The 93729-nt window shown below is 57.2% G+C and carries 105 protein-coding genes (1 of these 105 only partly in view); 62 read left to right on the top strand and 43 right to left on the bottom strand.

Annotated elements, in window-relative coordinates; genetic code table 11:
* Nucleotides 1–181: 181 nt before the first annotated feature.
* Entirely contained in the window at nt 182–877 is a 696-nt protein-coding gene (locus tag ACY9XZ_RS21055) for a hypothetical protein (RefSeq protein WP_463458881.1), read from the bottom strand.
* A 152-nt stretch (nt 878–1029) separates the two neighbouring features.
* On the opposite strand from ACY9XZ_RS21055, the gene ACY9XZ_RS21050 reads away from it, so the two are divergent.
* A complete protein-coding gene (locus tag ACY9XZ_RS21050; protein ID WP_463458880.1) occupies nt 1030–1860 on the top strand; it encodes an HNH endonuclease in 831 nt (276 codons plus the stop codon).
* A gap of 4 nt (nt 1861–1864) precedes the next feature.
* On the opposite strand, the gene ACY9XZ_RS21045 is transcribed toward ACY9XZ_RS21050, so the two are convergent.
* The 3 genes from ACY9XZ_RS21045 to ACY9XZ_RS21035 form a co-directional block, all read right to left on the bottom strand.
* Nucleotides 1865–2599 carry a hypothetical protein gene (locus ACY9XZ_RS21045; RefSeq protein WP_463458879.1) on the bottom strand — a complete coding sequence of 245 codons (735 nt, stop codon included), beginning with the start codon at nt 2597–2599 and terminating at the stop codon, nt 1865–1867.
* Nucleotides 2600–2748: 149 nt separating this feature from the next.
* Entirely contained in the window at nt 2749–5742 is a 2994-nt protein-coding gene (locus ACY9XZ_RS21040) for a type I restriction endonuclease subunit R (protein WP_463458878.1), read from the bottom strand.
* 116 nt (nt 5743–5858) lie between these two features.
* Nucleotides 5859–8204, bottom strand: coding sequence for an N-6 DNA methylase (locus ACY9XZ_RS21035; RefSeq protein ID WP_463458877.1), 2346 nt, complete (start codon nt 8202–8204; stop codon nt 5859–5861).
* 126 nt (nt 8205–8330) lie between these two features.
* Between ACY9XZ_RS21035 and ACY9XZ_RS21030 the strand changes: the two genes are divergently transcribed.
* A complete protein-coding gene (locus tag ACY9XZ_RS21030) occupies nt 8331–9335 on the top strand; it encodes a Cdc6/Cdc18 family protein (protein ID WP_463458876.1) in 1005 nt (334 codons plus the stop codon).
* A 91-nt stretch (nt 9336–9426) separates the two neighbouring features.
* Complete coding sequence (locus ACY9XZ_RS21025) at nt 9427–10551, top strand: CRISPR-associated protein Cas4 (RefSeq protein WP_463458875.1); 1125 nt, start codon at nt 9427–9429, stop codon at nt 10549–10551.
* Nucleotides 10552–10557: 6 nt separating this feature from the next.
* On the opposite strand, the gene ACY9XZ_RS21020 is transcribed toward ACY9XZ_RS21025, so the two are convergent.
* Nucleotides 10558–11271, bottom strand: coding sequence for a hypothetical protein (locus tag ACY9XZ_RS21020; RefSeq protein ID WP_463458874.1), 714 nt, complete (start codon nt 11269–11271; stop codon nt 10558–10560).
* Nucleotides 11272–11543: 272 nt separating this feature from the next.
* Between ACY9XZ_RS21020 and ACY9XZ_RS21015 the strand changes: the two genes are divergently transcribed.
* The 4 genes from ACY9XZ_RS21015 to ACY9XZ_RS21000 all read left to right on the top strand — a co-directional run bounded on the left by ACY9XZ_RS21015 (nt 11544) and on the right by ACY9XZ_RS21000 (nt 16096).
* Nucleotides 11544–13316: a transposase gene (locus tag ACY9XZ_RS21015; RefSeq protein WP_463458873.1), complete on the top strand. Its 1773-nt coding sequence runs from the start codon at nt 11544–11546 to the stop codon at nt 13314–13316.
* A 504-nt stretch (nt 13317–13820) separates the two neighbouring features.
* Nucleotides 13821–14402, top strand: coding sequence for a DUF7342 family protein (locus tag ACY9XZ_RS21010; RefSeq protein ID WP_463458872.1), 582 nt, complete (start codon nt 13821–13823; stop codon nt 14400–14402).
* Between the two features lie 3 nt (nt 14403–14405).
* A complete protein-coding gene (locus ACY9XZ_RS21005) occupies nt 14406–14864 on the top strand; it encodes a hypothetical protein (RefSeq protein WP_004048666.1) in 459 nt (152 codons plus the stop codon).
* Nucleotides 14861–16096, top strand: a complete 1236-nt coding sequence (locus tag ACY9XZ_RS21000) for a phage integrase SAM-like domain-containing protein (RefSeq protein WP_049909261.1) — start codon at nt 14861–14863, stop codon at nt 16094–16096. Before ACY9XZ_RS21005 ends, ACY9XZ_RS21000 begins: the two co-directional genes overlap by 4 nt.
* 36 nt (nt 16097–16132) lie before the next feature.
* Here ACY9XZ_RS21000 and ACY9XZ_RS20995 read toward each other — a convergent pair whose 3' ends face one another.
* The 3 genes from ACY9XZ_RS20995 to ACY9XZ_RS20985 are packed head-to-tail and all read right to left on the bottom strand — an operon-like array spanning nt 16133 to nt 18954.
* Nucleotides 16133–16786 carry a hypothetical protein gene (locus ACY9XZ_RS20995; RefSeq protein ID WP_004048663.1) on the bottom strand — a complete coding sequence of 218 codons (654 nt, stop codon included), beginning with the start codon at nt 16784–16786 and terminating at the stop codon, nt 16133–16135.
* 28 nt (nt 16787–16814) lie between these two features.
* Complete coding sequence (locus ACY9XZ_RS20990; protein ID WP_463458871.1) at nt 16815–18734, bottom strand: heavy metal translocating P-type ATPase; 1920 nt, start codon at nt 18732–18734, stop codon at nt 16815–16817.
* A gap of 4 nt (nt 18735–18738) precedes the next feature.
* Nucleotides 18739–18954, bottom strand: a complete 216-nt coding sequence (locus ACY9XZ_RS20985) for a heavy-metal-associated domain-containing protein (RefSeq protein ID WP_004048661.1) — start codon at nt 18952–18954, stop codon at nt 18739–18741.
* Nucleotides 18955–19155: 201 nt separating this feature from the next.
* Between ACY9XZ_RS20985 and ACY9XZ_RS20980 the strand changes: the two genes are divergently transcribed.
* On the top strand, nt 19156–19680 hold the full coding sequence (locus tag ACY9XZ_RS20980; RefSeq protein WP_004048660.1) for an ArsR/SmtB family transcription factor: 525 nt from the start codon (nt 19156–19158) through the stop codon (nt 19678–19680).
* Between the two features lie 29 nt (nt 19681–19709).
* Here ACY9XZ_RS20980 and ACY9XZ_RS20975 read toward each other — a convergent pair whose 3' ends face one another.
* Complete coding sequence (locus tag ACY9XZ_RS20975; RefSeq protein WP_050051507.1) at nt 19710–21176, bottom strand: amidohydrolase family protein; 1467 nt, start codon at nt 21174–21176, stop codon at nt 19710–19712.
* A gap of 328 nt (nt 21177–21504) precedes the next feature.
* Here ACY9XZ_RS20975 and ACY9XZ_RS20970 point away from each other — a divergent pair, with 328 nt between their 5' ends.
* The 8 genes from ACY9XZ_RS20970 to ACY9XZ_RS20935 all read left to right on the top strand — a co-directional run bounded on the left by ACY9XZ_RS20970 (nt 21505) and on the right by ACY9XZ_RS20935 (nt 27204).
* Nucleotides 21505–22893 (top strand): permease, encoded by a 1389-nt coding sequence (locus ACY9XZ_RS20970; protein ID WP_049986199.1) that lies wholly within the window; start codon nt 21505–21507, stop codon nt 22891–22893.
* A 125-nt stretch (nt 22894–23018) separates the two neighbouring features.
* On the top strand, nt 23019–23600 hold the full coding sequence (locus ACY9XZ_RS20965) for a helix-turn-helix transcriptional regulator (protein ID WP_004048657.1): 582 nt from the start codon (nt 23019–23021) through the stop codon (nt 23598–23600).
* 33 nt (nt 23601–23633) lie between these two features.
* A complete protein-coding gene (locus ACY9XZ_RS20960) occupies nt 23634–24338 on the top strand; it encodes a DUF7546 family protein (RefSeq protein WP_123624180.1) in 705 nt (234 codons plus the stop codon).
* Nucleotides 24339–24610: 272 nt separating this feature from the next.
* A complete protein-coding gene (locus ACY9XZ_RS20955; protein ID WP_004048656.1) occupies nt 24611–24928 on the top strand; it encodes a hypothetical protein in 318 nt (105 codons plus the stop codon).
* Nucleotides 24929–24991: 63 nt separating this feature from the next.
* Complete coding sequence (locus ACY9XZ_RS20950) at nt 24992–25339, top strand: SHOCT domain-containing protein (protein WP_049986201.1); 348 nt, start codon at nt 24992–24994, stop codon at nt 25337–25339.
* Nucleotides 25340–25444: 105 nt separating this feature from the next.
* The gene (locus ACY9XZ_RS20945) at nt 25445–25861 is read left to right on the top strand and encodes a DUF302 domain-containing protein (protein WP_463458870.1); all 417 of its coding nucleotides are present in this window, start codon (nt 25445–25447) and stop codon (nt 25859–25861) included.
* A 6-nt stretch (nt 25862–25867) separates the two neighbouring features.
* A complete protein-coding gene (locus tag ACY9XZ_RS20940; RefSeq protein WP_049983674.1) occupies nt 25868–26221 on the top strand; it encodes an SHOCT domain-containing protein in 354 nt (117 codons plus the stop codon).
* A gap of 134 nt (nt 26222–26355) precedes the next feature.
* Nucleotides 26356–27204: a plastocyanin/azurin family copper-binding protein gene (locus ACY9XZ_RS20935; protein ID WP_463458869.1), complete on the top strand. Its 849-nt coding sequence runs from the start codon at nt 26356–26358 to the stop codon at nt 27202–27204.
* 135 nt (nt 27205–27339) lie between these two features.
* Here ACY9XZ_RS20935 and ACY9XZ_RS20930 read toward each other — a convergent pair whose 3' ends face one another.
* From ACY9XZ_RS20930 to ACY9XZ_RS20890, 9 genes are all read right to left on the bottom strand, one after another.
* Nucleotides 27340–28092, bottom strand: a complete 753-nt coding sequence (locus ACY9XZ_RS20930; RefSeq protein WP_463458868.1) for an ABC transporter permease — start codon at nt 28090–28092, stop codon at nt 27340–27342.
* On the bottom strand, nt 28089–28709 hold the full coding sequence (locus ACY9XZ_RS20925) for an ABC transporter permease (RefSeq protein ID WP_463458867.1): 621 nt from the start codon (nt 28707–28709) through the stop codon (nt 28089–28091). The genes ACY9XZ_RS20930 and ACY9XZ_RS20925 overlap by 4 nt, the downstream gene beginning before the upstream one ends.
* A gap of 113 nt (nt 28710–28822) precedes the next feature.
* On the bottom strand, nt 28823–29443 hold the full coding sequence (locus tag ACY9XZ_RS20920; protein ID WP_435119907.1) for an ATP-binding cassette domain-containing protein: 621 nt from the start codon (nt 29441–29443) through the stop codon (nt 28823–28825).
* A gap of 348 nt (nt 29444–29791) precedes the next feature.
* Nucleotides 29792–30430 (bottom strand): MaoC/PaaZ C-terminal domain-containing protein, encoded by a 639-nt coding sequence (locus ACY9XZ_RS20915; protein WP_310901584.1) that lies wholly within the window; start codon nt 30428–30430, stop codon nt 29792–29794.
* A 12-nt stretch (nt 30431–30442) separates the two neighbouring features.
* The gene (locus ACY9XZ_RS20910; protein WP_310901585.1) at nt 30443–31036 is read right to left on the bottom strand and encodes an AsnC family transcriptional regulator; all 594 of its coding nucleotides are present in this window, start codon (nt 31034–31036) and stop codon (nt 30443–30445) included.
* 81 nt (nt 31037–31117) lie between these two features.
* Complete coding sequence (locus tag ACY9XZ_RS20905; RefSeq protein WP_310901586.1) at nt 31118–31258, bottom strand: YHS domain-containing protein; 141 nt, start codon at nt 31256–31258, stop codon at nt 31118–31120.
* Between the two features lie 349 nt (nt 31259–31607).
* Nucleotides 31608–32489: a class I SAM-dependent methyltransferase gene (locus ACY9XZ_RS20900; protein ID WP_463458866.1), complete on the bottom strand. Its 882-nt coding sequence runs from the start codon at nt 32487–32489 to the stop codon at nt 31608–31610.
* A 7-nt stretch (nt 32490–32496) separates the two neighbouring features.
* Nucleotides 32497–32868, bottom strand: coding sequence for a hypothetical protein (locus ACY9XZ_RS20895; RefSeq protein WP_416010421.1), 372 nt, complete (start codon nt 32866–32868; stop codon nt 32497–32499).
* A gap of 52 nt (nt 32869–32920) precedes the next feature.
* The gene (locus ACY9XZ_RS20890; protein WP_463458865.1) at nt 32921–33415 is read right to left on the bottom strand and encodes a DUF411 domain-containing protein; all 495 of its coding nucleotides are present in this window, start codon (nt 33413–33415) and stop codon (nt 32921–32923) included.
* 369 nt (nt 33416–33784) lie between these two features.
* Between ACY9XZ_RS20890 and ACY9XZ_RS20885 the strand changes: the two genes are divergently transcribed.
* The 3 genes from ACY9XZ_RS20885 to ACY9XZ_RS20875 all read left to right on the top strand — a co-directional run bounded on the left by ACY9XZ_RS20885 (nt 33785) and on the right by ACY9XZ_RS20875 (nt 37207).
* Entirely contained in the window at nt 33785–34771 is a 987-nt protein-coding gene (locus ACY9XZ_RS20885) for a PLP-dependent cysteine synthase family protein (protein ID WP_435069772.1), read from the top strand.
* Complete coding sequence (locus ACY9XZ_RS20880; protein WP_435069770.1) at nt 34768–35955, top strand: cystathionine gamma-synthase; 1188 nt, start codon at nt 34768–34770, stop codon at nt 35953–35955. The genes ACY9XZ_RS20885 and ACY9XZ_RS20880 overlap by 4 nt, the downstream gene beginning before the upstream one ends.
* A 256-nt stretch (nt 35956–36211) precedes the next feature.
* Complete coding sequence (locus ACY9XZ_RS20875; RefSeq protein WP_435069768.1) at nt 36212–37207, top strand: universal stress protein; 996 nt, start codon at nt 36212–36214, stop codon at nt 37205–37207.
* Here the strand turns inward: ACY9XZ_RS20875 and ACY9XZ_RS20870 are convergent.
* The 6 genes from ACY9XZ_RS20870 to ACY9XZ_RS20845 form a co-directional block, all read right to left on the bottom strand.
* A complete protein-coding gene (locus tag ACY9XZ_RS20870; protein ID WP_435069765.1) occupies nt 37196–38371 on the bottom strand; it encodes an NAD(P)/FAD-dependent oxidoreductase in 1176 nt (391 codons plus the stop codon). The genes ACY9XZ_RS20875 and ACY9XZ_RS20870 overlap by 12 nt on opposite strands.
* Nucleotides 38368–38745, bottom strand: coding sequence for a methyltransferase family protein (locus tag ACY9XZ_RS20865; protein ID WP_435069846.1), 378 nt, complete (start codon nt 38743–38745; stop codon nt 38368–38370). The genes ACY9XZ_RS20870 and ACY9XZ_RS20865 overlap by 4 nt, the downstream gene beginning before the upstream one ends.
* A 315-nt stretch (nt 38746–39060) precedes the next feature.
* On the bottom strand, nt 39061–39363 hold the full coding sequence (gene nuoK, locus ACY9XZ_RS20860; RefSeq protein WP_435069763.1) for an NADH-quinone oxidoreductase subunit NuoK: 303 nt from the start codon (nt 39361–39363) through the stop codon (nt 39061–39063).
* 129 nt (nt 39364–39492) lie between these two features.
* Complete coding sequence (locus tag ACY9XZ_RS20855) at nt 39493–39783, bottom strand: NADH-quinone oxidoreductase subunit J (RefSeq protein WP_435069761.1); 291 nt, start codon at nt 39781–39783, stop codon at nt 39493–39495.
* A gap of 64 nt (nt 39784–39847) precedes the next feature.
* Nucleotides 39848–40411 (bottom strand): TATA-box-binding protein, encoded by a 564-nt coding sequence (locus tag ACY9XZ_RS20850; protein WP_435069844.1) that lies wholly within the window; start codon nt 40409–40411, stop codon nt 39848–39850.
* A gap of 86 nt (nt 40412–40497) precedes the next feature.
* Entirely contained in the window at nt 40498–41133 is a 636-nt protein-coding gene (locus ACY9XZ_RS20845) for a plastocyanin/azurin family copper-binding protein (protein ID WP_435069760.1), read from the bottom strand.
* Nucleotides 41134–41913: 780 nt separating this feature from the next.
* Here ACY9XZ_RS20845 and ACY9XZ_RS20840 point away from each other — a divergent pair.
* The gene (locus tag ACY9XZ_RS20840; RefSeq protein ID WP_435069759.1) at nt 41914–42207 is read left to right on the top strand and encodes a hypothetical protein; all 294 of its coding nucleotides are present in this window, start codon (nt 41914–41916) and stop codon (nt 42205–42207) included.
* A 506-nt stretch (nt 42208–42713) separates the two neighbouring features.
* Here ACY9XZ_RS20840 and ACY9XZ_RS20835 read toward each other — a convergent pair.
* Nucleotides 42714–43751, bottom strand: a complete 1038-nt coding sequence (locus ACY9XZ_RS20835; RefSeq protein WP_463458864.1) for a formyltransferase family protein — start codon at nt 43749–43751, stop codon at nt 42714–42716.
* Between the two features lie 387 nt (nt 43752–44138).
* On the opposite strand from ACY9XZ_RS20835, the gene ACY9XZ_RS20830 reads away from it, so the two are divergent.
* Nucleotides 44139–44660 carry a metal-dependent hydrolase gene (locus ACY9XZ_RS20830; RefSeq protein ID WP_435069757.1) on the top strand — a complete coding sequence of 174 codons (522 nt, stop codon included), beginning with the start codon at nt 44139–44141 and terminating at the stop codon, nt 44658–44660.
* 50 nt (nt 44661–44710) lie between these two features.
* On the opposite strand, the gene ACY9XZ_RS20825 is transcribed toward ACY9XZ_RS20830, so the two are convergent.
* The 8 genes from ACY9XZ_RS20825 to ACY9XZ_RS20790 all read right to left on the bottom strand — a co-directional run bounded on the left by ACY9XZ_RS20825 (nt 44711) and on the right by ACY9XZ_RS20790 (nt 51621).
* Complete coding sequence (locus tag ACY9XZ_RS20825) at nt 44711–45079, bottom strand: cupredoxin domain-containing protein (RefSeq protein ID WP_463458863.1); 369 nt, start codon at nt 45077–45079, stop codon at nt 44711–44713.
* 75 nt (nt 45080–45154) lie between these two features.
* The gene (locus ACY9XZ_RS20820) at nt 45155–45889 is read right to left on the bottom strand and encodes a CPBP family intramembrane glutamic endopeptidase (protein WP_435069755.1); all 735 of its coding nucleotides are present in this window, start codon (nt 45887–45889) and stop codon (nt 45155–45157) included.
* The gene (locus ACY9XZ_RS20815) at nt 45886–46617 is read right to left on the bottom strand and encodes a DUF1405 domain-containing protein (protein ID WP_266088476.1); all 732 of its coding nucleotides are present in this window, start codon (nt 46615–46617) and stop codon (nt 45886–45888) included. The genes ACY9XZ_RS20820 and ACY9XZ_RS20815 overlap by 4 nt, the downstream gene beginning before the upstream one ends.
* Nucleotides 46618–46622: 5 nt before the next feature.
* A complete protein-coding gene (locus tag ACY9XZ_RS20810) occupies nt 46623–47087 on the bottom strand; it encodes a hypothetical protein (protein WP_463458862.1) in 465 nt (154 codons plus the stop codon).
* 2 nt (nt 47088–47089) lie between these two features.
* Nucleotides 47090–48091: a DUF63 family protein gene (locus tag ACY9XZ_RS20805; RefSeq protein WP_463458861.1), complete on the bottom strand. Its 1002-nt coding sequence runs from the start codon at nt 48089–48091 to the stop codon at nt 47090–47092.
* Nucleotides 48088–48312 carry a DUF7123 family protein gene (locus ACY9XZ_RS20800; RefSeq protein WP_420841102.1) on the bottom strand — a complete coding sequence of 75 codons (225 nt, stop codon included), beginning with the start codon at nt 48310–48312 and terminating at the stop codon, nt 48088–48090. The genes ACY9XZ_RS20805 and ACY9XZ_RS20800 overlap by 4 nt, the downstream gene beginning before the upstream one ends.
* Nucleotides 48313–48329: 17 nt before the next feature.
* Complete coding sequence (locus ACY9XZ_RS20795) at nt 48330–50936, bottom strand: heavy metal translocating P-type ATPase (RefSeq protein WP_266088406.1); 2607 nt, start codon at nt 50934–50936, stop codon at nt 48330–48332.
* A gap of 94 nt (nt 50937–51030) precedes the next feature.
* Nucleotides 51031–51621 (bottom strand): AsnC family transcriptional regulator, encoded by a 591-nt coding sequence (locus ACY9XZ_RS20790; RefSeq protein ID WP_123538923.1) that lies wholly within the window; start codon nt 51619–51621, stop codon nt 51031–51033.
* Between the two features lie 134 nt (nt 51622–51755).
* Between ACY9XZ_RS20790 and ACY9XZ_RS20785 the strand changes: the two genes are divergently transcribed.
* Nucleotides 51756–51953, top strand: a complete 198-nt coding sequence (locus ACY9XZ_RS20785) for a heavy-metal-associated domain-containing protein (RefSeq protein ID WP_123538924.1) — start codon at nt 51756–51758, stop codon at nt 51951–51953.
* Between the two features lie 55 nt (nt 51954–52008).
* Here the strand turns inward: ACY9XZ_RS20785 and ACY9XZ_RS20780 are convergent, their stop codons facing one another.
* On the bottom strand, nt 52009–52746 hold the full coding sequence (locus ACY9XZ_RS20780) for a S16 family serine protease (protein WP_123538925.1): 738 nt from the start codon (nt 52744–52746) through the stop codon (nt 52009–52011).
* 205 nt (nt 52747–52951) lie between these two features.
* Here ACY9XZ_RS20780 and ACY9XZ_RS20775 point away from each other — a divergent pair, with 205 nt between their 5' ends.
* Nucleotides 52952–53434, top strand: coding sequence for a hypothetical protein (locus ACY9XZ_RS20775; protein ID WP_206425147.1), 483 nt, complete (start codon nt 52952–52954; stop codon nt 53432–53434).
* 24 nt (nt 53435–53458) lie between these two features.
* On the opposite strand, the gene ACY9XZ_RS20770 is transcribed toward ACY9XZ_RS20775, so the two are convergent.
* Nucleotides 53459–54106 (bottom strand): plastocyanin/azurin family copper-binding protein, encoded by a 648-nt coding sequence (locus tag ACY9XZ_RS20770; protein ID WP_206425148.1) that lies wholly within the window; start codon nt 54104–54106, stop codon nt 53459–53461.
* A gap of 131 nt (nt 54107–54237) precedes the next feature.
* On the opposite strand from ACY9XZ_RS20770, the gene ACY9XZ_RS20765 reads away from it, so the two are divergent.
* The 4 genes from ACY9XZ_RS20765 (at nt 54238) to acnA (ending at nt 58042) form a co-directional block, all read left to right on the top strand.
* Nucleotides 54238–54588 carry a winged helix-turn-helix domain-containing protein gene (locus tag ACY9XZ_RS20765; protein ID WP_123538927.1) on the top strand — a complete coding sequence of 117 codons (351 nt, stop codon included), beginning with the start codon at nt 54238–54240 and terminating at the stop codon, nt 54586–54588.
* 2 nt (nt 54589–54590) lie between these two features.
* Nucleotides 54591–54890, top strand: coding sequence for a DUF7521 family protein (locus ACY9XZ_RS20760; RefSeq protein ID WP_123538928.1), 300 nt, complete (start codon nt 54591–54593; stop codon nt 54888–54890).
* Complete coding sequence (locus ACY9XZ_RS20755; protein ID WP_123538929.1) at nt 54887–55162, top strand: DUF7521 family protein; 276 nt, start codon at nt 54887–54889, stop codon at nt 55160–55162. Before ACY9XZ_RS20760 ends, ACY9XZ_RS20755 begins: the two co-directional genes overlap by 4 nt.
* Before the next feature lie 96 nt (nt 55163–55258).
* Nucleotides 55259–58042 (top strand): aconitate hydratase AcnA, encoded by a 2784-nt coding sequence (acnA, locus tag ACY9XZ_RS20750; protein ID WP_463458860.1) that lies wholly within the window; start codon nt 55259–55261, stop codon nt 58040–58042.
* A 68-nt stretch (nt 58043–58110) separates the two neighbouring features.
* On the opposite strand, the gene ACY9XZ_RS20745 is transcribed toward acnA, so the two are convergent.
* The gene (locus tag ACY9XZ_RS20745; protein WP_004594590.1) at nt 58111–58611 is read right to left on the bottom strand and encodes a CBS domain-containing protein; all 501 of its coding nucleotides are present in this window, start codon (nt 58609–58611) and stop codon (nt 58111–58113) included.
* A 184-nt stretch (nt 58612–58795) separates the two neighbouring features.
* Here ACY9XZ_RS20745 and ACY9XZ_RS20740 point away from each other — a divergent pair, with 184 nt between their 5' ends.
* Nucleotides 58796–59245 (top strand): universal stress protein, encoded by a 450-nt coding sequence (locus tag ACY9XZ_RS20740; RefSeq protein WP_092817280.1) that lies wholly within the window; start codon nt 58796–58798, stop codon nt 59243–59245.
* Nucleotides 59246–59256: 11 nt separating this feature from the next.
* Here the strand turns inward: ACY9XZ_RS20740 and ACY9XZ_RS20735 are convergent, their stop codons facing one another.
* Together ACY9XZ_RS20735 and ACY9XZ_RS20730 are read right to left on the bottom strand one after the other, a co-directional pair.
* Nucleotides 59257–59655: an SHOCT domain-containing protein gene (locus ACY9XZ_RS20735; protein ID WP_049986209.1), complete on the bottom strand. Its 399-nt coding sequence runs from the start codon at nt 59653–59655 to the stop codon at nt 59257–59259.
* 30 nt (nt 59656–59685) lie between these two features.
* Nucleotides 59686–60246, bottom strand: a complete 561-nt coding sequence (locus ACY9XZ_RS20730) for a DoxX family protein (RefSeq protein ID WP_092817279.1) — start codon at nt 60244–60246, stop codon at nt 59686–59688.
* A 114-nt stretch (nt 60247–60360) separates the two neighbouring features.
* Between ACY9XZ_RS20730 and ACY9XZ_RS20725 the strand changes: the two genes are divergently transcribed.
* The 5 genes from ACY9XZ_RS20725 (at nt 60361) to ACY9XZ_RS20705 (ending at nt 64281) form a co-directional block, all read left to right on the top strand.
* A complete protein-coding gene (locus ACY9XZ_RS20725; RefSeq protein WP_137685074.1) occupies nt 60361–60711 on the top strand; it encodes an ArsR/SmtB family transcription factor in 351 nt (116 codons plus the stop codon).
* Nucleotides 60712–60714: 3 nt separating this feature from the next.
* Nucleotides 60715–60990, top strand: coding sequence for a DUF7521 family protein (locus ACY9XZ_RS20720; protein ID WP_004594584.1), 276 nt, complete (start codon nt 60715–60717; stop codon nt 60988–60990).
* A 137-nt stretch (nt 60991–61127) separates the two neighbouring features.
* Entirely contained in the window at nt 61128–61523 is a 396-nt protein-coding gene (locus tag ACY9XZ_RS20715) for a hypothetical protein (RefSeq protein ID WP_004594583.1), read from the top strand.
* 146 nt (nt 61524–61669) lie between these two features.
* Nucleotides 61670–61867: a heavy-metal-associated domain-containing protein gene (locus ACY9XZ_RS20710; RefSeq protein WP_004594582.1), complete on the top strand. Its 198-nt coding sequence runs from the start codon at nt 61670–61672 to the stop codon at nt 61865–61867.
* 131 nt (nt 61868–61998) lie between these two features.
* Nucleotides 61999–64281, top strand: coding sequence for a copper-translocating P-type ATPase (locus ACY9XZ_RS20705; RefSeq protein WP_434530235.1), 2283 nt, complete (start codon nt 61999–62001; stop codon nt 64279–64281).
* A gap of 321 nt (nt 64282–64602) precedes the next feature.
* Here the strand turns inward: ACY9XZ_RS20705 and ACY9XZ_RS20700 are convergent, their stop codons facing one another.
* Both ACY9XZ_RS20700 and ACY9XZ_RS20695 read right to left on the bottom strand, forming a co-directional pair.
* Nucleotides 64603–65490 carry a hypothetical protein gene (locus tag ACY9XZ_RS20700; RefSeq protein ID WP_458262301.1) on the bottom strand — a complete coding sequence of 296 codons (888 nt, stop codon included), beginning with the start codon at nt 65488–65490 and terminating at the stop codon, nt 64603–64605.
* Nucleotides 65491–65543: 53 nt separating this feature from the next.
* On the bottom strand, nt 65544–65840 hold the full coding sequence (locus ACY9XZ_RS20695; protein WP_119712811.1) for a PadR family transcriptional regulator: 297 nt from the start codon (nt 65838–65840) through the stop codon (nt 65544–65546).
* 136 nt (nt 65841–65976) lie between these two features.
* On the opposite strand from ACY9XZ_RS20695, the gene ACY9XZ_RS20690 reads away from it, so the two are divergent.
* The 22 genes from ACY9XZ_RS20690 to ACY9XZ_RS20585 all read left to right on the top strand — a co-directional run bounded on the left by ACY9XZ_RS20690 (nt 65977) and on the right by ACY9XZ_RS20585 (nt 86713).
* Nucleotides 65977–66144 carry a DNA-binding protein gene (locus ACY9XZ_RS20690; protein WP_004048632.1) on the top strand — a complete coding sequence of 56 codons (168 nt, stop codon included), beginning with the start codon at nt 65977–65979 and terminating at the stop codon, nt 66142–66144.
* Nucleotides 66145–66220: 76 nt separating this feature from the next.
* Nucleotides 66221–67273 (top strand): exodeoxyribonuclease VII large subunit, encoded by a 1053-nt coding sequence (xseA, locus tag ACY9XZ_RS20685; RefSeq protein ID WP_463458859.1) that lies wholly within the window; start codon nt 66221–66223, stop codon nt 67271–67273.
* A 2-nt stretch (nt 67274–67275) separates the two neighbouring features.
* Nucleotides 67276–67458, top strand: coding sequence for an exodeoxyribonuclease VII small subunit (xseB, locus tag ACY9XZ_RS20680; protein WP_119712814.1), 183 nt, complete (start codon nt 67276–67278; stop codon nt 67456–67458).
* A gap of 203 nt (nt 67459–67661) precedes the next feature.
* Entirely contained in the window at nt 67662–67910 is a 249-nt protein-coding gene (locus tag ACY9XZ_RS20675) for a hypothetical protein (RefSeq protein WP_049987855.1), read from the top strand.
* 6 nt (nt 67911–67916) lie between these two features.
* The gene (locus ACY9XZ_RS20670) at nt 67917–68339 is read left to right on the top strand and encodes a hypothetical protein (RefSeq protein WP_122106700.1); all 423 of its coding nucleotides are present in this window, start codon (nt 67917–67919) and stop codon (nt 68337–68339) included.
* A 28-nt stretch (nt 68340–68367) separates the two neighbouring features.
* Complete coding sequence (locus ACY9XZ_RS20665) at nt 68368–70104, top strand: hypothetical protein (protein WP_463458858.1); 1737 nt, start codon at nt 68368–68370, stop codon at nt 70102–70104.
* Nucleotides 70105–70107: 3 nt separating this feature from the next.
* Entirely contained in the window at nt 70108–70944 is an 837-nt protein-coding gene (locus tag ACY9XZ_RS20660; protein ID WP_463458857.1) for a hypothetical protein, read from the top strand.
* A 2-nt stretch (nt 70945–70946) separates the two neighbouring features.
* On the top strand, nt 70947–72062 hold the full coding sequence (locus ACY9XZ_RS20655) for a hypothetical protein (RefSeq protein ID WP_463458856.1): 1116 nt from the start codon (nt 70947–70949) through the stop codon (nt 72060–72062).
* A 2-nt stretch (nt 72063–72064) separates the two neighbouring features.
* Nucleotides 72065–73186, top strand: a complete 1122-nt coding sequence (locus tag ACY9XZ_RS20650; protein WP_463458855.1) for a hypothetical protein — start codon at nt 72065–72067, stop codon at nt 73184–73186.
* A complete protein-coding gene (locus ACY9XZ_RS20645; RefSeq protein ID WP_463458854.1) occupies nt 73179–75386 on the top strand; it encodes a VirB4 family type IV secretion system protein in 2208 nt (735 codons plus the stop codon). Before ACY9XZ_RS20650 ends, ACY9XZ_RS20645 begins: the two co-directional genes overlap by 8 nt.
* A complete protein-coding gene (locus ACY9XZ_RS20640) occupies nt 75352–79698 on the top strand; it encodes a primase-like DNA-binding domain-containing protein (protein WP_463458853.1) in 4347 nt (1448 codons plus the stop codon). Before ACY9XZ_RS20645 ends, ACY9XZ_RS20640 begins: the two co-directional genes overlap by 35 nt.
* 351 nt (nt 79699–80049) lie before the next feature.
* The gene (locus tag ACY9XZ_RS20635) at nt 80050–81318 is read left to right on the top strand and encodes a phage NrS-1 polymerase family protein (protein ID WP_463458852.1); all 1269 of its coding nucleotides are present in this window, start codon (nt 80050–80052) and stop codon (nt 81316–81318) included.
* Between the two features lie 211 nt (nt 81319–81529).
* A complete protein-coding gene (locus ACY9XZ_RS20630) occupies nt 81530–82063 on the top strand; it encodes a DUF7342 family protein (RefSeq protein ID WP_463458851.1) in 534 nt (177 codons plus the stop codon).
* Nucleotides 82064–82071: 8 nt separating this feature from the next.
* The gene (locus ACY9XZ_RS20625; protein WP_463458850.1) at nt 82072–82506 is read left to right on the top strand and encodes a hypothetical protein; all 435 of its coding nucleotides are present in this window, start codon (nt 82072–82074) and stop codon (nt 82504–82506) included.
* A gap of 127 nt (nt 82507–82633) precedes the next feature.
* Entirely contained in the window at nt 82634–83122 is a 489-nt protein-coding gene (locus tag ACY9XZ_RS20620; RefSeq protein ID WP_463458849.1) for a hypothetical protein, read from the top strand.
* 193 nt (nt 83123–83315) lie between these two features.
* Nucleotides 83316–83606: a hypothetical protein gene (locus tag ACY9XZ_RS20615; protein WP_463458848.1), complete on the top strand. Its 291-nt coding sequence runs from the start codon at nt 83316–83318 to the stop codon at nt 83604–83606.
* Entirely contained in the window at nt 83606–83932 is a 327-nt protein-coding gene (locus ACY9XZ_RS20610; protein WP_463458847.1) for a DUF7558 family protein, read from the top strand. Before ACY9XZ_RS20615 ends, ACY9XZ_RS20610 begins: the two co-directional genes overlap by 1 nt.
* A gap of 71 nt (nt 83933–84003) precedes the next feature.
* The gene (locus ACY9XZ_RS20605) at nt 84004–84306 is read left to right on the top strand and encodes a hypothetical protein (RefSeq protein ID WP_058365798.1); all 303 of its coding nucleotides are present in this window, start codon (nt 84004–84006) and stop codon (nt 84304–84306) included.
* Nucleotides 84307–84819: a PIN domain-containing protein gene (locus tag ACY9XZ_RS20600; RefSeq protein ID WP_220581160.1), complete on the top strand. Its 513-nt coding sequence runs from the start codon at nt 84307–84309 to the stop codon at nt 84817–84819.
* Between the two features lie 31 nt (nt 84820–84850).
* On the top strand, nt 84851–85180 hold the full coding sequence (locus tag ACY9XZ_RS20595; protein WP_463458846.1) for a hypothetical protein: 330 nt from the start codon (nt 84851–84853) through the stop codon (nt 85178–85180).
* A 353-nt stretch (nt 85181–85533) separates the two neighbouring features.
* Complete coding sequence (locus ACY9XZ_RS20590; RefSeq protein WP_463458845.1) at nt 85534–85719, top strand: hypothetical protein; 186 nt, start codon at nt 85534–85536, stop codon at nt 85717–85719.
* A 127-nt stretch (nt 85720–85846) separates the two neighbouring features.
* The gene (locus tag ACY9XZ_RS20585) at nt 85847–86713 is read left to right on the top strand and encodes a DNA-binding protein (protein WP_463458844.1); all 867 of its coding nucleotides are present in this window, start codon (nt 85847–85849) and stop codon (nt 86711–86713) included.
* A 543-nt stretch (nt 86714–87256) separates the two neighbouring features.
* Here the strand turns inward: ACY9XZ_RS20585 and ACY9XZ_RS20580 are convergent.
* Nucleotides 87257–87697, bottom strand: a complete 441-nt coding sequence (locus ACY9XZ_RS20580; RefSeq protein WP_463458843.1) for a hypothetical protein — start codon at nt 87695–87697, stop codon at nt 87257–87259.
* Nucleotides 87698–87699: 2 nt separating this feature from the next.
* A complete protein-coding gene (locus ACY9XZ_RS20575) occupies nt 87700–88482 on the bottom strand; it encodes a hypothetical protein (RefSeq protein ID WP_463458842.1) in 783 nt (260 codons plus the stop codon).
* Nucleotides 88483–88686: 204 nt separating this feature from the next.
* Between ACY9XZ_RS20575 and ACY9XZ_RS20570 the strand changes: the two genes are divergently transcribed.
* Nucleotides 88687–89589, top strand: coding sequence for an HFX_2341 family transcriptional regulator domain-containing protein (locus tag ACY9XZ_RS20570; RefSeq protein WP_463458841.1), 903 nt, complete (start codon nt 88687–88689; stop codon nt 89587–89589).
* On the opposite strand, the gene ACY9XZ_RS20565 is transcribed toward ACY9XZ_RS20570, so the two are convergent.
* A complete protein-coding gene (locus ACY9XZ_RS20565) occupies nt 89577–89663 on the bottom strand; it encodes a DUF7837 family putative zinc-binding protein (protein ID WP_463458882.1) in 87 nt (28 codons plus the stop codon). The two genes, ACY9XZ_RS20570 and ACY9XZ_RS20565, sit on opposite strands and share 13 nt — an antisense overlap.
* 206 nt (nt 89664–89869) lie before the next feature.
* Here ACY9XZ_RS20565 and ACY9XZ_RS20560 point away from each other — a divergent pair, with 206 nt between their 5' ends.
* From ACY9XZ_RS20560 to ACY9XZ_RS20535, 6 genes are all read left to right on the top strand, one after another.
* A complete protein-coding gene (locus tag ACY9XZ_RS20560; protein ID WP_463458840.1) occupies nt 89870–90274 on the top strand; it encodes a hypothetical protein in 405 nt (134 codons plus the stop codon).
* A 231-nt stretch (nt 90275–90505) separates the two neighbouring features.
* Nucleotides 90506–91432 carry a transcription initiation factor IIB gene (locus ACY9XZ_RS20555; protein ID WP_463458839.1) on the top strand — a complete coding sequence of 309 codons (927 nt, stop codon included), beginning with the start codon at nt 90506–90508 and terminating at the stop codon, nt 91430–91432.
* Nucleotides 91433–91532: 100 nt separating this feature from the next.
* Entirely contained in the window at nt 91533–92420 is an 888-nt protein-coding gene (locus tag ACY9XZ_RS20550) for a biosurfactant protein 1 (protein ID WP_463458838.1), read from the top strand.
* Nucleotides 92421–92564: 144 nt separating this feature from the next.
* The gene (locus ACY9XZ_RS20545; protein ID WP_135806884.1) at nt 92565–92753 is read left to right on the top strand and encodes a hypothetical protein; all 189 of its coding nucleotides are present in this window, start codon (nt 92565–92567) and stop codon (nt 92751–92753) included.
* Between the two features lie 107 nt (nt 92754–92860).
* Entirely contained in the window at nt 92861–93241 is a 381-nt protein-coding gene (locus tag ACY9XZ_RS20540; protein WP_463458837.1) for a hypothetical protein, read from the top strand.
* Nucleotides 93242–93309: 68 nt separating this feature from the next.
* On the top strand, nt 93310–93729 hold the 5' portion of the coding sequence (locus ACY9XZ_RS20535; RefSeq protein ID WP_463458836.1) for a DUF6735 family protein. It continues 243 nt past the right edge of the window; only the first 420 of its 663 coding nucleotides appear in the window; the start codon lies at nt 93310–93312; its stop codon lies off the right edge, out of view.

The raw sequence follows: 93729 nt of genomic DNA, 5'->3' as shown, positions 1-93729 counted from the left end.
GACGCAGATTCCACTCATCAATTCGGCCGATACCACGCATTACAGACCCGGTATACCCGCTGTAGTCTCAACTTCCACGGTCGCGCTGTAGTTGCGGATGCCAAGATTGCTGAACGGGATTGAATAACCCGACGAAGGCTACTGAATCCGCCGATAATCTGTGTCAGAAATAGATAAAATCTTATTTCCAGCCGCCGTCCCACTCTGAGAAGTCAGTTTCACCAGTTGGTTTGACTCTGAAGATATAGACATCGAACTCTCTGCCTTGCAATAATTCAAAGAAACGTATCTGCCCCTTCATTAGGTTCGAGGATCCATACTTCACCTCAACGAAAATAGGGCCCTCAGAACGATTTCCTACAACATAATCGGGATACAGAGTTGACCGCCTCTCGCTTTCATCCAATGCTTCGTTTACTTCCTCTCGTAAGGTGAAGAACCAATCTGATTTCTCGTCAATCTCCTTCCGCATCTCCTCTAACTCATCTCTGAACTTTTCCTCATTCACCCAGTCCTCATCAGGATCTGAAATCAACTCTTCATACCACTCTTTCTTTTGTTGATAGGCTTCCCGCTTCCCTGAGAAATTCCTGAAAACACTGTTTTTGTAGCACTCCCACCCTTTCTCTTCTACAAAGTCCTCAAACCGCTCTTCAGCATCTACACCGCGGTTGCCTGCTTCGTCAGAAACAGCCGTCCCGCTTCCGTCCCAGTCATCACTTTTCCGTATCTCCAACTCCTTCGCTTTTGCCTTGAGGGCCTCATGCGTCCGACCGAACTCTTCTACCAATTGCGTCGCAGCCGTGTTTGGATAGAGTTCTTTTAATTTCTGTTCCTCAGCATCCGACCACGGATCACCGTGATTATCAAGGGCCATACGCGGAAAATATGCTGCTTTCCCTTTTGAGGGCCAGGGTATTACGCATCCATCATACGGATAGGGTTTATCCAAAAATGGAGTTTACTCCAACTTAGAGCAAGATGTCGCCAGAGATTCATCAAGAACCGAAACACCGTATTCCTGTAGGAATGACCGTCTATGATGCTGACGGGACTTACACTCGAATGGTCGTAACGAATTATCCTGAACAGACCTGCAGAGAGTTTGAAGTCCCGGGGACTGGCAAAACAGTTGCTGACTTCAACTCAGACTATGACGCGGATCTCCCTGTGGTTCAAACGATGTACCGGTCTCAACTTGATGAAAACGTAGATGGTTGGTATTCGCGGCCACCATCAGAGATCCACGAGGCTGGAAAAGAGGCTGGGCTGAAGGTCTATTCATACCCATCCCCACGCCTCAAATCTTCATTCTCCCACGTGCCGAAGCGTGTTGAAACGCACCGTGAGTTGTTCTGCTACCAAGCAGCTCGCCTGACACACCTCTCTGTAACGATCAAGAAGGATGACCTGCTAGCTGATTCCCTGTTGTGGAAGAATTACGAGAACCGGGTCGACGGTGAAGTGCAGATGTCCTCAATCTTGAAGGAAAATCAATACCAGATGAAGGAGAACGTCGGGCTCTGTACGTACTGTAACCAGGAAAGCAAGACGACGTTTGACCATATCATTCCGGTGTCTGCTGGTGGTGAGGATACGATGGATAATATGGTGCCGGTCTGCCAGTCGTGTAATTCCAGTAAGTCAGACGAGAATCTAATTGATTGGCACCAGGAACACGAGATCCCGATTGACCGTATTGCGTTAGGGAAGTACCTGAAGCTCCGGTGGGATGAACTTAGCGACGAAGACCGGTTAGACGATGAATTCCCGGAGTGGATTCGTGACCGGTGGGAAGGCCTAGAGGTCACGCGGAATATTTCACAGACACTCTACACGGATGCGCGAAATTACGAATAGAGAATTATTTGATAAAGCCAGAAGCGTATGTCGATCCTGCTGTAATCACACCGGTCAAGAAACCAACGCTGTGTGCCAGGATATTAACGAAGCTCCCTGATTGCACGACATCGATTGGGAGTATTAGGTATACGAAGATACAGACGACAGCACCGTAGGCTGTGACCTGAACGATATTCACGGCGTGCTGTTCTACTCGTGTACGGAGCTGGGATGGTTGGTACAGGTCGGTTCGTGAGACGAATGCCGTACCTTGCAGGACGATGGCGAAGACGAGAAGACCGGCAATAGTTGGTGTGATGATCCCGTTCGCGGCTGTGACAACACCAAGTGCAGCTAGAACGATCAGTAACACCGTTTGTGCGCCGGTCATCGTGTTGTACTCGTCAGCGACAACGAACCCGATCGCGGCGAGAAACATCCCACCGAACGCACTCACAATCCCGGAGAATCCCTTCGATATGGCCTCGTCAGCGAATAACCCAGCGTGCTGGTACAAAACCACGTAGTCAACCACGGTCGTGATCGGCGGGACTATGACGAGCAGGATACCGACAGTAATCCAGAACAACCGTCGGTTCTGCAAGTACGCGGAGTACAGGTAGTACGCGAATCCGATTGCAATACCGTACCCAGCAAGGTTCGAGTAGAGGTGCCCATTCGAACCGTGTAGGTACGCCGCTGTCCATGCAGTAGCTGGGTTGGCGTCACCGTAGGTGAACACCAACTCGTCGTACATAGCATCTGGCAGGAAGAAATGAAGAAACGCGAGTCCGACTGGAATTGCCAGTAATACTGCAGTGTCGACAACGGCATCCCGATGTCCTCGTAGTACGGACTCATTCATTCGTTTTAGCGGTGTATAGCCCCAAACGGGGCTTGTCAGGATTAGTTGTGGTTTTCAACAAGATACTTGACACAGTTATCGACAAACTTGTCGTCTTCTGTGTACAATCCAAGGGCATCACATTCCTGTAGCGCTGTTATTACGGCTTCTCGGATCTCTTTCTGTGTCTCTGGATTCGTCTTCCACCCCAAGAAATCCCGCTGTACATTATCTTGGAACTGAAACTCAATCTCCTTAGCTAACACCTCGGCCCTCTCCTCTGACGGTACTTGATCCTCGTACTCGTCACGAATCATCAAATAAATCGCGTATTCCGCCTTATTCAACTCGGTGTGTTCGCCCTGCTCCTGTAGCTCCTGTACGTGTTCCTCGATTTCTGCTAATGCATCCAACGTCTTCGTTGCACTCTCCATATCCTGATTCCACTTCTCCAACACTTCCTGTAGCCGCTCGCTCAAGTTATTGTACCGAGGATTCGACTGACGTTCCCGCTCAATGATTTCCTGCAGCCCCTTCCCCACCTGTATTACATTAATCTCTGGGGGAACATCCGAAATCTCGTCTAAGGTATCGCTCCCAAGTTCAAAGGTCGGGTACTGCTGTCCAACAGTCTCAATCTCCATATGATTCTCAATCAATTCCAGTGTCTTCTCACCCCACTGATTACCCGTCGGTAAACCATCCTCATCCTCATTCTCGATACTTTCTAACTCCAACCTAATCCGATTCAACGTCTGATATGTATCTTCGTACTCCACCAAATCACCATGCGGAGAGAGACTTTCATAGACGTTCTGTAGCCGCTTGACATTCTCTTTGAACTGCTCGCTTTGCCGCGCAACTTCTGAGACTAACTGCGTGATGTCTTCCTGTGTATCCACTTCCAACTCTGACGAGAACATCGCAACACACTCATCAAGCAACTCCTCGAATCGATCTAAGAGTTCATCTTCCTCAGCGACGAGTTCTTCCTCAATCACATCCTCATCGTACTCAAGCGCATCCTCAAGGTTCGACAGCGCACCACGATAATCAACAATCAACCCATTGTATTTCCCTTCAGAAGGCCGGTTCACCCGTGCCTGCGCCTGTAACAATTTGTGATCCCTCAAATTCCGATCCAAGTACATCGCTTTCAACACAGGAGCGTCAAACCCGACCAGTAACTTGTCACAGACTACCAGCAACTTCGGTGAGTCTTCCTTTTTGAAATCTCGCCGGATTCTCTCTTGTTCATCTTCAGGCACAACACACCCCGGCAGGTCGGTCAAATCAGCTTCGTCTTCAGAAATCATCACCTGCACATCATCAGGACTCTCAAAGTATGTCCTGAGCTCCTCGCCGTACTTAATCGCCGCATCACGACTTGGCGTCACAACCATTCCCTTCCAACTGTTTGGGGCGATTTTCTCTGTGAAGTGTTTGTAGATGTCCTCACTCAGTGCCTCAACGCGGGGATCTAACTCGCTCAGTTGTCGACTAGTTACATTTTCACGGATGATCTCGCGTTTCCGCTCGTCAGAAAGTTCAGCTGTTTCTTCCTCGAAAGCCTCGTCAAGACGTATATCATCCACCCGCCAACCTATATCGGTTCGTACCTCGAAGTGAACCGGTAATATGACTCCATCCTCGATGCCGTCCTGAACCGAGTAATGATCCATATAGGCCCGCCCACCATTGCTCTCAGTTCCGTTACTGTAGTTGAGGAATGTGTTCCGAACACGGTCGCTCACAGGAGTCCCTGTAAACCCGTAGTGGTGTGCATTAGGAAGTGCGCCTTCTAATCGATTCCCGAGCTTCTTCTCCATATACCGGTGAGCTTCATCAGTTAGAATAACCGTATTCTCGTTCGTCTGCAGGTCTTGCGGCGCTTCCTCGAACATATGGATCGTCGTTAGGATAATCTTTGATACCCCACTCTCAACCAACTCATAGAGATGATCCATACTGTCAGCGACTTCAAACCGATGAGAATAACCGATATTCTTGAGTGTCGTACTCATTTGTTCCCGGAGTTCATCCTGATCAACGAGAAGTAAAATCTGCGGTGAAGGGAACCATTCCGCCTCTAACAACTGGTCGCTTGCAAACAGCATCGTGAATGACTTCCCACTCCCCTGAGTATGCCAAATAAGCCCCCTCGTTGGCTCGCTGGCTTCCACACCGTTCTGAATCCGTCGCCGAAGATTCTCGACCGCATAGTACTGCATATGCCGAGGGACGATCTTCGCAATTCCATGTTCACCTTCCTCGAAAAAGACGTAGTTTTCTAAGATATTCAACAATGTCGGCTTGTTCAGTGTAGCCTTAGCACCCTGCTTGAACTGCTCAATATCGTTTTCAGTTGTATATTCTGGTGGTGCCTGTGACCACGGGTGGTACTGTTCGCGCGGGGCCCCGACTCCACCGGTGTAGTATTTGTGTGTTTCACCGGCGAAGTTGAAGAGAACCGTACGGAAGGCTTTGGGGTGTGTGGTTTCGTATGTTCGCAAGTTCCGGATGGCGTCAGCAATACGGTTTCCTTGCCCAGTCGATTTTAATTCGCCCTGAACGATCGGAAACCCATTAATAAAGAGTGTAACATCAGGAATGATCGTTCGCCCGTCAACGTGAAAGTGAACTTGATTCGCAGCAATGAACGAGTTCTGATTAGGATTATTGAAATCAATCAGTTTGACGTTTGTTTTGACCGGTGCTTTTCCTGATTGTTGTAGGGTGGTTTGCCGCCCTCGTGTTAATAGGTTGTGAGCAGCGCGGTTGGCTTCGAGGAGTGACCGGGTACCAGAGACATCTAGATCACCCTTGATACCTGTAATAACACTCTCAACGTTCTCTGGGGTCACTTTAGGATTGAATTCAATGAGTTTGTCACGGAGAACCTGCCAGAGAATATCCTCATCAGTAGATCGATCAAATGTATCGTTGATAAGTGCACCACCGTTTGCATGGTAATCCGGACCGCCGTATACGTCCCAACCTAACTCATCAAGCCAACGAAGAAGTGAATCTTCATTAGTCCGCTCAACAACACCCATATTCTAATGGATTCTCTTTTGACGCTTAAACATTAGTGTAGAACGTTCGGTGTAGTAGCAGAATTTAGGAGTTTATTCTCGCACTCACCAGTTATTCTAATGTGCCCGGTATTATTTTAATTGTCCAACAAATCCTGCATTAGACCATTTTTCACTAGTTTCTGCTTAGCAATCATATCTTCGGATGTCTGGATCATTTCATCCAGCACGTTGAGGACCGAGGCAATTCGTTCCTGCTCCCATAGTGGTGGAACATCAATAGTCATCAATCCTACTTCAGTAGTATTAACCGACGGATAGCTATTGCCGGTGGCCCAAGCTTCCATTTGTTCATAGAACTTATGTGACAATATTTTCTGAATGAGGAAAGCAGACTCCACCTCATTAGTAGGCCTTAGGACAACGAACCCGGATGAAACCACATATCCGTCTTCATCTTCTGTTATTCTGTAGTGGCTTTCTTGCTTAGGCCGCACTTTTCCTAATAGTACATCTCCCTCTCGGACAATACGCTTAGCCCTGCTTGGGGGGTCATCCACATCGATTTCTTCAACGTCCACTAAAGAACCCGAAGAAACACACGAAAGAGATAGATAGGGGAGAGTGTCTTCATCGAAGTCATCGGAGTCAAAGGACTCCGGATTAATTTCGGCGATCTCCTTTATTTTCCGTGTAGACCAACCCTCATCGCCATCAACTTCAGAGGGGCTATTATCTAGAATACCTTCATTAACCTCAACTCTGGGTGTAACTCTCATATCGCCCGAAAGCAGTCCAGTCTCTAGTCCTTGTTCAACTTCATTGTCCTTACCGGAGTTGTAACCAAGTTGTTGAATGTACGTATCCAACTGGTCACTCAACCTATTGTATCGATCTTCTAAGTGAGATAACTCACCGACCTCGTCACAGGCGTCTATATCTACTTCTGGCTCAGTAGTATCGACATATAGGGCAATGTTCAGGTTGTATCCTTTCTCTTGAACCTCATCATTAGTAACAACCTGGCAAACACCTTCTTCATTTGTCCACTCATCATACAACTGCTTAATCTCCGTAATCCCGTTCGGATTCTCGATTTCAGCAGCCGGCTTTGCTGTGAATTCCGGTGCAAGCAGTTTACACCGATCGCTTCCCGTATCCTCATAGAACCGATTTTCGTGATCAGCATTGAAGAAGAGTATTTCTCCTTTGCGTTCTTCTGGCTTATCCTTGTTTAGAATTAGAATACCTGACGGAATACCAGTTGTTTCAAAGAGATTCTCGGGGAGACCAATGACAGCTTCTACAATATCATTTTCAATCATATACTCCCGGTACTCATGATCAGCGTTTCTGAACAATACGCCGCGCGGAATAACCGTAGCCATTTGCCCATCATCAGCCAAATGAGAGTACATATGCATAATGAAGGCAAAGTCTCCATAATTACCGTGCGGGAGTGAATCACTCCAGTCTAAATCTCCGAATTTTTCAACTCGTTTTTTGGTTGCACTTTTCCATTGACTTGTGGAGAACGGGAAATTCGCTAAGACGTAGTTGACTTTTTCAAGTCCGTTTTCTCCATCAGTGAATTGGGGATTTGCAAGAGAGTCCCCGCGTCGAATCTGACCTTCTACATCGTGGATAGCTAGATTCATCTCTGCCATCGCCTGAACTGTCGCATTCACTTCTTGTCCGGTAAACCGGACACTTCGCCAATGTTCTTCATCAACACGCTGAACCTGCCGAAGATGCTGAGCTACCTGTACGAGCATCCCACCGGCACCACAAGTAGGGTCATGAATGCTGGCATTCTTTTCGTAAGGCTCAAGCAGACGAACCATTAGTTCCACAATTTCTGGCGGTGTGAAGAATTCTCCACCATCTCGGCCTTCCTCGATAGCGAAGTGCTTCACGAGATCCATATACGCTTCTCCAAGCATATCCGGTGGAATCCGGTATCGGCTCAAGTTCTTAGATTCTAAATGCCGTAAGAGCTGATCAAGGCGGTTGTTCTCCGGATTTGTGAACGCCTCAACGTCGCCGTAGTCATCAAGTTCAGCAATCGCTGTGAACTGATTATTTAATTCTTGGAATTTCCGAAGAGCATTATCGACGGCTAAGGCAGGGTTGTCAGCATTGAGCAGGTCATCCCACATAAAGTCTCGTGGCATAACGACCTCATGGAAGGCCTCATCGTGAGCTATTTCAACAGCTGCCTTATGAGAGACGCCTTCTTCTTTTTTCTCTTCGAGAACCTGTGCGTAGTTGTCTTGGTATGTGTCGTGAAAGGTCTTATAGAAGACAAGTGGCAGGATGTATTCCTTGTAATCCGTACGGTCGACGCGATCCCGAATGATGTCAGCACATTCATAGAGGAAGTTTTCAAGTTCTGGGAGTTCTATATCAACTTCCTGTTGCGTAGTAGCCTGCCTATTAGAAATGGCGTCTGGCTGCTTTGGACTGTCAACCGTGTCCTTCATATTGAGTATAGTTCCGGTGCATTCATTTAAACGCTCGTGAATCGATATTGGAGCTAACTCCAATTTTGGAAGATTCGGAAATGACACGCTTCCATTTAATATGGTGGCGGGTCGTGTCGACAGTCCATGATAACGGACGCCCGCGTACTCCAGCCGGAATTCATCCCCAGCGAGGTGAAACACCGGGATGCAGAGGTCAACACGCTCTCCAGCGTGCTCCGCCCGCTCACCGATGGTGGACGAGCTGATCCGGCATTCCTGTACGGACCGTCCGGAACAGGGAAGACGTGTATCGCGCAGTTCACCGTCGAACGACTCCGCCAGGAAGTCGTCGACGTGAACTACCAGTACGTGAACTGCTGGGAAGACTACAGCCGCTTCAAAACACTGTACAGCATCCTCGACGGCATCAACAACACCATCGACATCCACCGCCAATCCACGCCGAAAGACGTGCTGCTCGACCGACTCAAAGACTACACCGGCCCACCATACGTCGTCATCCTCGACGAAGTTGACCAGCTCCAAGACAAGAGTCTGCTGTACGATCTCTACCGCGTCAAGGGCCTCACGATGCTTCTCATCGCCAACAAGGAAACCGAAGTCTTCGCAGAGGTTGACGACCGTCTCACCAGCAGACTTACTACCGCGACCCGTATCCACTTCGACCACTACTCTCGGGCAGAACTCACCACCATCCTCGATGACCGCGTCCAGTGGGGCCTTGTACCGGATGCAATCAACCAGGAACGCCTGAACCTGATTGCTGCGAAGGCGGCCGGTGATGCACGCATCGCTATCGGTATCCTGCGGAACGCAGCCCGGCACGCTCAGGAAAACAGCCTCAATGAAATCCCGGCAGACGTGATTCGAGACGTGGTTCCGGAAACGAAATCGGAAATCCAGCAGCAAACCATCGACCGCCTCACAGACCACCAGCAAACGCTCTACAACATCATCACCGACCACGGCACCATTGAACCCCAAACCCTCTACAATGAGTACCAGGAACTCGTTGCGGACCCGAAGACAAAACGGACCGTTCGGAATCACCTCTCGAAGCTCGAACACTACAACCTCATTGAGTCCGAAGGGAACACGAAAGGCCGCACCTATCGGGCCTGTACCTGACAAACGCAAGAGACTCGCTACATGTTCCAGTGGAATTCGGAAATGACACGCCGACCACTATCCCGGCCGGTCACGACGTGTCACGGTACGGATGCCGCCGAGCAACACCAACACCGAGCCCAATCCAGACCAACCGGTTTCGGAAGGAATTCGTGACACCGTAACAGAGGCGATTACGAGTCACGGATTCAGCGAGTGGTACGATGAACGGCAGATCGAGCAGAATCTGCTCGATGGGAAACCGTATTTCAACGGTCCGTCACCGGCGAAACCACCGGACAGGCACACACCGAGCAAACTGTTACAGTGTCACCGGAAGGCGCTGTACGCCCGGCAGAACGCACCGCGAGAAGACACCACACCGGACGGGATCTTCTGGATCGGGTCAACATTCGAAGAGGACATCATCGTGCCGTACCTGCAGGACGCAACCCCGGACGGTCTGTACATCCAGAATTCTTTGTGGATCGACGCGACCGTCACGGTTGACGATACTGAAATGCGGTTACGCGGGGCGACTGACCCAGCTGTCGTGACTGCAGACGGCGACCCTGCGCTCCTCACGGAGATTAAAACGACAACCGACGTTGACCACCTGACCGAGCCGAAGCCACACCACAAGGCGCAACTCCACGCCTACCTGTACGCGCTCAATAACGAGTACGACTACCCGGTTACTGAAGGGCTCATCATCTACGGGTCGCGGAAAACACTCGACCTTCGCGTCTTCCAGGTCACGTTCAACCCCGGCTTCTGGCAGCGCGTCGTCGACTGGATGTCCACGCAAACCACCTGCGAGCAGGCGGGTGAGTTACCGCCAGCTGACCCGGAACAGGACTGGGAGTGCAACTACTGCTCGTTCAAGCATCGCTGTGGGCAGGCCGACACACCGTACCAAGACATCGGGCCGGACGGCTTACTCCCGGTGTTCGACGGGTACGATCGGGACGCACTCATCGAGTACCTGGACGCGCATACGGACGCGGATGCGCGGCTCACACCGACGCTCGCCCACAAGTACCCGGACTTAGCTGCCGAGTACGGAGCGTATGATTGGTCGTGTCCGCGGTGCAGCGCGACGTACGCGTGGGATGCGGTTGATTGGGACGGCGATGTGTCAGACCTGCCACTCTGCCCGACCTGCGCTCGTGAGAACGACTTAGTGACACTAAGCGGCCCAGAACCCCACACGCAACTCAACATCGACAAGGACTAACGTGGGCTACGAGTCAGGCTCATTGTCAGTCTGTTCGGACTCCGTCTCATCTACAGGAATATCCTCGAACGTACCTTGCGTCTTATCCTCGCCCGATTCCCCAACATCATCTGGAAGCTTATCACTCGGGGACTGCGGCCGGTCAGATGACTCCTCACTAGTCTCCGTCTGATCATTTGCCTCGTCTGTACTGCTCTCCGAACCGTCGTTACCACCGGTGCCAGTCTCTTCGTTGCTATCCTCTTTGGCTGCCTGTACTTCTTCTAACTCTGACGGTGGCCAATCAGCGTCGGTTCTGGGAGTGATGCGCTCTTCGCGCGCTGCATCGAACTTGATGAAGTTCGTCGGGTTGTCCGCGACCCACTCGACGATCTCTTCGGTCTTCTGCTCGATTTCCTTCTGCCGGCCCCGCATCTGGTGGTAACTACTAACGATTCCTTTATTCGCCATACGCTCAGCGACGTACTTTCCAAGGTCTGTGAGCGTGTACACGTGTTTCGTGCCGTGCTCGTCGCTTTCCAATTCCACCGTGAGTAGTCCGAGGTAATCCGCATCGTCGCGTCGTCGTGAAATCGTGGATGAGGTAATCTCGATTTCCGATTCCAATTCCGAATACGTCCGTGGCCGCTCATATAGTAACGCTATCAGCCCGACACTGCCTTTCAACTGCAGAAACTCTACCAGCGTCTCACACGGCTCGTACTCATCGCTACCCGCCATACCATTGTTACACGAGCACCGGGTACAAGTGAATCATAGTTAACTCCAAATCGAAGCTATTTCCAAATTCTTAGCAATTCCAATCTCACAGTAATTAGAATTCGAGAGAAGTAGACGGTCTGCGGCCGTTTATATGGATTTATTCGGAAAGTACACGCGGATGTTTAGGCTCCAAACTGGAGTAACGACTGACGGAATCGATATGCACACGATACGAAACACCCGGCTGCCGGCACGACCGGCCTCTCACCGCGGGTACGGGGTGGTAGGCGATGAGTGACCGGGCAAGTATTGATGACCTTGATCTGGAGCGGGTACTCACTCCGCTCGCCAAGCAGGCTGACGACGTGATCGAGACCGGGACGGAATGGCCGGAACTCGCTCGTGAGCTGGATGTGTCACAGTACCAGCGGCGAGATCCGTACCCAGAGTGGCACAACGAAACGAACGACTTCGAACCGGTGTTCCTCGCAGTGCTGTGGGCGAAAACTGAAGACGAGTCTGTCACCGGGATCGCTGACCGCCTAGAGGGCAACCCCGAGATTGCTGCGGCATTCGGGTTCGATGACCCGGACGACATCCCGCACGGTGATACGTTCGCTCGCGCGTGGCGCGAACGCTTCGATGATATGCAAGACACAATCGAGCGGTCAGCGGAAGATATTGATAAACTCGCCACAGAGCGTGGAAGCCCGATAGGCGGGCACACCGGGTTGAACCCGGAAGAAACGGACGGGACATCGAAGCGGACTGAACAGCGCTTGCTACGGAAGAAGACGAAGGAAGTAATGGACCAGATGGCTGACGTAGTCTTCCCAGCGCTGGACCTACCACGGCCCGAGGAAGCAATCTACGACGAAGAGGATCTGCTGGAGTTAATGACCGTGATGGGTATCGAAGGTGAGGCTGCGAACAACGGAGCGGACCTGAATAGTGACCGGCTTGCTGCGCAGAAAGACATCGACCTAGATGACCCGTTCTACGAGGACGGTATGGATGGGGAGACGTTGTTAGAGTCGATTCAGGAACTCACTGTTTCGGGAATTACGGATATGGTGAACCGCGCAGCTGAGCGGGCGCTCACACGCATCAAGCCGTACGCTGAGTTTCCCGATCCGGTGTTCATGGCAATCGACATCACGTACGTCGCCTACTACGGTGACCGCGATGAAATGGAGTGGGTGTCTGGAGCACCATCGAAAAAGGAGTATAGTTGGTGCCACAAGTTCGCTACTGCGACGCTCGTGGGCGATGGTATCCACATGGTTGTAGGGATGCTTCCAGTCGGGAACCCTGACTGGACGAATAATGACGCGTACCCTGGTGAGGAAGACAAGTCGTACGTTGTCGGAGATGTCGTTCGGGAACTATTGAAGATCACCAACCGGTATGTGGATCCGAAGTGCGTCTACGCTGACCGTGAATTCGCCGCGGCGGACGCGATCGCCGCGTTCGAGAAACACGATATGCGGTATATGATGCCTGCGCCGCGGAACGACCGGACGAAGCGGTGGTTGAAGCGGAATGTAGACGTTGAACAGGGGATCATCGCTACTGAGCGGGGTTGGGCGTTACACGGCCCAGTGAAGCACGGGGCGTCGAATGAGCGCGTGACAACGAACCTCGTCGGACTGCCTGGTGATCCTGACGAAGACCAGTATGGGTTCGGTGAAACGTCTGATGAGGATGACGAGGATGAGGACGATGATGATCCTTCGCCAGTGCCGTTCTATACGAACACGTACGTGGATGATGAGATCGCGGTGGATCGCCGGCAGACACGGCGGAAGTTAGAGCAGTATAATCGTCGTGGTGGGATCGAGACGGCGTACAAGAAGATTAAGGAGTTCGCTGCGTGGACGACTTCGAAAGAATTCGAGGTGCGGTTATGGCATTTCGGGTTCGCAGTGCTGTTGTATAATGCGTGGTTGATGGTGGATTTCCTTGTTCAGTCCGGGCTTGATACGGAGTTCCGGTCGAAGCCGCGGATTACTGCTGAGCGGTTCCGTGGCTATATTCAGCGGCGGTTAACGCGGCTGATATAGCCCGTACCTCATTTTCGGGGCAGCAGTTCCTGTAAGAGCCATCAGTACGCAGTAGCCGTGTTTTCGCGGTGATTTCGACGGGTTCCGGTGAAGTGCCCGGTTCGTGACTGGTTTTGCGGTGTTGTTCGTCGGTGAAGCCGGAGAGATCGCAGTTGGAACTGGGAATCCCGTTCAGCAAAACCCGGGGAATCGAAACTACCAGTCGCGGTTTTAGTATATCGGTATATGGTTTATACCGTTGGTCAAATCCGAATTTCAGGGGATAGAACCCTTCTATCATCGGAAAAATGGTTATGAGATTTCTGTACTCGATGGTCCTGATTACGCCGGTAATCACGACCAGTATGAAGTACCCCGACGCCGTCGGGGAAGCACGAATGCTACAACTGCCTCACAACGGCGCTTCCCCGGGGTAGAGCCGCCAAGACCGGGCTCCGAGTTTGCTCTGGCTACCCTCAGCTGAGATCGGGGCGATGGCGAAGAAGCTGATTCGATATAGGACTAATGACCTCAACCTATATTAAGACAAAGCCCGAACGATGTTGTATGACCGAAGATGAATCGAACTCCGAGGGTCTGATGGAACGCCAGACCACGGGTGAAGACCGCGTGCGGATGGTTGCTCGGCAGCTGTCGGAGCCGCGGACAGCCAACTGGATCGCTTCCGAAGCGGGCTGGTCACACGAGCCGACCAAACGCGTCCTCGAACGGCTCGTCGACGATGGCATCCTCCATCGTGACGAAAGCGGTACTCACACGACGTATTACCCTGATTATCGCCGCCAAGCGATGCAGGAGGCGATGCGTCTTCGAGACAGCGGCCACACTGTCGAGGAGCTCACGGACCGTCTCGCCGATATGAAGACGCAGATTCGCGACTGGGAGGACGAATTCGGCGTTGAGTCACCGAACCAGCTTCGCGGGACGCTCGCTGACGAGTCCCTTGACGCTGAGGAGGAAGATAGTCGCCGTGAGATTGCCCGTGAGTGGGAGCATCTTCAGCGGCGTATCCAGATCGTTGGGTTCGCCATCCGAGAATGGGACTTCCTCGCTCCGACAACAGAGCCTGCCGAGGCCAGTAGCTGACGGATGTCGGTCCCGCATCCCGGTGGTGACCCGAACGCAAACTTCTACGCCCAGCTAAAGCGGGACGTCCTCGACCGTGTGCCACAGATCACGACAGTCGAGTTCGTTCCTGATGATATCGAGGCCAAACAGCTGCGGGCACGGTTTGATCCAGCCCGTCTCGACCCTTCGACAGGGCCTGAGTCGCCGGAACTGTCCATCAAGTGGTACCGGCAGGAGCCACATGATTGGTTCCGTATCAATTACACCGATCCGAACACGGGCTTTCACGCCGGCTGGCACCAGGACGAAGACCATCCCGATCTGGGACGGACGCATTTCCAGTACTCAGTCGCCGATACGGAGGACCGCTGGGGGATCACCTTCGAACACGAGACTCCCTCCCTGATTCTCTGGGAAATCGTCGAAGAGCTCCTTGAGGACGTCCGTCCGACCTACCAGTACGCGAACGAGGAACCATGACACCCCGAGAACGCGCCGATCGGTCACTCGCGAGCTCCTTCGAACGGTATCTCCAGGACAAGGGGAAGGGTCGCGGTGGCGACGGTGGGAACTATCGACGAAACGCAGCCCGCGAGCTCGAGCGGTTCGCCGAGTGGGCCGCCGGCGACCGCGGCGACGACGACTGGACCGGGATCGTCCCCGACGACGTCGACCGGGAGCCCACCTTTGACGATCTCGACGAACGCGTGTTCCGGGAGTACGCTCGGCATCTCGGGGGAGATCGGGGACTCAAGCAGAACACGGTACAAACCTATTACCGCTATATCTCTGCGTGGTGTGGGTGGTGTGTCAACGAGGGATATCTTGAGGCCCACTACGCGCAGCGGGCCAGTGCGATGGCGCCGCTGCCCGAGGATGACGGCCGCAAGCCCGGTGACCAGCAGGCCTGGACGTCCGAACAGCGCCACGCCCTCACCCGCCACGCCGACGAACGGGCCCGCGACGCCGTCGAGGCATTCACGACACTCCCGGAGGATACTGATCCCCTCGACAAGCAGCGAGCACGCTACGCGGCGCTGAAGGCGGCTCGTGACCGGGCTCTGGTGTTCGTCCTCGCGTACACCGCCGTCCGCGTTGGCGAACTCCTCCGAGATCCAAACGACCCGCGCCGGCGCGGCGTCCGCTGGGAGGACCTCTCCCTCGACGATGGGAGTATGGACGTCTACCGGAAGAAACAGCAGTGGGACGCCGCCAGTCTCCCCGATCCGGTAATCTCGCCGCTGCGGAGCTACCGAAAACTGATGGACCCACCGACGGAGCGCTGGCCGGTGTTTCCCACGTTTGACCAGCGGACGCTCGCAGGGCTCGTCCAAGATGAGCTCGCCGACCGAGGGGAACATACGGAGGCAATCGCCGAACGCCGTGGGGAGTACGCTCGCGACCTCCTCCTGGCGCTCGATGAGGATATTCGACCGCCCTCGATTACGACGGACGGCACACGATCGATTCTCCAACGGCTCTCAGAAGCTGCAGAGATAGACATCGACCATCCGAAACACGATTACCTTGCTCCACACGGCGGCCGGCGTGGAATGGGTGAAGTTCTCGTTCGAGCATTCGGATACACGGTTGCCGCCCGGTATCTCGACAATTCGGAGGAGATGGTGAGAGAGCGGTATTCACATATCGAGGCCGGAGAACTCGGTGATGTCGCTACTGAGGCGCTCGAGGAGATCGATAGTATACCGTAGTAACATATTTCGAGTGTGAGGGGTAGACCGTCGCGTTCACACCGCGTCGACGGTGAACAGCGAGTCGTCGCTGAGGACGACCTGTACCCGGCGGTGCCAGGCGTCAGCAAAGGCCTCCCGTTGCTGGTCGCTTGCCGATCCGTCGAGAATCCCCTGGAGGTTCCCGATTGCGGGTCCACCGCCAGGAACGTCGCTGACGTGGTAGGCCACTTCGACGGTCTCGTCCGTGTCGGTTCGCCGGAACCGGAACGTCGGGTCCGCCGTGTCCGGGTCGAACGCGTCGAAGACGAGGAGGTCGCGGCGGCCGCCATGGCCGCCGGCGAGCCCGCTGAATCCGTCATCGCCGGTCGCGCCAGTCACGTACGAGATGATGCGGCTCATCACGCCGTACGCGGCATCGTCCTGCGGGCCGGCCGTCTGGACCTCGATTTCGCTCCGGACTGGATAGCCGTCGGGATACAGGGGGTCGAGCCCGAGCTGGGCGATCCGGTAGGCGCCCGAGGCTGTCGGACAGGAGTGGCCCGCTTCTTTCACCGCGTCCCGATAGGTGACGACGAACGGCTCGCCCGGTTCGAGGACGCCGAGGGCCTCCGCGACGGGGTCGCGGATTTCGATCGGGTCGACGTCGTAGTCGACCTGCCAATTGGTTCTCGTCTGGGTCGTGTCAGTCGCAGTCGAATTCGATGTCATGAGTTGTGGTTGTGATCGTGTCTCGTGGTCAGTAGCGGAGCAGTCGCATCCCGTTGAGGATGACGAGGAGGACGCTGGCCTCGTGGACCAGCATTCCCGACGCGAGGGTGACGTAGCTGGTGAGCACGCCCGCGAGGAGGACGGTCACGGTCAACACTGCCAGCCCGACGTTCTCGAGGACGTTCCAGCGCGTCGCCTTGCTGAGTTTGACCGCGTACGGGATTCGTTCGAGGTCGTCGGCCATCAACGCCATGTCAGCCGTCTCGATGGCGGTGTCCGTCCCCGCAGCACCCATCGCGATGCCGACGTCGGCGGTCGCCAGCGATGGCGCGTCGTTGATGCCGTCGCCGACCATCGCGACGACGTGGCCGTCGGCCTGGTAGCCCTCGATGACGGACTGCTTGTCCTCGGGGAGGAGTTCGGCACGGTACTCGTCGATACCGACCTCCTCGGCAACGGCAGCGGCCGTCCGATCGTTGTCGCCGGTGAGCATCACCGTCTCGATGCCAGCGTCTTGGAGCGCCGCGACGACCCCAGGAGCGGCCTCCCGGAGCTCGTCCCGCATCGCAATCGCGCCGATGATGTCCCCGTCCCGAACGACGTGGACGACTGTCTCGCCGCGCCCCTCACGCTCGCGGACGTAGTCGGCGACCCGATCGGGGACATCGACGTCGCGGTCGTCCAGCAGCGCGCGGTTGCCGACGACGACTTCCTGGCCATCGGCATGGGCGATGACGCCCTTGCCGGCGACCACGTCGAAGTCGTCGGGATCGGGGACCGACCTGCGCCCCACGTCCGTATCGTCCGCTTGGGCGACCGTCGCTCCACCGTCCGTCGCAGCCGTCTGGCGTTCGCGGGCCATGTCGACGATGGCGTCCGCGAGGTGGTGTTCGCTCTTCTTCTCGGCGGTCGCTGCGAGCGAGAGGACGTCGGCGGCGGCGACGCCGAACCCCTCGATGTCGGAGACGGTGGTCTCGCCCTTCGTGAGCGTCCCCGTCTTGTCGAAGGCGACGAGATCGATCTTGCCGGCGCGTTCGAGGTGTTCGCCGCCCTTCATCAGCACGCCCGACCGGGCGGCGTTACCGATGGCCGAGACGATGCTGACCGGTGGCCCGATGACCAGCGCGCCCGGACAGCCGATGACCAGCAGCGTCAGCGACAGGATCGCGTTCTGCGTGACCGCGTACGCGCCGATAGCCAGGGCAATGACGGCCGGCGTGTAGTACTTCGCGAACCGGTCGATGAGACTCTCCGTGGGCGACTGAGCCTCCTGGGCCTCCTCGACGCGACGGATGATCCGTTCGAGAGTCGTATCCGATCCCGCTCCCGTCGTCCGGATTTCTAGCGCGCCCTCCTGGTTGACCGTCCCGGCGTACACCTCGTCGCTGTCGGCCTTGTGGACGGGCGCGCTCTCGCCGGTGACCGGCGCCTGGTTGACTGCGCTCTCGCCGTCGACGACGGTTCCGTCGACCGGGATCTTCCCGCCCGGCTTTACGACGACGACTTCGCCCTCTTCGACATCGCGGGCGGAGACCTCTTGGAGTGTCCCGTCGCGACGGACGGTCGCCGTGTCGGGCGTCATCTCCAGTAGCTCCTGAAGTGCCGTCCGGGTCTTCCGCATCGTCCGGCCTTCGAGGTAGCTGCCAAGGCTGAACAGGAAGACGACGGCGGCGGCTTCCCAGTACTCCCCGATGACGATAGCACCGATGGCGGCCAGCGTCACCAGCGTCTTGATGCCGAGCGTCCGGTTGGTGACCTCGTGGTAAGCGGTCTTGGCGATGTCGTAGCCACCCACGACCGTCGCGAGGACGAGGATGGCGGCGCTTGCCATCTCGAAACTCGTGAGGTAGCCGAGACTCCAGCCACCGCCGTACAGCAGGCCGCTCGTCGCCGTGACGATGGCCTTCCGGTGGTTCCGGTAGTACTGCGTGATCGATTGTTTGTTCATAGTGTTAGGCGGGCTGGGGAGTGTACCCCTGGTTTTCGATGGTCTCTGCGAAGGCGTCGGGGTCAGTGACGCTGTCGTCGTACTCGATCTCGACGCGGCCGGTCGCGTAGTGGACTTCGACGTGCTGGACGCCGTCGACGTTCGACAGGGCGCGTTCGACGGTACTCGCGCAGGTCGGGCAGTCGAAGTCGAGGACGCGGAATTGGGTTGTGTCGCTCATTACAGTTTGAGATAGTGCCCGTACCTCAATAAGTATTTTTTAGATGATATGTTTGAATTCGGATACGGGTCGTTGGAACAGTCAAACGGGTCGTCTAGGGCTTTCGCTATCGCGGGTCCATCCTGTACTGGATACCTCGACAGACACCTACCCGACTCCTGCCCCGCTACCTTTTCCCGCGTGCTCGCGCTCAGTTCTCGTATGAGTGATTCCGATACCGACCACCGTCTCGACGACATCGCGGTGCGAGACACTCGGATTTCGGACGCCATCGACGAGCCGATGCGGGCGATGGTCCTCGACATTCTGTCCGAGGAAGCCCTAACTGCGACCGAGGTCCACGAACGCCTCGACGATCGCGGCATCGACCGGACGGAGAACACGGTCCGCCATCACATCAACGAGCTCCGGGATGCGGGCCTCGTCGACGTCGTTCGCTTCGAGGAGGGGCGTGGTGGGACGACGAAGTACTACCACGCGAACACGATCGTCCTCTCGTACTCACTACCAGATTCGGCCGACGCCGCCGTCGAGGAGATGATCGACGCTGCCCAGCCCCAGATCACGGACGCGCTCACTACGCTCACCGACGAGTACGACGACGCTATTGAGGAGATCGTCGAGGATATGCAGCCCTGCGAGCACTGCCAGACCCAGAAGTACGAGACGTACGTTCTTCTGACCGTCCTGCGACGTGCGTTCGTTCGCGCCCACAGAAATTCCTGAGGGGGAACCACCCCTACGCTGGCAGGGTCTTAGAAGGAGAACCGATCACGCGCGGATTGCATCGCGAGGCGAGTCAGGAGTCGCGCAGGGCCACGCTTTGGGAGGTCCCGTACAGTCTCGATGCTGGTCGGCGGTTCACTACCACCAATGTCTAACTCCCAGCCTGTCTCGTCCATGAAGCGTTCGACAGCCTGATTTACTCGCTGTCGCACGTCGTCCGAGTCCATTGTCTCGGGCACACCATTCCGGAGGACGACGTCGCCGTCAACGATCACTGTCTCGACGTCGGCCGGCACCGCGTTGTTCACGACCTGTGCAGGAATATTGGTCCGTGGCGTGAACTTCGGTTTGTCGACGTCGAGGAGGATAATATCCGCGCGCTTTCCCGCTTCAATACTGCCGATCTCGTCGCCCATCCCCAGCGCGCGTGCGCCTTCAATAGTGAGCATTCGTATCAGTTCCATCGAGTCGAACTGCCCGGCTGAACGCTTGAGATTTGCCGCCAGCCGAGCTTGCCGCGCTTCACCGAACATGCTGTACGAGTCGTGCCAGTAGTGGTCGTCAATCCCTACTCCGACGTCGACGCCGGCGGCTCGAAGCTCGGGAACGGGCGTCCACTGCGTCTCCCCGTCCGGATTCCAGTAACAGAAGACGGACGGGCAGTGCGCAACAGCCGCGTCCGCCTCGGCGGTTCGCTGGATGTCCTCTTCGTCGGCGAGGCGGAAGTGAGCAGCGACCAGTCGGTCGTCCAGGAGTCCAACGTCGTCGAGCAATCCCACCGAGTCCTCGCCACCGTTCGCTCGTGCCATCGTGTTACTCTCCTCGAGTTCGAGCAAGTGCGTGTGGACGAGCAGGTCCGGGTACTCTGCGGCGAGGGACGCGGTCCGTTCCCACAGCTGCCTGGTACACGACCAGTCGTCGTGCGGGCAGATCGTCGCCCTGATTCGGCCCTCGTACGTGTCGTGGTACGTTTCGACGAACTCGCGAGCACGGGAGAACTGCTGATCGACTGGTTGGTCCCAGAAGAGGTCCGAGATCGCCGGGCCGAAAAATCCGCGGAGCCCTGCTTCCCCGAACGCCTCTGCACCTGCGGCAGGCCGTGCGTCCATCGAGTTCACGGTCGTGACACCGCCCAAGAGGAAATTGAGCGCTGCGAGCTCGACGCCTGCCTCGACGAGGTACTCGAATTCGCCGTTCCCTAATCTGTTAAACAAGGCCGTCCCACTCCCAAGCATCTCCGTCAGCTCGAGTTCGCTAAACGCACCGATGAGCGGTGTCATCTCCAAGTGCGTGTGGGCGTTCACCAACCCCGGCATCACCAGTTTCCCGTTCCCGTCGATAACGGTGGACGCTTCTAATTCTCCGTCTCCTGCACGTGATGGTCGGACTTCTTCGATACAGCCATCGGTGATGCATACTGTGCCGCGCTCGTACAGGCGGTTCCGCTCGTCGGCTGTGAGAACGAGTGCATCATGGATTGCCAGATCGACAGCCATCGTAAATTAGGAAGTGGATGTGACAGTTACCGTACTGGACAACCGAGCAGGCCGGCGAAGGCTGTTCTTCCAGGTGGTGTTCCCCTCATTTGGGATATCATCGGTCTCTACTGGTCCCATTAGCCTCTAATACGTCGGCGTGATTTAATCAGATTCCCCTTTTGAATCTGAAGTCGGATTCCGTGGAGCTTGTGGAGGTTTGCAATGTTTTCCCCTCTTCACGATAGATCATCTATGGCCGACGGTTACGATGCCATAGTACTGATACCCTCATAGGCAGTATATTCTAATCAAAACCGCAATAGATGATCCCTACAATGATACACCTATGCAGGCGACGATAATCGACGGAGTTCTTGAATCCCTTCGTATCGGTGTCGGATTTCTCTGGACGGCGGCGTGGGCGATCATCATGGGCCTCACGATTACGAGTCTGGTCCAGGTCTACGTCTCGAAGGAGCGGATGGCACAGGTGCTGGGTGAGGGCGATCTAACTGGACTTACCAAGGCGACTGTGTTCGGAGCAGCAAGCAGTGGCTGTAGTTTCGGCGCCGTCGCCATCGGGAAGGGCCTGTTCAAGAAGGGGGCGCACGCGGTGAACTTCCTCGCGTTCATGTTCGCGTCGACGAACCTCATCGTCGAACTAGGGCTGATGATTCTCATCCTGCTTGGCTGGGAGTTCCTCGTCGCGGAACTGCTCGGCGGCCTGATTCTCATCGCCGTCATGGCCGCCATCGTCCACCTTACGCTTCCCGAAAACCTGTTTAACGAAGTCCGCGAGAAGCTCAACGAGCGCGACCGCCAGGCGGGCGTCACGGAAGATCCCACCTGCGGGATGGAGGGGAAAGACGAGTACACGCTCACGACCGACGGCGGTGAGACGCTCAAATTCTGCTCGGAGGGCTGTATGGAGACCTATCGCCAGGAGACGTCGAGTAGCGGCGGGTGGCGTGACGAGTTGCTGTCGTGGGGTGGCTGGTACAAGGTCGGGAATCAGTACCGCAAGGAGTGGTCGATGATCTGGAAAGACATCGTCGCCGGCTTCCTTATTTCTGGGTTCGTCATCGTCTTCGTCCCGCAGTGGGTGTGGAACACGCTGTTCATTCAGGGCGACGGCCTGCTCGTGACTGCCGAGAACGCCGTCATGGGCGTCATCATCGCCGTCCTCAGTTTCGTCGGCAGTATGGGCAACGTCCCGTTCGCCGTCGCGCTGTGGGGCGGTGGCGTCAGCTTCGCCGGGATCATCGCGTTCGTCTACGCCGACCTCATCACCGTGCCCGTGCTGAACGTCTACCGGAAGTACTACGGCTGGAAGATCATGCTGTACATCCTTGGCGTCTTCTTCGTGACGATGGCGTTCACTGGCTTCCTCATGGAGTTGCTGTTCGACGCCCTCGGCATCGTACCAGATCTGGCCGGTGGCGAGACGGCGACCGAACAGACGTACTTCGAGCTCAACTACACGTTCTACCTCAATATTATCGCCTTCGCGCTCTCCGGGTTCCTCCTGTATGTCTACCGACGTGGAATCGGCGCACCAGGTCAGTATCGTGATCCGGTGTGTGGCATGCGGACCGACGATGAGGGGCCGAGTGCGTCCAATGATGGGATGACGTACTATTTTTGCTCGAAGACCTGTAAGCGGGCATTCGAGGAAGAGCCCACGGAATTTGCTGATCAAAGCCCGCAGATAACAAACCACGATCACGATCACTGATAGATGTACTGTGGTTCATCCGCTGTGAAGCACTTCATCATCGCACCTTCAATCCGCAATTGTCACACCTGTCGCGCCAAAATTGATTGTATGAGCAGTCAGATATCGAAACAAGGGGATGTCATATGAACCAACGTCCAGCGGATACCGTCGTTGGTGTGCTCCTTGGGTTCGTCCTCTTGGCTGGCGGACTACTCAGTTGGCGGGCCTATCAACAGCGTCGCGCTATCGAGCAGTCGATGGGGCCGATGATGGACTCGTCTATGGGGGCGATTCACGGTCCAGATCCTCTCTGGTACGTGGTTGGAACCCTTCTGGTCGCAGGCAGTATCGGTGGCATCTATTACGTGGTTCGAGGGAATCTCATCGATTCGACAACCGACTCAGCGGATCACATCGACCCCGATCAGGTATCGGAGGCAACGCCTACATCGATAGACGATGACGCCTCGCCGGCGACGCCTATCAATCCTGAATCGGATCCGCAAGCGCGCGTTCTCGATCTCTTACCGGATGATGAACGACGCGTCCTTGAACCCGTCCTGAACTCGCCTGGAATCACGCAGATCGAACTTCGGGATCGATCTGAGTTCTCAAAGAGTAAAGTGAGCCAGACCGTGAGTTCACTCGAGGAGCGCGGGCTGCTGTATCGGGAACGACAGGGTCGAACCTACCGCGTGTATCCGAGTGATGACCTGCAGAACTAACAGACGTAGAAATTCATACTAACACTACCCATCATGTCACAAGCAACACTCGAAACTGATCGCATTAGCCGGGTTCTCAAGTCAAGCACGTGGCTCAATCTCCTCCTCGCCGCACAGTTGATCGCCGGGTTGGTGTACGCATATTTCACAGGAGATATGGGGAGCCGGTGGACCCATTTCGTCCTTCCATTTATTTGGTTCACCGCCTCAGTCTGGGTGATCTGGCACACTCGACCTGTAACGAAACGTCGAGTGTATCGTATTGGTGCCGCACTTGTCGTTGCTCTATATCTCATCGTGATGTTTTATTTTTCAGGATTACTTGGACCGAGCACCTCTCATTTCGGGCAGCTCACTGGACCAAGCGGCTTCGGAATAACGTGGGGTCGATCTTTGGGATGGAGTCCGGTCTTCGTCTATACAGGTGACCTGATCACGGTCTCGCTCATTCCTTACCAAGCGGTTGGCCTGTTCGCGCTGGCGTATCTCGTCTATGATGCATTGCTTGATTTCTCGCAGTCGGCAGTCGGAGGAATAGTCGGGATTGTGGCGTGCCCTGCCTGCGTTAGCCCGTTGTTTGCCGTACTACTTGCAGGCGGACTGAGTGGTTCTTCAACGATGTTATTGCTTGGTGCGTATGGCTACGAAATTGCGACCGTTCTGTTCCTCATGACAATTGGAATCCTCTACCATCGTCAGGCACTCACGAGGCAGTATCACCAGTTCCGAGGGAACTGATCCATCTCGTTCGTGGTCAGCAATACCCGAGCCTCCCTCGCCGCCTGAACCGTGGTTATTGTCTGGATCGCCGCAATGAGGTGAACAGTCTCGACGGATCCCCTTTGCTCTCACCATTCCTCTGATCCTTTCGAATTCGGCAGGTATGAACGATCCCGTCAGTAGAAAACGTTTAGATGGCGTTATAGACGTTCTTGAACGCTCTCCTGTTTGAGTTCACTCCCACGAAGATAACCCCGAACCCACCGTATGACTACTTGAGGCGAAAAACAATGACCAACCGAAACCTCGGACGATGGCTGCTCGTGGTGCTCGCGATTGTCGGACTCGCGTTTGCCGCCCCGGTAGTTAGCGCACACGGTGACGAACCGATCCAGGGGAACGAGACGGCAGCTGAAGGGACGCCAGCCGATGGTAGTGCAGCAGACTGGGCGGCCTGGATGGAAGGTCACATGACCGACTACATGGGCCCGAATGCCGTTGACGAGATGGAAGCGCACATGGGCGTGACCGTCGACGAGATGGCCCAAGATATGGCGGACGACAATCACACCGCGACGGGGATGAACGGACAGGGGTACGGCTGCTAACGATCCCTGTTCGGATCCTCGTCTGACACGATAGATATTCGACTTACTGACTCAACGATCACAATGACACACTACACCAACACTCTCGGGCGGACGACTCGTCGAATCGCAATACTAGCGGTTCCGCTGTTGATTGTAGCAACGGGCACCGCAGCGGCTCACGGTGGTGGAGGCTACGGCGGCGGTATGATGGGTAGCGGCGGTTGGGGGGTCTTCAGCGGTGGAATGGGCCTCTGGAGCTTCCTTTGGATGGGGCTCCTAATCGTCGTCCCGCTCTATCTCGTCTACTCACTCCTCAACAGAGATTCTGAGAGGAGTGATAGTCGGCCGCTTTCGGTTCTTCGTGAGCGTTACGCTCGCGGTGAACTCTCCGATGAAGAGTTCGAACGTCGACGAAAGCAACTCGAGTAGTGCCCATGACCGAAATAGAAGGAGCATCGTCGAGAAAAAATTCTCGTCTGCCAGTTGGGGCGACGGGACCGAACGCTTAAGTGCGTAAACAGGATACAGTATTACATGAGTTACACAATACAAACCAAGATTGATGGAGAGTTCGACGATGTCGTCGACGCAACGAATGCCGCGCTCAAAGACGAGGGATTCGGTGTTCTCTGTGACATCGACATTCAGGCGACGCTCAAGGAGAAACTCGGTGAGGAGTTCCGCCAGTATCGCATCCTCGGTGCGTGCAATCCTCCGCTGGCATACGAAGGGTTGAGTGCAGAAACTGAACTCGGTGCGCTCTTGCCCTGTAACGTCATCGTCTACGAGAACGATGACGGCGTCATCGTGGTGAGTGCGGTCGACCCGGAACAGTTAGTCGGGATCGCTGATAACGACGCGCTTGACTCCGTCGCGACCGAGGTCAGCGAACGATTCGACCGCGTACTGGCAGCCGTAACTGACGAGTTCGGATCCGCATCGGAGGCCTGATCTCTGATGGCATCATCGGATCAACTGGATACGACGACGATACTGCTCATCGTCCTCGGAGCGTTCATCCTCCTTCCCTTGCTCACAATGGGTATGGGGTTCGGTGGGATGATGGGATACGGAGGAATGATGGGCCAGTACGGTACCACAGGTGGTTGGTGGCCCCTCATCGGGATGCTCGTCCCGGTCATCTTCCTCCTTGCGCTTCTGGGCGGTGGATATCTCATCTTCCGGCGGATGAGCGAGACACAGACGTCTCATAATCCCGCGATGGAAGAGTTACGTCTGGCGTACGCTCGTGGCGATCTCACGGACGAAGAGTTCGAAGCCCGACGAGAAAAGCTCGAACAATCAGAGTGACCACTACCCCAACCGTGTTTCACCCGTTTGAACACCTGCGGATCGACTCGAGGGTATCGAAACCAACCGTTCGGCAGCATCGTTCCGTTACATCGAAATGGTGTGCTCGATTCAGCATATGGTTGTGAGTAGTAATGGGAACAAACGACAAGTTCGGAGTGAGTCACGTCCGAAGTCTTCGCACCAGTATCGCGCGTAGCTACCCCCTGACGAATGATACAGACCACATGACACATCACAGCCGACGTCAATTCTTAGGCATTGTCGGTGCCAGCGCAGTCGCCAGCACCGGCTTTGCTCAGTCAGCGAACGCACAGGAGACGCCCATCGTGGAGATGGGAAACAATTACTTCGACCCAATCGGCCTACGTGTTGATCCCGGGACAACCGTTCAATTTGAACTCGCAGCGGGGGCACATTCCGCTACGGCGTACGCAGATCGTATTCCGGAGGGCGCTTCCGCCTTCGATAGTGGGACGATCTCAGACGGGAGCTTCGAATATACGTTCGAAACGCCAGGGACGTATGATTACTACTGCATCCCGCACAAGTCGATTGGGATGGTCGGACGGATCGTGGTTGGCAGTCCTGGCGGACCGGCAGAGGAGGGTTCAATCCCGGATGGAGAGGTCCCATCGAGTGAGGCGATTGTTGACCAGGGTACAGTCGCCTACGGCTCAAGCAGCGATGGAAGCGGGAATACTGGTGGTGGAATGATGAGACGAGGTGGTTCTGGAATGATGAGTGGCCGCAACGGAGGTGGAGTTGGAGGGCTACCAGCTGTTGGTGGCGTACTCGGAATGCTGGGCGTTCTCGGTGGCGGGCTCTACTGGCTTGGAAACCAAAAATCTCCTCAATCGACTACCGACGACTCAGCCAGAAAAACGCTCCAGAACCGCTATGCCAGGGGCGAAATTGACGAGGAGGAGTATAGACGTCGCCGTGAGCGATTAGATGCTACTGATGAGGACATCTCCAACTGATTGCCACCGTGAGAGGGTGAACTCACCGGGGTCAAGTGATTCGGGAATTAGAGAATACCGCCCTCACCGATACCTTTGATTTCAGAACGATCCCGTGACCTGTTTTGTTCCATTTATGATTGATTTCTCTTGTGATCAACTCGCCTGTGTGGCTCGGTAGTAAACACCAATTGCGAGCACGGCTACGAGGAGAAGATATCCAGTAGCCCACACCAACGAGAGAGCCGTATCTACGTCGGTTGTGAGTCCGGTATCGACCATTACACGGACTGGCCAATAGCCCGGAAAGAGTTTCATCCACCAATCAGGTTCAGATTGAATAAACAGCGGATCCTGAAACAGTCCGATATCGAGCATCGGGAGAATCAGCATTAGCCACATCCCGGCTAGACGGTCGAAGACGGCCCCGACGAGCATCCCGATGAGACCATACGTGACCGAGACGACGAGCATCGCTGCGACGAACCACCAGAGATACTCGGGCTGGAAATCGACGAGCATCACACCAACTGAGACACCGGTGACGATGAGAGTAATTGCTGCGAGAACCCCAAACCGGGCAGCGATCACCTGCCATGCACGATAGCCGGCGACTGCCAGACGCCCATCCGTGTCTTTGGCTTCTCGCATCAGGAACAACCCGGCGAGTCCGGCGATGAGGGCGCTCGTAATCGGCGTCATGATCACGCCGTGGACCTCAGGCATCCCCCGCATGACCGTCGCCGTCTCACCGTCGACGAGCGTCCGAACCGGCATCTCGACATCTTGGGTGACTGCGAACGCCAACGTGATGAACGAAACCGGTAAGACGACCAGTAGAGCGACGAGGACGTAGTTTCGCGCCTGTTCTTTGATGCCGATTGTGAACGCCGTTGTCGTACGGTTCATGCCGACCACCCACCATTGGTGCGCATCGTTATCCCGAACACTGCGGTGACGAGTACAAGCAGGACTAGCAGGTATCCGGCGACGAAGCCGAGATCACCCGTCGTATATGTGCCTTGGAACATCGCCTCCTGAAGGAGTTCCTTTGGATGATAGAGCGGGAAGTACTCCACGAACTCGGGAACGTCGGCGGTCAGCGGACTGTCGCCACTGAGGAACGCATCCATCATCGCAAGGAACACCACGACGAGCGAGCCTTCGAACAGTCGTGGAAGGAGCGCCCCGACGAGTGCGCCAAGAAACGCATAGACGAGGCCGGCAAGTACGAGGAATACGAACGTCAGGACAGGGGCTTCCGGTGAAATCGTCAGCCAGAGAACGCCGTAGTTTACGGCAGCCACGACGACGGTCACACCTCCGAGCGTCGCTAATCGAGTCGCAAGCAGTGTTCGGGGTGGATAGCCTGTCTGAACGAGTCGCCGATCGGCTGCACGCGCACTAATCATCTGCGCGAGTCCCATCAGGCCGGCAATGATGGCGACCCCGAATATCGCTCCGAGGAGGCGACCTAGCTCGATCGGAATCGCCTCGACCGTCGGCATACTTGGTAACCCAGCCATTGCTTGTCCCCAGCCTTCGATAACGACAACCGGAAGGAGGAGTGCCAGGACAACATTCAGGGGGGTTCTGAGGAAGGTGGAGACGTTCGTCCGGATCCCCGTCCAAACCCTATTCATCGGTCTCTTCCCCCCCGTTCACTGGCCGTTGCATCAGTCTCGCCTTCCTGGTCAGTCACGTCGTAGACCTGTCCATCACGTACCTCGTAGATGCGGTCGAGACGACTTTGCTCTTCGATCAGGTGTGAAATCATCGTGACAGCTGTTCCGTCGGCAGCGAGTTCCTCAGCGAGATCCCAGAACGTTAGATACGTTTCCCAGTCAAATCCGGTGTAAGGCTCGTCCAGCATGAGGACGTCGGGGTCGTGCATCAGGGCGATACTCAGATTGATTTTCTGCCGGTTTCCACCGCTGAGTTGGTCGATTCGGTAGTCAAGGTACTGCTCGAAATCGAGTTTCGACGCCAAGTGGTGTTTGGCCTCGTCGATTTCTTCGGCGGTCATTCCGTATCCGGAACCGAACAATCGGAACGTCTCTCCGACCGTCAAGCGGTCGTAAAGCAGTGGTTCCTGCGGACACCAGCCAACGGTTCCCGTCCGTTCGACTGTTCCGCCATCCTGTTCGAGGACACCGACGAGGATGTTCATGAGCGTGGATTTTCCCGACCCGTTTGCGCCGACGATGCCGACGATTTCCCCCGTCCGAATTTCGAGATCTGCACCGGTCAAGACGGTCACAGATCGTGTGAATGGGAGTCTTGACCCGTACGTTTTTTCGATTCCCTCAGCACGAACGAGTATCTCACTACTGTTCCCTTCTGGCGTAGTAGCTGTGGATGATCCCATAGTCAGCTACATGTACACGCTCCTAATTCACTGCGATTACTCTTTCAAATCCAAAACAACACTGTCAACGCGACCCTGAATAGTAGTATTTCCTCCGCACTATCCTGTGATGGCCGAGTTTTCGGACTTATCGAATCGAATACCCCTTCTGATTAGATGGGCCTCCGAGTTGGTCTACAACAGATGTCATACGACGGTCTCGGGAATCTCGCCGTGGTCAACACGACAGCCCTACCGGATTCAGTCCGGTAGGGGATCGATCAGAACGGTGGCTGCCCCATCGAGAACGAGGCTTCCACTATCATCTTCGATCTGTGTTGTGAGTTTGTATCGGTCGTTATCGAGAACGTCGGTGATCTCACATCGGGCCGTCAGGGTGTCATCAATGCTGACTGGTCGGCGGAATTCTAAATTCTGGGAAATATAGATCGTGACTCCGGGAAAGCACGCGAGTGCAGCACTTATCATTCCCGAGACGAGCGTTCCATGAGCGATGCGGTGGCCAAACCGGGTCTTTTCAGCGAATGCCTCGTTGAGATGGACCGCGTTTGTATCTCCGGTCGCCTCTGCAAATTTCCTAACATCCTCGTCTGTGATCGTCTTCGAGAAGCGAACACTATCTCCCGTGCTAAGTGAAGATGGGTCGGTTATCGAGAGATCGAACTCTCCAGTGGCTCGACCGTATGGCACTCGGGGGAGCGTCATTCCTCCCGATTCAACGAGATGCGGATGTGGCGTTTCGGTATACTTCTCAGGTACTTCCTCGAACACTGCTCGACAGTCTTCCGAGCAGAAGTGATACACTTTGTCGTCGTGTTCGATAGTCGGGTCGGCAGTTTCTTGTGAGACTTCCATCCCACAGACGGGGTCAACAGGCATTGATCTGTAGTTCTACTTTTCTTGGGGATTCTCGTGCTCTCCTTTGAACGCGGTCTCGCAGTCTTTGCAACAGAACTGCTGGAGTGATCCACCAACGCGGGTAGCTAGTCCGTCTTCGCTGATAGTGGTTCCACAGTGTGCGCACGTAAGTACGGATTCAGTACCGTTGGCATAGGCTGAACGGGTGGCACTTGACAGCAGTTGCACGTCGTATCGTCGCACGTCACTCAGTGGTAGACTGTGCTGCACCCAGTTTCCGACCGTAGTCCGCGGCGGTGTCGCAACAACCACGACCTCGCCCTCAGCAGTTGTGAATACGTGTTCTACGTATGGGGCCTTGAGGATCGATTCTCGAAGTGAATCTGTCTTCCCAAGTTCAGACCGGAGCCGCACCATGACGTGTATCCGGTTTTCGTACTGTGTGAGGTCGAGATCAACGGTGAATCGACGAATGACATCATCTTGCTCCAGCTGACGGACGCGTGCTGAAACGGACGGGGCTGAAAGATTTACTGCCTCAGCAATAGTGCTGTATGGTCGTCTCGCGTTCTCCGCTAAAAGACGGAGGATTTCGCGATCCGTGTCGTCAATTTCTGGTTGGGTCATCGAAAGGCGGAATGGGGGTAAGGGATCGGGTGGATGGGGGTGGGTGTGGGGGAGCTACGACGCAGGTGTGGGGTGTGACGGTTAGACGTACTCCTCCGGTGTCGAGGTGAACGTCTCCTTGCAGCCCTCGGCACAGAAGTAGTACGTCTGACCGTCGTACTCAGCTGTGGCCGCCGCATCCTTTTCATCGACGTCCATTCCACAGACTGGGTCAGTTGCCATTCGGTTTCACCCCACATCAATGGTACGAGGGCCTGAACCAAGCAATTTGTTCTTAGTAATCCAAAGTCGGGATACATAGCGATTTGCGCCGTGCTGAACGGTTTTGCTTGTCCGACTCCGCAATCAACGATTAGTACCTCACAATCCCGAACTATCCTTCGAGTATACCAACGGATTCCTATCTGTGTCCTATATAAATACTGGAGTCTGAACCAATTCTAAATCTATGGGTCACGATCCACCACACGACAATCACGGGCGGTGAAGATCCCACAGGTCCATCCAAATTCGTGGCTGCTCAAGCGTCGACATGACGATTTGATTCTTTCTTGCGCCGTGCGAGTAGCAGTCAAGTGGCCTCTATTTCCGCAACGAAGATAACGTGTTGCAAGAACGGCAGCGCGTGGTGAGCCTTCCTCACCTGCTCAGTAATCGCTGCGGGATCGAGATCATACGCTCCTAACAGTCGTTCAATGAGAGCCCGGAGGGGGCTCGTGAGTAGCTGGAGGTACAGCGTCGTCCACTTTTGGAAGCGTCCGACGCTGTGTTTCGTGATATCTTCGACCGCTTTGAGCTCAAAGCTCGTCTCGTCGAGAGCGGCTTTGTATCCTTCAACAGTACCCAAGGACGGCATATCCCACGCATCCGCAAATGAATCGACCAATCTCCGTTCCGTTTCAGTCACGTCTGACTGCATCACGAGATCGGAGACTACGAGAACCCCCTCGGGTTCGAGGGTATCTGCGACTGTAGCGAAAACGCGATTCCGCTCGGGGAGGTATACGAGCGCGTCGATGGCTGTACACGCGGTAAACGAGTCCCTGGTAAACGGGAGCTGTGTCGCGTCACCGATGATGAACTCGGAATCGAGGTGCTTACCCCGTGCGTTCTCGGTTGCCATCTGGATGTTGTACGGAACGAGGTCGACACCAGTGACGTTGAAGCCGAACTGATCGGCGAGGTGGAGGGCTGGACCCCCCCGACCGCAGCCGACATCGAGGAGGCGCACTCCGTCCGTTGCGGGTAGGTGCGACGCGACCCTCGAGCCGACTTCCGTGACGAGGCGACGTTGACTCGAACCGGCTATATGTGGCTGGTACCACTCCGAGTAGCCGAGATTGAGGAACTCGTCAGTATCGAACAGGAGGTCGAACGCCCGCCAGATATCGGCTCGCTCGCCGCGGTAGGAGAACTGGTCGGTGATCCGGTTGCGTAGAGTACTTTGATCCATCGGTCACCTACTCGAGTTCGGAAACCTCCGAATAGCAGTACTCGGATTCGTCGCAGTACGCGAGGTCAGCACACCCGCGAGGACGCTGATAGTCGATTCCTTTGTGCCGTCGGAGATACGTCACGTATCCGTCGTCGACGCGGTCCAGGATGTCGTGACAGATCCACTTCTCCCTAACCCACGTAGTGCCCAGATTTCGGTACGGACACAGGAAGATCGTCCGTTCGACCGAATCGACCTGTGGCGTCTCGACAATCCGAACACCGACAAGGCGATATGCGATGCGAAGACGGGTGACGACCGATTCTGGCGTATTCGCGCCGAGGAAAAGGACGTACGCAAGCACGTATCCGAGATCGTGGAGGAATCGTCGAATCATCGTTCAGGCTGTCGACTGCCGTCCCAAAGTATCTTGACCAGGTGTTTTCTGTTCAGATTTCGGTGTACACGTCACCTGTCTTTCCGCCGCCGAGTTTGTAGACGGTGAATGTGTCGGACTTCGTCCCGCCCATTCCCGGCGATCCAGCCGGCATCCCGGGCAACGCGATGCCGTCAATCGCCGGCTCTTCCTCGAGCATCGTCGCGATAACCTCGGCAGGAACATGTCCTTCGACGACGTACTCGTCGAGGACGAGTGTGTGACAGCTCTGTAGATCCGATGGAATACCGTGTTGGCGCTTGAGATCCGTCACGTCCTCGGTTTCGGTTTCCCCGAGCGTCGTGTCGAGCTGTTCCCGCAGGTACGACGCATATTTTCCACAACAGCTACAGCCTGGTGAACTGTATTGTTGGGCGTTCGTCACCGCTAGCGTTCCCTCGATATCCCACTCATCCCCACTCGATGATCCCAAACAACCGGCGGTTCCGAGTGCGACTGTCGTCGCACCGACCCGTAGTAGTCCGCGGCGAGGTACGGCCCGTTCCATATGTTCGTCACTTGGGTCGGGGGTGTTTATTGTACGTCGACCTTTCCTGCGCATTGAGAACGGATTCGGGTAGGACGGCGGTGCTGACTTTCAGTTTCAAAGAGGAAACCACAAAAGACAGCGCCTCATAGTCCTTCTTATGAGGCGAGCCCCATCGGTCGAGGGAACTGCCGTGACCGTTCTATCATGGCGTGCCCGCGATCACGGCTCGGCGTCCCGCCGGCAGCGGCGGGTGACACAGCGACTGCACTCTCGTACTGCGATCATCGCGGACTGTTTCTGCGCTGGGTCTTCGGGCTGTTGCTGTTGTTGACGAATTTCCGTCAGCGAGCGTACCGGCCACAGAGTGCCCCCATATGACCCAGAGAGATGACTCGTCACACCGACTCCGACGCATCGCTCCTCGAAACAATCGGCAACACCCCGATCGTCGAACTCGACGCGACGCCTAGCGACGTTTCCGTCTACGCGAAACTGGAGACGTTCAATCCCGGCGGCAGCGTGAAAGACCGATTCGGCAAGCACATCCTCGAACGACTCCTCGAACGCGACGATATTCCACCTGGCGGCACGATCGTCGAGCCCACAGCCGGAAACACCGGCATCGGAATGGCAATTGCCGCCGCTCGACTCGGCCTCGAGACGATCTTCGTCGTTCCCCGCGGGTTCAGCGAGGAGAAAGAACGACTGATGGCCGCGCTCGGTGCGGAGATCGTTCACGTCTCCGGTGATGCGGGGATGAGCGAAGCGGCCAAAACGGCCAACGAGATAGCCGACCAACATGAGGATGCTGTCGTTCCGCAGCAGTTTTCGACGCCGTTGAATGTAGAGGCCCACTACGAGACGACGGGCCAGGAAATCCTCGATACGCTCGGCGAGCACGTCGGCGCAATCGTTGCGGGCGTCGGTTCCGGCGGGACGCTGATGGGAATCACTCGGGCCGTGCGCGAGCGTGTCCCCGACGTCCACGTCGTAGCCGTCGAACCGGAGGGCTCGACGTTTGGCGAACTCCTGAACCGAGAACGCGAAGAGACACCATACAAGACCGAAGGCATCGGCACACACGACCCGGACGTGACCGAACTGTTAGATCCAGATGCGATCGACGACATTCGGACGGTTAGCGACCGGGACGCACATGCCGAAGTGAACCGACTCGCCGCTGAGGAGGGGCATCTCGTCGGCTCCAGTTCGGGTGCGGCGAGCGTCGCTGCACGCGAGGTCGCCGAGGAGGCCGCGGCTGATGAACTCGAACTCCCAGCACCGGCTGTCGTTACGGTGTTTCCCGATGGCAGCGAACGGTACCTCTCGAAGCACATCTACGGTTCTTTCGAGACCTGGGAGGGGAAAGCATGAGCGACGACCAGCGGGACGAGACGCACGACGCTGGCCGGTTCGACACGCGGGCGATCCACGCAGGCCAGCGTCCGGACCGGGATACCGGGGCAGTCATGACGCCCATCTACGCCTCCTCGACGTTCGCCCAGGACGCGCCCGGCGATCACCGTGGCTACGAGTACTCACGGACCGACAACCCGACGCGGGCAGCACTGGAAGCCAACCTCGCCAGCCTCGAAAGCGGAGCGTACGGGCGGGCGTTCGCCAGCGGGATGGCCGCGATCAACACTGTCCTGAATCTGCTCGAAGCAGGCGATCACGTCGTGGTCGGCGAAGACGTCTACGGCGGGACCCATCGGCTATTCACGCAGGTCTACGAGGATTACGACCTCGCGTTCGACTTCGTCGACACGACCGACCGCGACGCAGTCGCAGAGGCAGTCACCCCGGTGACGGAACTCGTGTGGCTCGAGACGCCCACGAATCCACTTATGCAGGTCGTCGATATCGCGGACATCGCGGAAATTGCTCACGATCGCGGCGCTCTCTGTGCCGTGGACAACACGTTCGCAACGCCGTATCTCCAGCGCCCCCTAGAGTTGGGCGCGGATATCGTTGCTCACTCGCTGACGAAGTACCTCGGCGGCCACTCTGATGTTGTCGGCGGCGCGCTCGTAACCGACGACGAGCGTCTGGACGAGCAGTTGGGATTCTATCAGAACAGCGTGGGGGCGACGCCGGATCCGTTCGCGTGTTTCCTTATCCTCCGTGGAACGAAGACTCTCTCCGTCCGGATGGAGCGACACTGTGAGAACGCCCGCGACCTGGCGGCGTGGCTCGACGCCCATCCAGCTGTCGACCGAGTGTACTATCCAGGTTTGGATTCCCACCCGCAACACGACCTCGCCGCTACGCAGATGGACGACTTCGGGGGGATGTTGAGCTTCGAACTCGACGGCACGCTGGAGATGGCGGAGACACTTGTTTCCGCGACCGAGGTGTTCACGCTGGCGGAAAGCCTCGGGGGCGTCGAGAGTCTTATCGAACAGCCTGCAACGATGACTCACGCGTCAGTGCCTCGTGAGGTACGACAGGACGCAGGTATCACTGACGACCTTGTCCGCATAAGCGTCGGCCTCGAAGACGTTACCGACCTTCGGGCCGATCTCGAACAGGCTTTCGCAGCCGCAGAGCAGTCGTGATTTCTTAGCGGATACTGCTATTGTGGGGCTGTAGGCTTCCTCTTGTATTTCTGTGCGTCAGATATTCCTGATCTCGCACCTTTATCAAATAGGAGTGTTATATTCCAACGCTTAGGATTCCTCCGGCTTGAGCCGGAGGAGGATATCAAGGCGAGTTATCCAAAATAAAAGTCTCGAACCCTCACCTTGGAGACTGTTCACGCGGTTTCGATTCTTAACAGAAAACGCGGTAAATCGTCGTTACGTATAGATATATATGAGCGCCACCACCCGTCTAGAAGTTCGAGAAGGTCCGGATATCAACCTGTACGACCAGATACTCATTCCACTCCACGAAACTGACGTCGTGGACTCAGTGGTCCAATACAGTCTATCACTTGCAAAAGCATATGATGCGGCCCTCCACGTACTATTTATTCAAGATGAGGACCGCACAGAACTGGAATCCGAACAAGTCACTAATCAAGCAGAGTGGGACGCAGCAGCGGTAATTGAACCCGTGGTGGATCAGGCCCACTCGTTCGGACTCAATGTGATACCAGCAGTAGATAGTGGGCGCCCTCCAAGTGTTATTCAGCAGTACGCTGAAGAGAATGATATTGATTTACTTGTACACCAGAAATCTGAACAAAGTGGATTAGCACGAGTTCTTCGGAGAGACGTCTCAAGTCATATTATTCAAAATGTTCCTCTTCCTGTCTTGACGATACCTGATAAGGACACTTCTGATCCGATTGGGGGTTCATTTACCAGCCAGTTCACCGATATTCTCGTGCCTACGGATGGGTATGATGAGGCGTCTGTTGCGTTCAAACATGGACTACAAATTGCCAAACGGCATAATGCGACCCTACATGGACTTCTTGTTATTGACGAACAGTCCTATGTGAGTCGCCCTGGATTCACGTGGGGAGAGGTTACTGACGCTTGGGAACAGCGGGGAAATAGACTCTTAGATGACATTGCGGAGAAGGCAGCAACCTTGGACGTTCCTGTCCGAACTACGTTGAGTTATGGTCGACCTCAGCAGGAGATCCTCGAATATACAGAGGTGAATACCATCGACCTTGTTGCAATGGGGACACGAGGATTGACTGGCATTCACCGACTATTACAGGAGAGTGTTTCAGATCGAGTGATCGAAAAAGCAGATTGCCCTGTGTTGACGATTAACCGCCCGACAGCGGAATTGAAAAAGCATCCGTACACGTTTCTTCGGAAGTCCAACCAGAAAAGAAAGTCAATCAATTAACTCCCACTGGTTGGTCATTCCCCCATAGACACGGTTTAAAACTCGTCGTCTCGAGAAGATACAAACGAATAAACCAGGGTGGCGAAGGAGACGCAGTAGAACTGTGCTCGGAGACCGGTCAACGTTTTCAATATCGATCCCGGCAGCGGCACGAATTGCTGCTCCCAGAACCTTCGAATTTCGAGTTTCAAGAAAATATCTCACAACAGTGGCGAATACATACTCCGTTTTCATCCTCTGATATAAGCTGTCGGGATACTTGTGCAACTGGCCGTTTTTAGCCAGCTCTGCGGCCAAATATCCTGATTCAACGGCCTGTGAAATTCCTTTTCCAGTGAGTCGGTTTGCGATCCCCGCAGCATCACCAACCCGTACGACGGAATGCTCCGGTAGATAGGTTCTGTCGGGATCGAGACTGGGTCCCTCCGGGATGATGGCGACGTTCGTCTGTTCTTGCGACGGGATCGGCCACCCATTCCGCTCACACGCTTCTCTAAAAGCATTCATATAATCACGAGGCCGATCACTGACCGTCCAGCCGATACCAACGTTGGCTCGTTGCGATGTCTTCGGGAATGCCCACGAGTACCCGGTATAGTTCTCTAGAACAATCCGGCTGTTCGGGTATAGCTCGGTAAAGTCTCCTTCAACGTCACTGTTGAGCGCAACCATATATCCTGAATACTCGTCAGTTGTTCCGAGCGCTTTACTAGAGAGTGATGGCTGACCGGTTGCATCAACGACAAGATCATACTCTTCAGTGAACTCGTGGAAATCTGCCCGGGTGATTGACTGGTTTTCATGAATGCTAACACCGTTCTCTGAGAGTTGTTCTGCCCACGACTGCTCAACGGTATTTCGGTCCGTTATATATGTATCCGAAGCGGGAAAAGTGCCGGTTCCAATGCGTCGGCGATCGGCGTCGATTCCGTCATACACCTCCACTTCCATCGCTGGCAGCGGATTGAGAAAGCCGTTCTCTACAGTCGGCTCGAGCGGGATCTTTGATACTACTGTCATCGCTTCTCCGCAATTAACGCGTTTGCTCTCGTAGGACTGGCGCTCATACAGTTCGACGTCGAATCCAGCGTCGTCAAATCCTGCTGCTGCTGCAAGTCCGGCCATTCCCCCTCCTATTATCGCAGTTCTGGATGATTGGGTCATTGGTTAGGTCCTGATCGTGATTCGTTGAGAAACCGACGCCACTGTCCAATATGGGGAACGAACATCGGAACGTCTTGTTTATATGTCCGGTAGCGATCTCCAAACTGGGCGGACATTTCGTGTTCCTCTTTTCGTGCTAACCATGTGAACGTCAGAACAATAACAGGAAATAAACCGACCGAAAATATTGTTGGCCAGTGAATAATTCCTTCACCGAAAAGAGCAATGAACAAGCCAGTGTATTGTGGGTGTCGTACTACGCTGTATAGGCTATTAGTAACCAGCTGATCATCTTGTCGCGCCTGATGGACTTGCCTCCATCCTTGAATGAAGACGCCAATTCCAACGAATGCCAGCCCATATCCCAGTGTCATAGAGATAATCATACCGGTCTCACCTACGCCAACCAATGTAGACCAGAGATTTGCGCTGACATACTCGCGATCTAGGCCAGAGTAGCGAATCAGTAGGTAAATTGTCAATGGGAAGCCAAACATTTCAGCGTACAACGCGATTACGAAGGCCTGTACAACTCCAGCACCAGCCCATTCCCGCCAATTTTGCGGTGCGAAATAGCGATAGAATACCCACGAAACTAGCACGATAACGATCAACGCGATTGCCCACCCTCCAGAATGGGCAATCGTCCCGTTCCAGTTCGGTATATTATGAATCATATATTTTGAAAATTACCAACGCATCGTTGCCGCCTTTGTGACATCGAGACCCTTGAAATTCCGATACAGGACAAGAATGATTCCAAGTCCGACGGCAACCTCCGCAGCAGCGAGGGCTATGACAAAGAGGCTGAACGTTTGCCCTGTGAGATTCCCCCATTGATATGAGAAGGCAACAAAATTTATGTTAGCTGCATTAAGCATTAGTTCGACGGACATCAAGAACATTAACGCGTTTCGCCGGGTCAAAATCCCAAATAATCCGATACTGAACAGTCCTGCCGACAGTAATAGGTAGTATTGAACTGGAATCATTAGTACATCACCCACATTATGTCTCGAACTGCTTTCCACCGACGGGAGGCCAACTGCTGGTTCTGGGCCACCATACCTCGAGATCGCCCCCGTTTGAAAGGACCTGCTTCATTTTGGAAAGAGAGCAATTTAGTCATCGTTGCTAGCACCTCGAGATTGAACTTCAGACGTTGGTCCCTTTCGTGTGAGCATCACAGCGAAACTGATCAGGATGAGTACACCGCCGACGTACACGAGGACCTGCATTGCAGCGACAAACTCAGCCTGGAGCATCACGTAATGTACTGCAATACTCAGAAGTGTTATCCCCATTAGTAACGCGGAGTGCCACATATCCTCAACGAGAACCATCGCAAGGGCACTTCCGAGAGTGACCAATGCGAAAAACACGAACACAAGCAGTTCGAGATGTTGGGTCATCTATCACCACCCCAGCAATTGCTATATTGACGCGACCACTTTGGCTGAGATTCTTTGGGTGCCATCATTTGTTTATCAGGTCTAACTCCTGTAATTCCGATTCTACAGTCTCGAATGCCAGCTCAGCTTCCCCAATACTGGTTGCCCCCGTGACCACTGCCTTTCCGCTTCCAAACAGTAATATTACGACGTCTGGTGTCTCTAGTCGGTAAACAAGACCAGGAAACTGTTCCGGCTCGTATTCAATATTCTTCAGCCCGATTCCAATTGCGATAGCGTTTAAATTCAGTCGATGATCGAGATCCCCACTTGAAACTATATTCTGGATTTGTACTTCACGGCTACTCTCGATAGTGATTCCGAGTGTTTGTAATTCGTTGAAAACGACTTCTAGCGCCTTATTAACGTCTCTAACACTTTTTGCACCAGTACAGACAGCTTTCCCGGAACGGAAAATAAGCGTGGCTGCTTTGGGTGATTGGGTGCGGAAGATCAGCCCCGGGAAGGACTCTGGCCGATATTCTGTAGTGGGAAGATCGTCGGCTAACTGCTCTAGCTTCAGTTCCTGACTTAGTTCGGTTGAAGCTACCACGTTCTGGATTTCGAGCGTTTCTTTCGATTCAGACATGGTTTTTTGACTTGTCACAGTAGCTTCTACTCCCCTCACTAAGCTCACTCAATCCTCGACAGGACGTGCTCGAGTCAGGTGCGATTCTACTCAACACCATAATCACCACCGTATTTCATGAAGACGTAAGTCAATCCGAGCGTGCTCACCATTGCACCGAATGTTGCGATACCAAGGGTTTTTGCGCTGTCCGGCACCTGCGGTGCTGGTTGTCCACCACCACTCTCACCACCACCACTTGCGGTGCCAGTAAACGGGTACGCAATCGACCCTTGATCAACGACCGTTTGACTGTCTGGCACTTGTCCGCTCGGAGGGGTGTTTGGAATCTCACTTTCCGTAGCCGGACCGCCAGGACTACCGACGACAATGCGACCGACCTGTCCTAACGAGACGTGTGCAGAACAGTTGTAATCGTACGTTCCCTCAACATCAAATGTGTGTTCGAATGTTTCCCCTTCTTGTAGTAATCCGCTGTCCCAAGCCTCTGCATCACTCGGGATGCGATCTTCGTAGGCTGTCGAGGAATGCGGTGCTCCCGCACCAATTTCAAACGTGACTGTTTCACCGGGTTCAACATACAGACCAACCGGGTCGATGAAGAAGTTTCCACCGTCCATCGTGATCTGGACCGTGTTTGCTTCTTGTGCGGTGGTCGGTTGTGCGAGGGTGCTTGCTGCTGCGACCCCTCCTGCTGTTTGTAGAAATGTTCGACGGTTCATTATTCTATCCTGATGGGTTTTATAATTAGGCTATTGGTGGCGGCTTCGGGAAGGCAATCCATTCGTAGAGCGCGTTGTGGCGTCAATAACGGCTTTTCTGGCTTGGGTTGGCCACCAGCAGAGTGGATGGGCATTATTACATCAATATACGTGCTTCCTGTTCATTCGGATTTCTGTTAGGAAATATCAGACTCAGAGGGCGTGGTCTTTCGATAGTTCGGCTATGATATCGGACAATCAGTGGAGTCGAATGATGTGTGAGAAGCGGAACAACGAAAAAATCCAATTTGCCTTCATCTGGCCTGTTGGTGTCAGGTTCCGTTGGTATGGAAGCTTCAATCCGAAAGGTTCCCCCTATATGAATACGCTGTCAGAAAATCAACTTTCACCCATTTGGGGCGTTTTGAAGTTACTATCAAAACCTGAGCTCGCACGTCGCCGATGAGGGGGAACAGATTTGAAGTTAGCTGGAGCAGGTAGACATATGCTCAGCTCGTCAGGCGGCGCTGTTTCGATGGGAGTAATTCTCGTGAGTACTGTGTATATTGCGGTGAGAACACCCGCAATCTGGCACCGGTACAGGGGAGAATATGGTCGACTACTCGTTAGTGTCCCACTCGCTGGCCTCCTGTTCGGGCTCGCTCATCTCGGGATGCTCACGCCGCTCTCGCATAGCCTGTTTGCCACGATTGAAACAGGGGCTATTCTCGGTATAGCAGCAGTAATCGGCAGACTCGGATACATTCATCCCCGACTTGGATGTTCGGGAGGAGAGCTGCGATGACCGTACTACTGCTTTCACTCCTCTCGATAGTCGTCGCTGGTTGGCTTGCGCTCTTTTGCTATGCGCTCCTCTATCGAGACGTTGTATTGGTGATTCAGCGTCCGTTCTTTTTCAGAATCGGCTTTGGAGCACTCTGGGCCGTAGTGGTTGGAACGAGTGCAGTACTGGTTGACTGGGCTCCGACGCATCTGGTTCACGCAGTCTTTGCTGTTTCGGTAGCGGCAGCGGTCCACGCCGTTCAGGGTGGTCTCCACCCGGATACCGAAGCGTGGTTCTACTCGCTCTTCTAAATCTGAGCAGCAACTCGTTTGAGTCGCGGTTCCGCATCAGATTTGTTTTGGCCCCAATGACAAGTAGCCTAAATGAATCGATCGAGGATTGAGACGATGAGCGAGAACTGAGCATGGCAAGTTCCGGGAGCTCACTCGAAAATGCATCGTGCATTACCTAACGCAGGCGGCGAGTTAGGGCTCGCCGCTTGCCCCTTTTTTAGGACGTATCTAGGAGAGGCATCGATATAGTTACTTACCCAAGAGAAAATACAATATATCTAACTATTCACACAACATCGGCGGCTACAGCTACTGCATATTCTGACCCCGAGACTACGCTGTTGACGCCGTCAAACCGTGAGAAAGCAACCTCATCCCACTCCCGTCTTGTGATACAACAGGGGAAGTCTCGTTCAAGTATACATTTCCAAAAAAGCGAACGGCGCAGGTACGCAAGGCGAGGGAACGGAGTAGTTTCTTACCCCCGCAGCAAGGTCCGCTTGATGGCTTGAACGAAACCTGAGTTATGTGATCTGGTGATGGTCGTTGCTAAAGAGTAGAACAATACTGAGCGCAACAATCACAAGTCCAACAATCTGCTCAATATGGATGGGGACGACGTCGTGGTGGGTGAAAAGTGGATGCGTTCCAACGACTAGTAGCCCAGCGAGTAATAGAGAGGTTAAGAAACCCGGACGACGCCACTTGCGGCTGGGTGACGGCATCCTTCGGGCGATATAGCTCTGTATTCGTCCGCGAGTGTTCTTAACCATGTATCTTAACACGGCCCATCCCTCTGGGATCGTATATAGAGCTCCGATCTGATCAGGCCGTTCGACGGTCTTGTCGGGGTCTGTGAGCGTCCGAACGGCCGGGACCAACATACTCTCTGCCGTGGAGTACACCTCCTTTTTGATTTCCTGCCATGTATTCATTCCACTGATGTCAATACGCTTTAGCGCAGCAATCTCACCGCCATCAAGTGTTTCGTTAAGCCGCTGTACCGTCACCCCCATCTCGTCTTCATCATTGAGAAACTCCCAGAAACCACCAGGCTGACCGCGATACTTGCGGATGTCTCCAGGATGGTAGCTGAGAACGCCGTACTTTGGTGCTGTAAGTATTCGTCCCTTTATCATCCCGAAGCCGAACCGCACGACGATGTCGACGTTTTCGATGTGGTCTACGGTTTCCTCCGGGAGTGTGTTCCAAAACTCACCATCAGGTTGAGGCGAGCAGGTGAGTCGTTCAGCGTTCGAGAGCCCTTCGATTGAGTCGATGTGGACGGGTCGTTTATAATCGGGGGTTGGCGTTAGAAGTCGGGCAACACCAACAAGCGACCAGAGTGGATATGCGCGGATTTGTTCGAGTGCATTCCAGGTGAACGTCATCCACTCCCATCTGTAGTCGGGAGCCTTCTTCCGATCGTTAATTACGATATGAGTTATATCGATATCTGGTTCCGATACAAGCGTAGCTAACGCGTTCCGTTGCCACTTCTCGATATACTCGTCACTGACAAGGACAGCGACTTCAAGTTTCGAATTGGTCCCTGCAATCATGTTCTATTTAGTCCAGCGTCCAATTGTGAACGTCTTACCTGAGTCTGAATACGGTGGTTTATGCTAACCCTGGGGGTGGAAGCAATCGTTCCGTCGGTATAGAAAATGACACCATCGTCAATAAAACCCAGCAGCCATCTATCGCCAGCCATTGGTCGCGATTTAATGATTTCAGAGATTGGTGTGGAGTATCCATTGGTAACTTCCTGTAGTCTTTCGATGATGGAACTTGCCGTGTTTAGTGTTGTTCTTGTCGTAACGATCGCCGTTCTTGGACTCGAACTGCTCTACTTTGAGTGGGAAACTATTCAGTCCAAGGCTGATTCATACGATGAAAATGAGCGGTCACGCTCGAAGCGTTAAATACCTCCGGCGATAGGTCTGAGTGTGCTCTTCTGGGTCCACGCTGCAGTTGCCTATCTCGCGTACCGAGGTGTTCTCGCCGTTGGTTCTACTGACCGACCTCGCGATATCGATGTTTTGGCAGTCGTGGGGGCTGCATTACTCCCTGATATCGTCGATAAGCCGCTTTCCTTCGTGGTAACATCGCTACCGAGCCGCTCTGTCGCACACTCATTCTTCATGGTGGCTCTCGTTAGCCTGGTGATTCTCTACGTCACACGCCGAGCAAATCGGTGGAAATTCGGGGCCGCGTCTGTCTTCGGATATCTCTCACATATCGGTGCAGACCTCGTCGACTCACAGATTATTCATGAAGAACCGGTCGTGTTTGTCTACTGGCCGCTGATTACGGACTACCATCATATCGATTCAATCGGAGGATTACTAGCGTTGGTTAGACCGACACCATATGTCATCCTCCAGATGTTGCTCACCGTCCTTGGCGTTGGGTTGTGGGTTTACGACGGGAAACCAGGTCTGCCTTCCAACCAGGCTGAAAGCCGATAAAATCGTGGAATTTCTGCTCTCGTCTATCGGGTATCTTCGCGAGTCTCGAATCACTCTACAATTACATTTCCGATCATCCCATTCTCCTCGTGTGGAAGGCAGAAATATCGATACGTCCCAGAAACCTCGAATGTATATTGGTACGTTTCGCCCCGCTCGAGAAATCCGCGTGCCGATGTACTTTGACGGACAGCCTGTTCCGATTCGTAGTCTCCACTGGCGAAATACGCCGCTCCCTCTGGAAGTGATTGCTTGTAGGCTGACGTCGTGTGAGGAACGTTACTGTCGTTTTCCCACGTGACGGTCTCTCCGGATTCGATTGTTACTTCTGCTGGGTCGAACCGTAGGTCACTGGTCATCGTCACAGTCGGTCCTGAGGAACCGCTGCGTCCGCCGAGACATCCCGAGAGGGCTACCATTCCTCCCCCGATAGCTAGGCCACTTCGACGGAGCACAGTGCGTCTGGAGAGTGCGTTCAGTGCCATGAGTCGCTTCTAGAACGCAGTACCCTGTGTGACTGTATAATATGCTATGCCGAACTGTACAGCATTGTACGCCCCGTGAATGAGGGCTGGGACAGCGAGGTTATCCGTGAGTTCGTATGCCACCCCGAGCACGAGTGCAAGGGTGAAGACCACACCGATGTACACGAATTTCCCGTTTCCTTGAAGGGAGAAGACGTGTACCATCGCAAAGATGAGGCTGGCCAAGATGATTGCCCGAGCCGGGTGGAAGGATTCTCGCAACGTCCCCTGGATGACCCCTCGGTGCAGAAGTTCTTCACCGGGACCGACCAACAGGAACGAGAGTGGGATCAGTACCAGGAAGACAGCTGGGGCTTCTTGGCCGACCTCGATGATCTGATTGGTGGCCTGCTCGAATCCGAGATACGCGATAATCGCTGAGAGCGCGCGAACCGTAATCAGTAGCGAGATGAGTCCTCCGATGAACCATCCGATATCTCGTCGTGTCGGAATACGTAGTTGAATGAAGCCTACACCTCGTTCGCTGATCCGTAAATAGATGAGCGCGACGCCTCCGAACGCCACCCCCTGGAGTAATACCGTGCTCAGGCCGAGACGCAACGCTGGTCGATTCTGGAGCTGAACTCCGACCAGAGAGAGCAACTGTGACACGACCGTTAGGAGCAGCGCTCCAGCTACGAGACTCCCGAATCCGATCCCGATGGTTACTCCCACGGCACGGAGCCGTTCTTGCAGTGTCGTCATGACTCACCCCCTCCGTCAGGTCTGTCGTTTGGTGGGTCGCCTCCAAGCGGGGCGGGAGACCGTTGAACTTCGACTTTCTTCACCCGTGTGGCGAGGGCCAGGAACGTCGCCGCGAGTGTAAGCGTGACTGCTGCCGCTGCGGCGAGATCGTGGGCTCGTAGTGAATGGTCAAGTGTCGTGCCGACGAGTTCGGCCCGAAGAAACGTGTGATGGAACTCTCCGACGAGGGGCGCAAAGTAGTCCACGACGTCGTTAAGTCCGTACCAAACGGTGGCGACAGCGACCGCACCGACCGGAAATTCGGCATAGCGATAGATCAGGAACGACTGCAGACTCATCGCAAGATGGCTCACAATGAGGAACCAGTAGAGCCAGGGTTCGATGCCGCCCGCCCCATTGAGAAACAGCTGGACGAACGGCGTCCAGAGGCCGAGCTTGATGTTTCCGAAGAAGGCGAGCATGTGGAGCCATTCGACATCGTAGTCCAATTTCCACGCGGCAAGGCTGAGCGCGATGAACAGCGTCGCTCCGGGACTATCGGGAACGAACGGCCACATCACGAGTGGGGTCTGTGCGAACTGGAAGCGATAGTACCAGAATCCGAACGCGGTCCCCGCGAGATTGATCGCCACTATAACCCACGCGTAGTGGAGTGCGAGGTCCTCGAGACGCTGTGGGAGTGGTGCTACGTAGGCAGGTAGACGAGCTGACCGTGTTGGAGATGACATAACGTTCACATCCCGGAATCGTCTGTGCTTCGCTTCGTCATAATGAGCCCGCTGATGAGCATCAGGAATGCCAGGGCGACCATCCCGAGATCCCATCCCATTCCTGCGGTCATCGTCGAACCCATGCTTCCCTCCATACCACCGTTTATCCCTGATTCCATACCGCCGCTCATTCCCATCCCCCAGTTTGAGCTTCCGGTGATTCCTACCAGAACCTGATTAAGCAACATTAGCAGCGAATAAGCGATCATTAGCGGACCGCTCGCAGTTCCTAGTCGGTCTGCGTAGGGCGTCAGCAACACAACACCATGAACAACGACAACCACACCGAGGATCGCCATCAAGAGGCCACTATTCGAACTCATCATCCCGCTACTGCCAGTCACCGAGAGTAGCGAATAGAGTCCCGAAACTAGGGCGATTGCCGCACCGTACTGCCGTGTCGTAGTGTTCGTATTCATCGAGTCCATTGTTAGACCCCGAGCATCATCCGAAGTGACCCGCGTACACCCATCGGGAGCCCGATCGCCCCGATGAAGAACGTCATAAGCCACCACCACGTGTGATTCATCTCGTCTTTCGCATCAGCGAGATACCATACGATGCCGACAGTCACGACGAGCTTAAGGACGAACGTCGATCCGGAGAATCCAGTCGCCTGGTACACGAGATTCGTGACGACCAGCTTGGGAGAGTAGCCGAGGAACGTCACACCGATGAGATTCTGCGCCCCGTCCCACACCTGGCCAAAGACGGCCAGCAGAATTAGCGGGTTTCGAAGGTGTGCGACATTAGCGAAACTCGCACCCCAGTAGTAGAGTGCGGTCACGCCGAGAGCAATCCCCGTCGTCGCGACAGGAACCCACAGGCGGAGCGGGGTCGACGTCGAGAGACCGTGCCAAACTGCCCACCCGACGGCACCGACAGCCCACACCGACCCGACAAGCCCGACTGTTAGCGGGATCGAAGCGACATCCATGTCACGCACGAGTGCACCGACGCCGAGCGCGAGGACGGTAACGGCTGTGACGACGAAGTAAATCGACGGCGTGATGAACCACACTGCGTAGTCCCCGAGCAGGCCAATGTCTTCGAGGGCGCGCATCGCCCCGCCGGCGATAATTATCGGGGCAAATCCGTAGGCAAGTCGTGCGTCGAACGTAACGTCGAGCTGGTCGAGATATGCCCGTAGTCCAGGGAGGCTGTACACGACCGCCGCGAGATAGGTCACCGTATTTACAGCGTTGTATCCCCGGACAGCACGAATTCCCTCGTGCGTGACTGGCTGACTAGCCGCATCGGCGATGACTGGCTCCCAGAGGTACTGCCAGATGAACCGGTCGTAGACCAGCGTGGGGAATACGAGGAGGCCCGCCCCGACAAGGACGAGCGGGGCGAGCAGATACAGTGTCCACCATTCACGTGTGCCGGTCTCCGGCAGGGCAGTCTCTACGCGTCGCGTGACAGTACTCACGACTCGTTCACCTCCAAGCGCCACGTTGTACTCTTTGAGCGCCCCCATTGTTCGAGTGAAACAGATGAGAGGTCGTCTTGGAGCTGGCTGAGATACTGTGCGACAGCTTTGGGCGAGCCATCGATGTCACTGGCGATCTCACGAGCCCGAAGGTATGTCGGTTCTGTACTGGCCGTTTCGACGAGATACCTCCGGACGGTTTTGCGGGAAATATTCGACATTGATATAGAGGTAGCGGTTAGCGAAGGAACCCGAGGAGCTTGTAGTCGTGATCGGGCGTGTATCGACGGAATAGCAGGCTGTTCGTCAGTACCGACACGCTGGAGAACGCCATCGCTGCTGCAGCGAGCACTGGCTGCAGGAGGCCGAGAGATGCTAACGGAATCATCGACGTATTGTACCCCAGCGCCCACACGAGGTTCTGCTTGATTTTCTTAAGTGTCGCGTCCGAGATACGGATCGCCTTCACCACATCGAGCGGGTCGTCGCGCATCAGCGTGACGTCCGCAGCCTCGATGGCGACGTCCGTGCCCGAGCCGATGGCTGTCCCGACGTGTGCGACCGCGAGTGCCGGCGCGTCGTTGACGCCATCTCCGACCATCATCGCCTGCCGGCCCTCGTCTTGAATACTGTCGACTGCGTTGGACTTGTCCTCTGGGAGGACCTCTGCACGGACGTTCTCCGGATCGATGCCGACCTGTTTGGCGACTGCACGGGCAGTTCGCTCGTTGTCGCCCGTAATCATCATCACGTCGACGCCGCGCTCCTGAAGGGCTGTGACAGCCTGTTTGGAGCTTTCTTTCACTGTGTCGGCGTCGGCGACCACACCCACGAGTTCGCCCTCATAGGCAACGAGCATCGCCGTTTTCCCCTCATTTTCGAGGCGTTCCATCGTCTCTTCGGCGGGAGACGGGTCGATGCCGTTGTCCCGCAGCAGCTTGCGGTTACCGACTAGTACCTCGCTGTCACCAACGACTGCTTTGATGCCGTGACCGGGGACGTTCTCGAAGTCGTCGGGCTCAGTCACGTCTAGTCCGCGTTCTTCAGCCCCTTCGACGATTGCTTGGGCAAGCGGGTGTTCGCTGCCGCTTTCGGCTATCGCCGCCAGCCGAAGCACATCATCCTCAGAGAGGCGCTCACGAGTGCTGAGCTGTCCACCATCTGGTGCCGGCTCACCTCCATCAGTCACCGCATTTCCATCGCTATCGAAGACGACCACGTCGGTGAGTTCCATCTCACCCTCGGTGAGCGTACCCGTTTTGTCGAAGACGACTGTATCGACGTCCTTGGCGCGTTCGAGGATATCACCGCCTTTGAACAGGACGCCGTTCTGCGCACCAATCGTCGTCCCAACCATCGTGGCAGCCGGGGTTGCAAGCCCGAGCGCACAGGGACAGGCGATGAGCACTGAGGACGCGAAGACAATGATCGCGAATTCGAAGACCGAAACAGTCCCGCCGACCGGCGCGGGCCCGCCAGCGACCTGCCCCCACAGCGGGAGCCAGTCGACGAAGCCAGCGAGCGCTTCGGGGAAGAGGAACCAGGCGATACTCCACAGGAGGGCGTTCGCGATGACCACGGGCACGAAGTACGCTGAGATACGATCCGCGAGGTTCTGGATATCAGGCTGGCTCGACTGTGCTTCCTTGACAGTCTGCACGATCTGCTGGAGCGCCGTATCCTCGCCGACCTTCGTCGCTTCCATGACAAGGACCCCGTTCTCGTTAATCGTCGAGCCGACAACCTCATCGCCTTCCTCTTTCTCGACAGGGACAGACTCTCCAGTGACCATCGACTCGTCAACGGCGGACTGACCATCGACAACGACACCATCTGTTGGGATTTTCTCACCTGGACGGACTTTCAACCGGTCACCCGTTGTGACATCTTCAAGCGGAACTTCTTCTTCACTGCCGTCCTCGCGGACAATAGTCGCCGTTTCGGCTTCCATTTCGAGGAGCTTCCGGAGGGCCTCGCCAGCTTGACTCTTCGACCGAGCTTCGAGGTAGTTACCCAAGGTGATGAACACAAGGATGAGGGCTGCCGTGTCGAAGTAGAGCCCACCCGCGATGAGCTCGGCAAGGACTGCCACAGAGTATAGATACGCCGTGGTCGAGCCGAGGGCGATCAGTACGTCCATGTTGGCGCGGCCGTTCTTCACCACCGCCTTATAGGAGTTCTTGTAGAACGGCCATCCGAGAAGCGCCTGCACCGGTGTTGCGAGGAGGAACTCGACCCAGCCGAGTTCCACGCCGAAGACGGTCTCGGGGACGATGGTGCCGCCGAGGAGGTAACTGTCGATGAGGAAGAACAGCAGCGGCGCCGACAACACTGCCCCAAACAGGGTCAGTCTGAGTTGCTTCCGGGTCTCGGCCTGCCGGGCAGCATCACGTGCGTCTTGGCCCGACTCTTTGTCGTCCCTATCTTCGCGGACGGGCGAGTAGCCAGCGTCCTCGATGGCATCGTACATCGCATCGAGTGACGCCTCCGCAGGGTTGTACGTGACCTGCGCTTCATCGGTGGCGTAATTGACCTCCGCGTTAATGACACCTGGTGTGCTCTCGAGAGCGGTTTCGTTGGTCTCGGCGCAGTTAGCACAGGTCATATCGGAGATGGCAACCGTCACCGTCTCCGAGACTGCGCCGTAGCCGGACTCATCGATCGCGTCATAGATTTCTTGGAGCGATACCTCGTCGGGGTCGTAGGTGACGGACCCCTCGTCGGTGGCGAAGTTCGCATCCGCCTCCGATACTCCGTCAAGGGATTCGAGAGTGTCCTGGATTGTCGCCGAGCAGTTGGCGCAGGACATCCCCGTGATGTCGAGATGAGTTGTTCGGCTTGTCATGCTCGTTCTACTATACGGGGTCTATGTTTAGGCGGTTTACTGTTGCGAGATGGTGGTTATCGACCCCAATGAAATTTGGAATCCAAAGAGCGTACTATACTCCCTCTTCGAGCCGCTGATAGCGGTCTTCAAATCGTGCGAGACAAGACGGACAACAGAAGTGATAGATCTCCCCATCGATGCGCGTCGTCTCACCTTCATTGTCGACGGTATTGTTGCATTCGGTACAGGTGAGGGCAAATTCGACGCCGTCAATTGAAGGTGTCCATTCAGTTTCGTCGATCAAGGTGACTGAATATCCCGATATCTCAAGACCATCAAAAAGGCTGTCTACCCACTGGCGGACGTTCTGTGCCTCAACACGGGCATAGAACCAGAGATCGCCTTCGGCTGTCGCAAAGACGTGTTCGATGCCATCCGATCCGCGAACTCGCGTGCGGGCCTCCTCGAGTGATCCCGGTTCGATTTCGGCTTGAATGAACACAGGAACCCCGGCCCGAAGGTGCGCCCGGTTTACGTCGATTGTGAAATTGTTGATAATATCTGCTTCCTGTAATCGTTTGACCCGGTCGGAAACAGCTGGGCCTGATAAATCAACTTCTTCCCCGATCGCACTGAATGGACGGCGGGCGTTTTCGGCCAGTAACGAGAGTATCTCCAGATCGGTTTCGTCCAGATTGCGCATACTACTGCCTCATTACGCTGGATACATTATTGTTACGCACTATAAACTTTGGAAGGTTGGGATTAGGGGTGGAGAATACATTTGCTTCTAAGTGGAAAACCACATAGAAGCACATCCTCTATCTGTAGATGGCTATGAGCCAGACCATCACCGTCGAAGGGATGACCTGTGAACACTGCGAACAGACCGTCGAAGACGCACTTGAAGATGTCAAGGGCGTTTCCGCGGCGACTGCTGATCGAAACGCCGAGTCTGCGACGATCGAGGGGTCCGCTGATTCAGATACACTCGTCAGCTCCGTCAAGGACGCTGGATACGACGCGTCTGCGTAATCCGACCACGCCACAACTGAAGGGCAGCGACACTCTGTCACAGCGGAATATACCGTTAGAACAGTCGATCGAGTACGTCTGAGACCGATTCAACCGGTGTCAGACGAACCCCCTCGATAGTTCCGCCTGAATCGGCACCGCTCGGAACGACTAATTCGGTCGCTCCGAACGCCCGAGCACTCCGGGCTTTTGCTTCGATTCCGCCAACTGGAAGCAGGTGTCCATTGTCGTCAACGATTCCAGTAATGAGTGTCTCAGACGACAACGGCTGCTGACGGAGACCAGCGATAAGTGCGACTGTGAGGCCAGCCTCCCAACTTTTCCCCTGGAGTGCAAGGGTGTCGGACTCGGGTGACACGAACGATACGTGTATGGCTATATCTGCCAACGATCGTCCGGTGAGACGAGTCGCAGTTTGCTTTGCTTCGTCAAGTGCGCGCTGGAGGTCGTGTCGAAGTTCAATCCCGTTCAGATTGACGAACAACTCACCATCGCCAGCAGCGAATTTGAAGGTGGTCTCGACGACAAGGCCAGCGCCATCTGCGTCCACCGCTGGAAGATAGTACCGAGTATCCAACGGGGTCGTCGCCCCACCTGCCAGTGTCGCCAGCGACTGGAAGCCTGTATCCATTCGAGTAAGGGTGACTGTTGCCCCGACACCGCTTATCGATCCAAGACCAACTCCAGCAAGAAACGCCCGTCGGGAGAGGACCTCCCGCTCAATACGATCAACGATGTCGCCACTAGGCCCAGATGCGGAATCGCATGTGTCGCCTTGTTCTGAGGAGCCCATGCTGGAATAGCTTATTGTGGCAGATGACAGATCCTGTGGTAACAGGTAACACGCGTATGGGTATAAGAGTGGTGTCGTCAGGGTGCCGAGGCAAAACAACTGTCACTGCGAGAAAGTCCCCATGACTATCTTGTTGGACCGCTATTGGTCGAGCGTGTCCGCTCGGTACCGGTCGCTCTTCGGGCTCGCGACTTTCAGTGCTCTAGTGACAGCCCTCGGTGTTTTAATCGCCTATCGGGTTGAACTCGTACTACTATCAGCGACAACTTCTCGACTCTGGATGTGGCTCGCTGGCTTCATCGAGGAAGCGTTCGTCAGATTGCTCCCTTTGATACTCGTCTTTTACGTCTGGAGCTACGCCCGAGATCGATTGCTCTCAAAAACTGAGGGACTCCTTGCAACTGTCGCATCTGGACTCACCGTTGGTGGGTTAGAACTGGTCCTCAAACTCGAGTATCTGTCCCGTCTCGAAAGGACCGCCCAGTTCGATTCCATACTCCTCCCCCTACTATTCGTTCATCTTCCGTTCGCGCTGCTGGCAGGACGCTTCGTTTACACACTCGGCGAGCGAATCCACGGAACCGATACCGTTGGGTTACCGTCTCTATCCCGGAGAACTCTCGGTTTACTTCTGGGGGGCTATCTCGTCCTTGGGCTGGCTCACGTCGTGTTCAATCTCCTCATCTAATAAAGAACGTAGTCGAAGTGGTAATTAGTGGTCGTCGCCGAGCGCCGTCCGAACTATCTCATTCAGCTCGGTGAGTTTCTCGCGGACGGTCTCCGGTTTATCAGCGGGCGGGTCTTCGAGCGCGACCTGTTCGTGCGGGTCCGGATCACCGACAATAACGCTCCCGAGCATGCCGAGCGACTCGTGGGGCGTACAGTAGTAGTGGTAGACACCTTCGGTCTCGAAGGTGTGCTCGAACGTCGCGCCTTCCTCCGAGCGAAGGCCACTATCCCATGATGCAGCCCCATCAGGAACGAGCTGGGGTTGGTCGTTGTCTGGATGGTAGGCCGTCGTCGAGTGGCTGCCGCTCTCATTGGTCCACGTGACCGTCCCGCCGACATTAACGCGGACGACGTGCGGTTCGAAGTGATACCCCCCGTCCTCGGTGATCATGGAGACATCAACCGAATCGCTCGGTGCACCGACAGCTTCATCGTGGCCACCTTCATCGTTGTGCCCCGATTCACCGCCGTCCTCGGTGTGGCTTCCCTCTTCAGTACTTGTGGAGGTACTGTCTGCCCCGCCGCCACTATCGTCTGTTTGCGTCCCGGTACATCCCGCGAGCCCAACGACAGCTGCACCGCCGGTCAATTGGAGCATCCGCCGACGCGTTAGTCCTGAATTAGTTGTCATAGCGTGGGTCACCTCACAGATGGACGTATGAGAGCTGTGGAAAAAGGTGGAAGACCTGTTTTGCACGCCACGCAAATCTGGCTGTTACTTACGTCTCGGCGGGAAAGCATCTGGTATTGCGAGGAATAGCTGTGTCCACGGACGACAGCGCTGACGAACTGTTGGAGCTCCTCGGAGAGGAGCGGGTTCGTCAGATTCTGGCCGCGACGAGCCGTGAACCACTCTCGGCGAAGGAATTGAGTGAAGAGTGCGACGTTGCTCTTTCGACGATTTATCGCCGAGTCGAGGATATGGTTGCCCACGACCTGCTCGTCGAACGGACACAGATGGAGGCCGACGGGAGCCATCATAGCGTCTATGAAGCGAACGTCGACCACCTCAACGTCGACGTCGAAGATGGAACCATCGCCGTGAAGATGCACGTTCGTGAGGACGCCGCACAGCGGTTCTCGCGGATCTGGAGCGACATCCGGGACACCTAATCATGCACATCGAACTCGTCATCGCAAAGCTCGTCACAGTCGGACTGGGACTGCTAATAACGTACCAAGCGTTTCGTGGGTACAGAGTCCACGGTAGCGAACCGATGCTGTACGTCGCTATCGGGTTCCTTTTCATCAGTGTCGGGTCCGTAATCGAAGGCATCCTCTTCGACGTCGTCGGGCTGTCCATCTTCGTGGCCGGGACGATTCAGACTGCTATTGTCGCGGTGGGCATGCTTATCATCCTCTACTCGTTATACGGACGAATGTCTCAACCGACAGATGGAGGGGGTGACTCATGACTAGTGGGTGGGAAGTTACGCTAATTGGAGTCCGTGTCTTTCTCCTCTTATTGGGCGTTGCGACGACAACAATCAGTTTTCGCGCCTATCGTCAGGAACAGACTCGATACTTACGTGATGCAACGATCGGCTTCGGATTCATTACACTCGGCGTCCTCATAGAGGGGTTTCTCTATCAATTTTCAGCATTAACACTCACACAGGTTCATATCGCTGAATCCGTCGCGTTGGTATGTGGATTCACTGTCCTCCTCTGGTCTTTTATTCGGTGAGTCCAGGGACATCCTCACAGAAAACTGAATCCTGATTCCCATCGAATCGGATTCGGGGGGAGATTGATATCGTTGCCTATCACATATTCAACTACTGTGACTGATCCGCTCCCATTCGATGCTGTCCGCGAACTCGACGTCGACGGGACGACGTACAAGATAGCCGATCTTCGAGCACTCGAAGAACAGGGCCTCTGTGACCTCGACACGCTCCCGGTGAGCATCCGTATCCTCCTCGAGTCGGTGCTCCGAAACGCCAACGGCGAAACCGTTACTGCGGCGGATGTCAGGAATGCTGCTGGCTGGGAGCCAGACGTACCGGACGCAGAGGTTCCGTTCTCTCCATCACGAGTCGTCCTACAGGATCTCACCGGCGTGCCCGCGGTCGTCGACCTGGCGGCCCTTCGATCCGAAGTCGACCGCAAAGACCGGGATCCTACCCTGGTCGAACCGGAGATTCCTATTGATCTCGTGATCGACCACAGCGTCCAGGTCGACTACTTCGACTCCGAGGACGCCTACGAAAAGAACGTCGAACTGGAGTACGAGCGAAACGCCGAACGGTATCGCGCGATCAAGTGGGCGCAGAACGCCTTCGAGAACTTCAACGTCGTCCCGCCGGGAACCGGTATCGTCCACCAGGTGAATCTCGAGCATCTGGGTCGGGTCGTCCACGCCCGCGAGCAAAACGGCGAGAACTGGCTCCTGCCGGACACGCTCGTCGGCACGGACAGCCACACCCCGATGATCGGTGGCATCGGTGTGGTCGGGTGGGGCGTCGGCGGCATCGAAGCGGAAGCGGCGATGCTCGGTCAGCCGGTCACGATGAAACTCCCCGAGGTCGTCGGCGTCCGTCTCGAAGGCGAATTACCCGAGGGTGCGACGGCGACGGATCTCGTGCTCCACATTACCGAACGGCTCCGCGAGGTCGGCGTCGTCGACCGGTTCGTGGAATTCTTCGGTCCTGGTGTGGAGAACCTCACAGTCCCCGACCGGGCCACGATCGCCAATATGGCGCCCGAACAGGGCTCGACGATCAGTATGTTCCCGGTCGACGAGCAGACGCTCGAGTATCTCGAACTCACCGGGCGTGATCCCGACCACGTCGACCTCGTTCGCGAGTACCTCGAATCTCAAGGTCTATTCGGGGAACAGGAACCAGAATATACTGAGGTCATCGAGTTCGACCTCTCGACAGTCGAACCGAGTCTAGCCGGACACAAGCGGCCACAGGACCGGATTCCGATGGGGGACGTGAAACAGAGCTTCCGGGGACTTCTCCACGGGGAGTTCGAAGACGACCTCGATGATGTCGACGAAGACGCCCTACAGCGGTGGCTCGGCGAAGGTGATGCAGCTGGTGCGGAGACCGACGGCGGTGTTCAGGTCGAACCCGAATCGGAACTGCACCCGTTAACCAAACGCGTTGAGGTCGACCTCGACGGTGAGACAGTGGAAATTGGACACGGAGACGTCCTCGTCAGCGCCATCACGAGCTGTACGAACACTTCGAACCCGTCGGTGATGATCGCTGCTGGTCTGCTTGCCCAGAACGCCGTCGAGAAAGGTTTAGATGTCCCGCCGTACGTCAAGACGAGTCTCGCACCCGGCAGTCGCGTCGTCACGCAGTACCTCGAGGAATCGGGCCTGCTTCCGTATCTCGAAGAGCTCGGGTACGCGGTCGTCGGCTACGGCTGTACCACTTGTATCGGGAACGCCGGACCACTTCCCGATCCCATCGAGCAAGCGATCGACGACCACGACCTCTGGACGACGAGCGTCCTCTCCGGAAATCGGAACTTCGAGGCGCGTATTCACCCGAAGATCCGCGCGAACTACCTCGCGAGCCCGCCGCTCGTCGTCGCCTACGGCCTCGCAGGGCGGATGGACGTCGACCTCGAGAACGAGCCGCTAGGCACCGACGAGGAGGGGGGATCGGTGTATCTGGCGGACATCTGGCCCGACGCAGCGGATGTGCAGGCAGCAATCCATGAGAACGTCTCTCCGGAGATGTTCGAGGAGAAATATGCCTCCGTGTTCGAGGGTGACGAGCGGTGGACTGCTCTCGACGCGCCAAGTGGTGACGTCTACGAGTGGGATGAGGACTCGACATACATCCGTGAACCGCCGTTCTTCAAGCACTTCCCGGTAGAGAAACCCGGCGTCGCCGATATCGAGGACGCACGCTGTCTACTGACGCTCGGCGATACCGTTACGACCGACCACATCAGTCCAGCCGGCCCGTTCGGTCCCGACCTCCCCGCAGGTCAGTGGCTGCTCGATCACGGTGTCGAGCCACACGAGTTCAACACCTACGGCGCGCGCCGGGGCAACCACGAGGTGATGATGCGGGGAACGTTCGCCAATGTCCGCATCGAGAACGAGATGCTCGACGATGTCGAGGGTGGCTATACGATCCACCACCCAACCGACGAGCAGACGACCGTGTTCGAAGCCAGCCAGCGCTACCGCGAGGAGGGAGTCCCGCTCGTCGTGATGGCAGGCGAAGAGTTCGGTACCGGCTCCAGCCGGGACTGGGCGGCGAAAGGAACGGACCTACTCGGTGTTCGCGCAACCATCGCCGAGAGTTACGAGCGCATCTACCGCGACAACCTCGTCGGCATGGGTGTGCTCCCCCTGCAGTTCGATGATGGCGACTCGTGGGAATCTCTCGGTCTGGATGGGTCTGAGATCTTCACGATCCACGGCCTCGATGACGGGCTCGATGTGATGGACGAACTGACCGTTATCGCCGAGCGCGCGGACGGGTCGACTGTCGAGTTCCCGGTCACAGCACAGGTCGGCACGCCGGCCGCCGTGACCTATATCGAACACGGCGGCATCCTCCACTACGTCCTTAGACGGCTCCTCATGCGATAATCTCTCTCAACTGACTCTATTTCTGGAAGCACAAGCAACACGAAAAACTTTGAGTCCAAATTAGCGTTTCAATCGTGCGTAGACTCTGTTCGGATGATGCCCGCTACGTTATCCATCTGAGCTGAAACGTGTGCGCTCTCACCAGCAACATGCGTAATTAAATCGTCCAGAGTGATCATCCCGATAACGCTCCCGTCTTCAACAACCGGGACGTGTCGAGCACCCGCTTCGTTCATTTGTCTCAGGACTTTTGGAATCTCAGCATCTGCTGGCACAGTAAGTGGGTCACGCGTCATCACGTCAGCAGCTCGTACGTCGTCTCCACTCGTCTCGGCTGTGAGCACACTTAACTCGCTTTCCTCGGTGAGCAGGTTAGCAATCAGGTCTCGATCGGTGATGATACCAGAGATCTGATCGGATTCTTCGACGACCACGTACCTGGCACACCGCGATTGGGAGATCATCGTGTGAGCGATCTCGGCAACCGTGGCGTCAGGCGTGACACGGGCGACCGACTCATCAGCAATACGACCAATATCCATCCGGAGGTCAGTTGGTCTGGTACCCATGCTAATCAGTACGACTCATAACAGGAAATAGCTTAGCATCAGCTGGTCGTCATAGAAATCCTCCACTCTTCAACCGTGAGAGACGACAATCTCCAAACTTTGTGAAGTTACAAAAAGTGTTACCAACTACGCCACTATCCAAGAGCGCTGGCTTTTATAATCTAGTCTCAATAAGTAAAGAGAAATGTACGATACGGTTTTGCTCTCGACTGACGGGACAGTTGCTTCTGAGGAAGCTGAATCCCATGCTATCGCGCTAGCAGAGGCCCATAATGCCGATCTTCATGTTCTGTATGTAGTCGATGAGGACGTCGTAACAGCATACAGCGGTGACGAGTACGTTGATGAAGCCGAAGGCCCAGAACATGGCCTCGAAGAACTTGGAACGGAAACAATCGCAGACATCCAATATAAAGCGAAGGAGGTCGGTGTCAATGTTGTCAAAGCAATTGAGCACGGCCGACCGGCTGAGACGATTGTACGGTATGCTGATGCCGAAGATATGGATCTACTTGTACTTGGAACGAAACACCGGCCGGAAGAATACCGGGCCTTGCTCGGAAGCGTGACCGACCGCGTCCTTCGATTGACGACCCGCCCAGCGACCGTCGTGAAGACGGAAGTCGACGAATAGGGGAAGAACAGTCAGTAACGGCCGCCGTCAGGCGTGAGTCGGGCGCGCCGGCGTTCGAACTCCTCGTCGTCGATTTCGCCGCGAGCGTACCGTTCCTGGAGGACAGCGAGTGCGCTATCCTCGGTGGGGCCGTCCGATGGCGACCGCGTTGTCAGCCAGTAGACGATGTAGACGGGAAGGGCGATCAGAAGTGCCATCCACAGCAAACCGATCAACATCATCCCCCAGCTCCATATTCCCCACCCGGCCATGTGACCATCATTCCACATCCCGTCATGCCAGTCCCACATCACTGTATCTGGAACAGCAGCGTGCGTCAGAGTCATTCCAATGATGACGGCTAGCGTCAGTGCTCCGATGACGATGAGTCCCAGAGAACGAATCCCGCGTGCTTGAATTGGATTTTGCATTATTGTACTCCTGAAGAGAGTTCGGCGTGGTTAGCCGAGGATGTATTCGAGGGCGGGGTAGCGCTCAACGAGCGTCTCGCCACCGACGTCGTAGTTCTCGATGTACTGGTCGAGGCCCAGGATGCGGCCCGCGGCGAACGCGGCGACCGCGAGGAACACGAGCATGTACGCGAAGTCCCCGTTGATGAACCCGTGGCTCATGTCCCAGTTCCCGAAGTAGAACATGAGCATCATGAGCGCGCCGAAGAACGCCGCGAGGCGGACGAACGCGCCGACGAGCAGGCCGAGGCCGATGAACAGCTCGCCCCACGGGACGGCCACGTTCGCGAACTCGACGAACCACGGCGTACTCCCCATCCACGCGAACATCCCCGCGAGCGGGTTGCCGTTCGTCGCCGCGACGTTCGTGAGGTAACCGCCCGCGGCGAACTCGCCGGTGATCTTCGTGAACCCGGAGTACGCGAACGCGTAGCCCATCATGAGACGGAGCGCGAGCACGAACCACGCACTGAGACTGTGAACTTTCCCGCCGACGGTCAGACCGCCGACTCTGCTCTCGAGCTGATTCATGCCGGAGTCGAGTGTGGACATAGTTATTGCACCTTCAACTATCAGTACGGAGGCAGAGACGATATAACGGCGAGCCGGCGTTCTGGGTCAGAAAATCGGCGGGCTATATTACGCTCCTGTCGCGAGTAGAGACGTGTGACTGAGGAGGCCGACCCGTCGGAAATCTTCGCGACACTCGACGACGAGTACGCCCGCGACATCCTCGTGGCGACGAAGACCGACCGCCTGTCTGCGAAGGAGCTCAGCGAGGAATGTGACATGTCACGCCCGACCGTCTCGCGCCGTGTCACCCGCCTCGTCGAGCAGGGCCTCCTCGAGGAGTATACGCACGTCGACCCCGGGGGACGGCACTACAGCGAGTATGAGGCGCGCCTCGAACGCATCGAAATCCTCCTGCAGGCGGAGGGCTTCGACGTCAACATCGACATCCGGCCTGACCCCGCCGACCGGATTACGACCATCTTCGAGGAAATGCGGGGAGACTGAATCATGGACCACACGCTATTCGTCATCGGCAAACTGTTCACGACCGCGTTAGCACTGGTCATCGCATATCAGGCCTATCGCGGGTACCAACGACATCACACGCAGTTACTCCTGTACGTCGCCGCCGGCTTCGCATTGGTCGGGCTTGGCGGCCTCCTTGAAGGCGTCCTCTTCGAACTCCTCCAGGTGTCGATCTTCGAAGCAGGATTCGTCGCAGCACTCGTCACCGCAGCCGGGATGCTGTCTATCCTCTACGCCCTGTATGCCCCGAATCCATAAGGATTCAGGACGCCCATTCGACAAGCGGCCTCTGCGCGTCGTGCCCGGTTCGAAGCCGCTACTGTTCGGACTCCCCTCGTTCTCGATAGTGTAGCGTCGCAGTGGGAGTTATATCCATATCGGTCGTACCATATCGTATGATTCGAACACTCGTCGGTGTCCTCGGCGCTATCTCAGCGCTGTTCCCGGACGAAATCGTCGAGCTCTTCGAGAAACTCGCCATTTCGAATCCAGACGAGGGAACAGTGAGAGGGTGGATACGTCCAGCAGTCCGGTCGGAGGGTGTTCTGATAGCTGCGCTTTCACTCTTTAACGGGCGAGCATACGCATTGCTGATGAATCTTACCGGCGTGTTCGGTGCGATAGTCCTCTTATTTCCCGACCTGTATCAGAGATTTGCCACCGCGTTCCTGTACGAGCGTCCAGAGTCGATAGAATGGAACGAGCGATTCCGCTTGGGCATTCGGGCTATCGGCGCACTCTATGTCTTTTTAGCGGCGAAGACGTACAGAGAGCGTCACAACGATACTTGAGCCACCTCGCTATTGACACCTGGCGCATCCGATGTCTAGTTCGTTACGGCCGCAGGTATCACTTTGAATCTAAAGTTTGAGCCCCACGATATCAGTATGATCGAAGGGGAAATCCGCTAAAGAGAGGAGGCCGTGTGTATCCCTGTATGACGACGACGATCATCGTGGAAGGCATGACGTGCGGTCACTGTGAGCAGACGGTCGAAGAGGCCCTCGAAGAGGTATCCGGCGTGACTGACGTGACCGTCGACAGGGAGAGCGAACAGGCGAGCGTCGATGGTGAGGCAAATGTCACAGCTCTCGTGGAGGCCGTCGAAGACGCCGGGTACACCGCTTACGCCTGAGAATCGCGCGGACCACTCCGAGACAACGGCCAACCGTTGTCTTTGAAGCTTCGCTACGCTGGTCCTGCTGTACAGTTCAGTGGGGAAGATTCAGGGGGCCAGCGGATCCACCTCTACAGAGAATATGGGCTATGGACGACCACAAAGATACAAATGAGAATCCCCCTGGAGGGGAACACCAGCAGGACGACAGCAGTCACCAGCACGAACACGGCGAGCAGGATGAATCGGACGCCGAGTCGGACGAGCAGCGGGTAGAACAGGAGCTACTGGAAGAAGAGGCACACCCTGCTGCGGAGAGTGAGACTGTGCTCGACGAGCAGCACGAGCACGCTGGGCACGAGGGCGAAGGACACGACCACGGTTCCCATGAGGGCCACGGTGAGGGGCATGGCGGGATGCACGAGGGCCACGAGCAGATGTTCCGCCGGCGCTTCTTCGTCTCGACGCTCCTGTCGATCCCAGTCCTGCTATACAGCGAAATGCTGCAGGAGTGGCTCGGGTTCTCCGTCCCCGCGTTCCCGGGCAGCGAGTGGATCAACCCCGTCTTCGCGGTCATCGTCTTCGCGTACGGTGGGATGCCGTTCCTCCAGATGGCGGTACCGGAGCTGAAAGATCGGTCGCCGGGGATGATGACGCTCATCTCGATGGCGATCACCGTCGCGTTCGTCTACAGCCTCGCGAGCGTGGTCTTCCCGACGCAGTCGGCGTTCTTCTGGGAACTCGTCACCCTGATCGACATTATGCTGCTGGGGCACTGGATCGAGATGCGGTCGGTGCGACGGGCCTCGAGTGCGGTCGACGAACTGGCGAAGCTGATGCCGGACACCGCCGAGCGGATTACCGACGGCGGCGACACTGAGGAGGTCCCGGTGAGTGAACTCTCCGAGGGCGACCTCGTACTCGTCCGGCCGGGTGCGAGTGTCCCTGCTGACGGCGTCGTCGAAGAGGGAGACTCCGACGTCAACGAGTCCATGATCACGGGCGAATCGAAACCGGTCTCGAAAGACCCCGGCGACGAGGTCATCGGTGGGACGATCAACGGCGACGGCAGCCTCCGCGTGCGCGTCGGTGCGACGGGCGAGGAGACGACGCTCGCGGGAATCATGCGCCTCGTCGAGGAAGCCCAGCAGAGCAAATCCAAGACACAGGTACTGGCCGACAGAGCGGCAGGCTGGCTGTTCTACGTCGCCCTCGCGGCGGCAGTCGTGACAGCAATCGCGTGGACGCTCGCGGTCTCATTCGACGCAACGGTCATCGAGCGCGTCGTCACAGTGCTCGTCATCGCCTGCCCGCACGCACTCGGGCTCGCCATCCCCCTAGTGGTCGCAATCAACACGTCATTGGCGGCTCGCAACGGGATGCTGGTCCGGGACCGTATCGCGATGGAGGAGGCGCGGAACCTGGACGCCATCATCTTCGACAAGACGGGGACGCTCACCGAAGGCGAACACGGCGTCGTCGACATGGCGACCGTCGAGGGCGTGGAAGAGGACGACGCTCTCGCGCTGGCAGCAGCCGTCGAAAGCGACTCCGAACACATGATCGCGCGAGCCATACGCGAGGCCGCCGACGAGCAGGACCTCACCGCACCTGACGCGACCGACTTCGAGGCGATTAAAGGCCGGGGCGTCCGTGCGAACGTCGACGGAAATGAGGTGTACGTCGGCGGGCCAAACCTGTTAACCCAACTCGATAGCGAGATACCCGACCATCTCCGCCGCTTCGCTGACGAGGCGGGACAGAACGCTCAGACGGTGGTATACCTTGTTCGTGAAGGCGAGCTGATTGCCGCGTTCGCGATGGCTGACGTAATCCGTGAGGAGAGTTTCCGCGTCGTCGACGCGCTCCACGATCTAGGCATCGAGGTGGCGATGTTGACTGGGGACTCCCAGGATGTCGCCAACGCCGTCGCCGACGAACTGGGCATCGACACGGTGTTCGCGGAGGTCCTCCCCGAGGATAAGGACGAGAAAGTCCAGGAACTCCAAGACCAAGGGAAGCTCGTGGGGATGGTCGGCGATGGTGTGAACGACGCGCCGGCGCTGACGCGGGCCGACGTCGGTATCGCGATCGGGAGCGGCACCGACGTCGCCGTCCAGTCGGCGGACGTCATCCTCGTCCAGAACAACCCGATGGACGTCGTTCGGCTCGTGAAACTCAGCAAGGCGAGCTACCGGAAGATGCAGGAGAACATCGTCTGGGCGGCCGGCTACAACGTGTTCGCGATTCCGCTCGCAGCAGGCGTCTTGGCACCGATCGGGATTCTGCTCTCCCCCGCTGTGGGTGCGCTCCTGATGTCGTTGAGTACGGTCATCGTCGCCATCAACGCACAGTTGCTCCGACGCGTGGACCTGTCCATCCCCGAGCTTCCAAGCGGGACACCAGCGACCGACGCACAACCTGCAGACTGAAACGCTCTCGATCGCTTCGGAGCTACTTTCAATTGAGTTCGGTTGATGGACAGCAAATGGCGACACTGCGTAATTTCGGTGGGTATCGCTACGCGGTCACCGATTCCACAGTTTTCCCGAGGGGTACGTAGTTCGGTATACACAGACGCTTCCTCTGATGGGCGACATTGTTGCGCCAGCACTAGGTTTATACCGTTAGACGGACTTCATTCCGATATGAGCCTCGAAGAGACGGTTGACTACCTCGCCGAGGAACTCGACCTCGAGCGAAGTGAACACGTCCGTGAGGTTGGTCAGTCGGTCGCCGAGCTTCGCGACTGATCAAAACATTTCTCTGAAGTCCCGTTCGACCAGTCCGTTCTCCAGATACGTGATGAACTCTTGTTTCGTTGGTCCTTGACGGTCAAGTAGATCGTCCCGTCCTGCTCGTTCGAGAACTGCCTGCGCGAAGTCCGTACAGTGAGATTCGTGCTGCCCAGCATACTCTGTGAGGGCTTCTCGCCAGTGCATATCCAGCTCGAACTCGGCTAATCGGATTTGGATCCCATCTTTCCGTTCGACGAGGTCGACGTCCAACTCTTCGAGTTGCTTGAAACGGAGGTTGTTCCGGCGGACCGTGATGAGCCGTTTGGAATCGACGATATAGGGATCGACCCACTCTCGCCAGGAATCGTCGTCGACGTGCGTTCGTGGCATCTCAAAATCCGGGTCCACACTCTCAATACAGAACTGCAGCATCGCGATGCCAGTTCGATGATTCGCATTCGGGAGGGAATGACGGAGGATCAAATTCGACATCACCTCTCCAGAGACGGTCGGAAGTGGTGCTCCCCAGGAGACGTGATCGAGTGCCTGCTGGACCTTTTGCGGTTCGAACTCCTTGTAGAGCCGGAACTCATCCTCATCTCGAACATCGACCGCGGCTTCGAGCAACTCTACTAATCGGAATGCGACAACCTGCCCAGCACGGGGGAGGTCACGAATACGGTCGCTCAGCCATTCCTGATCGAAGTCGATGTCTTGGGCAGATTCGATCTCTGAATCGCCTTCGTAGAGCACATAGACTGGAGCTTCGAAGGGGTACCCGATGAGCTTTGTCGACTCGTCAGATTGCTCTCGCTGAGACCGGATTTCTGCTACCGATGCCGAGCTATATTTGAGTGAGAAATTCTCGGCCTGTGGGTGGTGATAGAAGACGAGCCGAGCCATCTTACTGTGGATTCGTGGGAAGTGGGTAAAGCAGTCCCGCTTTTATAATGATTCTACGACGGAGTGGGTGCGTTCACGTCTTCTAAATACTGACTTTCCCACTCACGTCGCGCCTCGATCTCCCGCAATCCGCGTTGCGTGACCGTGTACACGTTCGTCCGCTTGTCGAGTTCACCCTTCTCGAGCAGTCCTTTCTCGACGAGGTCGTCGAGATTCGGATAGAGGCGGCCGTGGTTGATTTCCTGTTCGTAATAGTCGTCGAGTTCGTCCTTGATTGCGAGCCCGTGTGGTTCCTCGAGCCCGGTGGTTACGTACAAGATGTCCCGCTGGAACCCAGTCAGATCGTGCATCTGTCTGTTTCCCGTTTTTGAGGGGTGGCATATGTTTTCTCTGGTACTCAGAGGCGAATATCCGATACGACAGGGTGGAAATTCCACTTATGAACTTCGAACATTTATATAGCGGACAAGAGAAGTCCGCGATGGAATGTCTGACCTAATCGTCAAAGCAGCCGTGAAGGACGCACTCTCGGACCACAACGTCTCGGCAGATTTCTACGACGCCCTCAACGAAGAGGTCGCCGAACTGCTCGACGACGCCGCAGAGCGTGCCGAAGCGAATGACCGGAAGACGGTCCAGCCCCGCGACCTGTAGGCCCGCTTAGCGTAGCCAACCCCCGTCACTCGAACGTAGCTTTTTGAGGTTCCTGTACAGAAGTTAGGAAACGGAGATGGCGGACGCACCGGATACCGAACGGCAGGCGGTCGACCCCGACGCGAAAGAGGTTCTCAGCGTGTCACAGCTAAACGACCGGATCGCGTCGGTCGTCCAGGACACGCCTGCCCTCAACGGCGTCCGTTGTATTGGCGAAGTCACTGACCTCCACCAGAACAGTACGGCGCTTTACTTCACGCTCACCGACGGCGGCGCCGAGCTCCCCTGTATGATCTGGGCGAACCGCTACCGGGAGATGGACGTCGATCTCGAGGACGGGACTGAAGTCATCCTCGAAGGCGATATCGATTACTGGACCGAAGGTGGGAAAATCGACCTCAAACCGTGGAAGGTGATCGTCGTCGGCGACGGCGATCAAGCAGCTGCTGTCGAACGACTGCGAAGTGAACTCGAAGAGCGTGGCTGGTTCGACGACGAGCAGAAACAGCGCCCGCCGGCGTTCCCAGAGCGGGTTGGGGTCGTAACCTCCCTCCGTGGCGATGCCCGCTATGACATCCAGAACGCGATTCACGAACAGGACCCTACCGTCGACATCCTGGTGAAGGACGCCACCGTCCAGGGGTCGGAGGCGCCCACGTCCATCGCGAACGGCATCCATCATCTGGACCGCTCCGAGGACGTCGACTCAATCATCGTCGGCCGTGGCGGCGGGAGTGATTCGAACCTCCAGGCGTTCAACACCGAGCGGGTCGCGGAAGCTATCTTCACCGCGAACACCCCGACCGTCACGGCGATCGGGCATACTGACGACCGGTTAATCGCCGATCAAGTCGCGGATGTGGCGACGATCACGCCGACGGCCGCTGGCGAGTATATCGTGAATTCCCGCGAGGAGTTCTTCGCGGGCGAGGTCAAGCCGCTGGCACAGCAACTCGACGCCGCGTACGAAACCTTCCAGCAGGAGCACGAACATAAACGGGAGCTTGCCGAAGCAGTCGACGAGGCGGCCGTACCCGAGGGCCTCCCGCCGGTCTACTACAAAGCCGCAATCGCTGTGCTGTTGTTGCTGTTGTTGGCCATCACTGGGCTTTGGTTGGGGGTGATCTAAGCGTGGCAAACGACCAAGAGATCCACGACCGGCTGGCCCGTGTCGAAGAAATCATTGAGCAGCTCGATGCGGACGAGTGTGACCTCGATGAAGGGACAAGGCTCCACGAAGAAGGTCAGGAGCTCTTGGCCGAAGTGCGAGAAATCCTCGACAACGGGCGTGGAGAGGTCGTAGAACTCGAGTAGAGCGCCATCCCAATCTTAACCAACAGTCAACGGAATCTAACCCCATTGTTGGTTAACGGTACCTTTGCGAGGTGAACGAACTCTCCGGTTATAATTTACTTTAGATTTTTGCGCCAGTTGGTGGCCAGAAAGCATATACCGATCTTCTAGCTATCGCACCACCATGGACCGGGACTCAACCGGTGCATACCCACCCCGCACATATGATCACACGGGCAGTCACCATCGAAGACATCGATGATCTGTACCTGACGTGGAACAGCCATATCAACGGTTCCGCCCTCTATCGCCGCGCCCTCCGAGATGAGATGGAGCTTCGCGACGTCGACCCCGACGAGCTTCGAGATCTCTTCGAACGGGCCCGCGAACAGGGCTACACGAAAGACGAGATCGTCGACGAAACCAACCGCTACGCTGATCTGAAAGCACTCGTCGACGACGCAGAGGAGTAACCCGCTATGTCACAGGACAATACGCCCTCCGAGACGGCTTCGAATCGCCCCGACAGCCAGTCCACGGCATCGAGTAGGCTTCCCAGGCAAGCTATGTTCATCGTCGTCGCCCTGAGCCTGTTCGCTGTGGAACCCGCCGCCGCACAAACGAATGCCGTCTGTAGTGCGGACAACCTTCCCAGCATGATCGAGGGCTTCTTCCAGCTTACCACGGCGCTGGGCATTGTCGGCCTCGCAGTCGTGTGGCAGGCTGACTCCCTCATCGAGATGTTCACGATCACGCCCGAGCAGAAGAAGGGCCTCAAGCGCCACAAACGGTCGGCGATGAAGTCCGCGGTCGTCCTCGTCGCCCTCGGACCACTCTACACCGTCGCTGGGTCGATGATGAACCTCCCGCTGGCGCAGTGCGTCGACCTCGCCCCTTGGTAGGTGACTACCACCCCCGTCGTGAGCCCCCATGACACAACGAGAGCTCTCCGTGCTAATGGCCGCCCTGTTCGTGACGAGCCTAGTCACTGGTCTCGTCACTGCAAGCCCGCCACGGCCAGGCACGGAGGGGAATGGACTCACTGAGAATGAATCAGCGACGCTGTGGTCTCGTGACGCGGACAACTACATCACCCAGGAGGAGTACCAGCAGCGCTACGGCGAGAGCCGGACCGCGATGCACCAACTCGCAAACGGGACAGACATCACGTTCACGCGCCCGCCAGCGACAGCTGCAACGTGGACGCGAAACGATTTCGCTGATCTCGAAGCCGGTGGGTCGGATACGTCCGTGCATCCGCGCCACGCGTCGCTCGAAGATGGCGTGTTTATCGAGGACGCCCACGCCACGGTGTTCGCAGTACAGCCGTCGACGCGAGGTCACTTGGAGTCGGGTGACACACCGCTCTATATCGCGCCGAACGGCACGATGCGGGGGTTCGTCGATTATCGCATTCGCGTCCCGAACGGAAGCTCTTCGGGGAACACGACGATCGAGTGGTCGCTCACGAGCAACGAGGTCGAGGAGGTTCGATTGCAGAATGACGGCGAAACCATCGTCGAGCGCGACGGCTCGCACACGCCGGCCCTCGACTACCAGATCGAGGATGACTGGAGTGCAAAGCTCACGCTTGAAGCCGAAATCAGCGTCCGGCTGAAGAAGACCACGCGAATCGACCGAGGCGACGAGACCGATGTCGAGGTCACGTATCGTACCGAGTCGCTCAACGTCTCGGATTCGATCGCCGTCGAGATCTACGACCTCTCGGCGTACCCCTACTACGCCGAGTATCCCAATGGTGACGCCGGTGTGGCTATCTTCCAGTCCCGGCCGTGGCAGGGGTACACGCTGACAGAGAATGGAAGCGCACGAGTGCGTGGCGTCTGGCGGTTCTACACCGCTCGGAACACCAACTGGGATACACTCGTCAGGTCGAACCGGACCGACAGCGCCACCGTCGAGTCTGACGCGATTCCTGTGTACGTCCACGCGTACCCTTCGCGGATCGGCCCGAGGGCTGAACCAGTTCGCGATGGCCCAGAGATCATCGACATCTGGGGCACTGACCGACCGTCTCCGGTCGGCACGCTCGGCGAGAACATCAACATCGACATCGTCAACCAGTCGTACACGACGACGTACGGCGTCGCAGTTCGCGCCGAGAGCGTCGACCGCGACGCGCTCCAGGTAGCGGGGATCGTACGGGGCGTGAACGCCTCGATTGTGGCACCTGACGCTGGCTCAGAGCGGCAGCTCCGGCGCAGTAATCTGACTGTTGAGGTGCTCCAGCAGAACGAAAGTCAGGCCACACTCCGCATCGAACTCCGGGACAACGAGACGGGCGCACCGATCGTTCTCAGCGATCCTGACCGGCGATATCCAATCGGTGGAAGCACTCGAAACGGCTACATCACCGTCGCAGAGCAGCGTGTCGAGACCAACGTGTCCGGGGTGGCGATCGTGACGATCGATGAACCGGGTATCTACACGGTTCGGTACCATCCAGGCTCGTGGCTCGGGCACAACCCCGCATATGTGAGTGCCACGGCTACTGCCCGCTGGCACCCGCTCGGAACCATCGACGGTTGGTTTGCGTTCATTTTCGAGGTCGGCTGGCAGCTTATCCCGTTTCTTGTGATGTTCTACGCAGGCAAGCGGCTCCTCCGAATGCTCGGTCCAGAAGATATCTTCCAACGGAACCCATAGTCCATGACTAGAAACCACCCACACATCAGTCGGCGAACCGCCCTCCGAACAGTCGCCAGCGCTGCGCTCGCAGGCGTCGCTGGCTGTCTAAACGACAATGGCGGGTCTGGAACACCCAGTGGCGGAACGACCTCTACAGATGGCAAAGGCCCACTCACGCGTATCGCTGTCGAGGGGACAACACTCGTCGTCGAACTCTCCGAAGAGTCCGACGTCGACCAGGTCAACCTCATCCAACCGAACGGCGAGTTATTCGGGAAACGTGACGTAGCCGCAGGTGCTCAGCAGGTCTCGTTCGAGATCGGCACCGCGTATGCACCCGGTGAGTACCGCGTACTCGCGTTGAAGGGTGAGGAGACAGTAGTCGAGACCTCGACTGAACTGCGTCCAGAGATCCAGATACAGGATGTTGGACTCTATCGGAATAATCCAGATAAGCCGTGGGACGAAGTCTATGGTGAGTCCGAGACAGACCGAATCAAGAATGGCGAGGCATTCGTCACGGTAGAGAACACAGGGAGTGGTCCGGAAGCGATAACTGAACTGATCTTCTCCGGGGACGTCCCCAATCCAATTGAGAACCCCAGAGGCAGTGGAATGCACGAAACCGACCGGGTAGTAGTCTCCCCTGGCGAGACGACCGACCTGTTCAGTAATTCGTTCCCGTTCGGTTCAGAGAGTGAGGACGGAATGGGGTGTTCCCCAGACGGTAACAGCGGCCAGTTCACGGTTATCGTCGAGACCCGAGTCAGTGGTAATCGAGTCACAAGTGCCTACAATGTCCAGTACTCCGGGTCTGACGAGATGACTGACTGTGAGGTCACGATCACGGAGGCCTGACGATGGTTGATCTCATTGACGTCGTCCTCGAGGGTATCAAGGGCGTCGTTGATTGGTTCATCGGACTGTTCATGGACGGTCTCAGGTCGGGGTATGAGACTCTGACTGAGGGGATGTTCGGAACCCCGACCCCAGAGACGAATGGAGCCTTTGTCTTTGGTGAACCAACCAACGCACCCTGGCCAGCGATCCACGATGCTCTCATCGGCGGCGAAATTATGCTAGTTGCCCTTTTGCTCCTCGTGATGAGCGTCCAGGGGCGTCACACGGTTCGAATCTTCAATATCGGAAGTGCCTACGAAGCCCGAAAAACCAAGAAGACAGCCTGGGTCGGAGCCTTTCTGATTATTACATGGTACTGGCTTGGGACTCTCGCACTCTACCTCGTCGACGGATTCACTATCGCCCTGATGCCGGAGCTTTCCTCCGTAGCCTCGGCGATGCTTCAGTTCTTGGGAGCAGCCATCACAAACCCCGGACTGGGGTTATTGTTCGCCGTGATTGGTGGAATCTCGATGTGGGCTCTGGAGGCTCTGTTCTACATCCGGATGATCCTGCTCTATGTCTACCTATACGGAATGCCGATTGCATTTGCACTGGCCTACGGAAACATTCCAGTCGTATCCGATATCGCGATGGGGTTCTGCAAACGGTTTGTCCCGTTGGCTGTCCTCCCGCTCCCAGCTGCGATGGTACTCAAGGGATACGACTTGATCTACGCTGGGGGGACGCTCACGCCAGGAACAGCGTTCCTCAAATATCTCGTCGCTGCGTCCCTCCCACTGGTCGCACTCTTCATCACGTGGAAAACGTTCAAATACGCGACCCCGTTGACGGCCAAAGTCGTCGGCGGTGCGACGAAAGGCGCAGCCCTCGTTGGCGGTGTCGCCGCCGGGGCCTACGTCGGTGGTGCCGGCGTCGCGACGACCGCCGCTCGGTGGGGTCCGAAAGCTGCCGCTGGCCACGCCGTCGCGCAAAAAGCAGCTGCCCGCGGTGGGCACGGAGCGGACGATGGCGGCACGCCGTCGTACCGTCGAACGGAGAATGACCCAGGTGGAGCAACAGCGGAATCGGCGAGTGACGGACGCGGGATGGACTTTGATCGAGGAATCCACTAACAATGTCAGCAGATCAAGACGCAGCCGCACGGCGTATCATGGATCAGTTCGGCGAGGAGAGCCGCATCCCGTATCTCAATATCGAGGAAGGAGACGTTGGCATGCTCATCGCCTTCCCCATTATTGGGCTGTTTATCGCGGGCCTCACCGGGATCGAATCACTGGCCCTCCCGTTCGTTGCTGGCGGGCTTGGCTTTGGCGTCGCCGTCATCTACGTCTCACCAACCCACCTGAACGCCTGGACGTGGACCAAAGACGTCTATCGGTACCTCAAACGGCCTCAGGTCACGTTCAGTGCGCCCGCCGACGCCGACACGAGTACCAACGAGTCAGAGCGGAACGAAGGCGGACTCGCGAACTACACGCCGTTCAAGCCGGACGAGCGGACACAGGACCTCACGAACATCAAGCGGGCGTGGCCGGGCGCTGGTGCCACCCAGCGTGAAGACGGCGCGATGGAGGCGTTCATCGAGATCGATCCGGCCAACATGGACTTCGCGATGTCCGACGACTGGGCGCAGCTCCAGGACGCTGGCGAAGAGTTCGCCAACAAAGAGCTGGACTCGAAGCTCAAACTCCACGCCACAACCCGTTCATTTCCGGTGGAGCAGATCACCGAGACCATTGAGGACCGACTCACCGACGAAGACGTCACGGAGAACCCGATTTTCCGGGAACTCCTCGAAGAGTACCGAGAGACACGGCCGAAGGAGATGCGTGACCGGGGTATTCAGCAGGTCCGGTACTACATCGGCGTTGAAGTCAGCCCGATAGAAGTGTACGACCGCTTCCGTGACGAGGGCACCCCCGCAGAGAAGCTGACCCAGTTCCCGGTCATCGGGTTCCTGTTCAACCCGTTCGTCACCCGCCGTGAGGACCTCACCGACGTCGAGCGCCGTGCCCAGATGTTCGAGAAACTCGACAGTCGCGTCAACGACGTTCGCTCCGAACTCATACAGCAGGCGTCGGGGTGGTCCGCACGCCGCCTCAGCACGGTCGAGCTGTTCGTCCTGAATATGGACTTCTGGAACGGCCGCGAACACGACTACGACGAGGCAGAACGTGTCGTTCGCGACCAATCGATCATCGGCCACTCGCGCCGGGAGGACCCACACGATGCGTAACGTGCTCCTCCAGACCGGTGGTGGCGCGCTTGGCCCCGTCGCCGGGTGGCTCCAGAACCTGACACCAGCAGAGAGTGCAGTACTAGCCCTTGTGGTGGGTCTCGGCCTCGGCGTCGGCAGTAAGTACCTCTGGGACCGCTTCACTGCGGATGATGAACCAGACGTGGACTTCACCGATGTCCTCGACGAGGAGACACTCGAAGAAGGCGAGGCCGAACGCAAGCTCCTCGACGACATCTCCGAGTCGCACAAGACCGTTACCGCGCCCGGAGCTGTCGAGTGGGAAACGCGAGCCGCACGGGTCGGCGAGCAGTGGACGACGACGCTGTATATCGCTAACTATGCCGACTATCCCAACGACGGATATCTGAGTGACCTCTTCGAGATGACCGACGTCCAGTTCGATCTGACGGCCCACATCACGCCGAAAAATCAGGAGCGGGCTCGGAACGAACTGCAAGACATCGCGGACGACCTCCAGGTCGATGCTGACCTCGAACAGAGTATCCGGAGTGCCTACCTGCAGGAACGCGCCAACGAGGCCGCAGCGACGTACAAGGCCGTCGAGAACGGCGCGAACGTCTTCGACCAGGGGATGTTCATCACCGTCCGGGCCGACGAGAAAGACGAGCTCAGAGATGCCGTCCAGACGGTCAAGAGCGCGCTCCGCGACGACCCGGCGAACCTCACGCCGAAGACCGCAATCTGTCGGCAGGATCTCGCTCTCCAGTCCGCCGCACCCATCGGCGACAACAAGTTCGGGCGGACGTCGATTGCGCTCGGCGGCGCCGTCGGCGCGTTACTCTCCTCGCCTCACAACGCTACGATCCTCGAGGAGGGCGGCGTCGAGTTCGGGATTCACAAAGACAATCAAAGCCCCGTGGTCATCGACCCGTTCGCCCGGGACAACGGGTACGCGATGTTCACCGTGGGCGATACCGGCTCGGGGAAGTCGTTCAGTTCCAAGCAGAACTTCATCCGCTCCATCGAGCAGAGCAAGGACCGTATCGGCATCATCCTCGAGCCGTTGAACAACTGGGCGGGGGTCTCAGAGGCGCTCGACGCCAAGCGAATCACCGTCGGCGGGACGCTCGGGCTGAACCCCTTGGAGATCCGCGAGACGCCCGAACACGTCCAGCGGGCGATGGGCGAGGACGCGAGCCCGTTCAACGAGAAGCTCGACGACGCGATGAGTTTCCTCACGAACTTCTTCGCGCTCCGCGGCATCTCGTTGGGCGACCGACGGACGACGCTCGAACTCGGGCTCAAGCGTGCCTACAAGCGTCAGGGCATCACCGACGACATCTCGACGCACGACAATCCGAGTCCGACCATCCGTGATATGATGGACGTGTTCGAGGATATGGTCGACGACCCCGAGGAGTTCGTCGTCCGGTCCGACGAAGAGGCAGGGAAGATCAAGGAGGATGCGACGTGGCTCCTCGACCAGCTCCGCCCCTTCGAGGACGACGGTCGCCACGCCAACCTCGGCCAGGAATCCGACTTCGACATCCGGGACGAGAAGGTCATCTATCTCGACCTCGCCCAGCAGGAGGGGAGCGTCGACAGCAGTACGGCGCTGACCATGCAGCTGCTCATCTCGCTGGTCTACGAGCGAGCGAAGGTCTCGGAGAAGGAGGTCGTGTTCTACATCGACGAGGCCCGCTACATCATGCAGGACGCCGCGAGCCTAGCGTTCCTCGAGACGGTGTTCCGCCACCACCGTCACCACGACCTCTCGATCCGACTGGTCACGCAGACCGTCGACGAGTTCTTCGAGCACGCCGAATCCGAGGCGATTCTGGACCAGTGCGCCGTCAAGCAGTTCCACCGTCTCGACGGGATGGACAAGGAGTGGGCCGACGAGTTCGGTCTGAACTACGCACAGATGCGGTTCGTCCAGGACGCCGTTCCTGGTAACGAGGACGCCGGCTTCTCCGAGGCCCTAGTGGGCGTCGACGGCGAGTGGCGTGGGATCCAGGTCAAAGCGATGCCCAAGGAGAAGCAGGTCATCGACTTCGAGCCAACCGAGCAACGGCGAGACTCACTCCCCGGGACTGGTGAGAATGCTGTGGACGCGGAGGTGCAGGCGTTCCAAGACGATATTGAAAGCCGAGCGACCGACAACGGACAACACACACCTGAGCGGACGCCAACAGAGACTGATGGCGGTGAAACGGGAGGTGACGACGATGCGTGAGTACCTTCGCGTGACGCCAACCTCCGAACGGCTCAATCCGGAGCGTCTGCCGCAGGCACTGGAGAGCCTCCACAAACTGACCTCAACGGACTCGACAGGGCTAGCTGACAAACTCAATCCGCTACATAGCGACACACCGCTACGCTTCGAATTCCTCGCGCTGAGCGAGGGGAAAGATGACCCCGTCGAATTCTACTACGGTGCCGACGACCATCTGGATACCCTTGAGAAGCGGCTCCGGTCGGTCTATCCCGAGACGTTCGACATCGAGCGTACCGAGGTCGACATCGCATCCCGACTCGTACAGCCTGTCGAATTCGACCGCGAGACATTCGTCGAGCACTATGAGGCGGGCGACCTCCAGTACGAATTCGACCCTGACGAGCAATACGAACGTGGCACTGACGACAACAAACAATCGGGGCCAGGGGACGCCGAATCGGTCGCGGATGGAGGAACGGTCGGTGACCAGTCTGCCGACCACATCATCGAGATCGGCGATACTGCCCTCGAACTCGCCCCACCAGATGCGATTCCCGAGGATGAGCCACTCACGACGCTTGCCAAACCAACGGTAACATCGGAGGGGACGATACTCGCGCGGCCAGCGACCGAATCCGTCTCCCCACTCGGCGTGCGGTGGCAAGGGTCGGCAACTCGGAAGCAAGACTGGATGACCTCACTCTCGCCATTTACTGCAGACGACGAAGCGGAACTCCCAGCCGTCGATCAGCCAGGAGGTGCGCTCGCGTCGCTCGTCGACCACCTAATGGAGGCGACAGCACCAGTAGCATTCCAAGTCGTCTTCCAGCGACGCGAGAGCTGGCAGTCCGATGCCGATCTTCGCAAAGAAGACGTCATCGACGGTCGAGACACACTCGCTCAGGAAATTATTGGCTCCCTTTTCGAACTCGACGATCAGTCGGAGAGCCGGGACAGAAACCAGCTGAGCGACGCCGTTGCAAAACGTGTCGCGGCAATCGAGGCGAAAAATCCGAAGCGGTCGTTCACCGCGAACATTCGAGCCATCGGGATTCCATCCGGTAGTGACGGTCACGATGATCTCGATGAGCGGATACAGTCACTTGTCCCAGTATTCGACCCGCTTGACGGACCGTACTACGAGGTTGCGGCCGAACGGGTACGCGACAGCGGCTTCCGGGCAGCCACGAAAGAACGAAACGCCCGAGCGGCGCTGCAGCGGCTCTTGGATCGTGAGATCACGACCGGTCGTGGGACGACCCGACCGGAATTCGTCCTGAGCGGCCGAGAACTCGCGCACTTCGTACTCGTCCCCTCCTCGGAACAGCTTACTGTCGAGGGGACACGTGGGACGCGTGCGGAACAGCAGAGTCGGAATCCGCTGCCCCGTCCGCATCAGGACCTCATGCGTGAGTTCCGAGACGGGATGGCAATCGGGTATGCCCTCGACGACACCGGCGAGGCCGAAGACGAGCCGACACAGATTCCGCCCCGACTGCTACCCACACATTACGGCCGGTTCGGAACAACCGGCTCTGGGAAGTCGAAGGCCCTGATCAACGATCTGCTGTCGCTGTACGATAACACCGAGGGGCCGACCATTCTCCTCATCCCGAAGAACGACGACATGGCCCAGAACTACATGCGGGCTCACGCACGTCGGTTCGGAATGACCGACCTCGAAGAGAACGTCGTCCACTTCCCGATCCCGGACGTCCTCCCCGGGTTCTCGTTTTTCGATCTCGAACCGTCGATGGAGAGCGGACGGCGCCGCGAAGACGCCGTCCAACGGAAGGCCGACCACTACGAAGAGATTTTGAAGCTCGTGATGGGAACCGACCGCTACGAGCGGGCGACTGTAGCCCCGACTCTCATCAAGACACTCATCAAGGCACTGTTCGACGAGGAATACGGCCGTGAGAACGGGCTCTACCGAGCGTCGACGGACTACTTCGCCCACCGACAGCTCGAACACGTCGTCGACCAGCTTTGGGAGGCCGGGCCACCGAACGAGAACATCGGCGACGCCCCGCGGTCGAGCGACGAGGAGGTCACCCGGACGATTCGACGGCAGCTCCAGTTAGACTCGAACACCTTCGCGAACGTGATGGGCGGTGTCGGAAACCGTCTCGCCTACATCTCACAGGATACGCACCTGCGGCAGATCTTCAATAATACCGAGAACCAGTTCGACTTTCGGGATGTCCTCGACGAGGATACGGTCATCCTCTTCGACCTCGGCGACCTCCGCGACGACGCCGCCCGGATCATGACCGGTGTGATCCTGACGAATCTCGATGCAGCCCTCAAGGATCGAAAACAGGCGCTCTCCCAGCACTCGGACGACTACGTCGTGAACTTGCTCGTTGACGAGGCAGCGTCGGTCGTGGTCTCCGACATCATGAACGATCTCCTCGAGAAAGGGCGGGGCTTTCGCCTCTCTGTTGGCCTGTCGATGCAGTTCCCCGAACAGATGGAGGCTGAAGGTGGGCGGAAAATCTACCTGAATGCTCTGAACAACATCGGCAGTTCACTCATCGGGAAAATCAACGTCGACCGAGAGCTGGCGCGAGCGATGGCCCACGAAGAGATGGACCCCGCGGATTTCGCCAATCGGATTCGTTCGTTGCCGCGCGGAGAGTGGATCGCCAGCTTGCCAAGCCCGACGTTCGGTGAAACGGGGCCGTATCCGTTCAGTCTCGAACCACTCCCGATTCCACCGGGCCACCCCGAGAGTGAATCGCCTCTCACAGCGCGTGAAGAGGAGGAATTCACTGAGACGCTCTCCTCGATGCACGAGAACATCAGCGACGAACACGGTGTGCCGGCTGAGCCAGACACCTCAACAACGAGCACACCTGCCGACGGACACGAGGTCCTCGATATCGCGAGCGACGACCTGGACGTCGCGATTGCGAACGTGGTTCGGAGTCTCCAACTTCGAGAGGGATGCCGCGAGGAGAACGGCTGGGTGGCCGTCGAAGCAGTTGACGACGAACTCAGACGGCTCTTCGACGACGTCGACGCCGACCCGCCATCGTATGATGCACTCGCAGATATTCGCAAGCGATCACGATACCTCGATACGACCGTCGATATCGACGCCGACGAGCTCCGCATCCGGCTCACTGACGCCGGAGAGGATGTCTCGACACCTGATACTGGTGACGTGCAGGCCGCTGGTGGAAGTGCTCACGACGCAGCACTCCGCCAGATCGAAGAAGAGCTTACCGCACTCGGCTTCACTGTCTCGATCCTCGCACAGGATGGCAGCGAAAAACCTGACGCGAAGGCGAGCCACCCTGACGTTGCCGATCGATTCGCCATCGAAGTCGAAACGACGACACCCGAGAATCCCGCGAAGGTGCTCACGAACCTCCGGAAGGCCCAGGAAGCAGGAGATATCCCGCTGTTTGTCGTTCGACCAGGAAACGACGAAACTGAGTGGGCCGAGCGTGTCGACGGCATTCTCACACCACCCGTCCGTACCCTCCAGAATGGAGAGACACGGTTCTACACGACCGGCTCGAATCTCACGTTCAACGGTGGAGCGACCGAAGAAGGTGGAGTGACGGCCGTGCGACCGGCGACCGACGACGAGAACGGGACCCAGAATATTTGGCAGCGTGATGGCGACGAAATCGTCCTTCGTGATGCCATCGAGACGGAACACATCCGCCTCCCATCGCTTGAAAAACTCTCGAAAGATCGTGTTCCAGCCATCTACAGCTACGACCACGCTGCCGAGGAGTACGTCGTATATGAGCACGGTGAGCAACACATCTACGAGACGAAATCGGCGTTCGAGGGCGACTGGGTGCGTATCAAGAAGCCATTCGTCCCCGAAGCCGAACTCCCCGTACCAGACTACACACGTTCGACGTATGGCATCGTTATCCTTCACGATGAGGCGGAATCGGTCGTATATGAAAACGATGAGAAGCGTCCACTCTCGGCAATCACCGACGGGCCGCTCCGTCCGGCATCGCCCGAATCAGCGGCCGCTGACGAACTACCTAGTCAGATCGAACAGGCAGATGAGACTGTCGAGGAAGACCAGGAAGACCAATCGCCACCGTCGTTCGAAGCGTTTGTCGACGAATATCTTATCGAAGACGTGGATGGGGCCGTGCCGAAAGATGACGTATTCGGCCTCTACAACGACTGGGCAGAGGCACACGGCATCGATGATCCGCTGAATAAGAGCTGGTTCACACGGAAGCTCAACACCCACATCAAGGTGGACTCCACGAAGAAGCGAATCGACGGGGAACCCGTCTGGCATTACACTGGTGTCCGCATTCGCTCTGAAGAGAGATCAGAGTCATGAAATGGACGTACACGGTCCAATTCCCGATATCATCGCGACATCTCGGGACCTGTTCCACCCAAGCAGAATCATGATTTCAACTCACCAGACTCACAAGTCGAGAATCACCCGACAGCGGTATGTTCCACCCAAATTCTCAATGGGTGGAACACCAACGAACCGACCGAAATGGGTGGAACACGCTCACGTCCAGCGATTTTTAACCTGCTATAGCGGGTGTTCCACCCAACAACCAACTAGGATAGAACGGGGGGTCCCCGTTGGGACCAAGGGATTGGATCGAGACGTAGAGCAGCGTGAAGTCTGTGCTGGCTCAGAGCCAGTGAGAGCCATGCGAGGTACTGTGTGAGGATGAGTGAGATTAGTATCGACGAACCGGAGCAGATCCCGGAGACGTTGCTCGAACGCGACCAATGGGTGTGCTGGCGAGAAGAGGAGCGAGACGGCAAACCGACGAAGATTCCGGTGACACCAGGAGCTGGTGGGTTCGCGTCAGCAACCGAGTCAGAGACCTGGGCGAGTTTCGAGACAGCACTCGACTACACCGAGACAGAGCACGCCGATGGCATCGGGTTCGTGTTTACTGACGACGATCCCATCGTCGGCGTCGATCTGGACGACTGCCGCGACCCGGAAACCGGCGACGTCGACGACGCAGCGCTGGACATCATTGAGCGACTCGACTCCTATACGGAGATATCTCCATCCGGCACCGGCTATCATGTCCTGATCACCGGCACACTCCCAGACGGGCGGAACCGACGTGGAAGCGTCGAACTGTATGACACGGCACGCTTTTTCACCGTTACTGGCGACCACGTCGAGCGGACACCGACGCGCGTTGCACGTCGTCAGGACGCGCTCACAGCGATTCACCGTGAGTACGTCCAAGACATCGAGCGCGACACAGCATCCGAGTCCGAACAGCGTGGTGGCGCTGCCGCCCGGTCACCGACGACCGATGCGGTCGACGTCGACGTTGACGTCGACCTCGAGGATGAGGAACTCCTCGAGAAAGCACGGAACGCGTCGAACGGCGAGAAGTTCGAGCAGCTCTGGAACGGGAATACGGTCGGCTACGACAGTCAGTCCGAGGCCGACATGGCGCTGTGCTGTTTGCTTGCATTCTGGACCGGCGGCGACCAGACGCAGATGGATCACCTGTTCCGCCAGTCGGGACTCCACCGCGAGAAATGGGACGAGGTTCACTACGCTGACGGGTCGACCTACGGCGAGAAGACCATCGAGCGAGCGATTGCGACCACATCGGAGTTCTACAACCCGGACGCCGGCGACGACGCCGCAGATCCCAACGGCACACCTGACGAGGTCACAGCTGGCGGGACACCTGACGAGGCAGACCGGAGTCGTGCGTACCTGACGGAGAAAAACCGACTGTTGAGCGAGCGCGTCGACGAGCTCGAAGCAACACTCGAACAGAAGACGGAGCGGATCGAGACTCTCGAAGCAGAGGTCGAGCGGCTCACCGACGAACTCGCAACCCGTGACCGGGAGACTGCGCAGTCTCACGAGGAAGACTCCGGTACTGCGAGAGAGACCGATGACGATTCAGAATCACCCTCTATGTTGAGTCGATTCTTCGGTGGCCAGTCCGAGTAGTAGCGCCGCGTCATCTTCATCCGAGAAGCCCTCCCTCGAGAGTTCTGGTTCCGCGAGATAGAAGTATTAACCAACGTTCTCGCTATATTGCGCTGTTTGTTGGTTAACTACGCTCAATCTCGCCGCAAAATGGGGGCTATCGCAGGATACTGTTGTTCGGGAAACTATTCCTCGAAGTAAGAACTATATCCTTAGACCTGCAATTCTGAGTATGTCCGAGACAGACGCCCCCGATGGGCCACCTCCCTTTGAGGATGCGTTCGCCAGCGACGACGTCGAACAACGTATCTACGGCACCATCCTGCAGACCCGCGAGCCGACGACGGCAAGCGCGATCGCCGACAGCGCCGACTGTGACCCCAAGACCGCCCGAAAGTATCTGGGCTGGTTCGACGATCTCGGCATCGTTACCCGACACGACGGCCACCCAGCCACCTACGAGCGTAATGACGCGTACTTCGAGTGGCGACGCATCAACCAGCTCGCAGCCGACCATTCTGTCGAGGAACTCCAGGACCGCGTTCGTGAGCTGACGACGCGCATCACCGAGTATGAGGAGGCGTACGACGCCGCGTCACCGGCCGCCGTCGACGCCGTCGCCGCCGCGGAAGCCAGCGACGAACGGACCATCGACGACGTGTACAGCGACCTCGCCGACTGGGCGACCGCCCGCGAGGAGCGTGACCGCTACGAACGCGCACGCCAGCAACGCACGGGTGGCGAGCGCGAACAGGCATCCGGGTAGCCCGCCTGATGGCGCCACCGACAGGGGATGGCGGGAGCCCTGCCCCCATCGATCGTCCCATCCTCGAGTTCCTTCAGACGCGGCTCCAAGCGACGAGGCAGGTCTCCGAAGCGGTCATCACGGATGCAAGCGGCCATCTCGGGCTTCAGGTCGTCTTTGCCTCATCGTACTACCCAGCACCCGTCGACGACGCAACCCTGACTGTCCGCTGGTACACGAACGACGACTTCACAATCCACTATCGAGAGGTCCATTCGGAGCACACCTGGGAATGCCGATGGGATCGGCATCCGAACCCCCACAATACGCGCGACCACTTCCATCCCCCACCCACCGCCCCGACGCCCGGTGACGATGACTCCTGGCCGACCGATCATCGTGATGTCCTGCGACTCGTCCTCGACGAGATCGAAGACCGGATTGCAGTACTGTGGGACGACTAGACGACTCCCCCGCAGTGGCGTTTATCGCGCCGACCAAGGGTGACGGCGCTCAGCGCGATGGGCACCACCACGAGAGCCGTCGTGGTGTCCAGTCTGGTGTCAGCTGAGTGCAGTCACAGGTGAATCCATGTCTACGTTCAGTAACTCCGAGGCAGACAGTGCATCGCCGTCAGAAAACCACACGAGCCCACCCCGAGAGACCGAGGACACAGAGCCACAGACATCCTGGCCAGACGATGCAAGCAGCGAGGATGGAACGCCAACGCTCAGAATGAACCACTGTCCGGAGTGTGGGAACCGTCGATTCGTCTCGAAACTCCTTGTGTACGAGGTCACCGGCTACGACGAGGGCGGCGAACAAGAGTTCCGCCGCCAGCACGTCCGGGCAGAGTTCGAATACACTTGCAGCGAGTGCCAGACGACACTCCGGACGCTTCCCGCAGATCGCCGCGACTACTACGACGAAGTCGCGGTCCTGGAAACGGAACGGCGGGCAGCCCTCCGTGATCAACTCCGCCAGCTGGGGCAGCGGTTCTGGCAGCGCCTTGCAGCGCGGACGACGTGGCTGGCACTCGGACTCGTGACACTCGTGACCGGGCTCGTGATCTGGTTCTAACAGACAGACGGGGACCGACAGCAAGGGGTGGCTTACAGTAGGTGTTGGAGTAGCGTCATGCTTTCTTCCAACCAGGAACGGCTAGCTGGAGGCAGATCGCTGACGTGGGACATCGTGCCCGCACCGCAGGTGTGTCTATCGGCGCCAGGAGGCGTGAGGCGCGCTCGAAGCGCGTGCAGAAGCGTGAGTTCCTATGTCTGGACCTGATATCATCGACGACACGACAGGCGACTACGACCGGCTCGAAACCGAACTCGTTGCACAGGACCGGGATGCGTCCCGGGTCGCGACGGCGGACATCGACGAGGCGACTGCCCGCCGTCTCGTTGGCGACCTCGTCGAGGACGATGTGGTGACGCCGATCCCTGACCACCGCATTCTCGTCCACGAGCCCAGTAGCACGCCCTTCGAGTCGATCACCCAGCTCGCCGTGTTCCATCGTGGCTGGCAGGCCGCCATCGACGCCGACGCGGAGGACAACTGATGCAACAGACGCTTTCTGGGTGTGCGTTCTGCAATTCACCGCCCGGTGCAGAGATGGGCGAGGCGCATACGTGGGGGAAAGACGAACGGGTGACGCACCCAATCTGTGTCGACTGCGCCACCCAGACGCGGTCGGATCCCGACGAGCGCGACCACCACGCCTGCGACGGGTGCGGACTGGTCGTCGACGCCCTCGCGGCACTTACCCGGTTCCGCGTCGAACTCGGCCATCTCGAGGGGCCGCTCCAACTGTGTGCTCGCTGTAGCCCTGGTGGGCTCGCGACGTACTGGACGCGCGACCTCACGGAGCACCTCGTGGCCGAGTGACGCTTGGCCGAGTGAGGCTCACATCGTACACACGAAAACGGCTAAGTGCGCTGGCTCACAATGTACACATCATGAGCACCGATAAGAAGCGCGTGCAGTTTCGGGCCCCCGATCGGCTCATCGACCGGGCCGACGCACTGGCCGCAGTCCTCGGGGAAGACCGAACAGACATCCTCGTGACCGCGCTTCGGGAGTACCTCCAAGACGCCGCTCACGACGACGCACTCACCCAGGAGATCGCTGCCGCCTATTACGACGATGAGATCACCTTCGAGCAACTCAAAGCGCTCGTCGGCGCCGAGGAGGCGGCAAATCTCCGAGTGTTGAAACAGCAGTTGGACGAGGACTTCATCGACGAGGTCGCCGACGCGTAGATGTCGCGGCTTATCGCAGACGCCTCCGCCCTCGTGAGTCTCGGCATCGTTACTGACGACGATCCCGATCCACTCGCACTCTGTCTCTCCCGGTACGAGGTCGTCGTCCCAACGGCGGTCATCGATGAACTCCGAGAGATTGCATCCTACGAGGACGTCCATGGACACGCCGCGTCCGCCGTCCTCGACCAAACGGAGTCATTCACGACACAGTCGGTCGACCTCGATGCCGAGTTTCCGCTCGATGACGGTGAAAACGCGGCTGTCACCCTCGCGAACGATCTCGACGCTGCGCTCTTTCTCTGTGACGAGTTCAACCAACTTGGCTTGATCCACGCCTCCCTCGCTGATACCAGGCTCGTCACAACACCGACACTGCTCTCGGTTCTCGTTCGAACTGAACACCTATCAGCTGCTGATGCGCGGCTGCTCCTCGATGCGATCAGTGACGCCCGTAGCTGGGGCGCGAACAGTTACGTGCAGCGAGCTCGCTCGTTGCTCGAGGGGACCTAACACCATGGAGGATCCTTCGAAGTGATTTGGAATGTCCGATAACGACGCTCTCTACGACGTTTGTGAACGAACGGAGAATCCCGAGCACGCATCAGTTGATGACGTGGTCGAACTCATCCTCGAACGCGCACAGCATCCCCGGACGGAGCACCGGGACGCACATCTCGACGAGATGATGGCTACTGTTGTCGATAGGTACGGGACCGGCCCCGTCCGAACTGTTATCCATCGCATCCTCGTCGACCACTACCCCTTTCGGACTGCCACGCATGACCTTGAGATGCGTAACGTCGACGGTGTTCGTATCGGGACAGCAGCCGGCCAGTTCCTGACAGAATTGAACGCGCAGCACGACGATTGAAATACAGTTTCTGAAAGCCCTCGGCCGCTCGGCATCCCGCGACCACCGCTGCGCTCCTCGTGCCTGTGGTGCTTGCGGGGTCGGGGGACGACCGAGACGGCCTCGCCCTTTCTGAATCCGCCAGGACGGTAGCTGGATCGCCGAGTGTCGCGGCCGGCTAGACAGGTGTGTCCGTTATGGCCCGCCCCGCTCGCCGCTGCCGCCCTCCGCGTCGCTCGCGACCGACCATTCCGGGCATGCGGGCGCTCTCCGCACCGCCCGCGCCCGTTCCGGGCTAAAATGGATGTGCCCTCGGCGCCAGCGGGTATCCCCGTCGGTTGCGCCCCTTGCGGGCTTTCGCGTTCCAGCGCTTTGTGCCGCCTGCGCTGTCGCGCGCCACACCGCGGCGCGCGTTCTCGGCGACAGTTGCCCTGGACACGGACCCGCACATCGGGCCGGACACGAGCGGGCATATCCCGCTGGCCGCTCGCTCCGGGCGGGTCGGCGCGCGGTGCTGGATGGTCGTCCGCCTCGGACGCGCTCTCGCTCGCGCCCGGTAGGGCGCTCGCGAAGGCGCGAGCGAGAGCGCGCAGACGAGTCTGTCGGTCGTTGTCGTCGAGGAAATCCGCGATGTAGGAGCATCGCGGTGTCGGGCGCGTGAGCGCCTTCAGGAACCAGTGAGTTCCAATGTCAAGTAAGAACGTCTCCAGTGAAGTAGTTTCGGTCGATGAACAGGCTTTCGAGAAACACGATGACGTCGATGTCGACGAGGACGGTTTCGAGGTCGTCGACGAGACGCCGGAGTTCCGGGCGACGGTCGACATGGAAGTGCAGGCGAAAGTCGATTCCAACCATCCGGACGCGCGGGTCGAGGAAGGTCCGGATCACCTGTTCGGGAAGACCCTCGAACAGGAAGAGCGCATCGAGGCCCGGGAAGCCGAGCTGGAGCACATCAGTGCCCAGGCGGAACTCAGTGAGCAGGAGGGACGCGCGAAGCGGACGCGGGAGGTCGTCACCAAGCAGTGTGGCCGGGACGAGCCCGAACCGGTGGAGCGCACGGATCCCCGAGAGAAGCTGACGCAGGAGGAACTCGCGGCGGTGAACAAGCAGGCAATGCGGATCAGCGACGAAGTGCAGGGCGGTTGGTCGAGAGCAGTCGTCGCAAAGCAGTTGGCCGAGAAGGTGCAGCGCGGCCAGGACGTGACGAAGGCGGTGCTGGAGACGTTGGAGGAACTGAAGGCAGTCCCCGGTGCAATCGTGCCCATCGCAGATGTGCCGGACGTCCCGGTCGGAGAGGTAACGGTCCAGGGTGAAATCACCGAGCTCTGGACCCCAAGTGACAACTCAATTCAACAAGTCGGGCTCATCGAAGACGAGAGCGGGCGAACGAAATTCACGATCTGGGAGAAGAGCGGGAAAACGGTGGTTCGAGAGGGGCAGACAGTCAGATTCAGAGCAGTCAAGAAGAACTGGTACCAAGGTCGGTGCAGTCTCGCCATCACGGGCTGGAGTCGGATCGAATTCCCAGAGCGCGGTCGGTGGTGGGAAGAATAGCCAGCTGACGCAGCCTTCTTTTTTGCTGTGTGCCGGACCGGCCCAGACCCCGCCACCCCACCCTCCGCTCCCGGCCTCCCGCTGGTCGGCCGGCAGCCACGACCGGGATCGCACCCTTGAGAGGAGCGCGGTGAGACGGCTGTCCGGGGTTGAGAGAGGGTGTTTGTGTGCACCCAGAGGGGAAGTAGAGGCAGACAACGTGCCCTGAGCAACGATGTACAAGGAACATACTCTCACAGCCCGCGAACGGCTTCGCATCCACCTTCTCGAAGCTCGCCGGACGACCGTACTCACCGATCGTCGAAGCACAGTTAGCCGCCGCACTGGACGCCTAGGAAGACCTACCGCCAACGAACCTGCAGGAAGGGGCCTCGATCATAGACAATGCGGGACACCTAACACCACCAGACGCTGAATGGGTTCGATGGATCGGGACACAGGAGGTGTACCACGTCCCCGAACGCTCCCATAACGGTCCCGAACGTTCCTGTGAGGACCAAAAGGGCAAGCAAGACCAAGAACGGCCACAGTTCGTCGGCCATCTCAGTCTCGGAGGTGGGACGGTTCGACTAGGTCCAGCCGCATGCGGGGGTAGACGAACGTGGTGATGTCATCCTCCTCTAGTTGGCCGAGCGGGATCTCCTCCTCGCGCTCATCCCACTCTGGCATGTACTCGTCGAGCTCCAGCAGCGGGACCACGATGATTACATCGTCCCATGCCGGACACGCTGGGTGTCGGTCAGCGAGAGTTCCTTCGTCCATCTCCCACTCGTCTGCTCGCATATCCGGGAGATTCACCACGACTAGGTCCTCCGGGTCTTCCGGTTCCTCGTCGTGGACGATGTCGCCGTAGACGAATCCTTGCTCGTCCTCCTCGAACTCCGTCGACCGGTCGACTGCTCCGGCGACGAGACCTTCGGTTGTTCGAATCGTCTGTTCCTCGCCTTCTGGTGGGTTGCCCCCACTACCTCCTTTGCGTGGCATTATTACGTTGTAGCGGTGTTGAACTCCCCGAGCTCCGTCTGGGGATTTTCGAATGCGTTGATTCGTCGCTCAATACTTCGACCCAGCAGGTTGCGACTGAACTCGTCGTTGTCGAGTCGTACTTCCTTGAGGATCTGGCTCTTGCCGGAGAACGCCTTGACTCCATTCGGAAGATACCTCAGGTGAGTCGGCCCGATGCACCCGTTCACGTACATCCCGCCGATGTCGAGCACGTCGAAGGTGAGGTTGACGTCGTTCGCCTGGTTGTATTTCGACCTGTACGCCGTCGCGTCGAACCCTACGAGCGTGTTCCCGAAGTCCTCCAGCAGATCACTGAATCGTCGAAGGTGCCAGGGCTTCCATCCGAGTACCATCGGATTGAACTCGAAGTCGACCCCAAACTGCTCGAACTGTTCTCCGAGGTAGCGCTGGAGGTCAACAGACGTGTTGATCTGCTTCCGGTTCTCGCGTGGGGTCATCTTCTCGTACGTCCATCGGTCGCCCAGCCAGGCGTAGTCGATGTACGGCTCCAGCATGAGGCATCGGCGAACGACGTGGTCTGGATCGCGGTCCTTCAGTTTCTCGCCGTCCTCCCAGTCGACCAGAATGAGTTGCTGGTTCGGGCCGAGGAGGTCGTCAACGGGGTTGTTCAGGAGCCAGTGGGAGTCGCTGTACTTCACCTGGAGGTATGGGATCGATTCGTGGTCTCGGAACAGGTCACGCTCATTGGCGTTGAAGGGGTCTACTTTTGCGACGAACTGACGGGGGGAAGCGGTTTCCGGCATACTGGGTCTCTTAGGCACGGGTGGTCTCGGTGGTGCCTGTCGTGACACTACGCACCGCACAGGGATAAATATGTTGGACGTATTTTCTACAAGCCGTCTTAATCAAGGTGTGTAGTCAATATATCGGCCACTAAAACCATAACTCTTCCCACGTATCGATTGTATAACGAAGGTCTTTAGCATGAACCACAGGCAGAGGGAACCATGAGCGAACGAGTCCATTTCATCCCGGTCGGATTCGACTTCGATCGACTCATCTACCCGATTTCGAAAGGAGAGCTGGAGGCAGACCGAGTTGTACTCATCACGCACGAGGGCGATCCAGACGATGACGCGACGGATCGTGCTGCGGAGCTGGCATCGAATATGACCAACAGACTGGAGAACTCCTTCGAATTGATCGATGTCGAAGTTGAGCGGGAACCTATTGATATCGAGGAGCTGTACCAGTACGAGACGCTGTATCCGGACGCACACGAGTACATTCTCGACGAGCTGGAGGACGGGAACGAGGTCTTCGTCAATATCTCCTCGATGCCCCGCACGACTGCATTCGCCTTCGCCACGGCAGCTGATTCGATTATTGCCGAGTACCAGTCCGAGGTCGAGGGGATCCGAGATATGCTCCATACCTACTACGTCGCACCTGAGAAGTACCTCGTTCTCGAGATGATCGACGCCCTGGAGGACGCAAAGGATCTCTTTGAGCAGATGAGTGAGGATATCCGAGTCCATCCGCAGTACACGAATATTCGGGAGCTGCTGAACAAGATCGATGAAAATGGCGTGACTAAAGGTGCCCGAGACCTCGACGGGCAGATGTATGTCGAGTTCCCTTCGTCGCCTGGCAGTGACATCGAGGATTTCGAGGAGACCATTTTGAACTTCCTCTTCGGAAAGGATCCGATTGCGTCGACGTCGGCGCTCGCCGAGCAGTTGGCCGAAGAAGAAGGCGAGGAGTATGACGAGTCGTTCCGAAGTCGCATCCAGTACAACGTCTCGAAACTCGACGAGAAGGGGTATGTGGACCGCAAGAAGGTCGGAAACCGTCTCGAAACGCAGCTCTCGACGATGGGGCGGATGTGGGTGGAAACTCACCGGGGGTGAACAGGATCCTCGCATGATGGACACTCCGCGTAGACCGCTCGGTGGCCGTCCTTCTCGTACTCGATGAGGAGCATACCTGCAGGTATCTCGGTGTCGCAAGCCGGACAGGTTCCGAGGATCGATTGCTCCGACGACATAGGGGACGGAGCGCTGGAGCGTGTGACACTGTATTCCAGGCTCCAAGTGTAGTAATGGAGTATACGTTCAAAAATTCGATCCAAGCGAAGTGAAAGTGGAACGCGGAACAAGACCTATGCTGGACCAGTCTGATAATCCGACAGTGTTCGACGACCTCCTTCAGACCATCAACAAGATCCGAGGTGACTTCTCCGGTAACAAGGACACCTCTATCGCCGTGGGTCGGGAGGCCGTTATAGAGAACCTCGAATGGATATACGGTGGCGTGTGCCTGCTACTCCTCTTTGGCGTCCTGAAATTCAAGGACGCCGCTCTGCTCGCCGTCTACGGTGGGGTACCGTTCGTTCTCGATTCAGGTCTCTTCCTGCAATCCGTCCCGTTGCTCAGTCGCGTGCTGCCGCGTGTGACGATGTTGATAGAGCTCGGGATGGAGTTCGGGGCCGTAACCGTCGGGATCTCCCTTGGCGCCGTCTACGGCGTCTACAGACTCATTGGCGCGGTGAAGATGGGCGTGCCGTACTACGCAGCACTGAAGCGAGACGATTAGTCCAGACCCATCATTTTGGTTAGGAAGGGCTCATCTGGTGTACAAGGGGTCTAGTGACATATCGGTGTAGCCCCAGCGAGGACCTCGGTTCACTTCTTGCCGTTCTTACGGCAGGTGTCGAAGTTCACCCGACTCCCTGTGTAGGCACTTCAGTTCTGCATAGAGTCTATTGTCCCCTCAATGGGTGAGGGGCTCGCTGTACTGGCGAGTATCCTGAACACGGTGAGAACGATGGCAATCAGAGACATCTACGAAACTGACTTCGACGAGGACGTCCAGACAGAGTCGAACCCTAACCTGTGTCCCGAGTGCGACGGGCGGGTCACTACCAACGCAGTCGAAACCATCTGCGAGGAGTGTGGGCTCGTCATCGACGAGCAGCGGATCGACCACGGGCCAGAGTGGCGAGGGTTCGACGAAGACGAACGGGAGCGCACGGGTGCTCCGTTGACGGCGGCACGACACGATCGAGGGTTATCGACGGAGATCGGCCGCGGGACCGATGCGAACGGGAACGAACTCTCAGGACAGAAGCGACGGCGGCTCGCTCGGATGCGGCGTGAACAGACCCGTGGGCGGTTTCAGTCGAAAGCTGAACGCAACCTCGCACACGGGCTTAGTGAAGTCCGCCGGATCAGTAGTGCGCTCGAACTATCCGAGACGATCCGTGACCAGGCCTGCCAGCTATTCCGCAGCGCTCAGAACGAGGACCTCCTGCAGGGCCGGTCGATCGAGGCGATGGCCGCCGCGAGTGTCTACGGGGCGTGTCGGTGTAACGGGCGGCCGCGAACGCTCGACGACATCACCGAGTCGGCGCGCGTCGAGCAATCGCGGGTGACGAACGCATACACGACGCTGAATACGGAACTTGGCCTGCCAGCCCAACCCGTGACGCCGAGTGCGTTCGTTCCGCGGTTGGCCTCGGAGCTCGACGTCTCCGATCAGATCCGGCAGCGGGCTCGACAGTTGGCGGAAGCATCCGAATCGACCGGAGCAACCACGGGGGTTCGACCATCCGGGTTCGCCGCAGCCTGTCTGTACAAGGCCGGACGCGAAGACGGACGGTGGCTCACCCAGTCGGACATTGCTGAAGCTGCGAACGTCTCGGTGGTCACCGTGCGGACCCACCGCGACGCGCTGGACGAACTGGCTGTCTAACGCCCACACTGCTGATTTTCGGTTGTATGTCTGTAGGCTGATTGATGTGAGAGCCATTGTTTAAACTCGAAGACGAAGCATGATACGGCCAGATCACTCTATGACCGACCAGTACGCCGACTACAAAGCCCTCCGACCGCTCGGCGAAGCGACCCACGTTCCCGACGACCAACTCGCCAGTAGTAGTGGTGAGCCCCGGCGGCAACGCTCTGGTGGCGTCGACGCGGACTATCCAGACGGCCCGACAGCAGATGAGAGCGAGTGCGCTTCCTGTGGAGCGTCAATTCCCGCTGGCCAGTCGAAGTGCCGGTTCTGTCTCACGAACCATCTCGAAGCAGCCGACGATCAGGACACATCGACTGCCGAACGGACTCTCCTCCATATCATCCACATAGTCGTTGAGGCGTCGACGTTCTACGGCGCCGTCGGGAAGGGATCTGCTGCGGCTACCCTCCTCGTGAAGGCAGACGATGACCCAGTAGTCGATGACTGCAAGCTAATCTATGATCTCGACGAGGAACCGGCCCCACAGCTTGTCGATCAGTGGCCCTCGCTCCCCTCGGCGACACGGGTCACGTCTGAATGTGGTAATCAGCTGCTCGCGGCTGCTCGTGAGCGGACGGCGTGGACAGAGACGACGCAGTCCTGTCACGACGGCGAGCACACGACGTTCCTCTACGAGGAAACCGGGAGTGGGGTTCACTCCGAAGATCGTCTTGCAAGCCTACGTGAGGACGCAGACGACGACCTCTGGCTGGTGCCGGCGATTGCGCTCCAGGAATCCGTTGGCAAGACCGATACCGAACAGCCACGACGCGAGCGCCCAAACAGAACTCACCTCGAGTGTCGGGAGTGTGATCGGGAGACTAAGCATCGATTTCGAGAATTCGAGGCTGTCCCCGATGACGAGTGGACCGGGCAGCCCATGTGGGGCTGTCAGCGGTGCTGCACGCCACGCTACGGGCCCGAACCCGAAGCCGGTCAGTAAAGACGACGTCAAATTAACCAATAATTCTGGTGCCGGCTCGGAGTTGTTGGTTAACAGAAGCCAGCTCGCGACCACCCGACGATACCACACCTGCTGACTGCCCGCCGGTGTTTTTCGGCGCCGAGAATTGGCGGAGGCGCACATATGGACCCACGCGACACACCCGGCTACCGGCTGCACCGCGCGCTCAACAATCTCACCAGTATCGACGGCGAGCAATTGGAGTCCGTCGATCGGGAGCGGATCAGCACAGCAACGACGCTTCTAGAGCAGGTAGAGCTCCTCACCCGACCGGATACGACGGCGGACGGTGACGCCAACGAAGAATCCTGACAGCACGACGCGTCGGCAACGCAGCGTCCTGTGGCCGTCACAGCGTGAGCGGTTGTTCGCCCCCCTCAAGGGGTGCGGGGGCGCGAGACCGCTCCCGAGAACAACCCATGGCAACACTCCAAGCCGCAACGACATCGACCGGCGCGCTCGTATCGGATCCACAGGCAGCCCGCCAGCTCTGTGAGAACCACTGCTTCGGGACGCTCAACTGGGAAGTGGACGACGACGGCGAACTCGTTATCTGGGGCTACGATAGCTTCGAAGTGTACGAGGCCCGTGAGAACGGTCTTCCTGACTACGACGGTGGCATCGTCACCCACGAGTTCCTCCGGTCGCTCGCGGAGTATCTCGAACCGGACGAAGAATTCGACATCCAGACAGCCGGATTTACCAAATGCCGATTTCCCGTGCTGGCGAAACGGTACGTCGTCCGCGACGGTGAGGTGCTGTACGCGGACCTCAGTTCCCCCGACCTGATCGACGAGTAGCGTTGTTCGTCCCCCGGGAGGGGTGCGGGGCGATCCAGTCGTGGGTCGTCCTGCGAGGTGACTGTTCAATGGGCCACCGCGCACTCGTTGCGTACGAACGAACTGACGGACAGTACACGCTCCACTACTCTCATTGGGGTGCAGCGAATCTCAAGCTCAAGCACCGAATCTCGGCCGAAACACCGTTCGGTGGCGACGACACCGACTCGAAGTGGGCGAAACAGCTGCTGGCAGAACTGGCCGATGGCCTCGAGGCAGACGCCGTCGACGGCTACCTCGCCGGCAAAGACCGACCGTCGACGGTCGTCGAGCCGAAGCCCCGCGCCATCGGGCTCACGCTCGAGGAGATCATCGCTGACCATCTCGACTACCTCCATCACGAGGCGTTCTACGTGGTGTCACCCACCTTCGAGGTGGCCGCCTACCGGACGCTGTGGTTCGGCCTGCAGTACGACTCCGAGACAATCGACCACGGCGAGACGGTCGGG

This window comes from Haloarcula sp. HT12 (assembly GCF_055271655.1).
Note: the sequence above shows the minus strand (reverse complement) of the source record. Positions and strands in the feature narration are given on the sequence as shown.

What these genes read in the sequence shown, in the direction of transcription:
- ACY9XZ_RS21055 (WP_463458881.1), bottom strand. Translation starts at nt 877, where the DNA reads ATGGCCCTTGATAATCACGGTGATCCGTGGTCGGATGCTGAGGAACAG.
- ACY9XZ_RS21050 (WP_463458880.1), top strand. Translation starts at nt 1,030, where the DNA reads ATGACCGTCTATGATGCTGACGGGACTTACACTCGAATGGTCGTAACG.
- ACY9XZ_RS21045 (WP_463458879.1), bottom strand. Translation starts at nt 2,599, where the DNA reads ATGTACGACGAGTTGGTGTTCACCTACGGTGACGCCAACCCAGCTACT.
- ACY9XZ_RS21040 (WP_463458878.1), bottom strand. Translation starts at nt 5,742, where the DNA reads ATGGGTGTTGTTGAGCGGACTAATGAAGATTCACTTCTTCGTTGGCTT.
- ACY9XZ_RS21035 (WP_463458877.1), bottom strand. Translation starts at nt 8,204, where the DNA reads ATGAAGGACACGGTTGACAGTCCAAAGCAGCCAGACGCCATTTCTAAT.
- ACY9XZ_RS21030 (WP_463458876.1), top strand. Translation starts at nt 8,331, where the DNA reads ATGATAACGGACGCCCGCGTACTCCAGCCGGAATTCATCCCCAGCGAG.
- ACY9XZ_RS21025 (WP_463458875.1), top strand. Translation starts at nt 9,427, where the DNA reads ATGCCGCCGAGCAACACCAACACCGAGCCCAATCCAGACCAACCGGTT.
- ACY9XZ_RS21020 (WP_463458874.1), bottom strand. Translation starts at nt 11,271, where the DNA reads ATGGCGGGTAGCGATGAGTACGAGCCGTGTGAGACGCTGGTAGAGTTT.
- ACY9XZ_RS21015 (WP_463458873.1), top strand. Translation starts at nt 11,544, where the DNA reads ATGAGTGACCGGGCAAGTATTGATGACCTTGATCTGGAGCGGGTACTC.
- ACY9XZ_RS21010 (WP_463458872.1), top strand. Translation starts at nt 13,821, where the DNA reads ATGACCTCAACCTATATTAAGACAAAGCCCGAACGATGTTGTATGACC.
- ACY9XZ_RS21005 (WP_004048666.1), top strand. Translation starts at nt 14,406, where the DNA reads ATGTCGGTCCCGCATCCCGGTGGTGACCCGAACGCAAACTTCTACGCC.
- ACY9XZ_RS21000 (WP_049909261.1), top strand. Translation starts at nt 14,861, where the DNA reads ATGACACCCCGAGAACGCGCCGATCGGTCACTCGCGAGCTCCTTCGAA.
- ACY9XZ_RS20995 (WP_004048663.1), bottom strand. Translation starts at nt 16,786, where the DNA reads ATGACATCGAATTCGACTGCGACTGACACGACCCAGACGAGAACCAAT.
- ACY9XZ_RS20990 (WP_463458871.1), bottom strand. Translation starts at nt 18,734, where the DNA reads ATGAACAAACAATCGATCACGCAGTACTACCGGAACCACCGGAAGGCC.
- ACY9XZ_RS20985 (WP_004048661.1), bottom strand. Translation starts at nt 18,954, where the DNA reads ATGAGCGACACAACCCAATTCCGCGTCCTCGACTTCGACTGCCCGACC.
- ACY9XZ_RS20980 (WP_004048660.1), top strand. Translation starts at nt 19,156, where the DNA reads ATGAGTGATTCCGATACCGACCACCGTCTCGACGACATCGCGGTGCGA.
- ACY9XZ_RS20975 (WP_050051507.1), bottom strand. Translation starts at nt 21,176, where the DNA reads ATGGCTGTCGATCTGGCAATCCATGATGCACTCGTTCTCACAGCCGAC.
- ACY9XZ_RS20970 (WP_049986199.1), top strand. Translation starts at nt 21,505, where the DNA reads ATGCAGGCGACGATAATCGACGGAGTTCTTGAATCCCTTCGTATCGGT.
- ACY9XZ_RS20965 (WP_004048657.1), top strand. Translation starts at nt 23,019, where the DNA reads ATGAACCAACGTCCAGCGGATACCGTCGTTGGTGTGCTCCTTGGGTTC.
- ACY9XZ_RS20960 (WP_123624180.1), top strand. Translation starts at nt 23,634, where the DNA reads ATGTCACAAGCAACACTCGAAACTGATCGCATTAGCCGGGTTCTCAAG.
- ACY9XZ_RS20955 (WP_004048656.1), top strand. Translation starts at nt 24,611, where the DNA reads ATGACCAACCGAAACCTCGGACGATGGCTGCTCGTGGTGCTCGCGATT.
- ACY9XZ_RS20950 (WP_049986201.1), top strand. Translation starts at nt 24,992, where the DNA reads ATGACACACTACACCAACACTCTCGGGCGGACGACTCGTCGAATCGCA.
- ACY9XZ_RS20945 (WP_463458870.1), top strand. Translation starts at nt 25,445, where the DNA reads ATGAGTTACACAATACAAACCAAGATTGATGGAGAGTTCGACGATGTC.
- ACY9XZ_RS20940 (WP_049983674.1), top strand. Translation starts at nt 25,868, where the DNA reads ATGGCATCATCGGATCAACTGGATACGACGACGATACTGCTCATCGTC.
- ACY9XZ_RS20935 (WP_463458869.1), top strand. Translation starts at nt 26,356, where the DNA reads ATGGGAACAAACGACAAGTTCGGAGTGAGTCACGTCCGAAGTCTTCGC.
- ACY9XZ_RS20930 (WP_463458868.1), bottom strand. Translation starts at nt 28,092, where the DNA reads ATGAACCGTACGACAACGGCGTTCACAATCGGCATCAAAGAACAGGCG.
- ACY9XZ_RS20925 (WP_463458867.1), bottom strand. Translation starts at nt 28,709, where the DNA reads ATGGCTGGGTTACCAAGTATGCCGACGGTCGAGGCGATTCCGATCGAG.
- ACY9XZ_RS20915 (WP_310901584.1), bottom strand. Translation starts at nt 30,430, where the DNA reads ATGCCTGTTGACCCCGTCTGTGGGATGGAAGTCTCACAAGAAACTGCC.
- ACY9XZ_RS20910 (WP_310901585.1), bottom strand. Translation starts at nt 31,036, where the DNA reads ATGACCCAACCAGAAATTGACGACACGGATCGCGAAATCCTCCGTCTT.
- ACY9XZ_RS20905 (WP_310901586.1), bottom strand. Translation starts at nt 31,258, where the DNA reads ATGGCAACTGACCCAGTCTGTGGAATGGACGTCGATGAAAAGGATGCG.
- ACY9XZ_RS20900 (WP_463458866.1), bottom strand. Translation starts at nt 32,489, where the DNA reads ATGGATCAAAGTACTCTACGCAACCGGATCACCGACCAGTTCTCCTAC.
- ACY9XZ_RS20895 (WP_416010421.1), bottom strand. Translation starts at nt 32,868, where the DNA reads ATGATTCGACGATTCCTCCACGATCTCGGATACGTGCTTGCGTACGTC.
- ACY9XZ_RS20890 (WP_463458865.1), bottom strand. Translation starts at nt 33,415, where the DNA reads ATGGAACGGGCCGTACCTCGCCGCGGACTACTACGGGTCGGTGCGACG.
- ACY9XZ_RS20885 (WP_435069772.1), top strand. Translation starts at nt 33,785, where the DNA reads ATGACTCGTCACACCGACTCCGACGCATCGCTCCTCGAAACAATCGGC.
- ACY9XZ_RS20880 (WP_435069770.1), top strand. Translation starts at nt 34,768, where the DNA reads ATGAGCGACGACCAGCGGGACGAGACGCACGACGCTGGCCGGTTCGAC.
- ACY9XZ_RS20875 (WP_435069768.1), top strand. Translation starts at nt 36,212, where the DNA reads ATGAGCGCCACCACCCGTCTAGAAGTTCGAGAAGGTCCGGATATCAAC.
- ACY9XZ_RS20870 (WP_435069765.1), bottom strand. Translation starts at nt 38,371, where the DNA reads ATGACCCAATCATCCAGAACTGCGATAATAGGAGGGGGAATGGCCGGA.
- ACY9XZ_RS20865 (WP_435069846.1), bottom strand. Translation starts at nt 38,745, where the DNA reads ATGACACTGGGATATGGGCTGGCATTCGTTGGAATTGGCGTCTTCATT.
- nuoK (WP_435069763.1), bottom strand. Translation starts at nt 39,363, where the DNA reads ATGATTCCAGTTCAATACTACCTATTACTGTCGGCAGGACTGTTCAGT.
- ACY9XZ_RS20855 (WP_435069761.1), bottom strand. Translation starts at nt 39,783, where the DNA reads ATGACCCAACATCTCGAACTGCTTGTGTTCGTGTTTTTCGCATTGGTC.
- ACY9XZ_RS20850 (WP_435069844.1), bottom strand. Translation starts at nt 40,411, where the DNA reads ATGTCTGAATCGAAAGAAACGCTCGAAATCCAGAACGTGGTAGCTTCA.
- ACY9XZ_RS20845 (WP_435069760.1), bottom strand. Translation starts at nt 41,133, where the DNA reads ATGAACCGTCGAACATTTCTACAAACAGCAGGAGGGGTCGCAGCAGCA.
- ACY9XZ_RS20840 (WP_435069759.1), top strand. Translation starts at nt 41,914, where the DNA reads ATGACCGTACTACTGCTTTCACTCCTCTCGATAGTCGTCGCTGGTTGG.
- ACY9XZ_RS20835 (WP_463458864.1), bottom strand. Translation starts at nt 43,751, where the DNA reads ATGATTGCAGGGACCAATTCGAAACTTGAAGTCGCTGTCCTTGTCAGT.
- ACY9XZ_RS20825 (WP_463458863.1), bottom strand. Translation starts at nt 45,079, where the DNA reads ATGGTAGCCCTCTCGGGATGTCTCGGCGGACGCAGCGGTTCCTCAGGA.
- ACY9XZ_RS20820 (WP_435069755.1), bottom strand. Translation starts at nt 45,889, where the DNA reads ATGACGACACTGCAAGAACGGCTCCGTGCCGTGGGAGTAACCATCGGG.
- ACY9XZ_RS20815 (WP_266088476.1), bottom strand. Translation starts at nt 46,617, where the DNA reads ATGTCATCTCCAACACGGTCAGCTCGTCTACCTGCCTACGTAGCACCA.
- ACY9XZ_RS20810 (WP_463458862.1), bottom strand. Translation starts at nt 47,087, where the DNA reads ATGGACTCGATGAATACGAACACTACGACACGGCAGTACGGTGCGGCA.
- ACY9XZ_RS20800 (WP_420841102.1), bottom strand. Translation starts at nt 48,312, where the DNA reads ATGTCGAATATTTCCCGCAAAACCGTCCGGAGGTATCTCGTCGAAACG.
- ACY9XZ_RS20795 (WP_266088406.1), bottom strand. Translation starts at nt 50,936, where the DNA reads ATGACAAGCCGAACAACTCATCTCGACATCACGGGGATGTCCTGCGCC.
- ACY9XZ_RS20790 (WP_123538923.1), bottom strand. Translation starts at nt 51,621, where the DNA reads ATGCGCAATCTGGACGAAACCGATCTGGAGATACTCTCGTTACTGGCC.
- ACY9XZ_RS20785 (WP_123538924.1), top strand. Translation starts at nt 51,756, where the DNA reads ATGAGCCAGACCATCACCGTCGAAGGGATGACCTGTGAACACTGCGAA.
- ACY9XZ_RS20780 (WP_123538925.1), bottom strand. Translation starts at nt 52,746, where the DNA reads ATGGGCTCCTCAGAACAAGGCGACACATGCGATTCCGCATCTGGGCCT.
- ACY9XZ_RS20770 (WP_206425148.1), bottom strand. Translation starts at nt 54,106, where the DNA reads ATGACAACTAATTCAGGACTAACGCGTCGGCGGATGCTCCAATTGACC.
- ACY9XZ_RS20760 (WP_123538928.1), top strand. Translation starts at nt 54,591, where the DNA reads ATGCACATCGAACTCGTCATCGCAAAGCTCGTCACAGTCGGACTGGGA.
- ACY9XZ_RS20755 (WP_123538929.1), top strand. Translation starts at nt 54,887, where the DNA reads ATGACTAGTGGGTGGGAAGTTACGCTAATTGGAGTCCGTGTCTTTCTC.
- ACY9XZ_RS20745 (WP_004594590.1), bottom strand. Translation starts at nt 58,611, where the DNA reads ATGGGTACCAGACCAACTGACCTCCGGATGGATATTGGTCGTATTGCT.
- ACY9XZ_RS20740 (WP_092817280.1), top strand. Translation starts at nt 58,796, where the DNA reads ATGTACGATACGGTTTTGCTCTCGACTGACGGGACAGTTGCTTCTGAG.
- ACY9XZ_RS20735 (WP_049986209.1), bottom strand. Translation starts at nt 59,655, where the DNA reads ATGCAAAATCCAATTCAAGCACGCGGGATTCGTTCTCTGGGACTCATC.
- ACY9XZ_RS20730 (WP_092817279.1), bottom strand. Translation starts at nt 60,246, where the DNA reads ATGTCCACACTCGACTCCGGCATGAATCAGCTCGAGAGCAGAGTCGGC.
- ACY9XZ_RS20720 (WP_004594584.1), top strand. Translation starts at nt 60,715, where the DNA reads ATGGACCACACGCTATTCGTCATCGGCAAACTGTTCACGACCGCGTTA.
- ACY9XZ_RS20715 (WP_004594583.1), top strand. Translation starts at nt 61,128, where the DNA reads ATGATTCGAACACTCGTCGGTGTCCTCGGCGCTATCTCAGCGCTGTTC.
- ACY9XZ_RS20710 (WP_004594582.1), top strand. Translation starts at nt 61,670, where the DNA reads ATGACGACGACGATCATCGTGGAAGGCATGACGTGCGGTCACTGTGAG.
- ACY9XZ_RS20705 (WP_434530235.1), top strand. Translation starts at nt 61,999, where the DNA reads ATGGACGACCACAAAGATACAAATGAGAATCCCCCTGGAGGGGAACAC.
- ACY9XZ_RS20700 (WP_458262301.1), bottom strand. Translation starts at nt 65,490, where the DNA reads ATGGCTCGGCTCGTCTTCTATCACCACCCACAGGCCGAGAATTTCTCA.
- ACY9XZ_RS20695 (WP_119712811.1), bottom strand. Translation starts at nt 65,840, where the DNA reads ATGCACGATCTGACTGGGTTCCAGCGGGACATCTTGTACGTAACCACC.
- ACY9XZ_RS20690 (WP_004048632.1), top strand. Translation starts at nt 65,977, where the DNA reads ATGTCTGACCTAATCGTCAAAGCAGCCGTGAAGGACGCACTCTCGGAC.
- xseA (WP_463458859.1), top strand. Translation starts at nt 66,221, where the DNA reads ATGGCGGACGCACCGGATACCGAACGGCAGGCGGTCGACCCCGACGCG.
- ACY9XZ_RS20675 (WP_049987855.1), top strand. Translation starts at nt 67,662, where the DNA reads ATGATCACACGGGCAGTCACCATCGAAGACATCGATGATCTGTACCTG.
- ACY9XZ_RS20670 (WP_122106700.1), top strand. Translation starts at nt 67,917, where the DNA reads ATGTCACAGGACAATACGCCCTCCGAGACGGCTTCGAATCGCCCCGAC.
- ACY9XZ_RS20665 (WP_463458858.1), top strand. Translation starts at nt 68,368, where the DNA reads ATGACACAACGAGAGCTCTCCGTGCTAATGGCCGCCCTGTTCGTGACG.
- ACY9XZ_RS20660 (WP_463458857.1), top strand. Translation starts at nt 70,108, where the DNA reads ATGACTAGAAACCACCCACACATCAGTCGGCGAACCGCCCTCCGAACA.
- ACY9XZ_RS20655 (WP_463458856.1), top strand. Translation starts at nt 70,947, where the DNA reads ATGGTTGATCTCATTGACGTCGTCCTCGAGGGTATCAAGGGCGTCGTT.
- ACY9XZ_RS20650 (WP_463458855.1), top strand. Translation starts at nt 72,065, where the DNA reads ATGTCAGCAGATCAAGACGCAGCCGCACGGCGTATCATGGATCAGTTC.
- ACY9XZ_RS20645 (WP_463458854.1), top strand. Translation starts at nt 73,179, where the DNA reads ATGCGTAACGTGCTCCTCCAGACCGGTGGTGGCGCGCTTGGCCCCGTC.
- ACY9XZ_RS20640 (WP_463458853.1), top strand. Translation starts at nt 75,352, where the DNA reads ATGGCGGTGAAACGGGAGGTGACGACGATGCGTGAGTACCTTCGCGTG.
- ACY9XZ_RS20635 (WP_463458852.1), top strand. Translation starts at nt 80,050, where the DNA reads ATGAGTGAGATTAGTATCGACGAACCGGAGCAGATCCCGGAGACGTTG.
- ACY9XZ_RS20630 (WP_463458851.1), top strand. Translation starts at nt 81,530, where the DNA reads ATGTCCGAGACAGACGCCCCCGATGGGCCACCTCCCTTTGAGGATGCG.
- ACY9XZ_RS20625 (WP_463458850.1), top strand. Translation starts at nt 82,072, where the DNA reads ATGGCGCCACCGACAGGGGATGGCGGGAGCCCTGCCCCCATCGATCGT.
- ACY9XZ_RS20620 (WP_463458849.1), top strand. Translation starts at nt 82,634, where the DNA reads ATGTCTACGTTCAGTAACTCCGAGGCAGACAGTGCATCGCCGTCAGAA.
- ACY9XZ_RS20615 (WP_463458848.1), top strand. Translation starts at nt 83,316, where the DNA reads ATGTCTGGACCTGATATCATCGACGACACGACAGGCGACTACGACCGG.
- ACY9XZ_RS20610 (WP_463458847.1), top strand. Translation starts at nt 83,606, where the DNA reads ATGCAACAGACGCTTTCTGGGTGTGCGTTCTGCAATTCACCGCCCGGT.
- ACY9XZ_RS20605 (WP_058365798.1), top strand. Translation starts at nt 84,004, where the DNA reads ATGAGCACCGATAAGAAGCGCGTGCAGTTTCGGGCCCCCGATCGGCTC.
- ACY9XZ_RS20600 (WP_220581160.1), top strand. Translation starts at nt 84,307, where the DNA reads ATGTCGCGGCTTATCGCAGACGCCTCCGCCCTCGTGAGTCTCGGCATC.
- ACY9XZ_RS20595 (WP_463458846.1), top strand. Translation starts at nt 84,851, where the DNA reads ATGTCCGATAACGACGCTCTCTACGACGTTTGTGAACGAACGGAGAAT.
- ACY9XZ_RS20585 (WP_463458844.1), top strand. Translation starts at nt 85,847, where the DNA reads ATGTCAAGTAAGAACGTCTCCAGTGAAGTAGTTTCGGTCGATGAACAG.
- ACY9XZ_RS20580 (WP_463458843.1), bottom strand. Translation starts at nt 87,697, where the DNA reads ATGCCACGCAAAGGAGGTAGTGGGGGCAACCCACCAGAAGGCGAGGAA.
- ACY9XZ_RS20575 (WP_463458842.1), bottom strand. Translation starts at nt 88,482, where the DNA reads ATGCCGGAAACCGCTTCCCCCCGTCAGTTCGTCGCAAAAGTAGACCCC.
- ACY9XZ_RS20570 (WP_463458841.1), top strand. Translation starts at nt 88,687, where the DNA reads ATGAGCGAACGAGTCCATTTCATCCCGGTCGGATTCGACTTCGATCGA.
- ACY9XZ_RS20565 (WP_463458882.1), bottom strand. Translation starts at nt 89,663, where the DNA reads ATGCTCCTCATCGAGTACGAGAAGGACGGCCACCGAGCGGTCTACGCG.
- ACY9XZ_RS20555 (WP_463458839.1), top strand. Translation starts at nt 90,506, where the DNA reads ATGGCAATCAGAGACATCTACGAAACTGACTTCGACGAGGACGTCCAG.
- ACY9XZ_RS20550 (WP_463458838.1), top strand. Translation starts at nt 91,533, where the DNA reads ATGACCGACCAGTACGCCGACTACAAAGCCCTCCGACCGCTCGGCGAA.
- ACY9XZ_RS20545 (WP_135806884.1), top strand. Translation starts at nt 92,565, where the DNA reads ATGGACCCACGCGACACACCCGGCTACCGGCTGCACCGCGCGCTCAAC.
- ACY9XZ_RS20540 (WP_463458837.1), top strand. Translation starts at nt 92,861, where the DNA reads ATGGCAACACTCCAAGCCGCAACGACATCGACCGGCGCGCTCGTATCG.